General features: G+C 74.3%; 114 protein-coding genes, 1 tRNA gene, 1 pseudogene and 1 riboswitch. Of the genes and pseudogenes, 62 read left to right on the forward strand and 54 right to left on the reverse strand.

The features are described from left to right. Position 1: 1 nt before the first annotated feature. The 5 genes from WCD74_RS21020 to mug all read right to left on the reverse strand — a co-directional run bounded on the left by WCD74_RS21020 (position 2) and on the right by mug (position 4,048). Positions 2–850 (reverse strand): SCO6745 family protein, encoded by an 849-nt coding sequence (locus tag WCD74_RS21020; RefSeq protein ID WP_337696833.1) that lies wholly within the window; start codon positions 848–850, stop codon positions 2–4. A 9-nt stretch (positions 851–859) separates the two neighbouring features. Then, positions 860–1,291, reverse strand: coding sequence for an FmdB family zinc ribbon protein (locus tag WCD74_RS21025; protein ID WP_337696834.1), 432 nt, complete (start codon positions 1,289–1,291; stop codon positions 860–862). A gap of 7 nt (positions 1,292–1,298) precedes the next feature. Further along, positions 1,299–2,591, reverse strand: a complete 1,293-nt coding sequence (locus WCD74_RS21030; RefSeq protein ID WP_337696835.1) for a hydroxyacid-oxoacid transhydrogenase — start codon at positions 2,589–2,591, stop codon at positions 1,299–1,301. Beyond that, the gene (locus tag WCD74_RS21035) at positions 2,588–3,406 is read right to left on the reverse strand and encodes an N-acyl homoserine lactonase family protein (RefSeq protein ID WP_337696836.1); all 819 of its coding nucleotides are present in this window, start codon (positions 3,404–3,406) and stop codon (positions 2,588–2,590) included. Before WCD74_RS21035 ends, WCD74_RS21030 begins: the two co-directional genes overlap by 4 nt. 75 nt (positions 3,407–3,481) lie before the next feature. Beyond that, positions 3,482–4,048, reverse strand: coding sequence for a G/U mismatch-specific DNA glycosylase (gene mug, locus WCD74_RS21040; protein ID WP_337696837.1), 567 nt, complete (start codon positions 4,046–4,048; stop codon positions 3,482–3,484). 163 nt (positions 4,049–4,211) lie between these two features. On the opposite strand from mug, the gene WCD74_RS21045 reads away from it, so the two are divergent. Both WCD74_RS21045 and WCD74_RS21050 read left to right on the forward strand, forming a co-directional pair. After that, positions 4,212–4,514, forward strand: a complete 303-nt coding sequence (locus WCD74_RS21045; protein ID WP_337696838.1) for a hypothetical protein — start codon at positions 4,212–4,214, stop codon at positions 4,512–4,514. Continuing rightward, positions 4,511–5,800: an alpha/beta hydrolase gene (locus WCD74_RS21050; protein WP_337696839.1), complete on the forward strand. Its 1,290-nt coding sequence runs from the start codon at positions 4,511–4,513 to the stop codon at positions 5,798–5,800. Before WCD74_RS21045 ends, WCD74_RS21050 begins: the two co-directional genes overlap by 4 nt. Before the next feature lie 30 nt (positions 5,801–5,830). On the opposite strand, the gene WCD74_RS21055 is transcribed toward WCD74_RS21050, so the two are convergent. Beyond that, complete coding sequence (locus WCD74_RS21055; RefSeq protein ID WP_337696840.1) at positions 5,831–6,667, reverse strand: hypothetical protein; 837 nt, start codon at positions 6,665–6,667, stop codon at positions 5,831–5,833. A gap of 115 nt (positions 6,668–6,782) precedes the next feature. On the opposite strand from WCD74_RS21055, the gene WCD74_RS21060 reads away from it, so the two are divergent. Further along, positions 6,783–7,313 carry a peptidylprolyl isomerase gene (locus WCD74_RS21060; protein WP_337696841.1) on the forward strand — a complete coding sequence of 177 codons (531 nt, stop codon included), beginning with the start codon at positions 6,783–6,785 and terminating at the stop codon, positions 7,311–7,313. 35 nt (positions 7,314–7,348) lie between these two features. Further along, positions 7,349–8,224 carry a rhomboid family intramembrane serine protease gene (locus tag WCD74_RS21065; protein ID WP_337696842.1) on the forward strand — a complete coding sequence of 292 codons (876 nt, stop codon included), beginning with the start codon at positions 7,349–7,351 and terminating at the stop codon, positions 8,222–8,224. Between the two features lie 27 nt (positions 8,225–8,251). Here WCD74_RS21065 and WCD74_RS21070 read toward each other — a convergent pair. Both WCD74_RS21070 and crgA read right to left on the reverse strand, forming a co-directional pair. Further along, positions 8,252–8,659 (reverse strand): annotated as a pseudogene (locus tag WCD74_RS21070) (PH domain-containing protein); the annotation flags it as partial. 42 nt (positions 8,660–8,701) lie between these two features. Further along, the gene (crgA, locus tag WCD74_RS21075) at positions 8,702–8,959 is read right to left on the reverse strand and encodes a cell division protein CrgA (RefSeq protein WP_337696843.1); all 258 of its coding nucleotides are present in this window, start codon (positions 8,957–8,959) and stop codon (positions 8,702–8,704) included. A 62-nt stretch (positions 8,960–9,021) separates the two neighbouring features. Between crgA and WCD74_RS21080 the strand changes: the two genes are divergently transcribed. After that, a complete protein-coding gene (locus WCD74_RS21080; RefSeq protein WP_337696844.1) occupies positions 9,022–9,678 on the forward strand; it encodes an aminodeoxychorismate/anthranilate synthase component II in 657 nt (218 codons plus the stop codon). Between the two features lie 14 nt (positions 9,679–9,692). On the opposite strand, the gene pknB is transcribed toward WCD74_RS21080, so the two are convergent. The 7 genes from pknB to WCD74_RS21115 form a co-directional block, all read right to left on the reverse strand. After that, on the reverse strand, positions 9,693–11,657 hold the full coding sequence (gene pknB, locus WCD74_RS21085; protein WP_337696845.1) for a Stk1 family PASTA domain-containing Ser/Thr kinase: 1,965 nt from the start codon (positions 11,655–11,657) through the stop codon (positions 9,693–9,695). Then, positions 11,654–13,072 carry a protein kinase domain-containing protein gene (locus WCD74_RS21090; RefSeq protein WP_337696846.1) on the reverse strand — a complete coding sequence of 473 codons (1,419 nt, stop codon included), beginning with the start codon at positions 13,070–13,072 and terminating at the stop codon, positions 11,654–11,656. Before WCD74_RS21090 ends, pknB begins: the two co-directional genes overlap by 4 nt. A gap of 4 nt (positions 13,073–13,076) precedes the next feature. Further along, positions 13,077–14,555: a peptidoglycan D,D-transpeptidase FtsI family protein gene (locus tag WCD74_RS21095; protein WP_337696847.1), complete on the reverse strand. Its 1,479-nt coding sequence runs from the start codon at positions 14,553–14,555 to the stop codon at positions 13,077–13,079. Further along, a complete protein-coding gene (locus WCD74_RS21100) occupies positions 14,552–16,144 on the reverse strand; it encodes an FtsW/RodA/SpoVE family cell cycle protein (RefSeq protein ID WP_444876348.1) in 1,593 nt (530 codons plus the stop codon). The genes WCD74_RS21095 and WCD74_RS21100 overlap by 4 nt, the downstream gene beginning before the upstream one ends. Continuing rightward, on the reverse strand, positions 16,144–17,550 hold the full coding sequence (locus WCD74_RS21105; RefSeq protein WP_337696848.1) for a PP2C family protein-serine/threonine phosphatase: 1,407 nt from the start codon (positions 17,548–17,550) through the stop codon (positions 16,144–16,146). Before WCD74_RS21105 ends, WCD74_RS21100 begins: the two co-directional genes overlap by 1 nt. A 79-nt stretch (positions 17,551–17,629) precedes the next feature. Continuing rightward, positions 17,630–18,109, reverse strand: coding sequence for an FHA domain-containing protein FhaB/FipA (locus WCD74_RS21110; RefSeq protein WP_337696849.1), 480 nt, complete (start codon positions 18,107–18,109; stop codon positions 17,630–17,632). 12 nt (positions 18,110–18,121) lie between these two features. After that, positions 18,122–19,375: an FHA domain-containing protein gene (locus WCD74_RS21115; RefSeq protein ID WP_337696850.1), complete on the reverse strand. Its 1,254-nt coding sequence runs from the start codon at positions 19,373–19,375 to the stop codon at positions 18,122–18,124. A 175-nt stretch (positions 19,376–19,550) separates the two neighbouring features. On the opposite strand from WCD74_RS21115, the gene WCD74_RS21120 reads away from it, so the two are divergent. Together WCD74_RS21120 and WCD74_RS21125 are read left to right on the forward strand one after the other, a co-directional pair. Then, positions 19,551–19,633: transfer RNA gene (locus WCD74_RS21120), tRNA-Leu, on the forward strand. 72 nt (positions 19,634–19,705) lie between these two features. Continuing rightward, positions 19,706–20,746, forward strand: coding sequence for a glycoside hydrolase family 183 protein (locus WCD74_RS21125; protein ID WP_337696851.1), 1,041 nt, complete (start codon positions 19,706–19,708; stop codon positions 20,744–20,746). Here WCD74_RS21125 and rfbB read toward each other — a convergent pair. After that, positions 20,743–21,777: a dTDP-glucose 4,6-dehydratase gene (rfbB, locus tag WCD74_RS21130; protein ID WP_337696852.1), complete on the reverse strand. Its 1,035-nt coding sequence runs from the start codon at positions 21,775–21,777 to the stop codon at positions 20,743–20,745. The two genes, WCD74_RS21125 and rfbB, sit on opposite strands and share 4 nt — an antisense overlap. Before the next feature lie 130 nt (positions 21,778–21,907). On the opposite strand from rfbB, the gene serS reads away from it, so the two are divergent. Further along, positions 21,908–23,209 (forward strand): serine--tRNA ligase, encoded by a 1,302-nt coding sequence (gene serS / locus WCD74_RS21135; protein ID WP_337696853.1) that lies wholly within the window; start codon positions 21,908–21,910, stop codon positions 23,207–23,209. A 1-nt stretch (position 23,210) separates the two neighbouring features. Here serS and WCD74_RS21140 read toward each other — a convergent pair whose 3' ends face one another. Both WCD74_RS21140 and WCD74_RS21145 read right to left on the reverse strand, forming a co-directional pair. Next, positions 23,211–24,065, reverse strand: a complete 855-nt coding sequence (locus WCD74_RS21140) for a thioesterase family protein (protein WP_337696854.1) — start codon at positions 24,063–24,065, stop codon at positions 23,211–23,213. Beyond that, the gene (locus tag WCD74_RS21145; protein WP_337696855.1) at positions 24,065–24,529 is read right to left on the reverse strand and encodes an antitoxin; all 465 of its coding nucleotides are present in this window, start codon (positions 24,527–24,529) and stop codon (positions 24,065–24,067) included. Before WCD74_RS21145 ends, WCD74_RS21140 begins: the two co-directional genes overlap by 1 nt. 262 nt (positions 24,530–24,791) lie before the next feature. Here WCD74_RS21145 and WCD74_RS21150 point away from each other — a divergent pair, with 262 nt between their 5' ends. Continuing rightward, entirely contained in the window at positions 24,792–26,249 is a 1,458-nt protein-coding gene (locus tag WCD74_RS21150; RefSeq protein ID WP_337696856.1) for a serine/threonine-protein kinase, read from the forward strand. A gap of 48 nt (positions 26,250–26,297) precedes the next feature. On the opposite strand, the gene WCD74_RS21155 is transcribed toward WCD74_RS21150, so the two are convergent. Continuing rightward, on the reverse strand, positions 26,298–28,706 hold the full coding sequence (locus tag WCD74_RS21155) for a glycoside hydrolase family 65 protein (protein WP_337696857.1): 2,409 nt from the start codon (positions 28,704–28,706) through the stop codon (positions 26,298–26,300). A gap of 61 nt (positions 28,707–28,767) precedes the next feature. Between WCD74_RS21155 and WCD74_RS21160 the strand changes: the two genes are divergently transcribed. The 3 genes from WCD74_RS21160 (at position 28,768) to WCD74_RS21170 (ending at position 31,889) form a co-directional block, all read left to right on the forward strand. Next, positions 28,768–29,580 carry an IclR family transcriptional regulator gene (locus WCD74_RS21160; RefSeq protein WP_337696858.1) on the forward strand — a complete coding sequence of 271 codons (813 nt, stop codon included), beginning with the start codon at positions 28,768–28,770 and terminating at the stop codon, positions 29,578–29,580. Positions 29,581–29,612: 32 nt separating this feature from the next. Then, on the forward strand, positions 29,613–30,743 hold the full coding sequence (locus WCD74_RS21165; protein ID WP_337696859.1) for a 5-methyltetrahydropteroyltriglutamate--homocysteine S-methyltransferase: 1,131 nt from the start codon (positions 29,613–29,615) through the stop codon (positions 30,741–30,743). Positions 30,744–30,938: 195 nt separating this feature from the next. Then, the gene (locus tag WCD74_RS21170) at positions 30,939–31,889 is read left to right on the forward strand and encodes a hypothetical protein (protein WP_337696860.1); all 951 of its coding nucleotides are present in this window, start codon (positions 30,939–30,941) and stop codon (positions 31,887–31,889) included. 84 nt (positions 31,890–31,973) lie between these two features. Here WCD74_RS21170 and WCD74_RS21175 read toward each other — a convergent pair whose 3' ends face one another. The 3 genes from WCD74_RS21175 to WCD74_RS21185 are packed head-to-tail and all read right to left on the reverse strand — an operon-like array spanning position 31,974 to position 34,852. Then, positions 31,974–32,726, reverse strand: coding sequence for an iron-sulfur cluster assembly protein (locus tag WCD74_RS21175; protein ID WP_337696861.1), 753 nt, complete (start codon positions 32,724–32,726; stop codon positions 31,974–31,976). After that, positions 32,723–33,781: an amidohydrolase family protein gene (locus WCD74_RS21180; protein WP_337696862.1), complete on the reverse strand. Its 1,059-nt coding sequence runs from the start codon at positions 33,779–33,781 to the stop codon at positions 32,723–32,725. Before WCD74_RS21180 ends, WCD74_RS21175 begins: the two co-directional genes overlap by 4 nt. Positions 33,782–33,823: 42 nt before the next feature. Further along, positions 33,824–34,852: an NAD(P)-dependent alcohol dehydrogenase gene (locus WCD74_RS21185; RefSeq protein ID WP_337696863.1), complete on the reverse strand. Its 1,029-nt coding sequence runs from the start codon at positions 34,850–34,852 to the stop codon at positions 33,824–33,826. Between the two features lie 201 nt (positions 34,853–35,053). Here WCD74_RS21185 and WCD74_RS21190 point away from each other — a divergent pair, with 201 nt between their 5' ends. Then, complete coding sequence (locus WCD74_RS21190) at positions 35,054–35,764, forward strand: SDR family oxidoreductase (RefSeq protein WP_337696864.1); 711 nt, start codon at positions 35,054–35,056, stop codon at positions 35,762–35,764. Here WCD74_RS21190 and WCD74_RS21195 read toward each other — a convergent pair. The 8 genes from WCD74_RS21195 to WCD74_RS21230 all read right to left on the reverse strand — a co-directional run bounded on the left by WCD74_RS21195 (position 35,761) and on the right by WCD74_RS21230 (position 43,437). Then, positions 35,761–36,717, reverse strand: a complete 957-nt coding sequence (locus tag WCD74_RS21195) for a glycine betaine ABC transporter substrate-binding protein (RefSeq protein ID WP_337696865.1) — start codon at positions 36,715–36,717, stop codon at positions 35,761–35,763. The genes WCD74_RS21190 and WCD74_RS21195 overlap by 4 nt on opposite strands. Positions 36,718–36,744: 27 nt before the next feature. After that, entirely contained in the window at positions 36,745–37,710 is a 966-nt protein-coding gene (locus WCD74_RS21200; RefSeq protein WP_337696866.1) for a glycine betaine ABC transporter substrate-binding protein, read from the reverse strand. A 104-nt stretch (positions 37,711–37,814) separates the two neighbouring features. Further along, positions 37,815–38,831, reverse strand: coding sequence for a glycine betaine ABC transporter substrate-binding protein (locus tag WCD74_RS21205; protein ID WP_337696989.1), 1,017 nt, complete (start codon positions 38,829–38,831; stop codon positions 37,815–37,817). Positions 38,832–38,893: 62 nt separating this feature from the next. Next, positions 38,894–39,697 carry an ABC transporter permease gene (locus WCD74_RS21210; RefSeq protein WP_337696867.1) on the reverse strand — a complete coding sequence of 268 codons (804 nt, stop codon included), beginning with the start codon at positions 39,695–39,697 and terminating at the stop codon, positions 38,894–38,896. Beyond that, positions 39,694–40,758: an ABC transporter ATP-binding protein gene (locus tag WCD74_RS21215; RefSeq protein WP_373696110.1), complete on the reverse strand. Its 1,065-nt coding sequence runs from the start codon at positions 40,756–40,758 to the stop codon at positions 39,694–39,696. The genes WCD74_RS21210 and WCD74_RS21215 overlap by 4 nt, the downstream gene beginning before the upstream one ends. A 10-nt stretch (positions 40,759–40,768) precedes the next feature. Beyond that, a complete protein-coding gene (locus WCD74_RS21220) occupies positions 40,769–41,455 on the reverse strand; it encodes an ABC transporter permease (protein ID WP_337696869.1) in 687 nt (228 codons plus the stop codon). Further along, complete coding sequence (locus WCD74_RS21225; protein WP_337696870.1) at positions 41,452–42,450, reverse strand: IclR family transcriptional regulator; 999 nt, start codon at positions 42,448–42,450, stop codon at positions 41,452–41,454. Before WCD74_RS21225 ends, WCD74_RS21220 begins: the two co-directional genes overlap by 4 nt. A 345-nt stretch (positions 42,451–42,795) precedes the next feature. After that, the gene (locus WCD74_RS21230; protein WP_337696871.1) at positions 42,796–43,437 is read right to left on the reverse strand and encodes a DUF6474 family protein; all 642 of its coding nucleotides are present in this window, start codon (positions 43,435–43,437) and stop codon (positions 42,796–42,798) included. A 148-nt stretch (positions 43,438–43,585) separates the two neighbouring features. Here WCD74_RS21230 and WCD74_RS21235 point away from each other — a divergent pair, with 148 nt between their 5' ends. Further along, a complete protein-coding gene (locus WCD74_RS21235) occupies positions 43,586–45,457 on the forward strand; it encodes a TM0106 family RecB-like putative nuclease (protein WP_337696872.1) in 1,872 nt (623 codons plus the stop codon). On the opposite strand, the gene WCD74_RS21240 is transcribed toward WCD74_RS21235, so the two are convergent. Both WCD74_RS21240 and WCD74_RS21245 read right to left on the reverse strand, forming a co-directional pair. Then, complete coding sequence (locus WCD74_RS21240; protein WP_337696873.1) at positions 45,417–46,175, reverse strand: SDR family NAD(P)-dependent oxidoreductase; 759 nt, start codon at positions 46,173–46,175, stop codon at positions 45,417–45,419. The two genes, WCD74_RS21235 and WCD74_RS21240, sit on opposite strands and share 41 nt — an antisense overlap. A 109-nt stretch (positions 46,176–46,284) precedes the next feature. Beyond that, positions 46,285–47,577: a class I SAM-dependent methyltransferase gene (locus WCD74_RS21245; protein ID WP_337696874.1), complete on the reverse strand. Its 1,293-nt coding sequence runs from the start codon at positions 47,575–47,577 to the stop codon at positions 46,285–46,287. A 138-nt stretch (positions 47,578–47,715) separates the two neighbouring features. On the opposite strand from WCD74_RS21245, the gene WCD74_RS21250 reads away from it, so the two are divergent. From WCD74_RS21250 to WCD74_RS21270, 5 genes are all read left to right on the forward strand, one after another. Continuing rightward, positions 47,716–48,603 (forward strand): hypothetical protein, encoded by an 888-nt coding sequence (locus tag WCD74_RS21250; RefSeq protein WP_337696875.1) that lies wholly within the window; start codon positions 47,716–47,718, stop codon positions 48,601–48,603. 16 nt (positions 48,604–48,619) lie between these two features. Beyond that, positions 48,620–49,411: a PIG-L family deacetylase gene (locus WCD74_RS21255; protein WP_337696876.1), complete on the forward strand. Its 792-nt coding sequence runs from the start codon at positions 48,620–48,622 to the stop codon at positions 49,409–49,411. Positions 49,412–49,430: 19 nt separating this feature from the next. Then, a complete protein-coding gene (gene msrA / locus WCD74_RS21260; RefSeq protein ID WP_337696877.1) occupies positions 49,431–50,096 on the forward strand; it encodes a peptide-methionine (S)-S-oxide reductase MsrA in 666 nt (221 codons plus the stop codon). Between the two features lie 11 nt (positions 50,097–50,107). Continuing rightward, positions 50,108–50,998, forward strand: coding sequence for an alpha/beta hydrolase (locus tag WCD74_RS21265; RefSeq protein WP_337696878.1), 891 nt, complete (start codon positions 50,108–50,110; stop codon positions 50,996–50,998). 66 nt (positions 50,999–51,064) lie between these two features. Continuing rightward, positions 51,065–51,349, forward strand: a complete 285-nt coding sequence (locus WCD74_RS21270; RefSeq protein WP_337696879.1) for a hypothetical protein — start codon at positions 51,065–51,067, stop codon at positions 51,347–51,349. An 87-nt stretch (positions 51,350–51,436) separates the two neighbouring features. Here WCD74_RS21270 and WCD74_RS21275 read toward each other — a convergent pair whose 3' ends face one another. Continuing rightward, a complete protein-coding gene (locus WCD74_RS21275; RefSeq protein WP_337696880.1) occupies positions 51,437–52,147 on the reverse strand; it encodes a response regulator transcription factor in 711 nt (236 codons plus the stop codon). A gap of 376 nt (positions 52,148–52,523) precedes the next feature. Here WCD74_RS21275 and WCD74_RS21280 point away from each other — a divergent pair, with 376 nt between their 5' ends. From WCD74_RS21280 to WCD74_RS21400, 25 genes are all read left to right on the forward strand, one after another. After that, positions 52,524–53,864, forward strand: coding sequence for a DUF1996 domain-containing protein (locus tag WCD74_RS21280; RefSeq protein WP_337696881.1), 1,341 nt, complete (start codon positions 52,524–52,526; stop codon positions 53,862–53,864). Positions 53,865–53,936: 72 nt separating this feature from the next. Continuing rightward, positions 53,937–54,020, forward strand: a riboswitch (TPP riboswitch). 15 nt (positions 54,021–54,035) lie between these two features. Next, positions 54,036–55,379 carry a purine-cytosine permease family protein gene (locus WCD74_RS21285; protein WP_337696882.1) on the forward strand — a complete coding sequence of 448 codons (1,344 nt, stop codon included), beginning with the start codon at positions 54,036–54,038 and terminating at the stop codon, positions 55,377–55,379. A gap of 76 nt (positions 55,380–55,455) precedes the next feature. Next, a complete protein-coding gene (locus WCD74_RS21290) occupies positions 55,456–56,586 on the forward strand; it encodes a glutathione-independent formaldehyde dehydrogenase (RefSeq protein ID WP_337696883.1) in 1,131 nt (376 codons plus the stop codon). Between the two features lie 11 nt (positions 56,587–56,597). Beyond that, positions 56,598–57,626 carry an aldo/keto reductase gene (locus WCD74_RS21295; protein ID WP_337696884.1) on the forward strand — a complete coding sequence of 343 codons (1,029 nt, stop codon included), beginning with the start codon at positions 56,598–56,600 and terminating at the stop codon, positions 57,624–57,626. 87 nt (positions 57,627–57,713) lie between these two features. Continuing rightward, positions 57,714–58,319: a hypothetical protein gene (locus WCD74_RS21300; protein WP_337696885.1), complete on the forward strand. Its 606-nt coding sequence runs from the start codon at positions 57,714–57,716 to the stop codon at positions 58,317–58,319. Between the two features lie 211 nt (positions 58,320–58,530). Beyond that, positions 58,531–59,430, forward strand: coding sequence for a methyltransferase domain-containing protein (locus WCD74_RS21305; RefSeq protein ID WP_337696886.1), 900 nt, complete (start codon positions 58,531–58,533; stop codon positions 59,428–59,430). A 191-nt stretch (positions 59,431–59,621) separates the two neighbouring features. After that, a complete protein-coding gene (locus WCD74_RS21310; RefSeq protein ID WP_337696887.1) occupies positions 59,622–61,412 on the forward strand; it encodes a PHA/PHB synthase family protein in 1,791 nt (596 codons plus the stop codon). A gap of 105 nt (positions 61,413–61,517) precedes the next feature. Beyond that, complete coding sequence (locus tag WCD74_RS21315; protein WP_337696888.1) at positions 61,518–61,721, forward strand: hypothetical protein; 204 nt, start codon at positions 61,518–61,520, stop codon at positions 61,719–61,721. Between the two features lie 94 nt (positions 61,722–61,815). Beyond that, on the forward strand, positions 61,816–62,109 hold the full coding sequence (locus WCD74_RS21320) for a hypothetical protein (RefSeq protein ID WP_337696889.1): 294 nt from the start codon (positions 61,816–61,818) through the stop codon (positions 62,107–62,109). A gap of 4 nt (positions 62,110–62,113) precedes the next feature. Continuing rightward, positions 62,114–62,575, forward strand: a complete 462-nt coding sequence (locus WCD74_RS21325; RefSeq protein ID WP_337696890.1) for a helix-turn-helix domain-containing protein — start codon at positions 62,114–62,116, stop codon at positions 62,573–62,575. Next, entirely contained in the window at positions 62,572–63,435 is an 864-nt protein-coding gene (locus tag WCD74_RS21330; protein ID WP_337696891.1) for an alpha/beta fold hydrolase, read from the forward strand. The genes WCD74_RS21325 and WCD74_RS21330 overlap by 4 nt, the downstream gene beginning before the upstream one ends. Before the next feature lie 10 nt (positions 63,436–63,445). Further along, positions 63,446–63,895, forward strand: coding sequence for a hypothetical protein (locus tag WCD74_RS21335; RefSeq protein ID WP_337696892.1), 450 nt, complete (start codon positions 63,446–63,448; stop codon positions 63,893–63,895). A gap of 8 nt (positions 63,896–63,903) precedes the next feature. After that, positions 63,904–64,800: a DNA-formamidopyrimidine glycosylase family protein gene (locus WCD74_RS21340; RefSeq protein ID WP_337696893.1), complete on the forward strand. Its 897-nt coding sequence runs from the start codon at positions 63,904–63,906 to the stop codon at positions 64,798–64,800. Between the two features lie 85 nt (positions 64,801–64,885). Beyond that, positions 64,886–66,091 (forward strand): histidine kinase, encoded by a 1,206-nt coding sequence (locus WCD74_RS21345; RefSeq protein WP_337696894.1) that lies wholly within the window; start codon positions 64,886–64,888, stop codon positions 66,089–66,091. A 23-nt stretch (positions 66,092–66,114) separates the two neighbouring features. Continuing rightward, positions 66,115–67,035 carry a S49 family peptidase gene (locus WCD74_RS21350; RefSeq protein WP_337696895.1) on the forward strand — a complete coding sequence of 307 codons (921 nt, stop codon included), beginning with the start codon at positions 66,115–66,117 and terminating at the stop codon, positions 67,033–67,035. Between the two features lie 66 nt (positions 67,036–67,101). Further along, positions 67,102–68,370 (forward strand): WXG100 family type VII secretion target, encoded by a 1,269-nt coding sequence (locus WCD74_RS21355; protein WP_337696896.1) that lies wholly within the window; start codon positions 67,102–67,104, stop codon positions 68,368–68,370. Continuing rightward, positions 68,367–69,107, forward strand: a complete 741-nt coding sequence (locus tag WCD74_RS21360; RefSeq protein WP_337696897.1) for an ESX secretion-associated protein EspG — start codon at positions 68,367–68,369, stop codon at positions 69,105–69,107. The genes WCD74_RS21355 and WCD74_RS21360 overlap by 4 nt, the downstream gene beginning before the upstream one ends. Then, positions 69,104–69,460: a hypothetical protein gene (locus WCD74_RS21365; RefSeq protein ID WP_337696898.1), complete on the forward strand. Its 357-nt coding sequence runs from the start codon at positions 69,104–69,106 to the stop codon at positions 69,458–69,460. The genes WCD74_RS21360 and WCD74_RS21365 overlap by 4 nt, the downstream gene beginning before the upstream one ends. Before the next feature lie 115 nt (positions 69,461–69,575). Then, positions 69,576–70,436, forward strand: coding sequence for a LytR/AlgR family response regulator transcription factor (locus WCD74_RS21370; protein WP_337696899.1), 861 nt, complete (start codon positions 69,576–69,578; stop codon positions 70,434–70,436). After that, positions 70,433–71,410, forward strand: coding sequence for a hypothetical protein (locus WCD74_RS21375; protein WP_337696900.1), 978 nt, complete (start codon positions 70,433–70,435; stop codon positions 71,408–71,410). Before WCD74_RS21370 ends, WCD74_RS21375 begins: the two co-directional genes overlap by 4 nt. A 7-nt stretch (positions 71,411–71,417) precedes the next feature. Next, positions 71,418–73,136, forward strand: coding sequence for a sodium/solute symporter (locus WCD74_RS21380; protein WP_337696901.1), 1,719 nt, complete (start codon positions 71,418–71,420; stop codon positions 73,134–73,136). Positions 73,137–73,290: 154 nt separating this feature from the next. Further along, the gene (locus WCD74_RS21385; protein ID WP_337696902.1) at positions 73,291–73,647 is read left to right on the forward strand and encodes a DUF485 domain-containing protein; all 357 of its coding nucleotides are present in this window, start codon (positions 73,291–73,293) and stop codon (positions 73,645–73,647) included. Beyond that, positions 73,644–75,269 (forward strand): monocarboxylic acid transporter, encoded by a 1,626-nt coding sequence (locus tag WCD74_RS21390; RefSeq protein WP_337696903.1) that lies wholly within the window; start codon positions 73,644–73,646, stop codon positions 75,267–75,269. Before WCD74_RS21385 ends, WCD74_RS21390 begins: the two co-directional genes overlap by 4 nt. Before the next feature lie 77 nt (positions 75,270–75,346). Beyond that, positions 75,347–75,667, forward strand: a complete 321-nt coding sequence (locus WCD74_RS21395) for a rhodanese-like domain-containing protein (protein ID WP_337696904.1) — start codon at positions 75,347–75,349, stop codon at positions 75,665–75,667. Between the two features lie 4 nt (positions 75,668–75,671). Then, complete coding sequence (locus tag WCD74_RS21400; protein ID WP_337696905.1) at positions 75,672–76,661, forward strand: DUF4328 domain-containing protein; 990 nt, start codon at positions 75,672–75,674, stop codon at positions 76,659–76,661. Here WCD74_RS21400 and WCD74_RS21405 read toward each other — a convergent pair. Continuing rightward, a complete protein-coding gene (locus tag WCD74_RS21405; RefSeq protein WP_337696906.1) occupies positions 76,658–77,209 on the reverse strand; it encodes a ferritin in 552 nt (183 codons plus the stop codon). The two genes, WCD74_RS21400 and WCD74_RS21405, sit on opposite strands and share 4 nt — an antisense overlap. A gap of 20 nt (positions 77,210–77,229) precedes the next feature. Further along, positions 77,230–78,582: a ferric reductase-like transmembrane domain-containing protein gene (locus tag WCD74_RS21410; RefSeq protein WP_337696907.1), complete on the reverse strand. Its 1,353-nt coding sequence runs from the start codon at positions 78,580–78,582 to the stop codon at positions 77,230–77,232. A gap of 195 nt (positions 78,583–78,777) precedes the next feature. Here WCD74_RS21410 and WCD74_RS21415 point away from each other — a divergent pair, with 195 nt between their 5' ends. Next, the gene (locus WCD74_RS21415) at positions 78,778–79,515 is read left to right on the forward strand and encodes a class I SAM-dependent methyltransferase (RefSeq protein WP_337696908.1); all 738 of its coding nucleotides are present in this window, start codon (positions 78,778–78,780) and stop codon (positions 79,513–79,515) included. A gap of 59 nt (positions 79,516–79,574) precedes the next feature. On the opposite strand, the gene WCD74_RS21420 is transcribed toward WCD74_RS21415, so the two are convergent. The 3 genes from WCD74_RS21420 to WCD74_RS21430 form a co-directional block, all read right to left on the reverse strand. Then, positions 79,575–80,513, reverse strand: a complete 939-nt coding sequence (locus WCD74_RS21420) for a Rieske (2Fe-2S) protein (RefSeq protein ID WP_337696909.1) — start codon at positions 80,511–80,513, stop codon at positions 79,575–79,577. Positions 80,514–80,721: 208 nt separating this feature from the next. Further along, complete coding sequence (locus WCD74_RS21425; protein ID WP_337696910.1) at positions 80,722–81,903, reverse strand: arginine deiminase; 1,182 nt, start codon at positions 81,901–81,903, stop codon at positions 80,722–80,724. An 11-nt stretch (positions 81,904–81,914) separates the two neighbouring features. Further along, the gene (locus tag WCD74_RS21430; protein WP_337696911.1) at positions 81,915–82,724 is read right to left on the reverse strand and encodes a CPBP family intramembrane glutamic endopeptidase; all 810 of its coding nucleotides are present in this window, start codon (positions 82,722–82,724) and stop codon (positions 81,915–81,917) included. Between the two features lie 46 nt (positions 82,725–82,770). Between WCD74_RS21430 and WCD74_RS21435 the strand changes: the two genes are divergently transcribed. Together WCD74_RS21435 and WCD74_RS21440 are read left to right on the forward strand one after the other, a co-directional pair. Then, the gene (locus WCD74_RS21435) at positions 82,771–83,223 is read left to right on the forward strand and encodes a hypothetical protein (RefSeq protein WP_337696912.1); all 453 of its coding nucleotides are present in this window, start codon (positions 82,771–82,773) and stop codon (positions 83,221–83,223) included. After that, entirely contained in the window at positions 83,220–83,552 is a 333-nt protein-coding gene (locus WCD74_RS21440) for a DUF3817 domain-containing protein (protein ID WP_337696913.1), read from the forward strand. Before WCD74_RS21435 ends, WCD74_RS21440 begins: the two co-directional genes overlap by 4 nt. Here the strand turns inward: WCD74_RS21440 and WCD74_RS21445 are convergent. Then, positions 83,524–84,342: a DUF2470 domain-containing protein gene (locus WCD74_RS21445; RefSeq protein ID WP_337696914.1), complete on the reverse strand. Its 819-nt coding sequence runs from the start codon at positions 84,340–84,342 to the stop codon at positions 83,524–83,526. The genes WCD74_RS21440 and WCD74_RS21445 overlap by 29 nt on opposite strands. Before the next feature lie 119 nt (positions 84,343–84,461). On the opposite strand from WCD74_RS21445, the gene WCD74_RS21450 reads away from it, so the two are divergent. The 3 genes from WCD74_RS21450 to WCD74_RS21460 are packed head-to-tail and all read left to right on the forward strand — an operon-like array spanning position 84,462 to position 87,000. Next, on the forward strand, positions 84,462–85,382 hold the full coding sequence (locus tag WCD74_RS21450) for a hypothetical protein (RefSeq protein ID WP_337696915.1): 921 nt from the start codon (positions 84,462–84,464) through the stop codon (positions 85,380–85,382). Further along, on the forward strand, positions 85,382–86,341 hold the full coding sequence (gene pheA, locus WCD74_RS21455; protein WP_337696916.1) for a prephenate dehydratase: 960 nt from the start codon (positions 85,382–85,384) through the stop codon (positions 86,339–86,341). Before WCD74_RS21450 ends, pheA begins: the two co-directional genes overlap by 1 nt. Positions 86,342–86,343: 2 nt before the next feature. Further along, on the forward strand, positions 86,344–87,000 hold the full coding sequence (locus WCD74_RS21460) for a histidine phosphatase family protein (protein ID WP_337696917.1): 657 nt from the start codon (positions 86,344–86,346) through the stop codon (positions 86,998–87,000). Positions 87,001–87,168: 168 nt separating this feature from the next. Here WCD74_RS21460 and WCD74_RS21465 read toward each other — a convergent pair whose 3' ends face one another. The 3 genes from WCD74_RS21465 to WCD74_RS21475 are packed head-to-tail and all read right to left on the reverse strand — an operon-like array spanning position 87,169 to position 88,903. Next, positions 87,169–87,408 carry an eS19 family ribosomal protein gene (locus WCD74_RS21465; RefSeq protein ID WP_337696918.1) on the reverse strand — a complete coding sequence of 80 codons (240 nt, stop codon included), beginning with the start codon at positions 87,406–87,408 and terminating at the stop codon, positions 87,169–87,171. A 23-nt stretch (positions 87,409–87,431) separates the two neighbouring features. Further along, positions 87,432–87,779: a metallopeptidase family protein gene (locus tag WCD74_RS21470; RefSeq protein WP_337696990.1), complete on the reverse strand. Its 348-nt coding sequence runs from the start codon at positions 87,777–87,779 to the stop codon at positions 87,432–87,434. Beyond that, positions 87,776–88,903: a septum formation family protein gene (locus WCD74_RS21475; RefSeq protein ID WP_337696919.1), complete on the reverse strand. Its 1,128-nt coding sequence runs from the start codon at positions 88,901–88,903 to the stop codon at positions 87,776–87,778. The genes WCD74_RS21470 and WCD74_RS21475 overlap by 4 nt, the downstream gene beginning before the upstream one ends. A 184-nt stretch (positions 88,904–89,087) precedes the next feature. Here WCD74_RS21475 and WCD74_RS21480 point away from each other — a divergent pair, with 184 nt between their 5' ends. The 5 genes from WCD74_RS21480 (at position 89,088) to WCD74_RS21500 (ending at position 95,680) form a co-directional block, all read left to right on the forward strand. Next, positions 89,088–89,891, forward strand: coding sequence for a hypothetical protein (locus tag WCD74_RS21480; protein WP_337696920.1), 804 nt, complete (start codon positions 89,088–89,090; stop codon positions 89,889–89,891). 12 nt (positions 89,892–89,903) lie between these two features. Further along, positions 89,904–91,073 carry a glutathionylspermidine synthase family protein gene (locus tag WCD74_RS21485; protein ID WP_337696921.1) on the forward strand — a complete coding sequence of 390 codons (1,170 nt, stop codon included), beginning with the start codon at positions 89,904–89,906 and terminating at the stop codon, positions 91,071–91,073. A gap of 5 nt (positions 91,074–91,078) precedes the next feature. After that, on the forward strand, positions 91,079–91,882 hold the full coding sequence (locus WCD74_RS21490; RefSeq protein WP_337696922.1) for an SCO6745 family protein: 804 nt from the start codon (positions 91,079–91,081) through the stop codon (positions 91,880–91,882). A 46-nt stretch (positions 91,883–91,928) separates the two neighbouring features. Then, positions 91,929–92,366 carry a DUF350 domain-containing protein gene (locus WCD74_RS21495; RefSeq protein WP_337696923.1) on the forward strand — a complete coding sequence of 146 codons (438 nt, stop codon included), beginning with the start codon at positions 91,929–91,931 and terminating at the stop codon, positions 92,364–92,366. Between the two features lie 125 nt (positions 92,367–92,491). Further along, complete coding sequence (locus WCD74_RS21500) at positions 92,492–95,680, forward strand: arabinosyltransferase domain-containing protein (RefSeq protein WP_337696924.1); 3,189 nt, start codon at positions 92,492–92,494, stop codon at positions 95,678–95,680. A 6-nt stretch (positions 95,681–95,686) separates the two neighbouring features. On the opposite strand, the gene WCD74_RS21505 is transcribed toward WCD74_RS21500, so the two are convergent. From WCD74_RS21505 to WCD74_RS21515, 3 genes are all read right to left on the reverse strand, one after another. Beyond that, positions 95,687–97,177, reverse strand: a complete 1,491-nt coding sequence (locus tag WCD74_RS21505) for an ArnT family glycosyltransferase (protein ID WP_337696925.1) — start codon at positions 97,175–97,177, stop codon at positions 95,687–95,689. A 10-nt stretch (positions 97,178–97,187) separates the two neighbouring features. Continuing rightward, a complete protein-coding gene (locus WCD74_RS21510) occupies positions 97,188–98,432 on the reverse strand; it encodes a carboxylate--amine ligase (RefSeq protein WP_337696926.1) in 1,245 nt (414 codons plus the stop codon). Between the two features lie 105 nt (positions 98,433–98,537). Continuing rightward, on the reverse strand, positions 98,538–99,170 hold the full coding sequence (locus tag WCD74_RS21515) for an endonuclease (RefSeq protein ID WP_337696927.1): 633 nt from the start codon (positions 99,168–99,170) through the stop codon (positions 98,538–98,540). 39 nt (positions 99,171–99,209) lie between these two features. Here WCD74_RS21515 and WCD74_RS21520 point away from each other — a divergent pair, with 39 nt between their 5' ends. Genes WCD74_RS21520 through WCD74_RS21535 form a run of 4 tightly spaced genes read left to right on the forward strand, consistent with a single transcriptional unit; the run spans position 99,210 to position 102,131 of the window. Continuing rightward, on the forward strand, positions 99,210–100,037 hold the full coding sequence (locus WCD74_RS21520; RefSeq protein WP_337696928.1) for an HAD family hydrolase: 828 nt from the start codon (positions 99,210–99,212) through the stop codon (positions 100,035–100,037). A 38-nt stretch (positions 100,038–100,075) separates the two neighbouring features. Further along, positions 100,076–100,621, forward strand: coding sequence for a phosphatase PAP2 family protein (locus WCD74_RS21525; protein WP_337696929.1), 546 nt, complete (start codon positions 100,076–100,078; stop codon positions 100,619–100,621). Beyond that, positions 100,618–101,658 (forward strand): decaprenyl-phosphate phosphoribosyltransferase, encoded by a 1,041-nt coding sequence (locus WCD74_RS21530; protein WP_337696930.1) that lies wholly within the window; start codon positions 100,618–100,620, stop codon positions 101,656–101,658. The genes WCD74_RS21525 and WCD74_RS21530 overlap by 4 nt, the downstream gene beginning before the upstream one ends. A 32-nt stretch (positions 101,659–101,690) precedes the next feature. Then, positions 101,691–102,131, forward strand: coding sequence for a GtrA family protein (locus WCD74_RS21535; protein ID WP_337696931.1), 441 nt, complete (start codon positions 101,691–101,693; stop codon positions 102,129–102,131). Here WCD74_RS21535 and WCD74_RS21540 read toward each other — a convergent pair. From WCD74_RS21540 to WCD74_RS21555, 4 genes are all read right to left on the reverse strand, one after another. Then, positions 102,112–102,546, reverse strand: a complete 435-nt coding sequence (locus WCD74_RS21540) for an FHA domain-containing protein (RefSeq protein ID WP_337696932.1) — start codon at positions 102,544–102,546, stop codon at positions 102,112–102,114. The genes WCD74_RS21535 and WCD74_RS21540 overlap by 20 nt on opposite strands. Next, positions 102,543–103,790, reverse strand: coding sequence for a PP2C family protein-serine/threonine phosphatase (locus WCD74_RS21545; protein WP_337696933.1), 1,248 nt, complete (start codon positions 103,788–103,790; stop codon positions 102,543–102,545). The genes WCD74_RS21540 and WCD74_RS21545 overlap by 4 nt, the downstream gene beginning before the upstream one ends. A gap of 44 nt (positions 103,791–103,834) precedes the next feature. After that, complete coding sequence (locus tag WCD74_RS21550) at positions 103,835–104,863, reverse strand: protein kinase domain-containing protein (RefSeq protein ID WP_337696934.1); 1,029 nt, start codon at positions 104,861–104,863, stop codon at positions 103,835–103,837. A 61-nt stretch (positions 104,864–104,924) separates the two neighbouring features. Then, positions 104,925–105,362, reverse strand: coding sequence for a VOC family protein (locus WCD74_RS21555; RefSeq protein ID WP_337696935.1), 438 nt, complete (start codon positions 105,360–105,362; stop codon positions 104,925–104,927). Positions 105,363–105,526: 164 nt separating this feature from the next. Here WCD74_RS21555 and WCD74_RS21560 point away from each other — a divergent pair, with 164 nt between their 5' ends. The 3 genes from WCD74_RS21560 (at position 105,527) to WCD74_RS21570 (ending at position 108,284) form a co-directional block, all read left to right on the forward strand. Further along, positions 105,527–107,461: a heparin lyase I family protein gene (locus WCD74_RS21560; protein WP_337696936.1), complete on the forward strand. Its 1,935-nt coding sequence runs from the start codon at positions 105,527–105,529 to the stop codon at positions 107,459–107,461. 134 nt (positions 107,462–107,595) lie between these two features. Continuing rightward, positions 107,596–107,853, forward strand: coding sequence for a hypothetical protein (locus WCD74_RS21565; RefSeq protein ID WP_337696937.1), 258 nt, complete (start codon positions 107,596–107,598; stop codon positions 107,851–107,853). A gap of 62 nt (positions 107,854–107,915) precedes the next feature. Next, positions 107,916–108,284 (forward strand): hypothetical protein, encoded by a 369-nt coding sequence (locus tag WCD74_RS21570; protein ID WP_337696938.1) that lies wholly within the window; start codon positions 107,916–107,918, stop codon positions 108,282–108,284. Positions 108,285–108,290: 6 nt separating this feature from the next. On the opposite strand, the gene WCD74_RS21575 is transcribed toward WCD74_RS21570, so the two are convergent. From WCD74_RS21575 to WCD74_RS21595, 5 genes are all read right to left on the reverse strand, one after another. After that, positions 108,291–109,172 carry a polysaccharide lyase family 20 protein gene (locus WCD74_RS21575; RefSeq protein ID WP_337696939.1) on the reverse strand — a complete coding sequence of 294 codons (882 nt, stop codon included), beginning with the start codon at positions 109,170–109,172 and terminating at the stop codon, positions 108,291–108,293. After that, the gene (locus WCD74_RS21580; RefSeq protein WP_337696940.1) at positions 109,169–110,785 is read right to left on the reverse strand and encodes a peptide chain release factor 3; all 1,617 of its coding nucleotides are present in this window, start codon (positions 110,783–110,785) and stop codon (positions 109,169–109,171) included. Before WCD74_RS21580 ends, WCD74_RS21575 begins: the two co-directional genes overlap by 4 nt. A gap of 263 nt (positions 110,786–111,048) precedes the next feature. Then, on the reverse strand, positions 111,049–111,291 hold the full coding sequence (locus WCD74_RS21585; RefSeq protein WP_337696941.1) for an LLM class oxidoreductase: 243 nt from the start codon (positions 111,289–111,291) through the stop codon (positions 111,049–111,051). Further along, positions 111,237–112,010 (reverse strand): TIGR03557 family F420-dependent LLM class oxidoreductase, encoded by a 774-nt coding sequence (locus WCD74_RS21590; RefSeq protein WP_337696942.1) that lies wholly within the window; start codon positions 112,008–112,010, stop codon positions 111,237–111,239. Before WCD74_RS21590 ends, WCD74_RS21585 begins: the two co-directional genes overlap by 55 nt. A gap of 20 nt (positions 112,011–112,030) precedes the next feature. Continuing rightward, positions 112,031–112,315 (reverse strand): PASTA domain-containing protein, encoded by a 285-nt coding sequence (locus WCD74_RS21595; protein WP_337696943.1) that lies wholly within the window; start codon positions 112,313–112,315, stop codon positions 112,031–112,033. Positions 112,316–112,404: the final 89 nt, after the last annotated feature.

Raw genomic sequence — 112,404 nt, forward strand, 5'->3', positions numbered from 1 at the left:
GTTAACCGGCCCGCAGCTTGGCGTCGTCGTCCGGGAACGCCCCGCCGTCGCGGATCTCGCGCGACCACGTGGTGCACCGCTCGACGACGCGGTCCAGCGCGTGCTCCATGCCCTCGAGGACGACGTCGAGCGTGGCCTCGGTGGCGTCCTCGACGTCGCGGCGCAGCGCGGCGCCGCGCTCGGTGAGCTCACCATCCGTCGTCAGGAAGGCGCGGTCGACCAGGTCGGCTACCGCGGCGTCGATGGCCTCGTCGCCGAACGACCGGGTCCGCGTGTAGACCCGCAGCGGGTAGCCGACCGCGACCTCGGTGAGCAGGTTCGCCTCCAGCGCGCCCAGCCCGTGCGCGAGCAGGGCGGCGAGGTGGGCGTCCCCGCGGTACTCGCGCAGCAGGTTCGCGGCGTGCCAGAGCCTGCCCCACGCGTCGCCGGGCCAGTCCTGCGACGACAGACCGGCGAACAGCGGCTTCCCCGTCACCGGGGCGCGGTCGAGGCCCCCGCGCAGCGCGGTGACGACCTCCTCGACGTCCCGCCCGGGCTCGCCCAGCACCCGGTGCAGCGCGCGGACGGCCCCGGCCTGCTTGGCGGCGAGGACGTCCGGGATCGTCGCGGTGGCCAGGCCGCTCTCGTAGACCGCGGTGAGCGCCTCGGCCTCGAACACCCCGAAGGTGGCGACGACGAGCCGGGACGGCGGGAGGCCGAGGGTCCCGGCCCGCCCGAGGACGTAGCCGGTGTAGCGCTGGAGACCCAGCGCCTCGTACTGCTCCCGGGCCTCCTCGGCGTGCACGTGCACCATCGCGATCGGCTCGAGGGCGTCGCGGAGACGCCGGGCCGGGGTCTGGTCGAGGATCACGGAGGTGTTCTACCCCGTCGTCGGGGACGAGTGCCCGTGGCCGTGCCCGTGGCCGTGTCCATGGCCGGTCGAGGTGTCGGGGGCCGGCTTGAGGATCGGCTCGCCGGCGCGCAGCGGCACCTGCTCGTAGCGGCCCTCGTGCGCGACGACGGGACGCGTGTCGCCGGCGAGCTCCGGGTGCTTCTCCTCGAGGCGCTGGCGCTGCTCCCACTGCTTGCGCATGGACGCGATGTACTCGCGGTTGCCGTTGTAGACCCCGCGCCAGGTCTGCGGCATCTGCTCGCGCGAGAGGCCGGGGTCGGCCTTCCCGTGCAGCGCGGGCCGCGACGGGACCTTGCGGGACTCCTCGCCGCACTCCGGGCAGGCCGGTGCGGGCGCGTCGCGGCCCATCAGGCGCTCGAAGCGCAGCCCGCAGTCGCAGCGGTAGTCGTAGATCGGCACGGGGCGCCTACCAGTTGGAGATCGACTTGGCGAAGATGTCGGCGATGTCGTCCTCGGTCGGCGTGCGCGGGCACGTGGCGAGCAGGCGCTGCTGCTTCATCGTGCCCTCGACCAGGTCGCCGATGTCCGACTCCCCGAAGCCGACCGCCCCGATCCCGTTCGGGATGCCGATGTCGCGCATCAGCTCGGTCACCACGTGCGGGAGCTGCTCGGACGCGTCGTTCTGCGTCTCGGCGTTCGGCCCCAGCATCCGCGCGGCGGCCATGTGGCGGTCGGGCGCCGAGTCGAACGAGAACCGGAACGCCTCGGGCGCCGTCAGCGACACCGACATCCCGTGCGGGACCATCGCCTCGTCCTGCGGGTAGCCGGCGGGGTGGAAGTCCCGGACCTGCCCGGCGATGGGATAGGCGTTCGCGTGCGGGATGTGCACCCCGGAGTTCCCGAAGCCCATCCCCGCGAACGTCGCCGCCATCATCATGTCCATGCGGGCGTCGACGTCCTCGGCGCCCCGCTCGACGGCGGTCCGGAACGACGTCGCGAGCAGGGACATCGACTTCTCGCACCACAGGTCCGACACCGGGTTCGACCCGCAGTAGGTCACCCGCTGCTCGGGGGACTTGCGGTCGAACGACGTGTACCAACGCGCGGTGTAGCTCTCCAGCGCGTGACAGACGATGTCCATCCCGGACGCGGCCGTGACCTCCGGCGGGAGGGTCATGGTCAGCAGCGGATCGACGACGGCGAGCGTCGGGCGCAGCCGCCAGTGGCTGATGCCGGTCTTCACCCGCAACGACAGCACGTCGAGGATGCACATCGCGGTGGACTCGGAGCCGGTCCCCGCGGTCGTCGGGACCGCGATGAGGGGCTTCAGCGCTCCGGGTGGCACCTGGGCGTTGCCCACCGGCTTGTTGATGTAGTCCATCAGCTCACCGGGGAACGTGGTGAGCAGGTTGACCGCCTTCGCGGTGTCGATCGCCGAGCCGCCGCCGACGGCGACGAAGCCGTCCCACGGACCCTGCTCGCTCGCGTAGCCGATCGCCTTGTTCATCGAGTCGTCGGTCGGCTCCACGTGCACGCCGTCGAAGATCTCGACCGTCATGTCGTACCGGCGGATCCGGTCCGCGATCCGGTCGGGCAGCCCGGTCTGCTGCATGCCCGGGTCGGTGATCAGCAGGATGCGCTTCGCGCCGTACTGGGCGAGGTCGAACCCGATCTCGTCGCAGGCCCCGGCGCCGAACTTCAGCGGGGGAGCGCCCCACGTGAAGACGGACTCCTCGGTGGGGACGGGCGGGACGGTCACGTGTAGTGGCCCCCGTTCGAGACGGTCTTCAGCTCGTGGATCTGGTTGGCGTCGTGGCCGAACACGACGGTCGCGTTCGTCCGCTCCGCGACGTCCCGCACCTTCTCCACCGAGGAGAACCACGACTCGAGGTTGTTGACGATCGCGGCCGGCACCGGCGGGGGGCCGTAGCTCGCGCCCATGTAGACGGCGTCCGAGGTGAAGATCATCGTGCCGGTGTCGGGCAGGTCGACCTGCATCGACATGCAGCCCGGCGTGTGGCCCGGCGTCTGGAGCAGTGTGACGCCCGGGAGGAACTCGGTGTCGCCCGAGACCGTCTCCCAGTTCAGGTTCTCGTAGTCGCTCTTCAGGTGCGCGCCGGTGAACGGCCCGTCGAAGCCGAAGGCGAACTCCTTCTCCTTGTCCGAGCACACCAGCTTCGCCGACGAGTCCTTGAACAGGTTCGCGTTGCCGCAGTGGTCGAAGTGCAGGTGCGAGAGCACCACGTAGTCGATCTGGTTCGTGCCGATCCCGAGCTGCTCGAGCCGCTTGTCGAGGTACTCGTCGTCGGACACGCGGTCGTAGGGGAAGAAGTCGTTGAGGCCGGTGGGCCCCCAGCGCTCCTCCCAGTCGCTGGGGCAGCTCGTGTCCCAGAGCAACGTGCCGTCGGGCGTCTCGACGAGCACGCAGTGCGTCGGCACGTCGACCCACTCCGCCGGCGCGTCCTTCTGCTGGCGGGGCTTGATCGACCGCCCGGGCTGCAGGAGCAGCCACGTGAGGTCGGCGCTCATCGCGCCGCAGTCGAGGATGCTGACCTTGATGTCACCGCTGGCCACCGCGGACCTCCACGTCTTTCGAGAACGGGACCGACCCCCCGTTGCTGATCACCCTGCCTGTGACCGGGGCCACCGTCAATCGGAGATGTATCCATGCAGTTCGGCGAATGCGGCGGCGATCGTGGCGGGCGTGTAGTGCGCGTTCAGACCGCTCGGATTGGGCAGCACCCAGATCTGCGTGGAGCCGATCGCGCGGTCCTGCTTCCCGACGGCGGCCCGCGGCTCGGCGAAGGCGGTCCGGTAGGCCACGACCCCGACGACGGCGAGCCAGGACGGCCGCAGCCGTCCCACGAGGTCGACCAGACGCCGCCCGCCGGCGCGCAGCTCGTCGTCGGTGAGCTCGTCCGCCCGGGCCGTGGCCCGCGGGGCGACGTTGGTGATGCCGAGCCCGAGGGGCGGCAGGAGGCCTTGCTCCGCGGGCGCCAGCAGCCGCGGGGTGAAGCCGGCGGCGTGCAGGGCCGGCCAGAAGCGGTTCCCGGGGCGGGCGAAGTGGTGGCCGGTGTACGCCGAGACCAGCCCGGGGTTGATGCCGGAGAACAGCACGCGCAGCGGCGGGTCGTCGGGTCCGGGGAGTACGTCGGGGAGCAGCCGGTCCCGGGCGGCCTCGAGCTCGGCGCGGGTGGGTCCCCGTCGGGTGCGCACGGGGGAGTGCTTCCCGGCGGGGCGGTCGTCCACCCCCGCGTGCGCCCCCGGCCCGGCCGCCGAACGGTGCAGTCGGCCGTCCCCACCGGCAGCAGGCTCGCGGTTGTCCCCAGTGCGCGGCCGGCGCGGGAGCCGGACCGGGGGCCGGTGCGTCGGGGAGGGCATGACCGATGGATTCACCCTGCCCCCGGACGCGCTGCGCGAGGCCGTCGAGGACATCGAGATGGCCGTGGCCGACGCCGCGCGGGCGGCCGAGGCGATGAGTGCGGCCGTCCGCCAGCTCGGGCGGCTCGTGCCGGGCACCCGGAGCGCTGCGGAAGCCGCGACCACGGCCCGGATCTGGCAGACCGACGCCGATCAGTGGACCGCTGCCGCCGAGGCGCTCGGCGACGCGCTCGAACACACCGCCACGGACGCCGGGCTCACCGACGGCGAGTTGGCCCGGCTGCTGGGCGAGGCCTGGTGAACGGACTCGCCGCCGCGGCGGCCGGCCTGCTCGCCGGGGTCGACGCCTGGGAGCGCGCGGTGTTCTCCCCCCGGCTGCCCGAGACGTGGACCGGTGCGGCCGCGGACGCCGGTCGGGCGGAGCTCGCCCGGCTCGTGGACCGCGGCGGCGGGCTGCTGGACCGTGCGCGCACGCTCGCCACCGTGCTCGCGGACGCGGCCGCCCTCGAGCCGTTCGACGACGCCCGGGTCGCCGCCGCCCTGGTTCGTGCGGGCCGCTCCGAGCCGGTCGGGGTCGGCCCGGCCGCCGCCGGTCCGGCCCCGCCGGCGGTGGCGCACTGGTGGGCGGGCCTGAGCGACGGCGAGCGGGAGCGGCTGGTCGTCGACCGCCCCGAGCTGGTGGGCGCCCTCGACGGCGTGCCGGCCGCGGTCCGCGACCGGGCGAACCGCGCCCGTCTCGGCGCGGCCCGCGCGGCCACCGAGGTCGAGCTGACCGGGCTGGAACGGTCGCGGGACGAGGTGCGCGACCTCGGGGGGCTGCAGGAGGTCGAGGCGCGCCTCGCCGGGGTGCGGGCACGGCTCGGTCGCCTGGCCGCGATCGACACGGCGGTGCGCGCGGGCGATGACCGGGCGCTGCTGGCGGTGGACCCGGCGTCGGGACGGGCGGCGGTGGCCCTCGGCGACGTCGACCGGGCCCGGGACGTCGGGGTCGTCGTGCCCGGGTTCACGTCGCGGGCGGAGGACCTGCCGGAACGGACCGCCGAGCTGGCGGCGCTGCGGGCGGCCGACGCCGCGGTGGTGGCGTGGTTCGACTACCCCGCCCCGCAGTGGCCGGAGGTCCTCGACGCCGACCGGTCCGTGCTCGGGACGCGGGTGGCGGGGAACGCGTCCGCCCGGCTCGCGTCGTTCCTCGACGGGGTCGGCGGGGCGGATGCGCACGTCACGGCCGTGGGGCACTCCTACGGCTCGCTCGTGGTCGCGCAGGCGGCCGCCACGTCGCGCGCGGTGGACGACGTGGTGCTGCTGGGCTCACCGGGCGTGACCCCGCTGCCCCGGCAGCCGACGTGGGTGGCGGAGGCGCGGTGGGACCCGGTGGCGGACACCGGGTGGTTCGGCCCGGACCCGAACGGGCTCGCGCACGTCCACCCGATGGCGACCACCGGATCGGTCGGGCACGTGGACTACCTGCGCCCGGGCAGCACGAGCGCGCAGCACGTGGCCGCGGTGATCGACGGCCGGTCCTCCGACGTCGTCGTCGATCGCACGGTCGGCGTGGGGGACCGGCTGCGTGCCCTGCTGCCCCGGTGAGCCCGTGACGGCCCACCGGGACGCCAGGTGTCAGTTCCCGGCGGGCTTGGTGCTGCTGCCGGTCGACCCGTTCGAGCTGGGCGAGACGGCCTCGCCCGGAGCCTTCGGCGGGACGATGCCGCCCGGCTGCTCCGGGTCGGGCACGGCACCCGCGGCCGCGGCCGGGGTGGCGGGCGACGGACCCGTGGCGGTCGTCGGGGCGGGCTTCGGCCGCGGCGCCGGCGGGGGCGGCGGCGGGAGCTCGGGCGCCCGGCGGGTGGCCACGATCGCGATGCCGGCACCGACGACGGCGAGCACGATCCACAGGCCCCAGCGGCGACGCTTCTTGTCCTGCTCGGGCTCCAGGCGCTGCGCCAGGTCGCGGCGGGCCGAGGTCAGGCCCTCCTCGAACGAGCCGCGGACGTTCTCGCCGAGGTCGCGCAGCTCGCCCACCGAGGTGGGCACCGACGACTTCTCGAGGGCCTGCCGGGCGTCCTCGGCGTAGACCTTCGCCTGCTTGCGGGCGTCCTTGGCGTACGACCGGGCCTGCTTGCGGGCCTGCTTCGCCGCCTGGTTGGCGCGCTTGCGGGTCTCCTCGCGCGCCTCCTGGGCCCGCTTGCGGGCCTCGGCCTGTGCCTCCTCGGCGCGCGCCCGGGCCTCGGCGCGGGCGTCGAGCACCCGCTGGCGGGCCTGGTCGGCGGCCGCGCGGACGTCGCGCCGGACCTCGGCGCGCTTCTTCGCGCCCTGCTTGCGGGCCTTCTCGCGCTCCTTGCGCGCCTGGGCGGCCGCCTTCTCGGCGTGCTTGGCGGCCTTCTTCCGGGCGCGGGCACCTTCCTTGCGCAGATCGTCCAGGTCCTCCCTGGCACCGATCACGGTCTTGCTGCTCAACGGCCACACCTCAACTCATCGATGGCGGCTCAGGATGCCGCCCGTCCCCTGCCTGCAAGTGCCCGACCCGCCGGTGCGTCACACCCGCTGCTCCGACGGTGGCACGATGACCTCCGTGACGAATGCCGAGAACGGGCCGACCGCGACGCTGCACACCTCGAACGGCGACATCACCGTCAACCTCTTCCCCGACAAGGCACCGAAGACGGTGTCCAACTTCGTCGGGCTCGCGACCGGTGAGGGCCAGTACAGCGAGCCGAACGCGAAGGGCTCGTCCAGCGGGCCGTTCTACGACGGCACGATCTTCCACCGCGTGATCGCGGGGTTCATGCTGCAGACCGGGGATCCCACCGGAACGGGTCGCGGGGGACCGGGCTACAAGTTCGCCGACGAGTTCCACCCCGACCTGCGGTTCGACCGCCCGTACCTGCTCGCGATGGCCAACGCCGGTCCCGGCACGAACGGCTCGCAGTTCTTCATCACCGTCGCGCCGACGACGTGGCTGAACCGCAAGCACACCATCTTCGGCGAGGTCGCCGACCAGTCCAGCCGGGACGTCGTCGACGCGATCGCCGCCACGCCCACCGGCCCCGGCGACCGCCCCACCTCCGACATCGTGATCGAGAGCGTCGAGGTCACGACGTAACCCGACACCCACCACCGGACGGGCACACTGGGGACGTGAGCAGCAGCCCGCCCGGGGCCGACACCGCCGTCTGCGTCCGCCACCCCGACCGCCCGACCGGGCTGCGGTGCACGCGCTGCGACCGCCCGGCGTGCCCGCAGTGCCTGCGCGACGCCTCCGTCGGCATGCAGTGCGTGGACTGCGTCGGCGAGGCGGCGCGCACCCAGCGTCGCGGGCGCCCGCTGCGCCGGCCGACGGCCGTCGTCGTGCCCGCCCTCATCGCGGTCAACGTGGCGGTCTTCGCCTGGACCGCCCTCGACGCGGGCAGCGTGCAGCAGAACACCGACGGCGCGGTGTTCTCCGCCGGGGCGCTGGTCCCGCTGCAGGTGGCGGGCGGCGACTGGTGGCGGCTGGTGACGTCGGGCTTCCTGCACATCGGCCCGCTGCACCTGCTGTTCAACATGGTCGCGCTGTGGTTCATCGGGCGGGACATCGAGCTCGCGCTGGGCCGGCTGCGGTTCTCCCTGCTCTACGGGTGCTCGCTGCTCGGCGGCTCGGCCGCGGTGATGGTGTTCGGTTCGCCGCTGACCCCGACGGCGGGGGCGTCCGGGGCCATCTTCGGGCTGATGGGCGCGCTGGTGGTGCTGCTGCGGCGCATGCAGCTCCCGGCGACGTCGGCCATGGTGATCATCGGCCTGAACGTCGTCTTCTCGCTGACCTTCCCCGGCATCTCGCTGCTCGCCCACCTCGGCGGGCTGGTCGTCGGGACCGGGGTCGCCGCGGGGATGGCGTACGGACCCGCCCGCTCACGCCCGGCGACGGGACTGTGGATCGCCGGGGGGATCGTCGTCGCCCTCGTCCTCGCGATCGTCGTGCGCGACCTGTCGTTCGGCGCCGTCGTCTGCGGCGCCACCGCCTGCCGGATCGGCTGACCGGCCCGCGCGCGCCCGGTGGTCCTGCAGGGCCGCCGCGACGTCCACCGGGTCGGTGCCCAGTTCGAGCCGGCCGAGGACGAGCAGCCGCTCGGCCCCGTCGTCGTCCCGCGCGTCGATCTCCAGGTAGGCCGCCGGCAGACCCAGCCGCCGCATCCGCACGACCCGGACCGCGTCCACGCGGGCCCACGGCCAGCTGCGCGCGCCCAGCAGACCGCGCAGCGTCAGCGCGTCGGGGCCGGCGGCCAGGCGGGGTCGCGCCCGCAGCCCGACGAGCGCCGCGCCGCCGACGGCGACGGCGGCGACCCCGAGCAGCAGGCGCCCCGGCCCGTCAAGGCTCCCCAGGACGACGTAGGTCAGCAGGGCCACCCCGCCCACCAGCCCCAGGGCCACGGCGGGCACCGGGGCGGCCCACCGCGTGTCAGGGTTGTCCACAGGCCCTGTCCACAGTGGGGACGAACGACATGCGTGTAATTCTCAGCGCCACTTCATCGTCATGAGCAGCGAGATCACGACGAGGCCGAAGCCGATGAGGAAGTTGTAGCCGCCGAGCTCGGCCATGAAGCGGATGTCCTCGCCGGCCAGGTAGTTCACGACCAGCCACGCCAGCCCGACGATGCCGATCGCGAGCATGATCACGACGTAGGCCGGGTGCGACGGGCCGCTCGACCGCGCGGCGGACGCCTGCGGCGGCGGGGTGTAGGTCGGCTTCTTGCGGACCTTCGACTTCGGCACGGGCGCGCTCCTGGGGACTCGGGTCCACTCCACGGTAGCGAAGCGGTCCGTATCGTAGGAGCGTGCGGGTCCTCGTCGTCGACAACTACGACAGCTTCGTCTACAACCTCGTCCAGTACCTCGCCCAGCTGGGCGCCGAGCCGCTGGTCCGGCGCAACGACGCCGCCGACGTGCTCGAGCTCGCGGGCGACGTCGACGGAGTGCTGGTGAGCCCCGGCCCGGGCACGCCGGACGACGCCGGCTCGAGCCTGGACGTCATCGCCCGGTGCGCGGCCGACCGCACGCCGATGCTGGGGGTCTGCCTCGGGCACCAGGCCCTCGGCCAGGCCTTCGGGGGCGTCGTCGAGCGTGCGCCCGAGCTGCGCCACGGCAAGACCTCGGCGGTCCGCCACGGCGGCGCCGGGGTGCTCGCGGGTCTGCCCGACCCGTTCACGGCCACGCGCTACCACTCGCTGACGGTGCGGCCGGACTCGCTGCCCGACGAGCTCGAGCCCACCGGCTGGACCACCGACGGCGTGCTCATGGCCATGCGGCACCGCGAGCTCCCGCTGGAGGGGGTGCAGTTCCACCCGGAGTCGGTGCTCACCGAGGACGGTCACCGCGTGCTGGCCACCTGGATGGCGGCCTGCGGGCACCCGGTCACCGAGGGCCTGGTCGAGGGCCTGGTCCGCGACGCCCGGGCCCTCGCCCTCGCGGCCGCCCCGCCCGCGCAGGGCTGACCGCCCCGACGGCGTCAGTTGCCGCCGGGGAACAGGCCGCTCCCGCCGCCCCCGAAGACCCCGCCACCACCGCCGCCGCCGGTGTACTTGCCGACGGTCACCTGGATGGTGTCGCCCTTCCCGGCCTGGCTGCCCGCGGACGGGCTCTGACTGAGGACCTTGCCGTCCTGGTTCGGGTCGTCGACGTCCTGGGACGTGGCCTGCAGGTTGCCGCTGAAGCCGGCCGCGGCCAGCGCCGCGATCGCGTCGCCGCGCGACTTCCCGGTGATGTCCGGGACCGAGACGCGGTCACCGTTGGCCGCGGTGACCGTCACCGTCGACCCGACGGCCACCGTGGACCCGGCGGCGGGGCTGGTGGACGCCACGGTCGCGTTGCCGGACGAGTCGCCGCTCACGGTGACCTCCAGCCCGACCCCCTCGAGGGTCGTGCGGGCGGTGGCCACGGGCTGCCCCGTCACGTCCGGCACCTTGATGGTCTGGCGCTGCTGGCCGACAGTGAGCTGGATGGCGGTGCCCGGCGCGAGCAGGGTGCCCGGCGCCGGATCCTGCGACAGGACCTTGCCCACCTGGCTGGAGTCGTCGACCGGACGCTGCTGCGGGACGGGGGTCAGGGTCAGCCCGGCGCCCTGCACGATCTGCTGGGCCTGCTCGGCGGTGCGTCCGGCGAGGTCCGGGGCCTGCACCCGGTCCGGGCCGCGTCCGACCCGCATGGCGATCACCGCCTGCGGGTCGACCTCGGTGCCGGCGGCCGGGTCGGTGCCCAGCACCGTCCCGACCTGGCTCGGGTCCGAGGCGACGGGCACGAGGTTCGGCTTGAGCCCGGCCCCGGTGAGGGTGCGCAGGGCGACGTCCTGCGGCTGGTTGGTGACGTCGGGGACGGGCAGCTGGTTGTTGCCCGGCGCGAAGAGGAAGAACAGGCCGGCGAGCACGGCGGCCACGGCGAGGACCCCGCCCAGCACGCCGAGGCGGCGGCGCCGCCGACGGCGCCGCTCCTCCTCCTGCTCGGCCTGCCACGCGGCGAAGTCGCCGGCCTCGGTCGCCGGGCCGGTCGCGTAGGAGGCCGCCCCGACCGTGCGGGTCGGGCCGGTCATCAGCGTGTTGCGCTCGTCCGCCGTCATCACCAGCGGGGCCTCGACCGGCTCGCCCTGGAGCACCCGCACCAGGTCGTCGCGCATCTCGCCCGCGGTCTGGTAGCGGTTGTACGGGTTCTTCGCCAGCGCCTTGAGCGCGATGGCGTCCAGCGTCGGCGGCACGGCCGGGTTGAGCTCCGACGGCGGCCGGGGGTCCTCCCGCACGTGCTGGTAGGCGACCGCCACGGGCGAGTCCCCGGTGAACGGGGGCTGCCCGGTCAGCAGCTCGAAGAGCACGCAGCCGGTCGAGTAGACGTCCGAGCGGGCGTCGACGGCCTCGCCGCGGGCCTGCTCCGGGCTGAGGTACTGCGCGGTGCCGATGACGGCGGCGGTCTGCGTCAGGCCCTGCTGGGCGTCCGAGAGGGCGCGGGCGATGCCGAAGTCCATCACCTTGACCGCCCCGGACGGGGTGATCATGACGTTGGCCGGCTTCACGTCGCGGTGGATGATCCCGTGCCGGTGGGAGAAGTCGAGCGCGGAGCAGACGTCTGCCACGACCTCGCAGACCCGGAACGGCTCCATCGGCCCGCCGGTCTTGACGATGTCGCGCAGCGTCCGCCCCGGGACGTACTCCATGACGATGTAGGGCAGCGGGACGTCGTCGGCCCAGGTCTCGCCGGTGTCGTAGACCGCCACGATCGCCGGGTGGTTCAGCGCGGCCGCGTTCTGGCCCTCGCGCTGGAACCGGATCTGGAACTGCGGGTCGCGGGCGAGGTCGGCGCGCAGCACCTTGATCGCCACGTCGCGGCCGAGCCGGACGTCGCGGCCGCCGTGGACCTCGGACATGCCCCCGTAGCCGAGGGCGGGCCCCAGCTCGTACCGGTCGGACAGGAGGCGGGGGGTGGTCATCCGAACTCCTGACAGGTGACGGTCACGGTGTCCCCGCGGGTGACCTCACCGGTGGGGGAGACGCGCAGCACGCGGCAGGCCGACGGGTCCGTCGGTTGGCCGCCGAGGAGCGTCTCGACCTCCGGCACGAGGCCGGACTCGCGCAGCGCGGCGCTCGCCACCGAGGCGGGTCGGCCGACGTAGTCGATGGTGCTGACGTTCACGGTGTTGCCCGCGGCCGTCGTGGTCGTGGTCGTGCGGCTACGGGTCGTCGTGGTGGTCGGCGCCGGCCGCGACGTCGTCGTCGACGTCGGGGTGGCGGCCGGCGGCGGCGCGCTGGTCTCGGTGTTCGAGACCAGGTAGTACCCGCCGATCAGCAGGACGGCGAGCACCGCCAGGACCGCGGCCACGGCACCCCACGGCCCGCGTCGGCGCGGCTCGGGGGCCCGCCCGTCGTCCCAGCGGTCGCTGCGCCGCGGCGGCGGCGAGGACGGGCCGTCGTAGGTGGTCGCCGGCGCGACCCGGGTGGCCGGGTTGACCGCCTCGGTCGCGGCGGTGGCCGCCCCCGGGCGGGGCACCGGCTCCCCGCGGCGCACGGCCGCGACGGCGCGGGCGAACTCCCCGCCGTTGGCGTAGCGGCCGCGGGGGTCCTTGGTGAGCGTCAGCTCGATCAGCTGGCGCACCACCGGGGGCACGTCCGACGGCAGCGGCGGCAGCGGGTCGCGGATGTGCATCATCGCGACCGTGACGGCGTTCTCCGAGAGGTACGGCCGACGGCCGGCCAGGCACTCGTAGCCGACGACGCCGAGCGAGTACACGTCCGAGGCCGGCCCGGCGTCACCACCGCCGGCCTGCTCCGGGGCGATGTAGTGCGCGGTGCCCATGACCATGCCGGAGCGGGTCACCGGGGCCGCGTCGATGGCCTTCGCGATGCCGAAGTCGGTGATCTTCACCTGGTTCGTCGGCGTCACCAGGATGTTGCCGGGCTTGACGTCGCGGTGCACCAGCCCGCGCTCGTGGGCGGCGTCGAGGGCGTAGCCGGACTGCTCGAGGATGTCGAGCGTGTAGTCGACGCCCAGGCGGCCGTGCACCGACAGGATCTGGGCCAGCGGCTCGCCGCGCACCAGCTCCATGACCAGGTAGGCGACCGGGACCTGGATGGTGCCGCTCGCGGTCGTCCAGTCCGTGGTGGTCTCGCCGTAGTCGTGCACGGCGGTGACGCCGGGGTTGTTCAGCGAGGCGGCCGTGCGGGCCTCGGTGCGGAAGCGGTGCAGGAACTCGGGGTCACCGGAGAGCTCGGCCTTGAGGATCTTGACCGCGACGGTCCGGTCGAGGCGGGTGTCCTGGGCCTCCCACACCTCGCCCATGCCACCGATGGCGATGCGCCGCCCGATCCGGTAGCGGTCGGCGAGCAGGGTTCCCGTGGTCGGGGCCATGGAGCTACCTCCCTCCCTGCTGCAGGGCCGCGGCGACGACCGCCCGGCCGACCGGGCCGGCCACGGACGAGCCGGTGGCGTCGTCGCCCCGGTTCCCGCCGCGCTCGACGATGACAGAGACCGCCACCTGCGGGTCGGGCACGGGGCCGAAGACGTCGTACCAGGTGTGCGGGGGGTTGGTCTTCGGGGAGGCGCCCCACTCCGCGGTGCCGGTCTTCGAGGCCAGCTGCACGCCCGGGATCTTCCCGCCGCTGGTGCCGCCGTTCTCCGAGCCGATCATCAGCTGGGTCAGCGTGGACGCGGTGCCGCCGGAGATCGCGCGGGCGAGACGGTCCGGGTCGGTGGTGTCGACGACCGACAGGTCCTGGCCCTGGATCTGGCCGACCACGTGCGGCTGCATCGGGATGCCGCCGTTCGCGATGGTCGCGGTGATCATGGCGTTCTGCAGCGGGGTCAGGCGCACGTCGCGCTGGCCGATCCCGGACTGGGCCAGCGACGCGCCGTCCCCGAGCTCGCCGACCGAGGACTCCGCCACCGGCATCGGGATCGTCAGGTTCGGGTTCTCCATCCCGTACGCCGCCGCCTGCGCCCGGAGCCGGTCGGCGCCCACCTGGTCGGCGAGCTGGGCGAACGGTCCGTTGCAGGACTTGGTGAACGCGGTGGAGAACGGCACGGTCGGGCCGGAGCCGCAGCGCTGGCCGTCGTAGTTCTCCAGCGTGGTGACGCTGTCGGGCAGCGTGATGCGCGGCTCGGCGGTGACCGGCGTCTGCGGCGTGATCATGTTCGCCTCGAGCGCGGTCGAGGTGGTGACCAGCTTGAACGTCGAGCCGGGCGGATAGGTCTCGGAGATCGCCCGGTTGATCAGCGGGGAGTCCGAGCTGTTCGGGTTCAGCGAGTTCCACGCGTTCCGCTGCGTCGCGCCGTCGTGGCTGGCCAGCGGGTTCGGGTCGTAGGACGGCACCGAGACCATCGCGAGGACCTCGCCGGTCTGCGGCCGGATGGCCACGACGGAGCCCTCGTAGCCGCGCGACACCATCGCCTGGTACGCGGCCTGCTGGACCTTCGGGTCGATCGTCAGCGCCACGTTGCCCCCGGCCGGCGAGCGGCCGGTGACCACGTCGGAGATCCGGCGGACGAACAGCCGGTCGTCGGAGCCGTTGAGGACGGCGTCCATCGACCGCTCGATCCCGGAGGTCCCGTAGACCTGCGAGTAGTAGCCGGTGACCGGGGCGTACATCGGCCCGTTCGCGTACGTGCGCAGGTACTTGAACCGGTCGTCGGTCGCGACGCTCGACGCGAGCACCTCGCCGCCGGCGGAGATCTGGCCGCGCTGGCGGTTGTACTCGTCGAGCAGCACGCGCTGGTTGTACGGGTTGGCCTTGTACTCGTCGGCCTTGACGACCTGGACCCACGTGGCCTGGCCCAGCAGCAGCACGATCAGGCCCATGACCACGAGGGAGACCCGACGCAGCGGGGTGTTCACTCGCGGCTCCTCCCTCGGGGCGGCGTCGCCGGTGCGGCGGGGTTGCCGTGCGGCGGCGTGGCCACCTCGCTCCGGGACACCATCTCGGTGTGCGCCTCGGCCAGGGGCGTGCGGGGCGGCGTCGGGGCGGCGCCCGGCTCCGGGCGCCCCTTCTCCGCCGCCGGCCGGCGGGCGGCGTCCGAGACCCGCAGCACCAGCGCGACGAGCACGTAGTTCGCCACCAGGGACGACCCGCCGTAGGACATGAACGGGGCGGCCTGCCCGGTGTTCGGGATGAGGCCGATGACCCCGCCGGCCACGACGAAGACCTGGATCGCGACCGTGAAGCCCAGACCGGCGGCCAGCAGCTTGCCGAACGTGTCCCGGACCGCGAGGGCGGTGCGCAGCGCGCGGGTGGAGATCAGGCAGTAGAGCAGCAGGAGCGCCATCAGCCCGATCAGGCCGGTCTCCTCACCCATGGAGGTGAAGATGAAGTCGGTGCTCGACAGAGGCACCAGGTCGGGCCGGCCCGCACCGAGCCCGGTGCCGAGCATGCCGCCGGTCGCCATCCCGAACAGGCCCTGACTGACCTGGTAGGTGGCGGCCGCGGGGTCGGAGAGCGGGTCGAGCCACGCGGCGACGCGGACCTGCACGCGGTCGACGAAGGTCCACGCGGCGAACGCCCCGGCGCCGAAGATGACCAGGCCGATGAGCACCCACGACGAGCGCTCGGTGGCGACGTAGATCATCGACAGGACGATCCCGAAGAACATCAGCGAGGTGCCGAGGTCGGACTCGAAGACCAGCACGCCCATCGCGACGACCCAGGCGATCAGCAGTGGCGCCAGGTCGCGGGGGCGCGGGAAGGTCATGCCCAGGACGTGCTTGCCCGCCGTCGTGAACAGGTCGCGCTTGGCGACCAGGAAGGACGCGAAGAAGATCGTCAGCAGGATCTTGGCGAACTCGCCGGGCTGGATGCCGACGCCGCCGACCCGGATCCAGATCTTCGCGCCGTTCACCTCGGAGAGGGCGGAGGGCAGCACGGCGGGCAGGGCGAGCAGCACCAGGCCGACGAAGCCCACCGTGTAGCCGTAGCGGGCCAGCGTGCGGTGGTCGCGCACGCGCCAGAGCACCACGACGAACAGGGTGAGGCCGAGCGTCAGCCACGCGATCTGGCGCAGGGCGTCGGCGTCGGGCACGGGATTGCCGCGGGCGAGCGCGTTCGCCGCCCGGGCCAGGTCGATCCGGTGGATCATCACCAGGCCCAGCCCGTTGAGCAGGGCCGCGCACGGCAGGATCACCGGGTCGGCGTACGGCGCGAACCGGCGCACCGCCACGTGCGCCCCGGCGAACAGCGCCAGGTAGGCGAGGCCCAGGTAGAGCAGGGTGAGCGTGAGCTCCTGGTTCTGGTTGGCCTCGACGAGCACCAGCGCGCCCGTGACGATGACGGCCGCGAACGCCAGCAGGAGCAGCTCGATCCCGCGGCGGGTCGAGACGGCGGCGGCGACGACCGGACGCAGCGCGGTGCGGTCGGCGGGCATCTCGGCGGGGTCGGGGCCGGGCCCGCCGGTGGTCCGACCGGCGCGCGGGGCCTGGGCGGGGCGGACCATTACTGCACCGCGCGGCAGTCGCGTCCCGGGACCTGCGGGGACTGGGGCACGGCGGTGGGGGCCGCGGTGACGGGTGAGCCGGGGACGGCGGGCTGGCCGGGGACCGCGGGCTGTCCGGGCTGGCCCGGCTGCGCGGGCTGGCCCGGCGCGGGCACGATCGGGGCCGGCGGCTGGCACTCGGGCAGCAGCTCGTCGGTGCGCAGGCGCTCCACCGTGCGGTGGGCGGCGTCCAGGTCGGAGGTGGGCAGCGAGTCGCCCTGCACCGACGTGCGGCCGACCTGGGTGAGGTCGGCGACCTTGAGGCCGGTCTGCTCCGAGACGTCCTGCAGCTGCACGCCGAGGACGTCGCCGCGGACCCCCTGGTAGATCACGACCTGGTCGCCGGCCACGCCGACGTAGTACTGCTGGGAGATCCACAGGCGGGTGACCAGCAGGCCGAGGCCCGCGAGGACCAGCACGCCCACGACGGCGAGGACCACGGCCAGGCGGCCGCGGCGCGGGCGGGAGCGGGCGGCGCCGTGACCGGCGCGTCCGGCCTCGCCGCGGGCCGGCAGCGGGTCGGGTCGCGAGGACGGCTCGGCGCGCGTCAACGTGGCCGCCGAGGCCCGGGCGGCCGCGGAGTCGGCCGGCGGCGGGTCGGCGCGGCCGTCGCCGGCGGCGCCGCCGTAGATCGGCTCGTGCTCGCCGTAGTCGACGTCGACGACGTCGGCGACGATGCAGGTGACGTTGTCCGGTCCGCCGCCCTTGAGCGCGAGCTCGATGAGGCGGTCGGCGCAGCTCTGCGGATCGGTGATCGTGAGGGCCTCGGCGATCGTCTCGGCGCTGACCACGCCGGAGAGCCCGTCGGAGCAGAGCAGGTAGCGGTCGCCCGACCGCGCCTCGCGCACCGTCAGCGAGGGCTCGACGTCGTGCCCGGTGAGCGCGCGGAGCAGCAGCGAGCGCTGCGGGTGGCTCGCGGCCTCGTCCTCGGTGATGCGGCCCTCGTCGATCAGCGACTGCACGAACGTGTCGTCGCGGGTGATCTGGGTGAGGACGCCCTCCCGGAACAGGTAGGCGCGGGAGTCGCCGACGTGCACCATGCCCAGCCGGCTGCCGGCGAAGAGGACCGCGGTCAGCGTGGTGCCCATGCCGTCGAGGTCGGGCTCCTCGTTGACCAGCTCGGTGATCGCGTCGTTGCCCTGGGCGGTCGCCTCGGCCAGCTCGCCGAGCAGGTCGTCGCCCGGCTCGTCGTCGTCGAGGGGCACGAGCGCGGCGATGACCAGCTTCGAGGCCACCTCACCCGCCGCGTGGCCCCCCATGCCGTCCGCGAGCGCGAGCAGGCGCGGGCCCGCGTAGACCGAGTCCTGGTTGTTCTGCCGCACCAGGCCCCGGTCGCTGCGGGCGGAGTAGCGCAGCACCAGGGTCACGGGACGATCCTGCACGCAGGGGCACGGAGCGCCCGCACCCGGGTGGGGGTGGCGGGGGTCCTCGGGGCGGGGCGTCGGGTCATGTGCGGAGCTCGATCACGGTCTTGCCGATGCGGATCGGCGTGCCCGGGGGCACCTTGGTCGGTCCGGTGACCTTGGCCCGGTCGAGGTAGGTGCCGTTGGTCGACCCCAGGTCCTCGACGTACCAGTCGTCGCCGGACTGCGAGATGCGCGCGTGGCGCGTCGACGCGTAGTCGTCGTCGAGCACCAGCGTCGAGTCGTCGGCGCGGCCGAGCATGATCGGCCGGCCGTCGAGGGCGATCCGGGTGCCGGCCAGGGCACCCGCCGTCACGATGAGCGCCTTCGGACCCGAGCGACCCCCACCACGGCCCGGTTTCGCCGTCCCCCCGCGGGAGGAGGGACGCCGACCTGGCACCGCGGCCCGTAGCCCCGACGCGGCGTACAGGTCGGAACGCACGACCCGCAGCGCGGCGAAGACGAACAGCCAGAGCAGCGCGAGGAACGCCGCTCGGGTGAGCTGGAGGACGAGTTCGGGCACGGGGAGAGCGCGTCAGCCCTGGGCGCGGAACAGCAGCGCCGAGTGCCCGACCCGGATGGTGTCGCCGTCGGCGAGCTGCCAGGTCTGCACCGGGGTGCCGTTGACCGTCGTCCCGTTGGTGGAGCCGAGGTCGGACAGGGTGGCCTGCTGGCCGTCCCAGCTGATCTCGAGGTGGCGGCGCGAGACCCCGGTGTCGGCGAGGCGGAACTGCGCGTCCTGGCCGCGGCCGATGACGTTCGCGCCCTGCACCAGCTGGTAGGAGCGGTTGGAGCCGTCGTCCAGGGTCAGCGTCGCGGTCATCTGGCGGGTCTGCACGCCGCCGTAGCCCTGCTGGCCGTACTGGTCGTAGCCGCCCTGCTGCTGGCCGTACGGGTCGTACCCGCCCTGGCCGTACTGGCCGCCGTACTGGTCGTAGCCCGGCTGGCCGGCGTAGCCCTGCGGCTGGCCGTAGCCCTGCTGCTGGCCGTAGGGGTCGTAGCCCTGCGGCTGGCCGTAGCCCTGCTGCTGGCCGTAGGGGTCGTAGCCCTGCGGCTGGCCGTAGCCCTGCTGCTGGCCGTACGGGTCGTACCCCTGCTGCTGGCCGTACTGGTCGTAGCCCTGCTGCGGGTAGCCCTGCTGCTGGCCGTACGGGTCCTGCCCGTAGCCCTGCTGCGGGTAGCCCTGCTGCTGGCCGTACGGGTCCTGCCCGTAGCCCTGCTGCGGGTAGCCCTGCTGCTGCTGCGGGTAGCCCTGCTGCTGGCCGTACGGGTCCTGCGGGTAGCCCTGCTGCGGCTGCTGCGGGTAGCCCTGCTGGCCGTAGCCACGCTGGTCCTGCTCGTCCGGGTACCGACCGGGTGCCTGGCTCATGGGGTGCTCTCCTGCGGATCGGGGGCTCGCGGTCCGCTGCCGCGACGCGTCGGGGTCAACGGACGACTTGGTGCGGAACTGTCCCGTGTGCAGCGCGTCGGAACGCTCCAGAGAGACTACGACCTCACCGTATGTCTCCCACCCGCCCTCTGTGAGGTGCTCTTCCACGCAGTCGATCAGCGAGTGGGTGATGGTCTCTTCGTCCCCGGCCAACCGATCGTGATCGACAGGGCTGAGCACCACCGTGTAGTGGTTGGGCGCCAGGTGGCGCCCACCGGCCAAGACTCGCACGCCGTCCTCCGCCTCGCGGCGGAGGGCCTGTGCGATCTCCTGGGGAACGACCTTGCCGCCGAAGACCCGCGCGAAGGTGTCACCCACCAGACCTTCGAGCTTGCGCTCGAAGCGCTGTGCGCGCCCCACCCGCGATCCCTCCTCCGGCTCGTCGTCCGACCTTCCTCCCCCGACGGTGTGTCGCCACACCGCACGGGTTCTCTAGATGGTATCGGTCGCGCAACGGCGTCCGTTGACCTCCTTCGGGGTGGCCTTCGGAGGGGGTGCTAGGGTCGTTCACGTCGATCACGGATCGGCTCCACTCGGGCGAGTGGCGGAATGGCAGACGCGCACGGTTCAGGTCCGTGTATCCGGAAGGATGTGGGGGTTCAACTCCCCCCTCGCCCACACCGTCTCTCTCCTCTGGGCCGCACCGCGGCCGCGGCCCGCCTGTCGCTCCCGGGCTGGCAGTGTGTCCTCATGCGGCTCGCGCGGAAGATCACCGATCTCACCGGACCCGGCTTCACCGACGGCTTCGGCGTCGGTGGCACCGATCTCGGGGCGACCGTCCGTGCCCCGGACGGCCGCCTGGTGTCGGTCTTCGGCGACACCTTCGAGATCGCCGGCGTCGGCGGCCCCGGGTGGCGCTCGCCCGTCGTCCTGTTCGCGGACCCGACGTCGGTCGGGGACGGCCTGCGCTGGACCGGGTGCGCGGGCGAGGACGGCTACGCCCAGCAGGTGGTGGGGTACCGGCACCAGGGCCTACGGCGCATGGGCTCCTCGATGCTGTCGCTGCGCCGGATCTCCACGGTGCTGCCCACCGACCTGCTCGTCGTCGGCGACGACCTGTGGCTGCACGTCATGGCCTGCCGCGAGCTCGGGAACCCCCGCGCGACCGAGCTGCACCGCTCCCGGGACTCCGGCGAGACCTGGGAGCCGGCCGGCGTGCGCTGGCCCGGCGACCACCTCGGCGGCCTGTTCCAGATGCTCACCTGGGAGGTCGACGCGGAAGGGGAGTGGGTCTACGCCCTGACCACCGGGTTCCAGCGCGCCCACGGGCTGCTGCTGCACCGGGTGCGGCCGGCCTCGATCGCCGACCCCGCCGCGTGGGAGGGCTGGGGCTTCGACGGCTCCAGCTGGGACTGGGGGCGCACCCCGACGGAGGTGCTGCCGGGCGCCTTCGGCGAGATGTCGCTGCGGCGGGTCCCGGACGCGTCCGGCCGGGAGTGGTGGCTGCTCGTCGTCTTCGACGCCGGGAACTACCGCATCGACGCCCTGCTGCTCGACCACCCGACCGCGAACCTGCACACCGCGCCGCGCGCCACGCTGGTCGCCGGGGCCGGGTGGGGCGACGAGGACCACGAGGGCGGCCGGGTCGCGCAGCTCTACGGCGGCTACACCGTGCCGGGCTCGACGCTGGAGGACCTGCACCTCGTCGTCAGCCAGTGGAAGACCGACACGAACTGGCCGTACAAGGCGATGCAGTTCCAGGTGGACGCGTCGGAGCTGGTCCCCCGCTAGCGGCCGGACCCGCTCCAGTCGGCGCCGGCGCCCTCGATGACGGGGGAGCGGCCGAGCAGGGGGCGCCACCAGGCCTCGTTGGCGCGGTACCAGGCCACGGTGTCGGCGATCCCGTCGGTCCACTCCACCGCGGGGGCCCAGCCGAGCTCGGTGCGCAGCTTGGTGGAGTCGAGCAGGTAGCGCCGGTCGTGCGAGGGGCGGTCCGGGACGATCGTCTTGAGCTCCGGGCCCAGGCCCAGGGCGCCCAGGACGGTGTCGGCGATGCCCTCGATGTCGACCTCGGTGCCCGACCCGACGTTGTAGGTCTCCCCGACCCGCCCGTGGTGGATCACCCGGTCGATCGCGGTCGCGTGGTCGGAGACGTGCAGCCACTCGCGGCGGTTCTTCGTCGAGGCGTAGAGCGGCAGCGCCTCGCCGGCCAGGGCCCGCGTCGTGAACAGCGGGATGACCTTCTCCGGGAACTGGAAGGGCCCGTAGTTGTTCGAGCAGTTCGTGATCGTCACCGGCACGTCGTAGGTCAGCCCGTAGGACCGGACCACGTGGTCCCCGCCGGCCTTGGCGGCGTTGTACGGGGTCCGCGGCAGGTACGGGGAGTCCTCGGTGAACGCCTCGTCGGCGTCCAGGGACAGGTCGCCGTAGACCTCGCAGGTGGAGATGTGGTGGAACCGCGACACCCCGACCCGGCGCACGGCCTCGAGCAGGCCCTGGGTGCCGGTGACGTTGGTGGCGAAGAAGTCGCCGGGGCGCAGGATCGCCAGCGAGTTGTGCGACTCGGCGGCGAAGTTGACCACCACGTCCACCGCGTGCGCCCGCAGCAGGTGGGCGACCAGGTCGGTGTTGCCGATCGAGCCGTGCACGAACTCCACGCCGTCGAGCAGCTCGCCGTCCGGGCCGTTCAGCGACTCCCGCACCCCGGCGTAGGTCAGCGCGTCGAGCGCCACGATCCGGTCACCGGGGTGCACCGCCCGCCAGTAGCGGACGAAGTTGGACCCGATGAAACCGGCTGCACCGGTGACGAGGACGGTGGACACTCGGGTCTCCTCCAGGCGTTCGGTGGACGTTCGGGCGGCCCCGAACCTAACCGACCGCGCTCGAGGCCCGGGCGAGCCGGTGCGGCACCCTGGCACGCGATATCCCCCACGACCCCCGCGAAGGACTTCGATGCACGACGCACGGACGTTGATCGAGCTCGGTGACGAGGCGGTCCGCCGCCTCGCCCGCCGCGGCTACACGCTCGACCTCGCGGGGCTCGAGGCCCTGTCCGCGCGGCGCAACTCCTCGATCTCCCGGGCGGACGACCTGCGGGCGGAGTCGAAGCGCGTCGCGGCCGAGGTGGGCCGCGTCGCGAAGGAGACCCGCGGGCAGGGCGAGGAGGTCGAGAAGCTCAAGACCCGGGCCCGGGAGATCAAGGACGAGATCCGCACCGCGGAGTCCGAGACCGAGGCCGCCGAGGACGCGCTGCGCGAGGTCCTGCTGGCGATCCCCAACCTGCCCGACGACGAGGTCCCGGACGGCGACTCCGACGCCGACGCCGTCGAGGTCCGCCGGTGGGGCACGCCGCCGGAGTTCGGCTTCGAGGTCCGCGACCACGTGGACCTCGGCGAGGCCACCGGCATCCTCGACTTCGGCCGCGCCGCGAAGCTCTCCGGCGCCCGGTTCAGCGTGGCCCGGGGCCCCGGGGCGGTCCTGGAGCGCGCCCTCGCCACCTTCTTCCTGACGATGCACACCGCGCGGCACGGCTACACCGAGTTCTCGGTGCCCTACCTGGTCACGCGCGAGACGATGACCGGGACGGGGCAGCTCCCGAAGTTCGAGGAGGACCTGTTCCGCACGGGCACCACCGACCGGAGCCTGTACCTCATCCCGACGGCCGAGGTGTCGCTGACCAACCTCCACGCCGACGAGATGCTCGACGCGGACGCGCTGCCGCTGGCCTACACCGCGTACACCCCGTGCTTCCGGTCGGAGGCGGGGAGCTACGGGCGCGACACCCGCGGCCTGCTGCGGCTGCACCAGTTCGCCAAGGTCGAGATGGTGCGGTTCTGCCGCGAGGAGGAGTCCGCCGCCGAGCTGGAGCTCATGGTCTCGCACGCGGAGAACTGCCTGCAGGCGCTCGGCCTGGCCTACCGCGTCGTCCGGCTGGCCGCGGGCGACATGGGCTTCGCCGCCCGGACCACCTACGACCTCGAGGTGTGGCTGCCCAGCCAGGGCACCTTCCGCGAGATCTCCTCCTGCTCGGACTGCGGGACGTTCCAGTCACGCCGCGCCGGCATCCGCGCGAAGGACGCCCACGGCGGCCGCGCCCAGGTCGCGACGCTCAACGGCTCGGGCCTGCCGATCGGCCGCGCCCTGGCCGCGCTGCTCGAGCAGTACCAGGCCGAGGACGGGTCCGTGACGATCCCCGAGGTGCTGCACCCCTTCACCGGGTTCCGCCGGATCCTCGCCGACGGCACCACGGAGTAGGTCAGCGTCGGACGGCGGCCAGTTGCGCGGCCTGTCCGACCATCCGGCCCGACGCGTCCCACACCCGGCAGCTCTCGTGCATGCGGTCGCCGACGAGGTGGTCGAGCCACTGCGTGACCCGCAGCGGACCCGGCGCCGGGACCGCGTGCACGTGCGCGGTCAACGACATCGTGGGGGACCAGCCGTAGACGCCGACGTCGAAGCACGCGGGCGGGAGCAGGTCCAGGGCCACGAGCAGCCCGATCGGTGACCAGGGCTCGCGCGTGTCCAGCTCCGCCCACCCGGAGAGCCGACCCGCACCGCTGGGCCGGCCGTGCAGGAAGCCCAGCGACGACGGGTCGAACCGGGTGTCGACGACCTCCATGATCGGCAGGCCGCCCCGGCCGTCCTCGGCGGCGACCGGGCGGCGCTCGCACGCCTCGAACGGGGCGAGGGCGATCGGCTCCGGCGAGACGTCGCCGTCCGTGGGGGTGTCCGTCGGCGCCGCGCCGAGCACCATCGCGGCCTCCACGCACGGCCGGTCGTCCTGGCTGACCAGGGCGCGGACGTGCGTGGCGCTGCGACCGCGCCGCAGCACGGTGACGTCGACCACGGCCGGACCGGGGTCCGGTGCGCGCAGGAACGTCCCGGTGACGGCCTGCGGGACGACGTGCGCGTCCGCGGCCGGCTCGGGCGTTCCACCGTCCCCCGTCGCTCCGCTCGCCTCGACCTCGTCGACGGCCGCCTGGGCGAGCAGGGCGAGCAGGTACCCGCCGTGCAGCTTCGGGCCGATGCCCCACTGCTCGTCGAGGACCGCCGCGCGGCGACCGGGCTGCTCGGTGGGGACCGTGGCGGTCGCCTTCGCGAGGTCCGCCATCAGACCTGCGGCGGGCGGGGCGCGTCCGGGTCGGGCGCGGTGGGCGTCTGCGGCCCGGGTGCCGTGGTCGGCGAGTCGGGCGAGGCCGCCGCGTGCGGCGCGGCCGCGGCGCCGCCCTGCTCCGGCGTGATCGGCCCGGGCGGCGTGCTCCCCGGGGCGGTGGGGGCGTCGACCGGGGCCGTGGGGCCGGGCGCGGGGTCGCCCGCGGCCGCGCCGGGGGCACTGGGCTCGCCCGACGCCGGCGCCCCCTGGCTCGCGACCCAGCCGATGCCGTCGTCGACCTTGCCCTGGGCCTTGCCGATCTGCTCGGAGTACTTGCCGCCGGTCTTCTCGTCGACCCAGCGGGCGGCCTTGTCCAACGTGCCCTTGATGGTGTCCTGGTTCTCGGACACCTTCTGGCTCACGGTGTCGCGCAGGTCGGACGCCATCTGCTTGCCCTGGCGGGCCAGCTCGTCGCGGTCCATGGGGATCCCTCGTTCGGTCTCGTGGCCTGGGAGGGCGAGTCTAGCGAGATCGGGCGGCCGGGCGAGGGGTTCGCGCGTGATCGCCGGGGACGCGCCGTCACGGGACGGTCACGCGCAGGTCATGAGTCCTCGGCCATGAGCGGGATCCGACGGGGTGCCGACGGGCGGGCTGGACGGACACGGCACCATGGGCCCCGGGCGTCCGGCACACGTGGTGTGCGCCGGACGTGTCACGGGAGCCGGACGAGGAGGCACGCGGGCGGTGAGTTCGACGGAGGCGGGTCCCCCGTCCACCGTGGGTGCGGGCCGGTACACCCTCGGCGACCTCATCGGTCGGGGTGGCGCCGCGGAGGTCTACCGCGCCCGTGACGAGCTGCTCGGCCGCGACGTGGCCGTCAAGCTGTTCCCGGCCGGCGTCGGGGAGGCCGACGAGTCCCGCCGGCAGCGCGAGGTGCAGACCCTCGCCGGGATGAACCACCCGGGCCTGGTGACGATCTACGACGTCGGCGCCGAGGGCAGCCGCGCGTACTTCGTCATGCAGCTGATCGAGGGGGAGTCCCTCGCCGACCGGATCCGCACCGGTCCCCTGCGCCCCGGGGACGTGGTCGCCCTGGGGGCCGCGCTGGCCGACGCCCTCACCTACGTGCACCGCCACGGGGTGGTGCACCGCGACATCAAGCCCGGCAACGTGCTGCTCGACACCGAGGGACGGCCGCACCTCTCCGACTTCGGCATCGCCGTCCTGGCCGACGCCACCAACATCACCGCCACCGGCATGGTGATCGGCACCGCGTCGTACCTCTCGCCCGAGCAGGTCCGCGGCCAGCCGGTCGGCCCGGCCTCCGACGTCTACGCGCTGGGCCTGGTGCTGCTCGAGTGCATCACCGCGCGCCGCGAGTACCCCGGCAACGCCCTCGAGGCGGCCGTGGCCCGCCTGCACCGCCCGCCGGACGTCCCCTCCGACCTCCCACCGGCCCTGCAGGGCCTGCTGGTCGCGATGACCCGGGACGAGCCCGCGGAGCGGCCGACCACCGAGCAGGTGGTGGGCGAGCTGCGGACGATCTCCCGCGAGGTCGGCATGGACGCGGAGACGGTGCTCGCGCCGTCCCCGACGACGGGCACGGGCGCCACCTACGCGATGGGCCCGCCGCTCGCACCGCCCGGCACGGGCGCGACGTACGCGATGCACCCGGGCGGGGGCTACGACCCGTACGGCGCCACGCAGCGCGTGGGGACCCCGCCCGGCGGCTACCCGCCGTACGGCTACCCGGGGACGGACGGCCGGACCGCCGTCGTCGGTCCCGGGACCATGACCGGCGGGGCGTACGCCCCCGAGGAGCAGCGCCGCTCGCGCAAGGGCCCGATCATCGCCGCCATCGTCGCGGTCCTGCTGGTCGCGGGCGGGGTCGGCGCCTACGCGCTGCTCGGCAACCGCGCCGAGGAGCTCCCCCCGCCGGCCCCGACGTCGATCCCGGCGCCCGTCCCGACGACCACCACGACGACCACCGAGGAGGAGACGACCACCCGGCGCCGGACCACGACGACCCCGCCGCCGACCACCACAGTCGCCCCTCCGCCCGTCACCACCACGCAGGCTCCGCCGCCGCCGACCACGCAGCCGCCGACGACGACGGAAGAGGACGACAGCCCCGCCGTCGTACCTCCCGCTGTCGGTGGCGGCGCGCAGCAACCTCTGCGCGGATCCACGAACACGCCCTGACTGTTCCCCGACGACGGGACCGGACCGGCCCCGTCGTCGGGAAGAGCCCTACTGGTGCAGGCGCCGGAACAGCGGCGCGCGGCCGGCGGGCTGCTCGATGACGCCGCGCGTGGGCACCGGCGGGATGTCGAAGGTGAGCGGCTCGTCGGCGCTGAGGACGAAGTCCTCGTCGTGGTGGCGCAGCTCCAGCGGCTCGGACGACGTCACCGTCATCCCCGTGGGCCCGGTGCCGGTGCCCGTCGCCGGCTCCTCGAGCGAGTACGTGGCCTCGCCGTGCCCGATCTCCACGTGCACGGACCGCCCGCGCCACAGCACCCGGAACCGCAGGCCGGAGACCGCGGAGGGGAGCCGGGGGGCGAAGGTGAGCGTGCCGTCGTGGGTCCGCATCCCGCCCAGGCCCTGGATGATCGACGTCCAGCCGGAGGCGACCGCGGCGAGGTGGATGCCGTCGCGGACGTTGTTCTCCAGGTCGGCGAGGTCCATCTGGACGGACTCGCACAGGTAGTCGTAGGCGAGGTCCAGGTGGCCGGTCTCGGCGGCCATGACCGCCAGGGTGCCGGGGGAGAGCGAGGAGTCGCGGACCGTGATCCGCTCGTAGTAGGCGAAGTTCGCGGCCTTCTGCTCCGGGGTGAACGCGTCCGGGCACTGGACCATCGCGAGCACGAGGTCGGGCTGCTTGACGACCTGCTTGCGGTACAGGTCGAAGTACGGGTAGTTCAGCAGCAAGGGGTAGTTCTCCTCGGGCGTGCCCTCGAAGTCCCACAGCGCGTGCGAGGTGAAGCCCTCGGCCTGCTGGTGCACGCCGAGCTTCTCGTCGAACGGGATGACCATGGCGGTGGCCGCCGAGCGCCAGCTCGCGATCTCCTCGCTGGTCACGCCCAGGCGCTCGGCCTCGCGCGGGTGGCGCACGCACGCGGCCGCGGCCCCGCGCAGGTTCCGCTGCGCCATCAGGTTCGTGTAGACGTTGTTGTCCGCCACCGCGGAGTACTCGTCCGGGCCGGTCACGCCGTCGATGCGGAAGTTGGACTCGGAGTCGTGGTGGCCCAGCGAGCGCCACAGCCGGGCGGTCGCGACGAGCAGGTCGACGCCGGTCTCCCGCTCGAAGTCGGTGTCGTCGGTCGCGGAGACGTAGCGCAGCACCGCGTCCGCGATGTCGGCGTTGACGTGGAACGCGGCGGTGCCGGCGGGCCAGTACCCGGAGCACTCCTCGCCCCGGATCGTCCGCCACGCGAACGCCGCGCCCTCGAGCCCGAGGGTCTGCGCGTTCGCGACGGCGGCGTCGAGGGTGGAGTGGCGCCAGCGCAGCGCGTCGGCCGCGACCCGCGGGTTCGTGTGCATGAAGACCGGGAGCACGAAGGTCTCGCAGTCCCAGAAGCTGTGGCCGTCGTAGCCCTGACCGGTGAGGCCCTTCGCCCCGATGGCGCGCTTCTCGGCCCGCGCCCCGGCCTGCAGGACGTGGAACAGCGAGAACCGGATGGCCTGCTGCAGGCGCGGGTCGCCGTCGATCTCGATGTCGGCGCGGGCCCAGAAGGCGTCGAGGTACTCCCGCTGCGCGGCCACGAGGCCGTCCCAGCCCGTGTAGAGGGAGGCGTCCAGCGCGGCCTCGACCTGGTCGACGATCGCGGGCTGGGAGCGGGTGCTCGACCAGCCGTAGGCGAGGTACTTGACGATCCGCAGGCTCTCGCCGGGCTTGAGCCGGCAGATCACCGTCGTCCGGCCCACGTTCTTGGAGCAGGAGCTCTCGACCTTGACGTCGTCCGGACCGAAGACCTGGTGCTCCATGGCCGCACCGACCCGCAGCTCCGAGCGCTTGGTCTGGTGGGTCATCCGCGCGCCGTAGGTGGAGTGCGAGTTGTGCTCCGGCGCGAGCGGCTTGGTCAGTGCGGCCGCGACGCGCGGGTCACCGGTGATCTCGGGCATCTGCTCGTTGGCGAACAGCTCGGACTGGATGACGAGCAGCGCGTCGCTCGCGGAGTCCTCGGGGATCGTGACCTCGTAGGAGATCGCCGCCACCGCGCGCTGGGAGAAGCTGACCAGGCGCTGCGAGGTGACGTCGACCCGCTGCCCGTTCGGCGAGGTCCACTCGAGGCGGCGGGTCAGGATGCCGCTGCGCATGTCGAGGGTGCGCTGGTGGTCGTGCAGCTGTCCGTAGCGGACGTCGAGCGGCTCGTCGTCGACCAGCAGCCGGATCAGCTTGCCGTTGGGCACGTTGACCAGCGTCTGGTTCTCCTCGGGGAACCCGAACCCGCCCTCGGCGTGCGGCATCGGGCGCGACTCGAAGAACGAGTTCAGGTACGTGCCGGGCATCCGGTGCGGCTCCCCCTCGTCGAGGTTGCCGCGCATCCCCACGTGGCCGTTGGCCAGCGCGAAGAGCGACTCGGTCTGGCCGAGGAGGTCGACGTCGAGGTCGGGCTCGTGCACGGACCACGGGTCGACCGAGAACGCGTTCGAGATCACCGGGCGAGGGTAGCCGTGCCCGATCGGACCGGCGGACGGCCTCGTCGCGCATGATGGGTGGATGGCGGGCCTCGGGTCGGTGCACCGCGCACTGCGGGTCCTGGAGGTCGTCGCGGAGGCGGGAGACGGGATCACCGCGAAGGCGGTGGCACGGCGTCTGGACTACAACCTGTCGACCACCTACCACCTGATCACCAGCCTGGTGGAGGACGGGTACCTCGTCCGGTTGGAGCCCGCCCGGGGATTCGGGCTCGGCCCGAAGCTGCCGGCGCTGAACGACCGGCTGCGCTCCCAGCTCCCGATCCCGCCGGGACTCGGCGCCACGCTGCGGGAGGCGCACGCCATGGCGGGGGCGGCGGTCCTCTACGCCGCCTTCCGGGACGCGGACGTCGTCGTGATCGCCACGGACGACTGCCCCGCGCACCCGGTGCCGACCATCTCGACCTGGCGCGGGGCGCTGCACGCGACCGCCGTCGGGAAGCTGCTGCTCGCCGGCCTGCCCGAGCCGCGGCGGGTGGAGGTCCTCGCCCGGGACGGCCAGGCCCGGCACGCGCACCGCACGATCACCGACCCCGACGAGCTGGACTGGGAGCTCGACCAGGTCCGCCGTCGGGACCTCGCCCTGGACCGCAGCGAGTTCCGCGAGCGCCTCGCGTGCATGGCGGCGCCGGTGCGGATGGCGTCCGGACCGGACGGGACACCGGGCGCGGAGCTCGTCGGCGCGGTCTCGGTGGCGGTGCCGGTCGTCCCGGCGGGCGGGCCGGGCAGCCTGTTCGACCGCCGCGTGCGGATGGAGCGCGCGGTGCGGGACGCCGCGCGGCGGGCGGCGTCGGCGTTCGCCGACGAGGTTTCCACCAGGTGGGACCGAGGCTGATCGGGGGCGTGGTGGTGCGGTGAGCTGTGCGCATGTCCGCACGTGACCTCGCCCCGTTCCGCGCCGATCACGTCGGCAGCCTCCTGCGACCGCCGGCGCTGCTCGACGCGCGGGCCGCGCACGCCGAGGGTCGGCTGGACGACGACGCGCTGCGCGCGGCCGAGGACGCCGCGATCACCGACGTCGTCGCGATGCAGGAGTCCGTGGGCCTGCAGTCCGCCACGGACGGCGAGTTCCGCCGCTCGTCGTGGCACATGGACTTCCTCTACCAGCTCGACGGCGTGTCCTCCTCGAAGGACTCGTCGGTCGAGGTGGCGTTCCGCAACGCGTCCGGCGACCTGACCTTCGCGGCCATGTCGCTGGTGATCGACCAGCGCATCGGGCTCTCGACGACGATCTTCGGCGACGCCTTCTCGATGCTGGCGTCGACGGTGACCAACGCCGTGCCGAAGCTGACCATCCCGTCGCCGTCGATGCTGCACTACCGCCTCGGCGGCGCCCCGGTGCACGAGGGCTCGCCGTACTCCGACCCGGACGAGTTCTGGGCCGACCTCGCGGCGGCGTACCGGGCCGAGATCGGGCGGCTCTACGAGATCGGCGTGCGCTACCTGCAGCTCGACGACACCTCGCTGGCTTACCTGAACGACCCGGCGCAGCGCGAGTCGATGGCCGCCCGCGGCGAGGACGCCGACCACATGCACGAGCGCTACGTGGACACGATCAACCTCGCGCTCGCCGACCGCCCGTCCGACCTGCGGATCACCACGCACATGTGCCGCGGGAACTACCGCTCCTCGTGGGCGGCCGAGGGTGGCTACGACCACGTCGCGGAGAAGGTCTTCGGCGGCCTCGAGGTCGACGGCTTCTTCTGCGAGTACGACGACGCCCGCTCCGGCGACTTCTCCCCGCTGCGCTACCTCCCGCGGGGCGACCAGCAGGTGGTGCTCGGCCTGGTGACGACGAAGTCCGGCGAGCTGGAGGAGCCGGACACCCTCAAGCGGCGCATCGAGGAGGCGACGAAGTACGTCCCGCTCGAGCAGCTCTGCCTGTCCCCGCAGTGCGGCTTCTCGTCGACGGTGGAGGGCAACACGCTGTCCTACGAGCAGGAGGTCGCGAAGCTGGAGCTGGTCGTCTCGGTCGCCCGGGACGTCTGGGGCCACTGAGCCGTCGGGCGCCGTGATCCGTACGAGCGGGCCGTTCATCACCTTCTTCCGTGATGAACGGCCCGTTCGTGGGTTCGGGGAGGTGCGCGAACGGTCGCCGACACTGCTCCCCGACGATCCACAGGTCCCCGGACCGTCCACAGGTTTGCGGCGAGTGGACACCTCGGACGGCGTGATCGTCCGACCGTGGCGGACATGCCACGTCGTTCCCGCGTCTCCGCCGCCGACCTGTCCGCACTCGCCCCCCTGCGCGTCGCGCGGGTCGCCGCTCTCGTCGCTCTCGGTCTGCGTCCCGACACGATCGCCGCACGGGTTCGATCCGGGCAGTGGCAGCGTCCGTTCGACGGCGTGATCCTGATGCAGAGCGGACCTCCGACCCGCGAGCAGGAGATCTGTGCCGCCCTCCTCTACTGCGGCGAGGACGCCGTGCTCTCCGGACCGGAGGCCGCCCGTCGGCACGGCCTGCGGAAGGTGCCGGCGGACGCCGCGCTCCACGTGCTGGTGCCGGAGGGGCGCCGTCGTGCCTGCCGCCCGGACCTCGTGGTGGAGCGCACGTCGCGGCTGCCGCCCACGGTGGTCCGGAACGGGGTGGAGATCGCCGTCCTCGAGCGCGCGGTGGTCGACACCGCCCGCCGCACCGACGAGCGGGAGGGTGTCCTCGCGCTCGTCGCCGAGGCCGTCCAGCGACGCCGGACCACGGTCGACCGTCTGCTCGAGGAGGCGGATGCCGGCAGCCAGCGGGGTACGGCGGTCCTCCGCGAGATCCTGACGGAGGTCCGGGACGGGATCCGGTCCGTCGCGGAGGGCTGGGGCCGCGACCTCCACGCGCGCAGCGGCCTCCCTCGGATGCTCTTCAACCCGCGCCTGCACCGACCCGACGGCAGCTTCCTGGCGTGCCCCGACGGCTACATCGACCTCGTGGGGCTGGCCTGGGAACACCACTCGGCGGAGTTCCACCCGCCGGAACGCGAGGACGACGACGCACGACGGGTGGCCGACATGGTGGCGGAGGGCGTGGTGGTCGTGGAGCACCGGCCACGGCGTCTGCTCACCGAACCGGCGCGTGTGATGGACGAGCTGTGGGCCTACTTCCGACTCGCGGAGTCCCGACCTCGCCCGAACCTCATCGTCCTCCCGGCGGCCTGAGACCGAAGCGTACGAACGGGCCGTTCATCACCTTCTACCGTGATGAACGGCCCGCTCGCCCGGAACCGGAACTCGGTGCCCCCGTCAGACCCCGTAGCGCGCCGCGAGCTGGCCGCGGCAGATGCTGGTGTTCGCGTCCACGCCGACCTGGTAGGAGCGGGCCTTGCGCAGGTGCAGCGGCAGGGCCTCGACCCCGACGGTGCGCCCGCTCGGGTCCACCACCAGCGGGTCGGCGTCCGACGACGGGATGCCGAGCTCGAGCCGACGACGCCGGAGCCGGTCCAGGTCGGCCGAGGCCGGGGCGTCGCCGAGAGCCATGGCGGCGACCTGCTCGGGCGTCGCGCCCTCACGCATGAGCGGCCGGACGACGAGGTCGGTGCCGGCCATGAGGGCGCGCTCGGTGAAGGTGCGCCGCAGCTCGTCGAGCTCCGCCACCGCCTCCCCGACCTCGGTGCCCGCCATGGACGTCACGAATCCGGCGCGGGCGGCCACCCCGGCGTTGATGGCGTCGGAGGCGAAGTGGTCGATCAGCACCACGTCGGCCCGCGACACCCCCTCGGCGGCCGAGACCACGTCGTGGGCGTCCGCCACCATGAGGAAGGCGAAGTTGGGGGCGCAGAAGTACGTGGGCAGGCGCAGCGCCACGTGCGCGACGGCGGAGTCGCCAGAGACGTCCACCGAGACCGACGCGACGAAGTCCAGCGAGACCACGTCGGCGTCGAGCTCCGGATCGCGCACCGAGCGCAGCGCCTCCCACACCCGGGCCGTCGTCCCCGTCGAGGCCGCCGCGGCCTCGGCGTTGGACCCGAGGACCCGGGTGTCGGAGAGCACCGTCATGCCTGGGCCACCTCCCGCTCGACCAGCTCCGCGTCGTCCTGCGCGGCCGGCGAGTCGCCCCGGAGCTGGAGCTCCGCGGGCACCGGGATGTCGTAGAGCCGGGCGGCGTTGAGGCCGAGGATCTTCTTCTTGCCCTCGACGCCGAGGCGGGGGTAGTCGTCGTAGTCGTGGCCCTCGGGGTAGTCCCAGTCCACGAGGCCCTCGACCTGCCACTTGGGTTCCCAGATGGCGTAGTCCGAGCCGAAGGTCATCTTGTCCTCGCCGACCCAGAACAGCAGCTCGCCCATGACCTTGGCGAAGAAGCGCGGGCGGGCGTGCATGAGGCCGCCCAGCACGACCGAGAGCCCGGCGTAGACGTTGGGCTCCTGCGTCGCCATGAAGCAGAAGTCCTCGATGCGCGGCAGGCCGACGTGCTCGACGATGAAGTTCAGGCCCTGGAAGTCGGTCGCGGCCTTGTCGACGTCGGCGACGTCGAAGGCGTCCTTGTCCAGCGGCCAGATCGTCGGGCCCTTGTGGATGTGGATGTTCTTGATGCCGAGTTCCTGGGCGCGCTCGAGGAACCGGTAGCACTCCGGGTCGGAGAGCTTGTAGCCGCGGGAGTCGCCGTTCCACTCCGCGGTGTAGAGCTTCGCCCCGATCGGCTTCCACTCCTCGACGTTGCGCTCGAACTCGCGCATCCCGGCGTCGCCGTCGCGCGGGTCGAAGCGGGTGTTGAGGCGGAACTTGTCCGGGTGCTTGCGCAGCAGCTCACCGTTGCGCTCGGTGGTGTTGAAACCCTCGGTGTACCACTCGCGCAGATAGGTCGGCTGGGCGATCGCGACGTCGACGTGGCCGTCGGTGAAGAGGTCCTTCATGGTGTCCTCTTCGGAGTACTTCTGGAAGTGCTCGATCGACCAGTGCGTCTCGGCCGGGCCCAGCGACTGGTAGGCGTGGAAGCACTCGATCCAGCCCTTGGCGTACTGCTCCGCGCCGGGCACCCAGTTCTCCGGCGACGCGTCCCAGTAGTGCATGTGGGAGTCGACGACGAAGTACTTCTCGCCATCCTTCTCGTACATTCTGCGATTCCTCCTGTGGTGGTGGGAGAGGAGTGGAGAGGCTCAGGGAACGAGGATCGCCCGGCCGCGGACCTTGCCCGCGTCGAGGTCGTGCAGGGCGTCCAGGGCCTGGTCGAGGCGGTACTGGACGGTGTGCAGGGTGACCTTCCCGGCCTGCGCGAGGACCATCAGTTCCGCGAGGTCGTTGTAGGTCCCGACGATGTTGCCGATGACGTTCTTCTCGCCGGCCACGAAATCGAGCGTCGGCGCGGAGAACTGTCCGCCGTAGCCGAGGACGAACTGGTACCCGGCGGGCCCGGTCATCTGCCAGGCCTCGTTCTCCACGCCCTGCTCGGCGACGAAGTCGAACACGACGGTCGCGCCGCCGCCGGTGAGGTCCTGCACGGCCTGGACGTGGTTGCCGTCGGCGACCACGGTCTCGTCCGCGCCGATCTGCTTCGCGAGCTCGAGCGCGGCCGGGTTCTTGTCGACGACGACGATGCGCGTGGCCGTGAGGGCCGCGAGGGCCTGGATGCCGATGTGCCCGAGGCCGCCCGCACCGACGACGACGGCGGTCGTGCCCGGGTACAGCAGCGGGACGGCCTTGCGGACGGCGTGGTAGGCGGTGATGCCCGCGTCGGCCAACGCCGCGACGTCGGCGGGGTTGGTGTCCGGGTTGAGCTTCACGCACGCCCGCGCGGTGGTGCGCAGGTACTCCGCCATCCCGCCGTCGTTGTTCGACAACCCCGGGAAGAACGCGTCGCCGGTGCACTGCATGTCCCGCCCCGCCCGGCACGCCAGGCAGAGCCCGCAGGAGGGCTGCGGGTGCAGGATCACCGTGTCGCCGACCTTGACGTTGGTGACCGCGTCGCCGATCTCGTGGACCCAGCCGGCGTTCTCGTGCCCGATCACGTAGGGCAGGTCGGGGTTCTGGATGTCCTTCCAGTCCCCGTTGACGATGTGCAGGTCGGTACGGCACACCCCGGCCCCACCGATCTTGACGATGACGTCGAGCGGGCCCTGCAGCTTGGGCTCGGCGATGTCGTCGAGTGAAGGATCGGACTTGTATGCGTGCACCCGCACGGCCTTCACGGCAGGGACCTCCCAGCAGCGGTGGTGACGAGGTGGTGGCGCCGGGCGAGGTGGTGGTGTGGCCCGGATCGCGTTTCGTCGAGCGAGCCCCATCACACGACGCGGCCTCGGTTGCGCGCAAGGGGTCGGTTTCCATCTACCGCCGAAACGGACGAAACGGATACCTGCGTGTGCGCGCGCCCGGCCGGGTAGGCCGGGACCATGCGCGTCGTCATCGCCGGAGGCCACGGGAAGATCGCCCTGCTGCTCGCCGAGCAGCTCGCCGAGCGGGGGGACTCCCCGGTCGCCCTCATCCGCAACCCCGAGCACGCGGACGACGTCCGGACCGCGGGCGCCGAGCCGGTGCAGGCCGATCTCGAGGCCCTCGGGGCCGACGAGCTCGCGACGAGCCTCGCCGGGGCGGACGCGGTGGTGTTCGCCGCGGGGGCCGGGCCGAACAGCGGCGCGGAACGCAAGCGCACCGTGGACCGGGACGGCGCCCTCCTCCTCGCGGACGCCGCCGCCCGCGCCGGGGTGCGCCGGTACGTCCTGGTGTCGTCGATGGGCGCGGCGGACCCGCCCTCGGAGGCCGACGACGACTCGGTCTGGGGCGCCTACCTGCGAGCGAAGGGGGAGGCGGAGCAGGGAATCCGTGGCCGCGACGACCTCGACGCCACGATCCTGCGCCCGGGCCGGCTCACCGACGAGCCCGCCACCGGCCGTGTGCACCTCGCCGAGGAGCCGGTGGGGCACGAGGAGATCACCCGGGCCGACGTCGCGACGACCGTGATCGCGCTCCTCGACGCACCCGCCACCGCCGGGCGCACGCTGGAGCTGGTCAACGGCACCGTGCCGTTGGGGACCGCGGTCGACCAGCTGGGCGGGCGCACCGGCCCGTCGGTCCACGGCGACGAACTCGCCGCGGAGGGCTAGCCGGTCGCGATCAGTCCCTGGGCCGCGAGCCAGCGGCGGGCGACGTCGCGCGGGTCGCGCCCGTCGACCTCCACCTCGCGGACCATGCCCCGCATCGCGGGCCCGTCCAGCCGCCGGGTCATCTCGCCGAACACGTCCACCGCGGCGGGGTGTCCGGCGAGCACGCCCGAGCGCAGCACCGGCGCGTAGCCCCGGGGGCCGGGCGGTCCGCCGTCGAGGACCCGGCGGTCGTCGTCGGCGACGACGAGCCCCAGAGCGGGGACCCGGCCGGACGAGCCGGGGACCAGCCCGGCCGTGCACCGGCCGGTCGCCACCCCCGCCAGGACCGCGTTGACGTCCGGGACGACGACGGGTGGGGCGAGCCCGTAGCCGGCCGACAGCGCGCCGGTGCCGGGCGCGACCGCGGTGCCCGGGACCGCGTCCGGGGCGGCGCACAGCGTCGTGCCCGGGGTGGCGAGGGCGCCGATCGGGCCGGGGGTGCGGGTGACGACGACGTCGGTGTCGTCGAAGGCGGTCGGCGGCAGCCAGGTGAGGCCGCGGGCCGTGTCCGCGCTCCGGATCGCGTCCAGGTCCGGCGCCGGGTCGGCGGAGCGGCCGCCGACGTCCGGGACCCCGCGCGGGGAGAGGGTGCGCAGCGAGGCCCAGCCGGTGTCGACGTCCGTGAGCTCCGCCGGGGCGTGGACGTCGACCCCGCCGTCCTTGCCGCACTCGTCGGTCGCGGAGCCCGAGGCGGCCTGCACGGCCGCGATCGTCAGCTGGCACAGCAGCCGCAGCTGGGTGGACGGGCCGCCGCCGACCACGTAGGCCGCTCCGCGCAGGTCGTGTCGGGCGAGCAGCCCGCCGTCCGCGTCCGGGGAGCGCAACGGGGTGTTGCCGCACCCCGCGGCCAGCACTGCCAGGACGACCAGGACGACCGGCAGCAGGACCGCGGCGAGCGGGGCCGGGACTCGCACCCGCGCATCATCGCAGCGCGCCGTCGGTCAGCCGATCAGGCCCTGCTCCCGCAGGAAGGTGCGCGCGACGTCGTCGGGGGAGCGCTTCCCGACCGAGACGCGGGCGTTCAGCTCGCGCATCACCTGGTCGGTCAGCATCGGTGCGAGCCGCTCGCCGAGCAGCGCCAGCCGGGGGACGCGGGTGAGGACGTCCGTCCGGACGGTCAGGGCGGCGTTGTAGGGCAGGAAGTAGCCGAGGTCGTCGTCGAGGGTGTTGATCCGCAGCGTGTTCAGCCGGCCGTCGGTGGCGAACACCTCGCCGAACACGCACGGGACGCCGGCGGCGACGGCCGGGTAGATGTCGCCGATCTCGCGGGTGTGCAACGCGCCGTCGGGGAACTGGAAGGCGTAGGTGCGCAGCAGTCCGACCAGGCCGTCCTCGCGCCCCGTGAACTCCTGGTCGATGCAGATGCTGGCGTCGGGCGAGCCCGCCCGCGAGAGCCGCGCGAGGTCGGAGATGGTCCGCACGCCGAGGCGCTGGGCGTTCGGGGCGGTCACGCCGATGGCGTAGGTGTTGTCGAACGGGGCCTGGCGCAGCCAGCTGACCCCGTTGGCGGCGTCGGCGACCTGGACCGCCTCGTACAGGTCCCGCGGATCGGTGAGCTGGGCCTCCTGGCGCAGGTAGGTCCGCCAGGCCGTCCCGGTGTACTCCCAGTACATGTCGATCGCGCCGCTGGTCAGCGCGGAGCGGACGTTCTCCGAGCCCTTGGTGTCGCAGCGCTCGACGACGGTCGCGCCGGCGGACTGGAGCAGGGCGATCGTCATCCGGCACAGCAGCAGCTGCTCGTCGAACTCCTTCGACCCGACGACCAGGGTCTGCCCGGACAGGTCCACGTCGCGGGCGAAGCTCCCGGGCGGGGTCGCCCGCTCGCCGTCGCCGGAGCACCCGACCAGGAGCGCGGCGAGGGCGGTGACGATGCCGACGACGGCGGCCGCGACTCGGACTCGGCGCATGGCCTCGCTCCCGGGAGGGATCGGGGGACGGGGGTGGGGAGACGGGTGGGGAGACGACGGCGGGGAGGCCCGGAGTCCGGACCTCCCCGCCGTCGTCGTCGGCCTTACGACTGGCCGATGAGGCCCTGCTGCTGGAGCCACGTGCGGGCCACCTGCGCCGGGTCCTGACCCTGCGAGGAGATCTGGCCGTTGAGGCTCAGCATGGTGTTGTAGTCCAGGCGCTTGGCGATCTCGTTCGAGACGTCGACCACCTGCGGCGCCCGCGCCACCACGTCACCGCGGATGGAGTTGGACGCGTTGTAGATCGGGAAGAAGTTCTTGTCGTCGGGCAGCGCGACCAGGTTCAGACCCGGGATGCGGCCGTCGGTGGTGAACACCTCGCCGAACTTGCAGGGGTTGCCGTTCGAGGTCGCCTGGTAGACGACACCGGTGTCGAGCGTGGTGACGGCCGGCGGCGCGTTGTACGGGCGGGTGACGCCGTAGGTGCGCAGCAGGTTCGGGAGGCCGTCGTCGCGTCCGGCGAACTCGGGCTCCACGCAGAGCGTGGCGTTCGGGTTGCCGGAGTTGATGAAGTTCGCCCAGTCCGTCGTCGTGCGGATGTTGTTCTCGTTCGCGAACTGCTGGGTGGTGGCGATCGCGTACGTGTTGTTGAACGGGGTCGGCTCGGTCCAGACGATGTTGTTCTGCTGGCGGTCCAGGTTCGCCGTGGCCTCGTACTGCTGGCGCGAGTCCTTGATGACCTGCGACTGCTTGAGGTCGGTGATCCAGCCGGTGCCGGTGTAGGACCAGTACATGTCGACCTGGCCGCTGGTCAGGGCGGCCCGCGCGGCGGCGGAGCCCTGGATGCCGCAGCGGTCGTTGACGGTGGCGCCGACCGACTGCAGGGCCTGGACCTGGGCCTTGCACAGGAACAGCTGCTCGTCGAAGTCCTTGCCGCCGACCGTGAAGGTCTGGCCCTGCAGGTTGATGCCGCCGGCGGCGAGGCTGCCGCCGGTGGCGGCCGGCTGGCCGCTGCCGGAGAGGCCGCCACAACCGGCGGCGAGCAGAGCGGTCGCGGCCAGGACGACCGCACCTCCCCGCCAGCCGCCCAGGCGGCCGCGGCCGCCGCTGATCTTCCACATCACGGGTCGTGTCTCCTTCACTTCGGGGGAATCGTGGTGCGAGGGCCGTTCAGGAGGGCCCCTCAGCCGGACCGCGCGACGATGGCGCGCTCGGCGACGCCGGCGAGCCAGTCGACGAGGAGGGCGACGGCGGCGATGATCGCGCCGCTGACGAACAGCAGGTTGATGCGGTTGAGCCGCAGCGCCTGCTGGACGAGCTCGCCGAGCCCGCCGGCACCGATGTAGGTGGCCAGGGTGGCCGTGCCGACGTTGAGGACGAGCGCCACCCGCAGTCCGGCCACGATGACCGGGACCGCGAGGGGGATCTCGACGCTGAACAGGGTCTGGCGTGCGGACATGCCCATCCCGCGCGCGGCCTCGATCAGCGACTGGTCGACCTGCTGGAGGCCGACCACGGTGTTGCGCAGCACCGGGAGCAGCGCCGCGAGCGTCAGGCCGATGACGGCGCTGCGCACGCCGAACTCCCAGAACCCGAGCAGCAGCAGCACGCCGAACGGCGGCAGCGCCTGGGCGAAGCCGCCGAGGGCGAGCACCCCGCCCTGGATGCGCCGGGCGCTCGGCCGGCTGAGCAGGATGCCGAGCGGCACCGCGATGATCAGCACCAGGATCGTGGAGTAGATCGTCAGCAGCAGGTGCTGGCCGAGCTGCCCGAACACGTTCGCGGGCTCGAGGGCCCGCTCCTCGATCGTGTCCAGCGTCTGGCTGCCGACGTAGACGACCATGACGATGAGGCCGATGATCACGATCGCCGGCGCGACCAGCAGGTCGTAGTTCGCCCGGATGACGCCGAGGAAGCCCCCGGAGCCGTCGCCCTTGCGCTCCTGGGCCGGGGTGGGCACCCCCGGCTGGAGATCGACCGCCGTCACGCGCCACGCTCCCGCGTCTTCAGGCCCGCCACGAGGTCGTTCCAGTGCAGGACGCCCTTCGGCAGGCCCTCGTCGTCGACGACCGCGACCAGCGAGGCCGAGCCGTCGAGCATGACGTCGACCGCGTCGTAGACCGTGCCCGACAGCGGCACCGTGACCAGCGTGGTGCCGGCCGCGTCCCGGTCGGGGAGGTGCCGCCACGCGACCGGCCGGCCCGCACCGTCGACCTCGGCGACCGGGGTGCCGTTGCGGTTGCCGACGGCCTTCTCCTCGGTCTCGATCGGGTGCAGCTCGAGCCGCGAGAGCTCCAGCAGCGACAGCCGCCGCACGGCCGCGCCGCCGCCGACGAAGTCCGAGACGAACTCGTCGGCGGGGTGGGTGAGCACGGTGTCCGGGTCGTCGTACTGCGCGAGCCGGCCGCCGGTGGCGAACACCGCGATCCGGTCGCCGAGCTTCACGGCCTCCTGCAGGTCGTGGGTGACGAAGCAGATCGTCTTGCCCACGGTGCGCTGCAGCTCGAGGAACTCGTCCTGGAGGCGGTCGCGGGTGATCGGGTCGATGGCGCCGAACGGCTCGTCCATGAGCATGACGGGCGGGTCCGCGGCGAGGGCGCGGGCGACGCCGACGCGCTGCTGCTGGCCGCCCGAGAGCTGCCGCGGGTAGCGGTCCCGGTAGGTCGACGGCTCGAGCCCGACCAGGTGGAGCAGCTCGTCGGCCCGCTCCCGGACGCGGTTCTTGTCCCAGCCCAGCATCTTCGGGACGACGCCGATGTTGTCGGCGATCGAGTAGTGCGGGAAGAGACCGCCCTGCTGGATGACGTAGCCGATCTTGCGGCGGAGCTGGTCGCCGTTGACGTCGGTGACGTCGTCGCCGTCCAGGATGATCCGGCCCGAGGTGGGCTCGATCAGTCGGTTCATCATCTTCAGGGTGGTGGTCTTGCCGCAGCCCGACGGGCCGATCAGCATGACGATCTCGCCCTTGGGGACGGTCATGTCGAGGCGCTCGACCGCCGGCGACGTCGAGCCGGGATAGATCTTCTCGACGGATTCCAGGACGATCATGTTCTCGGTCTCAGACACGGATCCCCCTCGGGATGGTCAGGCGCTGCACGATGGCGAAGAAGATCTCGAAGACGGCGGCCACCACGAGGCACATGAACGTGCCGATGAGGACCTGGGGGAAGGCGTTCGCCGCACCGATGCGGGTGATGCCGGTGAGCAGGAGCTGGCCGAGGCCGGGGCCCTGCACGATGGAGCCGACCACGGCGATCGAGATCGAGATCAGCGTGGTGACGCGGATGCCGTTGAGGATCACCGGCCACGCCAGCGGGAGCTGGATGGACAGCAGGCGGCGCACGCGTCCGTAGCCGAGGCCGCGTGCGGACTCGAGGATCGCGCGGTCCACCGACCGGAGGCCGGCGACGGTGTTCCGCAGGACGGTGTAGAGCGAGTACACCGTGAGCACGATGATCGCGGTGGTGACGCCGAGCCCGGTGATGGGCAGGAACAGCACGAACAGGGCCAGCGACGGGACCGTGAGGACCGCCGCGGTGATGAGCAGCGAGCCCTCGCGGATGCCGGTGGCCCACCAGTCGAAGCTGAACCGGTTGGGGTTCGGCTCCCCGGTGGACACGATGAGGCCGAGCACGATGCTGATGCCCGAGCCGATGCCCACGCAGATGAGCACGTACAGGAAATGGGCCTGGGTCAGGAACAGGATCTGCTGGCTGTTGGCGGAGAAGTACTGGAAGACGTTCACGACACTCCTTCCCTTCTGGTCGGAGGAACTCCACTGGTGGTCGGGGGGCGGCGCTGCCGTGGGGGTCGGGGCGGGCCGGTGGCCGGCGGGGACACGGTGCCGCCGAGCGCGGCGGTGAGGTCGGCGGCGACCCGCAGGACGCCGGCGCTGACCTCGGGCAGGACCGGGTCGATGCGCGAGTCCGGGCCCGCCACGCCGACCGCCGCGACCACGCCGCCCGCGGCGTCGCGCACCGGGGCGCCGACGGCCAGCAGCCCGCGGTCCATCTCGTGGCGGGCCAGTGACCAGCCGCGCTCCCGGTCCTCGGCGATCCGGGCGATCAGCTCGTCGAGCGAGCGCGGCGCGCCCGGCCCGGTCTGCGCCAGGCCCTCGGGGACGATCAGCCGGGCGACGGCGGCGGTGTCGAGGTCGAAGCACAGCGCCCGGCCGGTGGCGGTGCACGACAGCGGCACGATCCGGCCCACCCAGCCCACCGCGCGCAGCTCGCTGTCGGGAGCCGCGGTGGCGACGGTCATCGAGGAGCCGCCGCTGCGCACGCACACCTCGACCCGCTCGCCGAGCAGGGCGGCCTCGCGCTCCACCAGGGCGTCGGCCTCGTCGCGCAGGCGCCGGCTCACCGCGCGCACGCCGAGGGAGAACAGGCGGGTGCCGATGCGGTAGCGCAGCGTGCCCGCCTCGCGCTCCACGAACCCGGCGTCGGCGAGCAGTCGCAGCAACCGGGAGACCTGGGACTTGTCACGGCCGAGGGTGCGGGCGATCTCGACGACGCCGAACGAGGTCGGCACGTCCGCGGCCCCGGCCGGGCCGGCGAGGCCGCGCGACTCGGGGTCGCCGAGCAGCTCGAGGATCGCGAGGGCCCGGTGCACCTGCCCGCCACCGACCTCGAGGCCGCGGGCGCGCCGCTCGTCGTCGGCGGCCTCGACGTCGGCCGCGGGGGTGCCGTCCGGCGGGGTCGCGTGGGAGTCCGGGGAGCGTCGTGGTGCTCGTGGACTCACGTCGACCCCCTCTCGGCTCCCCTGACGCCGGGAGCGTGAGGGACAACGGTCGTTGCCCGACGGACAACGACCAGCGAGACATTAAGGGGCAGGACACCGGGTTGTCACCCGGAAGTTGGTTCTTCCTCGTCGCTTCGTGGCCGCCGCGCACCGCCGATCGTGGTCACGCAGCGTCCGTCACCGGGGCGCACGAGGCGGATCAACGCAGGTCAGAGCCGGACGACCCCGAGCGGGTGAACGCACGGACAGCGAGCGGTCACTGACGGTAAATCTCCGAGATCCACCCACCCGGGCGGCACGGGCGCCCGGGCCGTTGCAGATTCTGCGACCGGCGCGGGTCCGCTCTCAGTGCTCGGCGGTGGGCAGCGACGCCTGTCGGTCCAGGCCCCACAGCTCGAGCAGCCGGGCCTCCAGACGGTCCAGCTCCCCGGCGACGGCGAGGTGCGCCCGGCGTCGTCGGGCCGTCGGCATCTGCTCCGCCGAACGGACGGCGGCCTCGAGGTCCGACAGCCGGTCGCGGGCGTCGCGCGCGAAGGCACGGACGTCCGCGTCCTCCTCGCGCCGCCGCTCGATCTCCCGTACGGAGGAGGCGAGGTTGTGCGCGCGCGCGTAGAGCGCGGTGCCGCGGCCGGAGAACGACGAGAGCTCGTCGGGCGCGACGCCCAGGCGGCGGGCGCGCGTCTCGTCGAGGCGGGACCGCGCGGCGCCGACCGCCTGGTAGACCAGCGGGGCCACGATCGGCACGACGATCCGCGCGATGCCGATCCAGCGCTTCACCGTCGCCCCGGTGAGGTGGGTGTCCTCCGCCGCGGCGGCCTTCTCCGCCTCCGCGGCCTCGGCGATCTTCTCGGACGCCAAGCGGTCGGCCTTCGCGGCCTTCCCGGCCTGCTTCTCCGCCTTCGCCGCGTGCTTGGCGGCGCGGCGGGACCAGACGACGACACCGTCCGAGTCGTCGAGCTCGACCGTGTGGCTGGTTCGCCGTGCCATCGGGTGTCCTCCGGGGTCCTCCCGGGAGGCCCCGGGGACGATCGCGTCGTGGGGGACGGTTCCCCACGGAGGCCGGACCCTAACGGGGGGTCGCCCACCGTGGGCGGCGACACGGAGACCGTCGGGGGTCCGTGGCACGCTCGGGGACATGAGCAGCGTGGATCCCGACGGCCGGCCGGTGCCGGCCCCGGGTGGGCGGAACGGCGTCGACGCCGCGCGGGGCGCGGTACTGCTCGACGCCGCCGTCACCACGCGCTGCCGTCGCCGGGTGCACCTCGAGCACGACCCGACGGCCGGGACCGCGGCCGGGGCCACCGGGGTCGAGGGCGCCGGCCAGGTGGTCCTGCCCGAGCCCGATCCCGGGGTCGAGATGCGCGTCGCCGACGCCGCGGAGCACCGGGCGCAGCTCGCGGCGCGGTTCGCCCAGCACCTCGGCGACGCCTACCGCCGGGTGCCCGACGGGCGGCGCGGCGAGCGGGTCGAGTCGACCCTGGCGGCCGCGGCCGACCCGGCGGTGTGGGCGGTCGGTGCCGCCGAGCTCCCGCCGGGTGACGGTCGACGGGGGCACGCGGAGCTGCTCGTGCGGGAGTCCGGCGACGCGGCGGGCGGCTGGTACCCGGTGATCGTCGTGCGCCACCGGGTGACCGATCCGGGGACCGGCGCGGTCACCTCGCCGGTCGGTCGGCCGCACCCGGGCGCGGCGGCGCCCGATCCGGACCGGAAGGTGCGGGCGGTCGCGCGCGACCTGCTGCGGCTCGCCCACCTGCACCGCATGCTCGCGGCGGCCGGGCTCGGCGCCGGGGCGGCCTGGGGCGGGGTGGTCGGCCTGGACGCGGACTGCGTGGTGTGGACCGACCTCGCCGCCGCGCCCGGCAACGAGGCCGGCCGCAGCCCGCTGGACACCTACGACCGGCGGTTCGCCGACCGGCTGGCGGTGGCCCGGGCCGCGCGCGACGGCGGGCCCGCGCTCGCCTCGCCCTCCCGGATCACCGAGTGCCGCCGGTGCCCGTGGTGGCCGGTCTGCGAGGCCGAGCTCCGTCGGGCCGACGACGTGAGCCTGGTGGTGCGGGGGGAGGACGCCCTGCGCCTGCGCGGCCGGGGCATCACCACCGTGCGCACGCTGGCGGCCCTGGATCCCCGCCGGGGTCTCCCGGAGCCGCCGGAGGCGGACACGGGGGCGGGCGGTGAGCTCGGCGGCGAGCTCTCGGCCGACCTGCGCGAGGCGGTGGCCCTGGCCCGGGCGTGGCGCGCCGACGTGCCGCTGGTGCGGCGGGTCGGGCGGCCGGACGTGCCGCGCGGCGCGGTCGAGGTCGACGTGGACATGGAGAGCCTCGGTGAGGACGGCGCCTACCTCTGGGGGGTGCTGCTCTCGGGGGCCGACGTCGGCCTGGAGCACGGCTACCGCGGCTTCGCGACGTGGGACCCGGTCCCCACGCGCGACGAGGCGCGCTCGTTCGCCGCGTTCTGGGCCTGGCTGACCGACGTGCGCCGGCGGGCCGACGAGCGGGGTCTGTCGTTCCGCGCCTACTGCTACAACGAGCAGGCCGAGAACCGCTGGCTGCGGGGCTCGGTGGAGCGGTTCGCGGGCGAGCCGGGCATCCCGGCGGCCGACGAGGTCGAGCGGTTCATCGCCTCGGAGGAGTGGATCGACCTCTTCCCCGCCGTCAGCACCTCGTTTCTGTGCCCCCACGGCAAGGGGCTCAAGCGGGTCGCCCCGTCGGCCGGGTTCGCCTGGCGCGACCCGGAGGCCGGCGGGGAGAACTCCATGCGGTGGTACCGGCGGGCGGTGGGCCTCGACGGCGAGCCGCCGGAGCCCGCGATGCGGGACCGGCTGCTCGTCTACAACGAGGACGACGTCCGGGCCACGCACGCCCTGCGGACGTGGATGACCTCGGACGCGGTGCTGGCGGTGCCCCACCTCGACGACCTGCGGCCCGACCCGGCGGGGCCGGGCGGGCCGGGCGGGCCGGGCGGCGAGCTCAGCGGGGCTGCATGCGCAGGGAGCCGTCGAACCGGATGACCTCGCCGTTGAGGTAGTCGTGCTCGACGATCATGCCCACGAGCTGGGCGTACTCGTCGGGCCGGCCGAGGCGCTGCGGGAAGGGGATGCCCTTGGCGAGCTCGTTGCGGAAGGACTCCTCGACGCCCGCCAGCATCGGGGTGTCGATGATTCCGGGGGCGATCGTCATGACCCGGATGCCGAACTGGGCCAGGTCGCGCGCCGCCGGCACCGTCATGCCGACCACGCCGCCCTTCGAGGCGGCGTAGGCGATCTGGCCGATCTGCCCCTCGTAGGCCGCGATCGACGCGGTGTTCACGACGACGCCGCGGGCCCCGTCGGTCAGGGGCTCGGTCTGCGCCATCGCCGCCGCACCGAGGCGCATGACGTTGAAGGTGCCGATCAGGTTGACGCCGACGACCGAGGAGAACACGCCGAGGTCGTGCGGACCCTTCTTGGACAGCACCCGGCCGGCCGTGCCGATGCCCGCGCAGTTGACGACCACGCGCAGCGGCAGGCCGGTGCCCACGGCCGCGTCGACCGCCGCCTGCACCTGGTCGGCGTCGGTGACGTCGGCCGGGACGTAGTCGACGCGCTCCAGCTTCTCGGCGGCGTCGATCGCCTTCGGCAGGTCGATCGCGATGACGTGCGCCCCGCCGGCGGCGAGCCGCCGCACGGTCGCCCCGCCGAGGCCGGAGGCCCCTCCGGTGACGATGGCCGCGACGTCGGTGGTGTCCATGGGAGATGTGCTCCTCGTTGCGCTCGGGTCGGTGGTCCGCCTCGGGCGCGGAGGCTATCCCGCGGCGGTCAGCGCTGACCGCCGCGGGAGACCGCCCGCACACCCTTCGTCACGACCGGGCGATCCCGAACTGCCAGTCGTCGAGGTAGCGGGACGCGAAGCCCGCCTCGCAGTAGGCGAGGTAGAAGTCCCACATGCGCACGAAGGTCTCGTCGAAGCCGAGGGCCCGGACCTGCTCGGAGCGCCCGAGGAAGTCCTCGCGCCAGCGGTGCAGGGTCTCGGCGTAGTCGAGCCCGATGGTGCGGCGGTCGTCGATGCGCAGCGAGGTGTGCCGGACCAGCGTCTGCTCGATCGCCTCGACGCTCGGGATGATCCCGCCCGGGAAGATGTACTTGTGGATCCAGGTGTACGACGCCTTGGTCGCCTGGAGCCGGTGGTGGGGCATGGTGATCGCCTGCAGGCCGAAGCGCCCGCCGGGCGCGAGCAGCCGGTCGATCGCGCGGAAGTACTCCGGCCAGTAGCGCTCGCCGACCGCCTCGATCATCTCGATCGAGATCGCCGCGTCGTACTCGCCCTGCGCGTCGCGGTAGTCGCGGATGTCGATCGTGATCCGGTCGGAGACGCCCGCGGCCACGGCGCGGGCGCGGGCCAGCTCGGCCTGCTCGACGGAGAGGGTGAGGGTGGTGACGCGCGCGCCACGCTGTGCGGCGCGGATGGCCGCCTCGCCCCAGCCGGTGCCGATCTCGATGACGCGGGAGCCGTCGCGGACGCCGGCGAGGTCGAGGACGCCGTCGACCTTGCGGTGCTGGGCGGCGGTCAGGGACTCGAGGTGCCGCCCGTCGGGGCCGACCGGCCCGTCGAACCAGGCCGCGGAGTACATCATCGACTCGTCGAGGAAGAGCTGGAACAGGTCGTTCGACAGGTCGTAGTGCCGGTGCACGTTCTCCTGCGAGACGGCGGCGTCGGCGGCGCGCTCCTCCCGCGGCTGGCCGCGGTCGTAGAGCCGGCGCAGCTTGCGCACCGGCCGCGGGACCAGCGACTCGATGTGGTCGGTGAAGCACCGCATGACCCCCACGAGGTCGTCGGAGTCCCAGTCCCCGACCATCCAGCCCTCGCCGAGCCCGATCAGCCCGTCCGTGCCCAGCCGGGTGAAGCACGCCTCGGGACGGATGAGCCGCATCGCCGGCCCGGCCGGGTCGCCGCCGTCCACGGAGCCGTCCGGCCACACCAGGCGCATCGGCATCCGGCGGACCGCCGCCCGCAGGAGCGACCGGGCGACGACCATGCGGATCCGGTTGGCGCCCGGATCCTGCAGCCCGGGCCAGACCCCCTCGGCGGGACGGGGCAGGACGCGCTCCTCGCGCGCCGGGGCCTGCTCGGGCGGGGGCATGGTCGTCGACACGGGATGGGGTCCTCTCGCGCTGTGGTCTCAGGCACGTGACGGGGTCCGTCGGCCCCGACGTTCGGCGCAGGGCCCGCGATCGTTCGGTCGAGCGCGGCGATCACGTCGGCTACCGTGGCGACCGCCACGCGAGAAGGGGTGAGCACGCCGGTGGACGCGAGCGAGGAGCTGCAGCGCCTGGACGCCGACCTCGCCGACGGCCGGGTCGACGCGACCACCTACCGCCGGCGCCGGGACGTGCTGATCGCCCGCCGCCGCGAGGAGGCGGCCGCCGTCCGGGCGAGCGCGGCCGCACGCCCGTCGGCGCCGGTTCCGCCGGTCGAGCCCGTGCGGCCGGTGGAGCCGGTCCCGCCGGTGGAGCCCGTGCCGCCGGTGGAGCCCGTGCCGCCGGTGGAGCCCGAGCCGCCGGTGGAGCCCGTGCCGCCGGTGGCCGCGGTCGACCCCGTCCCGCCCGCCGTCGTCGACCCGATCCCGCCGGCGGCCACGGAGCCGGACCCGGTGCCGGTGCCGGAGCCGCCGACGACGGGCGAGGGGGCCCCACCGCCCGCCCGGTCGGGCGAGGGCGTCGCCGGCCCGAGCGGGCCGGAGTCCCCGACCACGGATGCCTTCCCCGTGCCGCCGCCGCCCCGCACCGCCCCGGCGGCCGACCCGTTCCCGCCGCCGTTCCGATGGGGTCCGGCGGTGACCTCGGCCGAGGCGGACGTCACGCAGGTGGTCCCGGACGCCGCGGAGGACACCCAGGTGGTGGCGCCCTCGACCTTCCGGCCGCCCAGCTTCGTGCCGCCGGAACGCACCCAGGTCGTCGCCGGGCCGCACGCGGGGCGGCGGCCGTCCCCGCCCGTACCGGCGTCGCGCACCACCCCGCCCTGGTCGGCGCGTCCCCCGGAGCGCCCCGACCCGTCGTCGGGCATGGCGGGGTCGGACGTGTTCTACGGCGGGCGCCGGGACCTCGCCTCGACGATCGGCACGGTGGCGGTGGTGGTCGCGGTGATCCTGATCCTGGTGCTGTCGTTCACCCTGGGCTGACCTACGCTCCGGGCCCGTGGCCACCCTGGTGACGTTCCACGCCCACCCCGACGACGAGTGCATCTCCTGCGGGGGCGTCATGCGCTCCGCCGCGGACGCGGGCCACCGCGTGGTGCTCGTGGTCGCGACCGGCGGCGAGCACGGCGAGATCGTCCCGGGGGTCCTCGACCCGGGCGAGACCCTGGGGCACCGCCGCCACCGCGAGACGCTGGAGTCGGCCCGCATCCTCGGCGTCGCCCGGACCGAGTTCCTCGGCTACGTGGACTCCGGGATGGTCGGCACCGAGACCAACACCGGCGACGGCGCGTTCGCCGCCGCCGACGTCGAGGAGGCCGCCGGGAAGCTGGCGGCGATCCTGCGCGAGGAGGACGCCGACGTCCTCACCATCTACGACGACCACGGCGGCTACGGCCACCCGGACCACGTCCAGGTCCACCACGTCGGCGCCCGCGCCGGCGAGCTCGCCGGCACGCCCCGCGTCTACGAGGCCACCATGAACCGCGACGAGATGCGCCGGCTCATGACGATGGCCGCACAGATGGGGATGGGCGACGGCGAGGGTCCGGACGAGCGGGAGCTCGACACGATGGGCACGCTCGAGGCGGAGCTCACCACCCGCGTCGACGTCACCGCGTGGCTCGACGCGAAGCGGGCCGCCATGCGCGCCCACGCCAGCCAGATCGCGCCGGACTCGTTCTTCCTCGCCCTGCCCGACGAGGCGTTCGCCGCCGCGTTCGGCACGGAGTGGTTCCGACGGGCCGGAGAGCCCGCGGGCGGCCCGTTCGAGACGGGTCTGTTCGGCTCCTGACCGGCGTAGCGTCGCGGCCATGAGCTGGTTCGGCCGCGACGAGACCACGATGGTGGACCCCGCCGACGCCCTGCCCGGGCGCCGGTCGCCGCTGCCCACCCTCGAGCGCAGCCTGGTGAACGGCCGGCCGTTGAAGCCGCCGTTCCCCGAGGGGCTGTCCACCGCGGTGTTCGGCATGGGCTGCTTCTGGGGCGCCGAGCGGCTGTTCTGGGACGAGCCCGGGGTGTGGGTGACCGCGGTCGGCTACTCCGGGGGTTACACGCCGAACCCCACCTACGAGGAGACCTGCACCAACCGCACCGGCCACGCCGAGGTCGTGCTGGTCGTGTTCGACCCCGCCGTCGTCAGCTACGCGCACCTGCTCACGCGGTTCTGGGAGTCGCACGACCCCACGCAGCGGATGCGCCAGGGCAACGACGTCGGCACCACGTACCGGTCGGCGATCTACCACGCCGACGAGGAGCAGCGCGTGGCGGCGGAGTCCTCCCGCGCGGCCTACCAGGAGGCGCTGACCGCGGCGGGTCGCGGCCAGATCACCACCGAGATCGCCCCGCTCGGAGCGTTCTACTACGCCGAGGACTACCACCAGCAGTACCTGCACCGCGTGCCGAACGGCTACTGCTCCATGGCCGGTACCGGCGTCGCGTGCCCGACGGGGCTGGGCGTCGAGGCCGAGCAGCACTAGCCTGCCCGACCGTGGAGATCACGGTCGAGTCCGAGGGCCACCGGCTGGGCACGACCTACCGCCGCGCCGACGACGACGCGCTGGCCGGGCCGGGTGGCCGCCCGTGCGTGGTCATGGCCCACGGCTTCGGCGCGACCCGCGACTCCGGGCTCGCGCCCTTCGCCGATGCCTTCACGACGGCGGGTGCGGACGTCCTGCTCGTCGACTACCGCGGCTTCGGGGACTCCGAGGGCGAACCGCGCGGCCACGTCGACCACCGCGCCCACCGGCGCGACTACCACGCGGCCGTCGCGCGGGCCCGGCTGATCGACGGGGTGGACCCGGAGCGCATCGTGCTGTGGGGCTCGTCCTACTCCGGCGGCCACGTGGTCGCGGTCGCGGCGCAGGACCGGCGGATCGCCGGGGTCATCTCGCAGGGAGCCGCCATGGACGGCCTCGGCGCGCTGGTGGAGATCCTGCGCTACGCGGGGGCGTGGCAGTTGCTGAAGGTGTCCGCGCACGCCGTGGCGGACGCCGTCGGGCACGCGCTCGGCCGTCCCGACCACCGGGTGGCGGTCTACGGTCCGCCGGGTACCGTCGCCGCGATCACCGCCCCGGACGCCGAGGCCGGCTACGGGGCGATCATCGGCCCGACCTTCGTCAACACGATGCCGGCCCGCGACATCCTGACGATCCCGCTCAACCGACCCGTGACCGCCGCCCCCCGCGTCCGCTGCCCGATGCTGCTGGTCGTCGCCGCGTCCGACTCGATCGCGCCACCGGCCGCCGTGCGGCGGGCCGCGGCGACGGCGGGCGGGCCGGTCGAGACCCTCGAGATCGACTGCGGGCACTTCGACATCTACCGCGGCGAACCGTTCGGCACCTCCATCGAGCGGCAGATCGCGTTCGTCCGGTCGGTGTAGGAGACACCCGTCCGAGTGGTGTGACGCGGAAGTCGAAACACTCCCGCAGCCGTGGCGATAGCTCGGGTGTCAGCGGGCGCAGGGGACCCGCTCTTCTCGGGGGAGAACACCATGGGCCGCCACCACACCGCCGACCAGCTCGTCGACAGCGCCGTCGCTGCCGCCGTCATCCCGGCGCCGCGGCGCTCGCCCGAGGACACCCCGGCCCCCGTCGTCGTCCCGCAGCCCCGCGGGTGGCGCGCCCGCCGCGCGGCGAAGGCGGACGCCGCCGCCGCCCGCGCGCAGGCCGTCGCCGTCGCGCACGCCCAGCGCCGCGCCCGCCAGGTCGCGCTGGCCTCGCTGGGCGACTGAGCCGGCCGACCCGGAACCACGAACGGGCCGTTCGTCACGGAAGACCGTGATGAACGGCCCGTTCGTCCGTTTCCGGGGGTCCCTGCCTCAGCCCTCGAGCACGTAGCCGCGGCCGCGGATCGTCCGGATGCGCTCCGCGCCGAGCTTGCGCCGCAGGTAGCCGATGTAGACCTCGACGATGTTCGAGGTGGGCGGGCCGCCCCACACGCGGGTGACGAGTTCGTCCTGCGACATCGCCTGGCCCCGCGGGTGCCGGATCAGGGCGTCCACCACGGCGTACTCGGTGCGCGACAGGCTCACGGGCTTGTTCTCGACGAACACCTGCTCGAGCGCGGTGTCGACCATGACCTCGCCGCGGCGCAGGTAGAGCTGCGCGGTCGGGCGGTCGTCGCCGAGGCGCAGCCGCAGCCGCGCCAGCAGCTCCTCCATGGGGAACGGGGTGACGAGGTAGTCGTCGTGGCTCGCGCGCAGCGTGGACACGGTGCGGTCGCGCGCCTCGGGGGAGGTGAGCGCGATCACGGGGGTGCGGGGGCTCTCGCGGTGGAGGTCGGCCAGGACCTCGACCGGACGCAGGCCGCTCATCTCGACGTCGAGGACCACGGCGCGGGCGCCGCCGGCCCGTGCCGCGGCCCCCACGCTCCAGCTCTCGCGGAGGAGTTGGGGTTCGAAGCCGTTCGACCGCAACGCACCGACGAGCACGCTCGTTGTGCGGTGCGGAGGGGCCACGCACAGGACGCGGCCGCGCTCCGCGAGCTCCGTGCGGGCCGCCGTGGCGTCCGCATAACGATTGGGTTGCATCGCCGACCAGGTTGCCGTTCGTGCACCTCGGAGGCAACGTGCGCGCGCCGAACGGCGGCGTGACGCGTGCGACGGGCGGCTCCCTGAGAGCGGGAACCGGCGTTAGTCGCAGCGATTCCGCCGTGCGGAGTAGGACGCCCGCCCTTCGTCGCGTCGCATCGTGCGGTCAGCGGCATCCCGGCAGCTCCGCTCTCAGATCACGGTCCGGTGACGACGGACGCTCCTAGCGTTTCGGCCCGCAGCTCCCCCCACGCAGCGGCGACGTCCGGGCTCCCCCCGGTCGACACCCCGAGCTCCGTCCGACCGGACGCCGCCGCCGCGACCCGGGCCACGCTCCCCAGGGCCCGGGACCGAGATCGTCTGGAGGTCGTCTCCCATGCCCCGACGTGGACGACATCGCACCCGGCTCCCCTTCCGGCTCCTCGCGGCCGTCGCGGCCCTGCTCGTCGGCGGCACGGCCGTCGTCCTGGGCGGGTCCGCGCTCGCGCAGGACGAGGGCGGCGACTCCGGGGGCGGCAGCTTCCTCTCCTCGCTGGTCGGCAGCTCGAAGTCCGACGACTCCGGTGACTCGGACGACTCCGACTCGGACTCCGAGGACTCCGACTCGGGCGAGGACCGGTCCGGCGAGGACAAGTCCGGCGAGGACGAGTCCGGCGACGACGGCCAGGACCAGGACCAGGGCCAGGACGGCGACGACGGTCAGGACCAGGGCAAGGACGGCGAGGAGCAGTCCCCCGACGAGTCCAAGAAGACCGACGACCAGAAGAAGGACGACCAGGACAAGCAGGCCAAGGGCGAGAAGGCGGACCCGTTCCCGGGTCGCGACGAGATCGCGAAGGCCGGCGCCGACCGCTACGTCGACATCACCGAGGTCTCGAAGAACGGCAACATCGGCGACGGCGGCACCTTCACCGGCAACGGCAGCTACTCGGTGGACTGCGGGGTCAGCGACCACAACAACCCCGACAACTTCATGGCGGCGCCGGGCAAGCAGAACGGCGCCCAGCACGTCCACGACTACGTCGGCAACACCACCACCGACGCCAACTCCACCGAGGAGTCGCTGGAGGCCGGCAAGACGTCCTGCCAGAACGGCGAGAAGAGCACCTTCTTCTGGCCCGTGCTGCGTGACCTGAACGGCACCGGCGAGGACGAGGGCGAGAACGGCGGCAGCCTGGACGGCAACGTCGGGAGCATCCTGACGCCGGCCTCGGCGCAGCTGACGTTCCGCGGCCACGGTGACCTCGACGAGATGTCGGCGATGCCCGAGCACCTCATGATCATCATGGGGAACGCGAAGGCCAAGGCGCAGGACGGCAAGAACGCCAACGCCAAGTACACCTGCACCGGCTTCGAGGACCGGGTCACCGACAAGTACCCGATCTGCCCGAGCGGCTCCCAGCTCGTCCGCATCCTCGACTACCCGAGCTGCTGGGACGGCCAGAACCTGCAGTCCAAGGACCTGCGGTCGCACACGGCCTTCCCGGACGAGAGCGGCAACTGCGCGGAGGGCTTCACGTCGATCCCCGCGCTGCGCATCACCCTGAAGTACGACCAGCCGGCCGGCCGGGCGTTCGCGATCGACTCGTTCCCGGACAACCAGCACGACCCGACGACGGACCACTCCGACTTCATGAGCTACGCGTCGAAGGCCATCGCCGAGAAGGGCCTGGACTGCATCCGGAAGGGTGAGACCTGCATCAACGTGACGGGCTGACCACCCCGCCACACCCCACTCGCGCCCCGTCGCCCGACGATCTACCGTCGGCGGCGGGGCGCGCGTGCGTCCTACGGGAGTCCGAGCGACGGGCTGAGAGGGGACCTGGCGGTCCCGACCGTTCGAACCTGATCCGGATCATGCCGGCGCAGGGAACCCGGAGGTCGCCGTATGGCCGTGCCCGCATCCCCCACCGAGCGCGACGAGGTCGCCCCCACCCTCGACGGCCCGGTCCCCCGGTCGCTGGGCTTCCTCGACCAGGGCGCGTTCTGGGCCAACCTCGGGGTCAGCCTGCTCGGTTTCGCCGGGGTGCTCGCCGTGCTGCAGCCCGCGGGCGCGCCCCCGCTCACGGTGACGGCGGCCGTCGTCGCGACCGTGGTCGGGACCGCGATCGGCAGCGCGATGGTCGGGCTCTCGGCCATCCCCGGCGCACGGACCGGGGCTCCCGCGATGGTGGTCCTGCGCGGCCTGTTCGGCGGGGTCCTGTCCTGGATCCCGTCGGTCCTCAACGTGGTCCAGCTGATCGGCTGGGGCACCTTCGAGCTCGTCGTCATCGCGCAGGCGGGCACGCTGGCGATCGGCGGCCCGACCTGGGCGTGGGTGCTCGGCGCGGGGGTCCTGACGACGCTGCTGACGCTGCGCCCGCTGGGCATGCTCCGGCTGCTGCGCCGGGTCGTGACGATCCTCGTCGCGATCTCCGTCGCCTACCTCGCCTGGTGGCTGTTCACCCGCCCCGCGGCCGCCGACCTGGGGGAGAGCGGGTCGTGGGCCGGGTTCTGGGCGGGCACGGACGCGGCGATCGCCGTGGCCGTCTCGTGGATCCCGGTCGCCTCGGACTACTCGCGGCACTCGAAGCGGACCTCGACGGCGTTCACCGCGGCCACCGTGGGCTACGGCCTCACCCAGGTGCTGTGCTTCGTCGTCGGGCTGGCGGCGTTGTCGCTGGTCGGTGGCAACGGCGACGACGTGTTCGCGCCGATGCTGGCGGCACCGCTCGGGGTCGTCGCCCTGCTGGTCCTCACCCTGCGCGAGACCGACCAGTCCTTCGCGAACGTCTACTCGACCGCGGTGTCGGCGCAGAACCTCGTGCCGCGCGCGGACCGGCGGGCGCTCTGCGTCGGGATCGGCGTCCTGATCACGGTGCTCGCCCTGGGCGTGACCATCGACGACTTCGCGGTCTTCCTCGCCGTCATCGGGTCGGTCTTCGTCCCCCTGCTCGGTGTCGGTGTCGGGGAGGCCCTCGTGAACAAGGGCCGGCTCGACCTGTCCCGCTGGGCGCCGTCGCGACCGCTCATGATCGTGGCGTGGGTGGTCGGCCTCGCCGTCTACCAGCTGATCAACCCGGGCGGGGCGCCCGGCTGGTCGGACGCCTGGACCGCGCTGCGGGACGCGATCGGCTTCGTCCCGCCGTCGTGGCTCTCGGCGTCGCTGACGTCGTTCCTCGTCGCCGCCCTGGTCGCGGCGGGGTGCGCCGCCCTGGGGGCCCGCCGGACGGAGATCGTCCGGGCCGGTTGAGATCACGACCGCGCGGTGATCCCCGCCGCGGGAGAGGTGCGCGCCGCGCACCCCGGGCGTCGAGGGGAGCTCCGTCATGCGGGCCGTGGTCTACAAGGGTGCGAACGAGGTGGCCGTCGAGCAGGTCGACGACCCCCGGCTCGAGGCCCCCACGGACGTCCTGGTGCGGATCACCACCACCGCGATCTGCGGGTCGGACCTGCACATGTACGAGGGCCGGACGGTCGCCGAGACCGGCATCGTCTTCGGCCACGAGAACATGGGCGTCGTCGAGGAGGTCGGGTCCGGGGTGACCCGGATCCGGAAGGGCGACCGGGTCAGCCTGCCGTTCAACGTCGCGTGCGGGTTCTGCCGCAACTGCCTGGCGGGCAAGACGGCGTTCTGCCTCACGGTGAACCCGCCGTACGCGGGCGGCGCCTACGGCTACGTCGGGATGGGTCCGTACACCGGCGGGCAGGCCGAGTACCTGCGGGTGCCGTTCGCGGACTTCAACTGCCTGACGCTTCCGTCCGGTGACGAGCACGAGAACGACTTCGCGATGCTCGCCGACATCTTCCCCACCGGCTACCACGCGACCGTGCTGGCCGACCTGAACCCGGGCGAGTCGATCGTCGTGTTCGGCGCGGGGCCGGTCGGGCTCATGGCCGCGTACTCCGCCGTCATCAAGGGTGCCTCGAAGGTCTTCGTGGTCGACAGGGTGGCGTCGCGGCTGAAGCTCGCCGAGGACATCGGGGCGATCCCGGTCGACTTCTCGGCCGGCGACCCGGTGGAGCAGGTCGTGGAGCAGACCGACGGCCTCGGCGCCGACAAGGGCGTCGACGCGGTCGGCTACCAGGCGACCGCGGACAGCGGTGAGGAGCAGCCCGCCGTCGTGCTGAACCAGCTGGTGGACGCGGTGCGGCACACCGGACGCCTGGGCATCGTCGGGCTCTACCTGCCGCAGGACCCGGGCGCCCCGGACGAGAACGCCGCGAACGGGCGGCTGCTGTTCAACGTCGGCCGCTTCTTCGAGAAGGGCCAGAAGATGGGGACCGGGCAGGCCGACGCCAAGGCCTACAACGCGCAGCTGCGCGACCTGATCGTCGCGGGCCGCGCCACGCCGTCCTTCGTGGTGTCCAAGGAGGTTCCGCTCGACGAGGCGCCGGACGCGTACGCGCGCTTCGACGCCCGCGAGGACGGCTACTCGAAGGTCGTCCTCAAGCCGTAGGAGGCACTCGGATGAAGTACCGCACGCTGGGCCGGACCGGCATCAAGGTCAGCCCATATTGCCTGGGCGCGATGATGTTCGGCGCCATGGGCAACCCGGACCACGACGACTCGGTCCGCATCATCAACCGCGCGCTGGACGCCGGAGTGAACTTCGTCGACACCGCGGACGTGTACTCCCGCGGCGAGTCCGAGGAGATCGTCGGGAAGGCGCTCAAGGGCCGTCGCGACGACGTCGTCCTCGCCACGAAGTTCCATGGCGGGATGGGCGACGATCCGAACCGGGCCGGGAACTCGCGGCGCTGGATCGTCGCGGAGGTCGAGCACTCGCTGCGGCGGCTGCAGACCGACCACATCGACCTCTACCAGGTCCATCGCCCGTCGCCGGACACCGACGTCGAGGAGACGCTGTCCGCGCTGACCGACCTGGTCCGCAGCGGCAAGGTGCGGGCGATCGGGAGCTCCACGTTCCCGGCCTCGGAGATCGTCGAGGCGCAGTGGACCTCCGAGCGCCGGAACCTCGAGCGGTTCCGCACCGAGCAGCCGCCGTACTCGATCGTCAACCGCGGCATCGAGCGCGAGGTGCTGCCGGCCTGCGAGCGGTACGGGATGGGCACGCTCGTGTGGAGTCCGCTGGCGATGGGCCTGCTGACCGGCCGCTACCGCAAGGGACAGGAGACCGACTCGCCGCGCATGTCCTTCGCCGCCGGCCGGCTGACGCACGAGCGCAAGCTGGACGTCGTCGAGCAGCTCGTCCCGCTCGCGGAGAAGGCCGGTCTGTCGATGACGCACCTGGCGATGGCGTTCGCGGTCGCGCACCCGGGCGTCACCAGCGCGATCATCGGGCCACGGACGATGGAGCACCTCGACGACCTGCTCGCGGGCGCGGAGGTCGTCCTCGACGACGAGGTGCTCGACCGGATCGACGAGATCGTGCCGCCCGGCACCGACGTCGACCCCGGCGACGTGTCCTACGCGCCGCCGGCGATCGAGCACGCCGGCCTGCGGCGGTGGGGCCTCCAGGAGCGGGCCGCGGCCTGATCGGGGTCCGCCGGGTGCCGTCCTCCGATTGTGGTGCCCGGCGGTGCGGTACAACACTTGCGGTATCCGCCAGGGGAGGATCGGTCCGTGAGCTACCCGCAGCGTTCCTGGGACAGCGGCGACGTCGAGGTCGTCGCCAAGCGACTCTGGGCGGGCGGGGTCGCGACGGCGCTCGTCGCCGCCGGGATCGCCTTCGTCGGCGTGCTGGTCATCAACAGCATCTTCGAGGTCGGGATCCAGACCGCGGGGCGGTCGGGGGCGTTGGTCGACAACGCCTCCACCGTCATCCCGGTCGCCGCCGCGATCGCGGCCCTGGCCAGCACCGCGCTGCTGCACCTGCTCCTGCTGACCACGCCGCGCCCGGCGTCGTTCTTCTCGGCGATCGCGGTGCTCGTGATCGTGGTGCTGATCCTGCAGGTGTTCCTCGCGGAGGGATCGATCTCGGCGCACATCGCGACCGGGATCCTCTACGCCGCGATCGGCATCGCGATCGTCTCCATGCTCTCCGGGGTGTCGGCGACCTCCGTCCGCCCGGCCGCCCAGGGCGGTTGGGGCGGGCGCGAGTACGACGGGCGCTACGACGGCGGGTACGGCGGCTACGAGCAGCCCCACCCGCCGCAGGCTCCGTACGGACGCCCCGACGACCGCACACAGCGTTACGACCCGCGCGACCAGCGCGGCCAGTGGCGGTGACGGTCCCCGTGTCGACATCACCGGCGGTGATCGCGTCCGGACGCTGCGGCGTCGTGTCGAGCGATCGTGAGGCTCGTCGCTCCGGGGCACGCCCGGCTTGACCCCTCCGCGGCGACCTGACGACGATCGAGCGTCCTGATCCTGCGGATCGGCACTGCCGCCTGTCCGCGTGCTGGCCGTACCCACGGGTAGGGCCGAAGGGGTGGTCGCCATGACGTCGACGGTCAACGGGTTCGGAGCCGCATCGTCTCCAGCCACGGTCGCCGGGGCAGGACGCGACGGCCACCTCGGCACCGAGGCCGCGCGGCGCGAGCACGGCCGGCTCGGCGAGGGCCGCTACCGCGGCCCGGGATCGCTGGAGGAGGCCCGCCGCAGCCTGCGGGTGGCGCTGCCCGAGCCGAGCAGCCGCTTCAGCCAGGACGACGAGTGGTGCGTGGTCGCGCAGCCGGACGGCACCTGGTCGGAGTTCCGCTTCCACGACTACCACCGGATCTTCGACGTCCCCGGCCTCTACGAGAAGATCTTCTACGACGTCCTGGGGTGCGACACCCCGCGGTTCATGGCGGACCTGTTCGCCGACGCGCTGGCCGGCACCCGCGAGGACCCCGCCGCGGTGCGCGTGCTCGACCTGGGGGCCGGCAACGGCATCATGGCCGAGGAACTGGCCGCGGTCGGCGTCCCGCACGCCGTCGGCGTCGACATCCTCCCCGAGGCGCAGGCCGCCGCGGAGCGCGACCGGCCCGGGCTCTACGCCCACTACCTGGTCGCCGACCTGACCGCACTCGACCCCACGGAGTCCCGGCGGCTGGCCGACCACCGCCTCACCGCGCTGTCGGTCGTCGCGGCCCTGGGCTTCGGCGACATCCCGCCCGCCGCGTTCCGCACCGCCTACGACCACGTCGCCGACGGCGGCTGGGTGGTGCTCACGATCAAGGACGCGTTCCTCGCCGAGGACGACACCTCCGGGTTCGCGACGATGATCTCCGACGGCCTGTCCTCGGGGGCGCTCGAGGTGGTGCGCCGGGAGCGGTTCCGCCACCGCCTGGCCACCGACGCCAGCCCGCTGGTCTACGAGGGCATCGTCGCGCGCAAGCGCGGCCCGCTGGGCTGAGGGCGCCGCTGCGCCGTCCGGTGCAGCCGTGCCTGGGACGTGCATCTCTTACCGGCCGGTCGGGCCTCCGGGCCCGGCCGGCCGCACCGTTTCCCTGGCAGTGTGAAGGGGCACACATCCGGTGACGCGGACGGTGGTCCCGGCACGCCCCGGCGTGGCGGGGTGCGGGGGCCGCCCACAAGGAGACACGCATGGCCGCCAGCAGCGACCCCGCACGCAGCGCGCCTCCCGCGCTGCGCGCCCCCGACCTCGCGACCGCGATCGAGCGGGTCGTCCCCGACGCCGTCCTCGCCCGCACCGATCCGGCCCTGTTCGGGCGGACGGTGCTGCAGCTGGCGCAGGGCTGGGCCACCCACCCCGGCGAGGTCTCCCGCGCCGCGTCGTCGTTCGCCGCCGTGTCGGCCCGGATCGGTGCCGCCGCCGCGGGCCGGACGCTGCGCGGCCTCGCCGGGAGCACTGTCGCGAACGACCCGTCGAGCGAGCCCGTGCCGACGAGCAAGGACGGTCGGTTCAAGGACACCACCTGGGTGGAGAACCCGGGCTTCTGGGCGCTGCGGCAGGAGTACCTCGCGCTGGTGTCGCTGCTCGAGGACCTGGTCGGGGCCGCCGGCCTCGACCAGGAGTCCGACGAACGCGCCCGCATGCTCATGGGCCTCGTCGGGAGCGTCGTCTCGCCGACCAACGTGCTGCCGGGTAACCCGGCGGCGCTCAAGCGGGCGTTCGAGACCGGTGGGGCGAGCGTGGTCGCGGGCCTGCGCAACCTGCTCGACGACGTCGCCACCAACCAGGGCAAGCCGCGGCAGGTCGACAAGAGCGAGCTGCGGGTCGGGCGGGAGCTGGCGGCCACCCCGGGCAAGGTCGTCTACCGCAACCGGCTCATGGAGCTGGTGCAGTTCGAGGCGCAGACCGACGAGGTGCACGCGGTCCCGCTGCTGTGCAGCCCGCCGTGGATCAACAAGTACTACGTCATGGACCTCGCCCCCCAGCGCAGCCTGGTGGAGTGGGCGGTCCAGCACGGCCACACCGTGTTCATGATCAGCTACCGCAACCCCGACAGCTCGATGGCGACGACGACGTTCGCGGACTACCTCGAGCTGGGCCCGGCCACCGCGCTGGACGTCGTCCAGGAGATCACCGGCGCCGACAAGGTCAACCTCATGGGCCTGTGCCTGGGCGGGCTGATGGCGGCGCTGCTGACGACCCGCTGCGCGATGCGCGGCGACGACCGCGTCAACTCGCTGACGATGCTCAACACCATGCTCGACTACTCGAGCGTCGGGCCGATCACCTCGTTCGTCAGCCCCGAGATCACCGATCGTCTCGAGAAGTCCATGGAGCAGACCGGGTACCTCCCGGCCGAGTCGATGGCCACGACGTTCGACCTGCTGCGCGCGAACGACCTGATCTTCAACTACATCGGCCCGAACTGGCTGGAGGGCAAGGCGCCGCCCGCCTTCGACATCCTCGCCTGGAACACCGACTCCACCCGCATGCCGGCGGCGATGCACTCCTTCTACCTGCGCCACTTCTACCTCGACAACGAACTGTCGGAGGGCGCGCTGGAGATCGACGGCGAGCCGCTGTCGCTGAAGGCGGTGCAGGCCGACACCTTCATCGTCGCCGCGGAGAACGACCACATCGCCCCGTGGCGGACGTCGTTCACCTCCACCGAGCTGCTCGGCGGCGACGTGACCTTCGTGCTGTCGACGGCGGGCCACATCGCCGGGGTGGTGAACCCGCCCAGCCCGAAGGCGAAGCACTGGGTGGGCACCGTCGGGGCGACCGGCGCGGACGCGCCCGGGCCGGACGCCTGGCGGGCCCGGTCCACCGAGGTCCAGGGCTCCTGGTGGGAGACCTGGAGCGAGTGGATCGGCGAGCGCGGGGGCGAGATGCAGTCGCCGCCGCCGGTCGGCAGCGAGGCGCACCCGGCGCTGGGGCCCGCGCCGGGGGAGTACGTCATGGGATCGGGTCGGGGCGCTTGACGGGATGCGGATCTCGCAGGCACCGTGTTGCGTAGAGCGCGACGGTGGTGCGGGATCCGCAACGTCGGGGCGCTCGTCACGAGCCGGCGCACGAACGGGTGACCCATGGACCACCGTCCCACCGACACCGGGGCGTCCGTCGCCCTGCGCCACGTCGTCGACGCCGCCGTCGGGCCCGCGTACGACACGGCGTTCCTGCGGCTGGACCTGGTGCTGATCGGGCGCGCGGCCCGTTGCGGCTGCGTCGGGTGCGCCCTCGAGGTCGACCACGACCGGAGGGTGATCCTGGGCTCGTTGCCCCGCCCCTGAGTCGCGCGGTGGGCACGGGCCGCCGTGCTCGGTATCCTGAGCGGTTGATCGGCCGGTCGAGCACGACCGGTCGGCCCGACGAGAGGAGCCGAGGATGTCGACCTCGCACCCCACGACCTCGACCGTGACCGACCAGATGACGGACGCGCTCACGCGCGGCCAGTCGATGCTCACCGAGCTGGCCACCGGCGTCGGCGAGCTGTGGAGCGCGGCGCTGTCCGGTGCGGACGACGCGGCCCGGCGCAGCGGGGCCGGCTCGGTGCCCGCGCTGCCGTCGGCCACGGAGATCGTCGACCGCGCGTACGACACCGGCATCGCGGTCCTCGAGCTGCAGCGCTCGGCCGCCCACCAGGTGATCGGCTCCTTCGCCGCGCTGCGCCGGCCCTGAGGCGATGAGCACGGCGGACCGGACCGGGCCCACCGGCGACACGGGGACGATGTGGGACGCGCAGCGCCGGGCGCTGGGCGGGTTCATCCGTGACCAGCGGCGGCTCGCGCGGCTCTCGCTGCGCCAGCTCTCGGCGCTCTCGCACATCTCCAACCCCTACCTGAGCCAGGTCGAGCGGGGCCTCCACGTCCCGTCGGTGCGGGTGCTGCAGGCGATCGCGGACGCGCTCGACCTGTCGGCGGAGACGTTGCTCGAGCACGCAGGGCTCGTCCGGGAGCAGGCCGGGTCGTCCGCCGCGGACCGCCCGGCCGCGGACCCCGCCGTGGAGCGGGCCGTGCGGGCCGACCGCCTGCTCTCGCAGGCCCAGAAGGAGGCGCTGATCGCCGTGTACCGCAGCTACACCGACGGTCCCGCCGACCCCACCGACGGGGCCACGCCCCGCACCCCGGAGGGAACCGACCGATGACCGCGACCACCCCCGCCCCCGGGGCCTCGCCGCCCGACGGCTCGTTCGAGCGGACCCTGTCGGTGGCGGGCCGCCGGCTCCGGGTCGCCGTCCGCCCGGCCGCCGCCGGGACCGACACGCCGAGCCGGCCGCTCGTGCTGGTCAACGGCATCGGCGCCAGCCTGGAGCTGTTCGACCCGCTGGTCGCCGCGCTCGACCCGCACCGCGAGATCGTCCGCTTCGACGTGCCCGGCATCGGCGGCTCGCAGCCCTCCACCGTCCCGCTGCCGATGGCCGCACTGACCACCCTGCTCGCCGACCTGCTCGACCAGCTCGACGGGCTGACCGGGACGTCGCACCGCGTCGTCGACCTGCTCGGCCTGTCCTGGGGCGGCGGGATCGCCCAGCAGTTCGCGCTGCAGTACCCGCAGCGCACCGGGCGCCTCGCACTCGTGTCGACCGGGACCGGCGTGATGATGGTCCCGGCCCGCCTCGGGGTCCTCGCCCGGATGCTCACGCCGCGGCGCTACAACGACCCGTCGTACCGTCGTCAGGCCGGCCGCGAGATCTACGTCGGGGAGGACCAGCAGGCGGTCGACGCGCTGTTCTCCCGCGTCAGCCCGGTCCGGCCCCGCGCCTACCTGCACCAGCTGTTCGCCCTCACCACGTGGACGAGCCTGCCCGTGCTGCCCCTCATCGCCGCGCCGACCCTGATCCTCGCGGGCCGCCGCGACCCGGTGATCCCGGTGGTCAACGCCCACGTGATGGGCTCGCTGCTGCCACGCGGCGAGGTGCACCTGCACGACGGCGGGCACCTCGGGCTGCTGACCCGGCCCGGCGAGCTCGGTCGGGTGGTGGAGGAGTTCCTGGATCGGACCTAGGCTGACCGGTGTGGCGCAGAAGCTGGTGGAGGACGTCGACGGGCGGCAGTGGTACGTCACGCTGACGATCCTGTGGTCCGACACCTCGGAGCCCTTCGAGCACGAGAAGGAGGGCGGCCGCAACGCCGTCATCGGGATCCTCGTGGTGCTCGGGCTGCTGGCGTTCGCGCTGGTCGCCTGGGCGGTGGAGGACCGCGAGTACATCGAGGTCCCGCCGTGGATGGTGCTGATCCTCATCGCCGTCGTCGTGTTCTTCCCGATCCGCTGGGCGCTGCGCCGGCGGTGGCTGCTGCGCGCCGAGGGCGGGGCCCCGCCCGACGAGGAGGACGGCGAGGGCGAGGAGTGGAGCGGGTTCATCCGCGGCCGCGCCGAGGCCCGCGCCGAGTTCAAGCGGGTCATCAAGTCGCTGGAGCGCCGCGGGACCCCGGCCCGGGCCAACAGCCCGCTCCAACCTCAGTAGGGGGGCCCGTGCCCGAACTCCCGGAGGTGGAGGCGCTCGCCGAGCACCTGCGCACGCACGCCATCGCCCGCCCGGTCGCCCGCGTCGACCTCGCGAGCATGACCGCGCTCAAGACCTTCGACCCGCCGCTCTCGGCCCTGACCGGACGCCTGGTCACCGGAGCCGGCCGGATCGGCAAGTTCCTGGACGTCGAGCTGGAGGACCCGGACGCGCAGCGCAGCGGAGCCGGACCATCGACGCTGCACCTGGTGGTGCACCTCTCGCGCGCGGGGTGGATGCGCTGGCACGAGCAGGCCTCCACGACGCCGCCGAAGCCCGGCAAGGGCCCGCTGGAGCTGAGGGTGCACCTCGAGACGGTCGGCGGCCCCGGCTTCGACCTCACCGAGGCGGGGACGCAGAAGCGGCTGGCGGCCTACGTCGTGACGGACCCGGCGACGATCCCGCAGGTCGCGACCCTCGGGCCGGACGCGCTCACGCTGTCCCGCGCGCAGTTCGGCGAGATCCTCTTCGGGCAGTCGACGCGGTTGAAGACACTGCTGGCCGACCAGCGGACGATCGCCGGGATCGGGAACGCCTACTCCGACGAGATCCTGCACGTCGCGCAGCTGTCGCCGTTCGCGCTCGCGGGGAAGCTGGACGAGGCGGCGGCCGACCGGCTGCACGCCGCGTTGGTGGCCGTGCTCACCGAGGCCGTCGACCGCGCCGTGGGCCAGGACGCCGCCCTGCTCAAGGGCGAGAAGCGCTCCGGCATGCGGGTGCACGCCCGCACCGGGCTGCCGTGCCCGGTCTGCGGGGACACCGTGCGCGAGGTCTCGTACGCCGAACGCTCCTTCCAGTACTGCGCCACCTGCCAGACCGGGGGCAAACCCCTGGCCGACCGTCGGCTGTCGCGTCTCGTGAAGTGAGCAGTACCGCCGAACGGATGATCACCCGACGTCGGGAACGTGCGCCTCGTTGCTCTGACGGGGTGGCTGGCGGACGATGGCCGGTGTGCCCGGCTGGTTGACCTCCCCGACGTTCCTCGTCGTGCTCGGCGTGGTCGTGGTGCTGGTCATCGTGGGTGTCGTGGTCTACCGGCGGGTCCGGCAACGGCACGCGTTCGCGTCCCCGCTGGAGCGCGCGACGTTCTCGACGCTGCACACCGTGTCGCTGGCGGCGCCCGCGCTGCGGGAGGGCCTGTCGGAGTCCTCGGCGCAGTTCGCGGTGCCCTACCTGCGCACGCTGCTCGACACCGAGGCGCTGTCCATGACGGCGGCCGACTGCGTCCCCCTGGCCTGGGACGGCGAGGCCGAGCACCACAACCTCGACGTGCGGTTCTACGCCGAGAAGGTGATGAAGACCGGGCGGCAGCAGATGGCCAGCCGCCGGGACATCGAGTGCGGGGACGACCGCTGCCCGGTCAAGGGGATCGTCGTCGTGCCCCTCGAGGTGGACGGGAACGTCGTCGGCACCCTGGCCGCGGTCAGCGGGGAGACGCCGGGGCCGGTGCTGCTGCGCGCCACCGCCGAGGTCGCCCGCTACGTGTCGAGCCAGCTGGAGCTCGCCGACCTCGACGACTCGCGCGACCGGCTCAACCGCGCCGAGGTCCGGGCGCTGCGCGCCCAGATCTCACCGCACTTCATCTACAACGCGCTGAACACGGTCGCCTCGTTCATCCGGACCGACCCGGAGCGGGCCCGCGAGCTGCTGATGGAGTTCGCCGACTTCACCCGGTACTCGTTCCGCCAGGCCGGCGAGTACACGACGCTCGCCGAGGAGCTCAAGAACATCGACCGGTACCTCATGCTCGAGCGGGCCCGGTTCGGCAACCGGCTCGCGGTCAAGGTGCAGGTCGCGCCCGAGGTGCTCTCCGTGGTGCTGCCGTTCCTCGCACTGCAGCCGCTGGTGGAGAACGCGGTGCGGCACGGGCTGGCGGGCAAGGTCGAGGGCGGCACCGTGACGCTGACCGCCGAGGACTCCGCGAGCGAGTGCCTGATCACCGTCGAGGACAACGGTGTGGGGATGGACCCGCAGGCCCTGCGCGAGGACAACCGCGACGCGCACCTGTCGGGCGCGCACGTGGGGCTCGGCAACGTCGACGACCGCATGCGGTCGGCCTTCGGGCCGGACTACGGCCTGGTCGTCGAGACCGAGCGCGGCGCGGGGACCAAGATCAGCCTGCGGGTGCCGAAGTTCCGGGCGGGCGTCCGGGTCTGAGGAGATACGGCAGACTGGCTGGTATGGACCTCCGCCCGACCCAGGCCCTGCGACTCGGGGCCCTCAAGCTCCCGCCGGCGGTCTCGTCGGTCCTGCCCGGCGCCCTCGCGTCGAAGGTCTCCGGCGGCACCGTGTCCGTGGTGCGCCTGAACGGTGTGATCGCCTCGGCCTCCGGCCCCGTGCCCCGGTCGGTGATCAACCTGCAGGCCGTCGAGTCCGCCCTCACCCGCGCGTTCGAGGCGGAGAACGCGGTGGCGGTCGCGCTGGTGATCAACTCCCCGGGGGGCTCCCCGACGCAGTCGCAGCTGGTGGCGGACCGGATCCGCGGCCTCGCGGCGGAGCACGAGCTGCCCGTCATCGCGTTCTGCGAGGACGTCGCGGCCTCCGGCGGCTACTGGCTCGCCTGCGCCGCCGACGAGATCTTCGCCTGCCCCACCTCGCTGGTCGGGTCGATCGGCGTGGTCAGCGGCGGCTTCGGGCTGACCGGCCTGATCGAGCGCTTCGGCATCGAGCGGCGGCTGCACACCGCCGGGCAGAACAAGGCCCGGCTCGACCCGTTCCAGCCCGAGAAGCCCGAGGACGTCGAGTGGCTGCTCGGCATGCAGACCGAGCTGCACGAGATGTTCATCGAGTGGGTCCGCGAGCGGCGCGGCGGGTCGCTCGACGGCGGCACGGAGCTGTTCACCGGCGAGGTCTGGACCGGGCGGAAGGCCCTCGAGCTCGGGCTGATCGACGGCATCGGCACCCCGCGCGAGGTGCTGAAGGAGCGCTACCCGGACGCCGAGGCGGTGGCGGTCGAGCCGCGCAAGCCGCTCCTCGCGCGGCTGGGCGTCGGCGTCCACTCCGGCGTCCCCGGGTTCGGCGTCCTCGACCCGGCGACCGCCCTCGCGGGCGCGCTGGAGTACCTGGAGCACCGCTCCGTGTGGAGCCGTTTCGGGTTGTAGGTGGCTACGCCTTGTGAGTAGTAATCCGTGCTGGAGGACGGATCACTACTCACAGGACGGAGTCACATGCCCTCGGTCGGCTGGGACGGGCGCGACGTGTCCGGGCTCAGCCACGAGCAGATCCACCGGTGGACCCGGGACGGCGCGAGTCCGGAGGCCCTCGCCGCGGCCCGCGACCGCCACCTCGCGCGCGCCGACGAGCTCCGTACCGCCGCCGAACGGCTCCGGTCGGCCCAGCAGGGCGTCGGCGAGACCTGGCAGGGCCGGGACGCCGACGCCGCGGGCGGCCGGACCAGGGCGCTCGCGCAGCGCCTGGAGCAGCTCGCCGGGACCGTCGGCGGGCAGGCGCGGGGCATCGACGGGATGCGCGCCGCGCTGGTGCGGGTCCAGGCCGCGGTCGGTCCGCCCCGGCCGCCCGCGCTGCCCGCGCTGGGCGTGACGCCGGTACTCGACGAGCTCCGGGCCCTGGTCACGGGTCGGCCCGCGGACGGCTACGGCGGGTTCCGGGCGGCGGCCGCCGACCAGGCCGCGGCCCGCGAGGCGTACCGGACCTACCTCGGCGAGACCGCGCAGGCCGCGCGCGCCGTCGACCCGGTGGGCGCCGGACCGCCCGCGGCGGCGGGCCCGGGTGGCGCGGGTGGCTCGGTCCGGGGTGGCGGGGCCTCGCGCGCGACGGTCGCCCCGGGGTCCCGGGGGGCCGCCACGGGGGTGCTGCAGCAGGCCGCGGGGACGGCGGGGCCGCCCCCCGCCGCCCGGCCGGCCGGTGCGGCGGGCCCGGGCGCTGCGGTGCCGGGGACGGTGGTCCGCCCGGTCGGGCCGGCGTCGCCGGGGGCGGGCGGCATCCCGGCACGCGGTCCGGTGGGCGGTCCGGTGGCAGCAGGTACCGCGGGTGGCACGGGCGGCGGGGCGGCGGCACCCACGACGGCGGCCGGCGCGGCGGCGTCACCCGGTCCGGGTGCCTCCGGTCCGGGTGTCTCCGGTCCGGGTGCCGCCGGCGGGGCGGGTGGCGCGGGGCCGGCGTCGGGCGGCGGAGCGGTCGCCGGGGTGCCGGGGGCGCCGGGGCTCCGCGGGCCGGTCCGGCGCGGGGCGGGCGGAAGCGTCCCGGCGCGACGGGAGCCGGGCCCCGACCAGCGAGCACCCTCGGCGGTCCCGGGTCCGCCCGGATCGCCGGGAGTGCTCGGTGATCACGCGGACGGCGGCGGACCGGACCCGGTGACCCCGCCGCCGGAGGCGCCGCGCGGGCGCGGGGCGTACCTCGTCGACCCCGACCCGGCCGGCTGGGGCGTCCCCGGCGGCCGCCGGGTCGCCCCGCCCGTCCTCGGGGAGGACCCGTGATCGCGCTGAGCCGCCACGAGCTGCTGTGGGTGCTCGAGCAGTGCGGGGGCGCGGAGTGGCCGTACCCGCTCGCCCCGGTCGCGTGGCCGGCCGACACCGCCGACGAGACCGTGCTCGCGCGGGCCCGCACCGAGGACGCCCTCCGCGGCCGCGGCCTGCTCGCGGCGGAGCCCGCCGCCGTGTTGCTCGCGGTCGGGACCGCGGTGCGCGAGGCGGTGCGCCAGGTCGACGTGGTGCGCCGCAGCGCGGCCGACCCGGCCGCCGCGGTCGCCCTCGACGGGCCCGGCGGCGCCGCGCTGCTCCGCTCGTCCGACCACGCCGGCGCGCCGGTGCACGTCCGGACCCTCGCGTCCGCGGAGGTCGTGGCCGCGGCGCTCGCGGTGCTCCCGCGGCTCCCGCCCGCTCCCGGACCGGCGCTCGCGGTGCCGCCGGAGGCGGCGGCCGTCGAGACCCGCCGTCGGGAACGGGACCGGCTCGCCGTGGAGGCGGTCCTGCGTGACGCCGTGGCGTGGACCCAGCTCGGCGTTGCTCCGGACGGGGTAAGTTCGGCCGGCGACCGTGCGGATGCACGGATCAGATGGCTCGACTCGCCCCGCGGCCGCTACCGACTGCGGCACGATCCGGGGCGGGGTCGGGCGACCGGTGGGTCGCCGCACCTCGTCCCGGACGACGCCGCGTCCCCCGGGACGCGGGCCGAGGTCGAGGCCCTGCTGGAGCCGGGGAGGAGGACGGGATGAGCGGACCCGCAGGACCCGCGGACGAGCGGGGCTTCGCGGCGCTCGACCCGGCCGCCGCCGAGCGCTTCGCGGGGCGGGTGGACGACCTGGAGCGCACCGTCGCCGAGGCCCGGGAGGCCCTGCGGCGGCTCGCGGAGGACCCGCTGGCCACCGGCACCGGGCAGGAGAACGCCGAGATGGCGGCCTGGTACCGGGAGCTCCTGGTCACCGACACCGTGCCCGCCGCCGACGACCTGTCGCGCCAGCTGGACGCCGTCCGCCGCGCGGTGGTGGAGGGCACGGCGGCGTGGCAGGAGTCGGACCGCTCGATCGCGGACGCCCTGGATCCCGATCAGGGTGATCCGATCGGGTGACGCAGTACGTCAGGTCCGGTAGCGCCGCGCGTGGCAGCACCCACCCGGGCACGGTGACTTCGGCAGGGTCCCTATCGTGGACGCGGGACCGACCCTTGGGCAGGATGGCGCGACAGTGACTACCAACGACAACGACGGCCTCGTCGTCCTCGCGGTCGACGACGAGGAACCCGCTCTCATGGAGCTCGCGTACCTCCTGGAGCAGGACCAGCGCGTCTCCACCGTGCTGAAGGCGAACGACTCCATCTCGGCGCTGCGCATCCTCACCGGCGGCGACCAGGTGAACATCGGCGGGTTCGGCACGCCGCCGTCGGGGATCTCGGCCTCGGCGAAGCAGTCCGACGTCGACGTGCTGTTCCTCGACATCCGCATGCCGGGGCTCGACGGCCTGGAGCTGGCGCAGGTCCTCTCCCGCTACGTCATCCCGCCGTCCGTCGTGTTCGTCACCGCGCACGACGACCGCGCCGTCGAGGCCTTCGACGTCGGGGCGGTGGACTACCTGCTCAAGCCGCTGCGCCCGGAGCGGCTCTACGCCTCGCTCACCCGCATCCTCGCCTCGCGCGGCACCACCGTCCCGGTGGAGCCCGCCGTCGAGGAGGAGGGCGACGACGAGGTGATCCCGGTCGAGCTCGCGGGCACGACGAAGCTCGTGCAGCGCTCGACCGTGCGCTGGGTGGAGGCCCAGGGCGACTACGCCCGCCTGCACACCACCGAGGGCAGCCACCTGGTCCGCATCCCGCTGTCGGTGCTCGAGGAGCGGTGGTCCGACGCCGGGTTCGTGCGGATCCACCGGTCGTACCTGGTCGCGCTGCCGCTGATCACGGAGCTGCGCCTGGCGGGCTCGGGGTACGTGGTGCGGCTGGGCAACGGCAACCAGCCGGGCGAGATCGCCGAGCTGCCCGTGAGCCGCCGGCACACCCGTGAGCTGAAGGACCGTCTCGTCCGTTCGACGAAACAGGCGTGGGGCCGGCGGTGACCACCACCGACGGGCGGCCCCGGGCCGGGGGCGAGCACCCCGGCCCGGCCGACCCGCCGGGTCCCGACACCGGCGCCGACGCCGACCCCCCCACGCCACCCGACTCCCCGTCCGGCTCCATGTCCGACTCCCCGCCCGACGACGGCCCCGCGATCGCGCGGGTCCGCGCGCGGGCGTCCGGGTCGTCGGGTCGTCCCTCGCCCGGACCGGTCCCGCCCGGTGTCGCCCGCCGGGTCGGTCGCCACGCCCGCCCGGACGCCGAGAGCACCGGTCACACCCCGCCGCCGGACTACCGTCCGCGGCACGCGGCGCCCGCCGACGCCGCCGGCGAGGTCGAGCACGACGAGGCCGACGCCGACGAGCCGGCCGGGCCGGCGGACGGCGCCCCGGCCCTCACCGTGGTGCGCGAGCCCGCCCGGCCGCCCGCCGGCCCGCCCACCCCCGCCGCACCGCCGGACGCCGAGATCGACCCCACCCCGGTGCGCGGCCTGCCGCTGGCCTCCACGTTCCCCGCGTCCGCGGTCCTGGCGTCCGAACCGGCGGCCTCGGAGGACAAGCGGCCGATCTACGGCTGGCAGTCGGCAGACAGCGCGGCCGACCACGACCCGGCCGCCCCGCCGCCCACCCGGCAGCGCATCGTGCTGGCCGAGCGCCGCTCGCCGACCCGCGCCGTGGGCACCGTGGCCGAGATCGAGCAGCAGACCGCCACCGGTGAGCTGCTGCTGTCCAACCTCATGCGGTCCCAGCTGATGCTCGCCGTCCGTCTCGCGGTCGTCGGCGTGATCGTCCTGGGCGTCCTGCCGATCGTGTTCCTGACGATGCCCGCCGTGGGCGCGACGGAGCTGTTCGGCGTCTCCCTGCCCTGGATCCTGCTGGGCGTGCTCGCGTTCCCGTTCCTCATCGTCCTGGGGTGGCTCTACACCCGGACCGCGGAGCGCAACGAGCTCGACTTCGCCGACGACGTCGAGGACTGACCCCGCCGTGACCGGGACGGACTCCGTCGTCGCCCTCGTGCTGTTCGGGCTCGCCGCCGTCGCGGTGATCGCCATCGGCTCGCTGGGCGTGCGCGTCACCCGCTCCACCGACGACTTCCTCGCGGCCTCCCGCACCGTGCGCAGCCGCGCCAACGCCGCCGCGATCGCGGGGCAGTCGCTGTCGGTCGCGTCGTTCCTGGGGATCGCCGGGATCGTGCTCTCCCACGGCGTGGACGGGCTCTGGTACCCGGTCGGCTTCGTCGCCGGCTTCGGCGTCCTCCTGCTGTTCGTGGCCGCCCCGCTGCGCCGCTCCGGGGCCTACACGGTGCCCGACTTCGCCGAGACCCGGCTCGACTCCACCACCCTGCGGGCCCTGACCACCGTCGTCGTCGTGATCATCGGCTGGCTCTACCTGGTGCCGCAGCTGCAGGCGTCCGGGCTGATCGTCACCGTGGTCACCGGCGCGCCCGGGTGGGTCGGGATCCTCGCGGTCGGGCTGGTCGTCACCGCGGCGGTGACCTTCGGCGGCATGCGGTCGATGACCCTGGTGCAGGCCTTCGGGTTCTGGCTCAAGGCCGTCGCCCTGGTGGTGCCCGCGGTGGTGCTCGTCGCCTGGTTCCTCGGGGCCGGCCTGGTCGCCGCGCCCGACCGCGGCGGGCCCACCGTGTTCGACCGGCCGACGACCGTCCGGGTGAGCGACCCGGTCGAGCTGCGGGTGGACGCCCCGGTGACGGTCGAGGTGCGCGCGCCCGGCGAGCGGGCGGCCACCGTCACCTGGCAACCCGGCACGCAGGAGGTCGCGCGCGACACCACCCTCGAGTTCCCGGCGGGGTCGCGGGTGCCGGTGGTGGGTGCGGCCGTCACCGACGACTCCGCCTGGGACACGCCGTTCGGGGACGGGCAGCGGGACCCGCTCTGGGTGTACTCGCTGCTGCTGGCGACCTGCCTCGGCACCGCGGGTCTGCCGCACGTGCTCGTCCGCTACTACACCAACCCCGACGGTCGGACGGCCCGGCGCTCCACCGTGCTGGTCATCGCGCTGCTGGGCGCGTTCAGCATCGTGCCGATCGTGCTGGGCGCGCTGTCCCGGTCCGTGGTCCCGCAGCTGCTGACCACCGGGGAGGGCGACGCCGTCGTCCTGCTCCTGCCATCGCTCACCCTGGGCGGCTGGGCCGGTGCGGCGCTGGGCGGGGTGGTCGCGGCCGGCGTGGCGGCCACGCTGCTGTCGGTGTCGGCCGGCCTGCTGCTCTCGGTGGCGGGCGTGCTCTCCAGCGACGTCCTGCCCGGCCGGCTCGGCGACTTCCGCATCGCCGCGCACGTCGCCGGCGTCGTCCCGATCGTCGGGGCGCTGCTGTTCACGCGCCTCGAGTTCGCCCACTCGACGGCGCTCGCCCTGGCCGTGGCGGCGTCGACCTTCGCCCCGCTGCTGCTCCTCGGCATCTGGTGGCGCGGTCTGACCGACCGCGGGGCGCTGGCCGGGATCGCGGTCGGCGGCACGCTCTCGCTCGGGGCGGCGGTGACCACGCTGTGCGGGGTCCGCGCCGACGGCGTCCTGGGCATCCTGCTGGCCCAGCCCGCCGCCGTGTCCGTGCCGGCCGCGGTGATCGTCATGGTGGCGGTCAGCCGCGCGACCGCCTCCCGCGTCCCCGGCCAGGTCGGGCGGACGCTGCTGCGCCTGCACGCGCCGGAGCGGCTCGGCCTCGGCGAGATGCGCGTCGGGCGCTGATCCGACCCCGTCACCCACGTGCGTCACCGCGTGTGAATCGGTCGTGAGTTCTTCCGCCACTCGAAAGGACCATTGGCACACGGGTGACGACAACTAGGGTTCGGCCGTTGGAAATCCGGCATCGCGGCGGACCGACCCCCGAAGGGTGAAGCGCATGAGTGCGACCGAGGAGAGCTCGAGAGGGTCGGACCCGCTCGGAGCTCCCACCCCCTACGAAGAGATGCAGCGGAGCCCGGAGTTCAAGGCGCTCCGGAACCGGTGGCGCCGCTACATCTTCCTGATGAGCGGCCTGTTCCTCGCCTGGTTCCTGGTGTACGTCCTCCTGGCCGACTTCGCCCCGGACGTGGTCAACACCCGGCTCGGCGGGACCAACTTCACCGTGGGCCTCCTGCTCGGGCTCCTGCAGTTCGTCTCCACGTTCGTCATCGCGGTGGCGTACGCGAAGTTCGCGGACAAGAACATCGACCCGCAGGCCGAGGCGCTGCGCGCGAAGGTGGAGGAGAAGCTGTGACGACCGGCCTGCTCGCCCAGGGCGGGGGTGCCGCGCAGCTCGGCAACCCCTACATCAACATCGGCATCTTCCTGGCGTTCGTCGTCGTCACCCTGTTCATCGTCTACCGGGTCAGCCGGTCGGCGACGACGGCCTCCGACTACTACGCGGCCGGCAGTTCCTTCACCGGCCCGCAGAACGGTGTCGCGATCTCCGGCGACTACCTGTCCGCCGCCTCGTTCCTCGGCATCGCGGGCGCGATCGCGGTCAACGGCTACGACGGCTTCCTCTACTCCATCGGCTTCCTCGTCGCGTGGCTGACCGCGCTGCTGCTGGTCGCCGAACTGCTCCGCAACGTCGGGCGCTTCACCCTCGGCGACGTCCTCGCCTTCCGGATGAAGCAGCGCCCGGTGCGGGCGGCCGCGGCGGTCTCGACGCTCGTCGTGTCGTTCTTCTACCTGCTCGCGCAGATGGCGGGGGCCGGCGGCCTGATCTCGCTGCTGCTCGGCATCCCGAACGCCCCGGGGGTGTTCGACGGGCAGTCGATCGTCATCGCGCTGGTCGGCCTCGTCATGATCGTCTACGTCCTCTACGGCGGCATGCGCGGCACCACGTGGGTGCAGATCATCAAGGCGACGCTGCTGGTCATCGGCGCCGCGGTGATGACGGTGTGGGTGCTGGGCCTGTACGGCTTCAACCTCTCCGCGCTGCTCGGTGCGGCCACCGAGGGGTCGCCGACGAACCTCCTCAACGCCGGCAACCAGTACGGCAAGACGGTGACCAGCCGGATCGACTTCCTGTCGCTGGCCGTCGCCCTGGTGCTCGGCACCGCGGGCCTCCCGCACGTGCTGATGCGCTTCTACACCGTGCCCACGGCCAAGGAGGCCCGCCGTTCGGTGAACTGGGCGATCTGGATCATCGGCATCTTCTACCTGTTCACCCTGGTGATCGGGTACGGCGCCGCGGCGCTGGTGCCGTCGAACCTGCTCTCGGCGCGCAACGTCAACGACGCCGCCCCGCTGCTCGCGTTCGAGCTCGGCGGCACGATCCTGCTCGGGGTGGTCTCCGCGATCGCGTTCGCGACGATCCTCGCGGTGGTCGCCGGCCTGACGATCACGTCCGCGGCGTCGTTCGCGCACGACGTGTACGCGTCCGTGCTCAAGGAGGGCAAGCCCGAACCCGGGTCCGAGGTGCGGGTCGCGCGGATCACCGCCCTCGTCGTCGGGGTGGTGGCCGTCATCGGCGGCATCCTGGCGAACGGCCAGAACGTCGCGTTCCTGGTGGCCCTGGCCTTCGCGGTGGCCGCGTCGGCGAACCTCCCGACGCTGCTGTTCTCGCTGTTCTGGAAGAAGTTCAACACGATGGGCGCGCTGTTCTCGACCTACGGCGGGCTCGTGATCTGCGTCGTGCTGATCCTGCTCTCGCCGGTGGTGTTCGGGTCGGCGACCGACGCGGTGTTCCCGCTGTCCAACCCGGGCATCATCTCGATCCCGCTGTCGTTCCTGCTCGGCGTCGTCGGCACCTACGTCGGCGCGAACCGGGGCACGCCGGAGGAGCAGGCCGAGCACGAGCGCAAGGCCGCCGAGATGGAGGTCCGCTCGATGACCGGGGCGGGCTCGTCGAACACGGCGGCGGTGCACTAGGTGGCTTCGCCTCGTGAGTACTTGTGGCGGCCATCGCCGCCGCAAGTACTCACGGGCGCGTAGCGCACAATGGAGCCATGACCGTGCCGGCCGTGACCGTGACCGACGTGCCCGCGGACTCGACGCTGCTCGACGTCCGCGAGGACGACGAGTGGGCGGCCGGCCACGCCCCGGACGCGGTGCACGTCCCGATGTCGGCGTTCCTCGAGCGGCTGGACCAGGTGCCCGAGGGCCCGCTGGCGGTGGTGTGCCGGGTCGGCGGCCGGTCCGCTCAGGTCACCGCGTACCTGCGCGGCCAGGGCCGGGAGGCGGTCAACGTCACCGGCGGGATGCTCGCGTGGGAGGCGGCCGGGCGTCCGGTGGTCGCCGACGGCCCCGGCCCGGCGCAGGTGGTCTGACGCCGTGACCTGTCCGCGGTGCGGCCGGGAGCAGCCGCCGGGAGCCTCCGGGCGGTTCTGCGTGCACTGCGGCCGGGTGCTCGGTGGCGTGCGCTGGGTGGCGACGACGCCGGACGCGGCGCGCCCGCGCACCCCGGTGGCCCGCCGCCGGCCGTACCCCGGTCCGCCCCGCTACCGGGGCGTCCCCCGATGGAGCCTGTGGCCGTGGGCGGCGCGCCCCGAGCCGGGCAGCCCGGACGGGCCGCTCGCCGTGCGCGAGGCGCGCGAGCCGGAGGGCGCGCTGCGCGCGGAGGCCGGCCTGCTGCGCCGCCTCGCCGTCACGACCGCCCTGCTGTGCGGCGTCGCGGCCCTCGGCGAGGTGTTCCGCTACGTCCTGCTGCTGCTCAGCCGTGACCGGGCGCTGCCGGGCCCCCTGCTGGGCTGGTCGGACGCGATCGTCGGGATCTTCGGGTGGCTCGCGCCCGCGGCGGCGCTCGCCACGGGCGTGGTGTTCCTGCGGTGGCTGGTCACGGCCCGGGCCCTCGCGGCCGACGCCTCCGGGACCCGCCCGTGGCGCTCCACGCGCCTGCTGCTGGTGGGCTGCGTGCTGCCGCCCTTCACGCTGACCGTGCCCGGCGCGACCCTCGCCGAGATCGAGCACGCCGTCGCCGGCCACGACCCGGCCGCCCGCCCGCAGCCCTCCCGGCCGGTGCTCGTGTGGTGGGGCTCGTGGGTGGTCGGGGTGCTGCTGGGCCTGGTCACGGTCGTGCAGGGCTTCTGGGACAGCACCCAGGCGCTGGCCGACGGCGTCGTCCTGCACTTCTGGACCGACGTGGCCGCGGTGCTCGTGGCGTGGACGACGATCCGGGTCACCGCGCACCTCACCGAACTCGTCGCGCCGGTGCTGCGGGAGTCGGGGCGGAGCTACGTGGTGGCGGGAGACGGAGCGCAGCGGAGCTCGACCACGGTGGCGGGAGACGGAGCGCAGCGGAGCTCGACCCCGGTGGCGGGCTAGGCTCCGCCGCCGAGGGTGGCGATGCCGCCCGCCGAGGGCGGGGCGGTCGGGTCGGTGCCGGCGTCCGCGGGCATCTCCCGGGCGACGAAGTCCTCGACGTGGAAGAGGTTGTCGCCCGCGCGGCGGACGATGCGCAGCAGGGTGGTCATGGAGGCGACCTCCTCGACCTGCTCCTTGAGGTACCACTGCATGAACTGCTCGCCGAGGTAGTCGCCCTGGTCGCGGGCGGTGCGGGCGAGGACGGTGATCTGGTCGGTCACCCGGCGCTCCTGGTCCAGGACCAGCTCGACGACGTCCTCGATCGACTTGAAGTCGTTGCGGACCTCGTCGATCCCCGGGATGACGACGCGCACGTCGTTGTCGAGCAGGTACTGCACCATGCCCATCGCGTGGTTGCGCTCCTCGAGCGCCTGGGCGTAGAAGTGCGCCGCGAGCTGCGGGAGGTCCTCGTCGTCGCAGTAGACCGCGACCGCGGTGTACTGCTGCGACGCGGTGAACTCGTGGCGGATCTGGGTGCGCAGGAGTTCGTGGAAGCTCGGGTCGGACACGCCCGCAGTGTAGGTCGCCCTCACCGCACGGAGGTATGCCTGCCGGCGCGGCGCACACCGGGCCGGGTGCGTGCCGTGGCGGGCATCGGGCCGGTCCAGCCGAACTGCTCGCAGTGCACCCGGTTCGCGGGCACGTCGAGCTGCTCGAGGGCGGCGAGCGTGCCCGTGGCGAGGGAGGCCGGGCCGCACACGAAGTAGTCGAGGTGACGCCGCTCCGGGGCGGGCGGCAGCACCTCGGCGAGGAACGCGAGGTCGATGCGCCGGCCCGCCGTGCGGGTGATCTCCAGGTCGAGCCGCCGGCTCAGCACCGCGAGCTCGTCGGCGAACAGCGGCTCGGTGCCGCGCTCGGCGAGCACGAGGCGGTGGCGCCGGCCGTCGCCGCGCTCGGCGAGCGTGCGCAGCATGCTCATCATCGGCGTGATCCCGACGCCGCCGGCGACGAGCACCAGCCCGGCCCGCCCGCCGTGCTCCTCCGCGGTGAACGAGCCGTGCGGGCCGTCGAGCCAGACCTTGTCGCCCTGGCGCAGCGCGGCGACGCGGTGGGAGAAGTCGCCGGCGTCGCGCACCGTGAGCTCGAGACGGCCGGTGACGTTCGCGCTGGAGGCGATGGTGAAGGGGTGCTCCTCGGTGCCGACCACCGCCCGGCGCAGCCGCAGCCACACGAACTGGCCGGGTGCGAAGCTCAGCCCGCCCCGGCGCAGGTGGACCGGGGCGAGCACGAGGGTCGCGACGCTCGGGCCCTCGCGGCGCACGCCGTAGACGACGTAGGCGCCCTGCCGGGAGAAGAGCGGCCGCCATACCCAGCGGTGGGACAGCACCGCGAGCAGCGCGCCCGCGAGGACCACGAAGCACGCCCGCATCACCGGGTCGGCGACCAGGTGGTCCAGCCAGAGGACGTGCAGGGCGGCGAGCACCAGCCCGGCCGCGGCCAGCCCGACGTGCAGCCGGGCCCAGACCTCGTAGCGGGCCCCCGGTCGGCGGCCGGCGTAGGCGACCCCGCCCACGGCGAGCAGCGCGACCAGGGCGCCCCAGCCGACCTTCGCGGTGTCCCGGGCGGTGACCGGATTCGCGAGCGCGGGGTGGTTCCACAGCGCGACCGCGGCGTGCGCCACCACGGCCACCAGCGCGAGCATCCCGAGCCACCGGTGCAGGCCCATGACCCGGTCCACCCCGAACGCGCGGGTCAGGGTGCGGATGCGACTGGGCACGAGGACGACCACGACGAGCGCGCCCAGCCCCAGCACGCCGAGCCCGACCGAGGCCATCGTGCCGATCGCGGTGGAGTGGCCGCGCCAGGCCGACAGCACGAACGGCACCACGGCCATCGTCAGGAGGATCCCGGCCCAGGCGATCGTCGTCATCCGTCGGCGCACGGACGGGGAAGCTAGGGCCGTGACCCGGCCGCGACCGGCGAGTCTGAGAGCCGCGTGGCGCGGGTCGCGGTGATCGACCGGGATCGGGCGGTGACGGGCCGGGCTGCTGCGCCGTTCGTCGGTACGGCTCTCAGGTTCGCGTGCCCGGACCGCCCGGACTGCCCGGTGGGCGGGGGCACGGCAGGATGACCGGTCGTGACCCCCCGACCCCGCAGGTTCGACCGCGCGCGTGAGGCCGCCGAGGTGCCGACGGCGTTCGACCAGGACGCCACGTCCTACGACCGGCTCGTCGGGTCCAACCCGGGCTACGTCGAGCACCTCCGGCTCTCCGCGCAGCGCCTCGCGCTTCCCGACGACGGGCGGGGGCTGCGGCTGCTCGACGTCGGGTGCGGCACCGGGCTGTCGACGCGCGCGCTGCTCGACACGTACCCGGCGGCCGAGATCGTCGCCGCCGACGCGTCGGCGGAGATGCTCGCGCAGGCCCGCGCGAAGGCGTGGCCGAGCACGGTGCGGTTCGTGCACTCGCGGGCCGAGGAGCTCGCGGCGCACGGCGTCGACGGCCCGTTCGACGGCATCCTGGCCGCCTACCTGCTGCGCAACCTGCCCGACGTCACGGCCGGGGTGAAGGACCTCCACGCCCTGCTCGCGCCCGGCGCCCCGCTGGCGGCACACGAGTACTCGGTGGCCGACTTCGCCCGGTCGCGCGCGATCTGGACCGCGGTGTGCTGGACGATCATCATCCCGCTGGGGTGGCGGGTCACCGGCGACGCGTCGCTCTACCGCTACCTCTGGCGCTCGGTGCTGCACTTCGACGGGATCTCGCGGCTGACCGCGCGGTTCCGCGACGCCGGGTTCGACGACGTGCGGGTCGAGCCGGTCGACGGCTGGCAGCGCGGGATCGTGCACACCGTGCTGGGCCGCCGGGCGGTCTGAGGGATGTCAGCCGTGGCCCACGGCTGACACCCGGTGTGCACCGTGTGCCACCGCTGACGTCAGGGGCGCGCCCGACGCCGCCGCACCTCGTACGTGCGCTCCGCGTACTCGATGTCGTCGACCCACAGCCGCTTCGCCGCGAACTCCATGAGCGGCCGGACGAGGCGCTGCACCTTACGGGCGTGCACGAAGCCCGGCCGCTCGGAGTGGGCGACGACGGCCTCGGTGACCAGGGTGCGGGCCCGCCCGTCGGGGTGCGGCGCGAGCGGGGTCGCGTGGGTCTCGACGACGCTGCCCGCGCCCTCGCCGCGGGTGATGTGCATGACGATCGTGCGCGGGTCGGGGCAGGTGAAGCGCGCCTCGACCGGGATGCCGTAGTGCTTCGTCACGCGGAACGCCACGTGCAGGTCGAAGTGGTCCTCGGCGTCCGTCGCGGTGCGCCCGGGGGCGGAGTCGACGCGCAGGTCGGCGAACGAGTGCGGGTGGAACCACGCGCCGTGCCACGGGTCGAGGCGGTTCGCGATGACGTCGTCGGGCTCGCAGGTGCCGGTCGTCGTCGCCACCGCGACGAGGCTCTCGGTGTGCGGCGGGCGCACCGGCAGGATCGGGGCGTCCGTGGGCTCCTCCCCGCCGACCGCGTCGAGCCGGACCCAGGTGAGGACGCCGTCGTCGTGCGCGGGCAGGGTGCGCCAGCCGGCCCGCCCGGTCGGGCCGAGCGCGAGGCCGTGCCAGCGGCAGATCAGCTCGCAGCCGGACTGCGTCGCGGTCGACAGGTCCGCCCCGAGGTGCGGGCACGCGCCCGGCCCGGCGTGCAGCCCGCCGTCGGGGGCCCGCCAGACGACCAGCTCGACCCCGGCCACCGTCGTGCCGACGGGGGAGCCGACCCTGACGTCCCGGGAGGCGCCCACGACGTACCAGTTGCCCGACGGCCGGGCCTGCGCGCGCTCGAGCGCGGCGTGGATGATCCCGGGCTTCGCGTCGCGCCACGTGGGCGCCATGGCCTCCCAGCGTTCCCCGGACAGGCGTCGGAGGGGGTTCGCCGAGGTTGGTCCGACCGGGCGCTTGTCCAGCACGGGACGGACGCTAGGACGGCCACGGTGTCGGTGCAGTGGGGCGGCGCGCTCTGTGGCCGGACGCACGTCTGGCTGCGACGAACGAGGGCACGCGCGGTCCTCTCCCCGTCGCTCCGCTCGCCCCGGCCCACGATCAGGTGGTGACCCGCGCCCACGGGCACGACAGGCACCGGGGGCCGCCGCGGCCGGAGCCCAGCTCGAACCCCTCGATCGTGACGACCTCGATCCCGGCGTCGCGCAGCCGGCCGTTGGTCGTGGTGTTGCGCTCGTAGGCGACGACGAGCCCCGGCGCGAGCGCGAGGGTGTTGTTCCCGTCGTCCCACTGCTCGCGCTCCGCAGCGACCCCGGCCGGCCCGGTGTCGACGGCCCGCAACTCGTCGATGCCCATCGCCCGGGCCGCGGCCGGCCGGAACGGCTCGGGGCCCGCGATGTGTAGGCCCGGCGTGATGGTCCAGGCCTCCAGCGCGTCCAGGACCTCGGGGAACACCACCATCGCGTCGACGTCGACCATCGTCGCGACCGTGTCCAGGTGCATCGTCGCCCGGCGCTGCGTGATGGGGACCGCCAGCACGGTGTGCGCGAGCCCGTCGGCGAACATCGCCCGGGCGAACGACTCGGCCCCCGCCGGGCTGGTGCGCTCGCCGACCCCGATGGCCAGCACTCCGGGCGCGAGCAGCAGGACGTCGCCGCCCTCCACCGGCGAGGTGTCCCGCGGCGCGGTGTGCGTGACCCCGCCGAGCGCGGGGCGCCCGGCGTGCGCCAGCGCGACCAGCGAGGCCTCCCGCCGCCGGGCCGGCATGCCCATCACGGCGGCGACCACGCGGTCGCCGACCCGCATCGAGGAGTCGCGGGTGAACATCAGGTTGGGCAGCGGGTCGACGGCGAACTCGTCCGGGCCGTGCATGCGCCGGACGAGGGAGTGCCCGCCGTCGCCGAGCTCGCGGAAGGTCAGCCCGCCGATCAGTGCGGTCGCCAGGTCGGGCGGGGCCAGCGCCGCCATCTGGTCCCGCACGGCCGCCCCGAGCTCCCGGCCGAGCACCCGCTCGTCGACCGCGGCCGCGATGCCGGAGTCCCGCGACCCGTCGTCATGAAGAGCGTCGGTGAGCAGGTCGGCGAGCAGCAGCACCTCGACCCCGTGGGCGCGCAGTGTGTCGGCGAAGCGGTCGTGCTCGAGCTGGGCGCGCTCCACCCAGGGGATGCCGTCGAAGAGCAGGCGGTCGGCGTTGCGCGGCGTGAGCCGCTGCAGCTCCGGGCCGGGCCGGTGCAGCACCACCGTCCGCAGCGGGCCGACCTCGGAGTCCACGCGCGGGGTCACACCCGCAGACCCTAGGACGAGGGCAGGAACGACACCCGGCCCGCCAGCAGCGCCGAGCCCACGAACGCGACCACGTCGATCAGCGTGTGGGCCCACACCAGCGGCCACAGCCGGCCGGTGCGCTGCCAGTACCGGCCGAACACCAGGCCCATGACGAGGTTGCCGATCCCGCCCCCGAAGCCCTGGTAGAGGTGGTACGAGCCGCGCAGCACGGCCGCCACCAGCAGCGACCGGTTCTCGGTGAGGCCCAGCCGGCGGAGCGCGGAGAGCAGCCAGCCGACGACCAGGACCTCCTCGGCCCACGAGTTGGCGAACGCGGAGACGAGCAGGGCGGGCACGCGCCACCAGTGGTCGTCGAGCACGGACGGGACGACCGTGAGGTTGATCCCGATCGCGCGGGTGACGAGGTAGAACGCCAGCCCCGGGATGCCGATCAGGGCCGCGAGCCCGCACGCCGCCCGCAGGTCGCGCCACGGTCGTCGCCCGTCGAGCCCGACCGCGCGGGGCCCCGACCCTGCGCGCAGCAGCAGGTACAGCCCCAGCCCGCCCCACGCGACGAGCTGCAGGGACGAGGCGAGCTGCGCCGCGAGGTCCACCCACGCGTCGGTCGCCAGCGGGCGGTCGATCGTGACCTGGCGCTGCGCCAGCGGGGTCGGCGCCGCGAGCGAGTCCAGCAGCGAGATCAGCGAGCGCAGCCCGGACAGGCCCAGCGTCACCGTGGCGACGACGAGGATCTCGGTGACGACGAGCCGGCGCTCGCGCCCCGTGACGGGCTCGACCTCCGGCTGCGGCGGCACCAGCCACGCGCGCAGGGTGCTCATCGGTCGGTCACCCTAGGCGCCCGGAGGTCTCGGTAGCCTGGGAGGTGTGCAGGTCCTCCGCGTGCTCGCCACCCCCCGGTGGGTCGGGTGGACGCTGCTCGCGATCTGCGCGGTCGTGGTGTGCGGCGGGATGGCCTGGTGGCAGCTGATCCGCGCCGAGTCGGACACCGGCACGCTGCTCAACGCCGGGTACGCCCTGCAGTGGCCGCTGTTCGGGGTGTTCTTCGCGGCCCTGTGGTGGCGGATGCTGCGCTCGGAGGCCCGGATCCTGGGCGAGATCCAGGACGGGACCCTTCCCGACGACGAGCCGGTGCCGGCCCCGTGGTCGCCGCCCGACCCCGCCGACCTCGGCCCGTTCACGCCGCGCCCGGCCGGTGTCGAGCCCGGCGCGGGTCAGGGGCGGCCCGCGCGGGTCCGGGCCACCGACGACTACAACGCCATGCTCGCCGATCTGAACCGCCGCGACCGTGACGACGAGCCCAGGGAGCCGAGCCCGTGACCGCACCGACCGATGCCCTCACCGACAAGGTCGTCGCCGCCATGCGCCGGTACCAGGTGGGCGCCTACGTGGTCGGCGTCGGCCTGCTGGTGCTCGTGCTGGTCGCGATGCCGCTGAAGTACTTCGCGGACCAGCCGCTGCTGGTGGCGATCGTCGGCCCGGTGCACGGCTTCCTGTACATGGCCTACCTGGCGCTGACCGCTGACCTCGGCGTGAAGGCGCGCTGGCCGGTGGGCCGGCTGCTCCTGGTCGCGCTCGCCGGCACGATCCCGTTCGTGTCCTTCGTCGCCGAGCGGAAGGTCACCGCTCCGCTGCGCGCCGGGGGCTGACCTCGGGGTCGGTCAGGCCCGCGAGCCGGCGCACCTCGGCACCGAGCGTCCGCGCGCAGGCAACCGGTCGGGAGAAGCCCAGCCGCACGTCGTGGTCGCCGTGCGCGGTCTCCACCCGCAGCCGCAGCCCGAGCCGGTCCACACCCAGCGGCACCACGGTGTGCTCGGGGCGGCGCAGGGCGACCGGGAGGTGGCGGGTCAGGCCCGCCACCAGCGAGGAGTGCGCGGAGGCCAGGTGGGCCACCCAGGCGTCGCCCTGGTCGACGAACGGGTCGGCGGCCGCCGCCGCGACCTCGGCGGGGGTGAAGGTGCCGGTGCCCTCCGCGTCGGACAGGACCACCGACCCCGGGTCCAGGCGCAGCAGGACGTCCGTGTGCCCGACGTCGAGCAGCCGCTCGTCGGGGTGGTCGGCCGCGATCCGCAGCGCGGCCCGGCGGGCGACCCGGGCGGGCAGCACCCGCACCCGTCCGCAGACCCAGACCAGCCCGCGGACCGGCTGCCGCACCGGGACCGGCGTGGAGTCGGTCAGTTCCAGCATCACCGGCAGGTACTCCGCGGCCCGGGTGGCGGTGACCACCGGGTGGTTGGCGGGCACCTGCAGGGTCGCCGCCCCCGAGGCCGGCACGTGGTGCAGCGTCGGGGCCACCCGGAGCACCTGGTCGTCGCGGTCCTCCCCGCTCCCCGGCAACGGACCGGTGATCAGCGCGGCCGTGCCGGCACGGGTCGCCGTGGCCCGGGCACGCTCGGCCGGACTCGGGACGGGCGGCTGGTGCGGGCAGCTCCTGGCCACGGGCGGGCTCCTCTGACGGCGGGGCGACTTAGGTGAGCCTAACCGAAGACATGGGCTGTCGGGCAAGCCTCGGCGCCCGGTGGACCGACCCCGGCCGTACGCCCGCTACCGTGCCTCTCGTGTCCACCGTCCCCCAGGCCGGTGGGGCACCGGTCGACGGTGTGCCCACGCTGCTCGCGCGCATCCTCGACGACGCGGTGCTCGTCTCGCCGGGTCCGCGCCGCGAGATGGCCGACGTGGTCGGGGCGCACCTCGAGGCCCGCGCCGGGGAGTACGGCGGACTGCTCGGAGCCCTGGTCGTCCCGGTCTCGCGGTTGCAGGAGTTCGTCGGCGAGCTGGTGAAGCGGCGACCGGCCGCGCCCGTCCCGGTGGCGCTGTCGGTGGACACCGGCCTCGGGGGTGTCCCGAAGGCGCTGTCGCTGACGTCGTCGCGCGCGGCGCTGCTGACCACCGGCACCGTCGAGATGCCCGCCCCGCACGACGTCGACTCCGTCTGGCTCGAGCGGGTCACCGAGTTCGTGCCCGACGAGGTCGTGGCCGTCGTGGAGCCGCGCCGCCCGGACGCCGACGGCTCGCAGGACTGGATCGAGGGCGTGCAGCGCGTCGTCGACCACGGGTGCCGGCCGAAGCTGCGCTGCGGCGGAGACCGTGCGGGGGCGTTCCCCGGGGTCACCGACGTGTCGCGGTTCCTGGCCGTCGTGGCCGCGGCGGGCCGGTCGTTCACCGCGAGCATCGGGCTGCAGTCCGCGGTGCGCCACGTGGACCCCGGCACCGGGTTCGACCACCACGGGTGGCTCAACCTGCTCGTCGCCGTGACCCGCGCGCTGCGGGCCGCGCCGCCGGAGGGCGACGAGGCGGGCGACGAGCTGGTCGAGGCGGTCCGCGACGCGCTCGACACCGCCGACACGGCCGCCCTCTCCCGCGAGGTGGCCGGGGTGGACGAGGCGACCGCCGGCCGGGTGCGGGCGCACCTGTCCTCGCTGGGCTCCACCGCGCCGGCCGACCAGGGCGCCGAGATGGCGCGCCTGGGTCTCGTCTAGTGCGCATCGCCTTCCTCGGTCCGCACGGGACCTTCTGCGAGCAGGCGCTCCGGTCGGTGATCGACGACCTGCCGGATGCGGCGCCGGAGCCGGCGGCGAGCACCACGGCCGCGCTCGACGCGCTGCGTGCCGGCGAGGCCGACCTGGCGTGCGTGCCGATCGAGAGCTCCGTCGAGGGCGCGGTGCCCGCGACCATGGACGGGCTGGTCGAGTCCCCGCCCGTCGTCGTCGTGCGCGAGATCCTGCTGCCGGTGCGGTTCGGGGTGCTGGTGCGTCCCGGCACGGCGATCGCGGACGTCCGCACGGTCGCGTCCCACCCGCACGGCGAGGCCCAGACCCGCCGGTGGCTGGCGGCGCACCTGCCCGGGGCCGAGGTGCGCATGACGCCGTCGACGGCCGCGGCCGCGGCCGCCGTCGCGGACGGCCAGGTGGACGCGGCGGTGTGCGCGCCGGTCGCGGCCCGCTACTACGGCCTGGACGTCCTCGCCGACGGCGTGCACGACACCGGCGACGCGGTGACGCGCTTCGTGCTCGTCGCGCGGGCGGGCAGCGGGCTGCCCGCCCCGACCGGCGCGGACCGGACGTCGATCGCCGCCACCACCGTCAACGAGCCCGGTGCCCTGCTGGCGATCCTCACGGAGTTCGCGATCCGCGGCGTGGACCTCACCCGGATCGAGTCCCGTCCCTCGAAGGCCCGGCTCGGCACGTACTGGTTCTTCCTGGACGGCGCGGGCCACGTCGCCGAGGCGGCGATGGGGGAGGCGCTGGCGGCCCTGCACCGTCGCTGCACCGACCTGCGCTTCCTCGGCTCCTACCCGCGCGCCACCGTGCCGGACGGGTCCACCGCGCCGTCGCCCCCGGTCGCGCCCCCGGTCCCGGGGCAGTCGGCGGCGGACTACGACGACGCTGCGGCGTGGCTCCGCGCACTGCGAGCGGCCCCGGACCCGGGGGTGCGGTAGACGTGGAGACCGTGACCCGCCTGGTGCTCGCCCGCCACGGACAGACGCCCGCCAACGTCGCGCACGTCCTCGACACCGTGCTGCCGGGACCCGGCCTCACCGACCTCGGCCGCCAGCAGGCCGAGGCGCTGGGCAAGGAGCTCGCCGCCGAGGCCGCGGTCACGCACCTGTACGGGTCGCGGGCCCGCCGGGCGCAGGAGACCGCGGGCATCGTCGGCTCCGTGCTCGGGCTCGACGCGGGCACGGTCGAGGGCGTGCACGAGGTGCAGGTCGGCGACCTCGAGGGCCGTTCCGACGAGGACGCGGTCGGTGTCTTCCGCGCCGTCTACGACGGGTGGCGCGACGGCGACCTCGACGCCCGCATGCCCGGCGGGGAGTCCGGTCGCGACGTCCTCGACCGCTACCTGCCCGCCGTCGCCGAGCTCGCCGACCGCCACGCCGGGGGCACCACGGTGCTGGTCAGTCACGGCGCGGTGCTGCGCCTGGTGGGGCACGCCCTCGCCGGGCCGAGCGCCGTGCGCCCCGACGGCGACGACCACCTCGACAACTGCGGCCGCCTGGAGTTCGAGGCCGGTCCCGACGGCGGGTGGACCCTGCAGGCGTGGCGCCGCGAGGCCCCGGGCGGGCTCGCCTCGACCCGGGACGCGACCGGGGGCTGAGCCACCCGCCGAGTGCTCCGTGGCGCAGGTTCCGCGGCCCGCGAACATGCGTGGTGCAGCACTCGCCAGCGCTGGTGGGCGTCTCGTGGGCGCGCTGGTCGGCGAGTGCTACGTGGTGCAGGTTCCGCGGCCCGCGGAGCTGCGTGGTGGAGCACTCGCCGGCGCGCGTCAGCCGTGCTGGTCGATGTAGCGCTGTCCCTCGGGGGTCACGGCGACGTGGATGAACCGGCGCCCGGCCGCGTCCGGGCTGACGTCGGTGATGAGCCCGGCCGCCTCGAGCTGGGCGAGGAACGCGTCGAACTGTGGTTGCTGGTCCTCCGCGACGCCGCCCTCCAGGGCGGACTCCGGGATCACCCGGTCACCGGCATCGGCCACGGCGGCGAGGAATCCCGCGATCAGGTCGGCCATGACCCACGGTAACCCGGGCCGCCCTACCCCCACCCGAGGCGGTGCAAGGTCTCCTCGTCGATGCCGAAGTGGTGGGCGATCTCGTGGACGACGGTGATCGCGACCTCCTCGCGCAGCTCGTCCTCGTCGGCACACAGTTCGACGAGGGCGTCGCGGTACAGGGTGATCCGGTCGGGCAGGACGCCGCCGTAGTCGCTGGTCCGCTCGGTCAGCGCGACGCCCTCGTAGAGGCCGAGCAGCTCCGGTTCGTCCGGGTGCCGGGCCTCGACGAGCACGACGACGTTGTCCATCGCGCGCAGGAGCTCCCCCGGGAGCTCGTCGAGGGCCTCGGAGACCAGCTCCTCGAAGCGCTCGGGGTCGACGTCGATCAGTTGATCGGGACCCCGGGCTGCGGCGTCTGCTGGGGGCCGAGACCAGGCAGGAGCGGCGGCAGCTGGAGCCCGGGCTGCTGGGTCGGGACCACCGGGGCGGCGGGAGCGGCCGGGTCGCTGCTCGGCACGGCGGCCGGCGTCGACGGCTCGGCCGCGGCGGGGGCACCGGCCGGGGGCAGCGGGTCGGCCGAGGCGGGCGCGTCGCCGCCGATCGTCACGCCGTCGGCCACCGAGCCGGTGAGCGGGGCGAAACCGGAGTTGTCCGCGAGCAGGGAGCCCATGTTGCAGCTGACCCGCCGGGTGCCCGCGTCCCACGAGGCCTGGTTGACGTTCGTCCAGTAGACGGTCAGCTTCGAGTCGGCCAGCTTCTGCTCGCCGACCGCCGCCTGCGCCACCTTCGTGCACTCCGGCTGCAGGAAGTTGTCCTGGTCGTCGACCGAGGGCAGGGCGTTCGGGAACTTCGATCCGAGGTCCACCGTCCCCGCGACCTCGGCGGCGTGCGTCCGGGCGCACGACGACACGGGGTCGGACACCTCCTTGCCGCTCAGGCCGAGGCAGGTGCCGGGGGCGAACACGACGGCCTGGTCGGCGTCCGCGACCTTCCCGGTGGACGCGAACAGCGCACCGGAGCGGCCGGGGGCCTGCAGTCCGCAGCGCACCGTGCGGTCGCCGTCCTCCCACGCCGACTGGGTGGGCTTGAGCGCGCCGACCTTGTAGCGGCCGGTCGGGTCGAGCGGCTTGCCGAGGTAGCTCTGGGCCAGCGGCGCGCACTGGTCGGCCACCAGCTGCTGCCACGCGGCGTCGGCCGGGAACGGCGCGCCCTCCGGGAGCGCGGCCTGCACCGGGCCCGCCGTCTCGAACAGGTGGCTCTGCTCGCACGGGACCCCGGAGACGTCGGAGCCGTCGGCGGTCGTCCAGTTCAGGCAGGTCCCGGGCGTGGTGGGGAGCTCGGAGGCGTCGTCGGCCGGGCCGGTGCTCGACCCGCCGAGCACCTCGGTCGGGCCCCGCTCGTCCGAGGCCAGGCCCAGGAACCCGAGGTTCGAGCCGGTGGCGGCGAGCGCCGAGGCCGCGAGGAGCATGATGAGCGCACCCACGAGCACCCCGACGACGCCCCGGCGCGCCATGAGGCGCCGTCCGCGGCCGGCGGTCGTGTCTTCGCTGTCGTCCCCTCGCCCGGAGGACGGACGTTCCCGTACGAGCATGGTGGTGTCATCATGCCGCGTGCCCGACTCGTCGCCTTGACGGGGGGACGACGGGCCCGATGGTGTGATGGACCGGTGAGTACGGCGGCGAGCGGAGCGACGCGGCATGAGTAGTGACGACCGGGGCCGGTCGGGGGACGAGGCGCCGACCCCCCCGTCGGGGACGCCCGCGTCGGACCCGACCGGGGAGACCACCGGGCGCACCGCGCCCGAGTGGACCCAGGGCGAGAGCCCGGCGGACGACCCCACCGTGCACGGCGACACGAAGGACGTCGAGAAGCGCCGGGGCGGGATCCGCTACCAGGACCCGGAGACCACGACGCCCCGCGAGCCCACGGTCGCCGAGCAGCGCGCCCGCCGGGAGGCCGAGCGGCGCCGCCGGGCCCAGGAGGAGGCGGCCGCCGCCGCGGAGCAGCGCAAGTCGAAGATCCGCAAGCGCGTGCTGATCGGCGGCGGCGTGGCGGTCGGCATCGTCGCGGTCGTCGCGATCGCCTACGCCGCCTCGTCCGGCGGCGACGACGACGAGACCACCGCGCAGTGCGTGGACCAGAACGGCGTGGTCGTCGACGACAGTCAGTGCTCCACCGGCGTCCAGCAGGGCGGCTACTACAACTCCGGCGGCGCCTTCGTCCCGATCTTCCTCGGCGGGTTCGGCAACCAGTACCACTACAACTACGGCTCGAACGCGCCGGTCGGCAGCCGGGTCACCGGCGGCACCACGAACCCGCCGGCGAGCGGGACGGCCCTGCGCGGCTCCTCCGGCTCCAGCGTCGGGACCTCCAACGGCAGCAGCGGCACCGTCAGCCGCGGCGGGCTGGGCGTGGGGGGCACGTCGTCGGGGACCAGCGGGTCGGGCAGCCGCGGCTCGTCGGGCAGCTCCTCCGGCGGCAGCTCCAGCTCGGGCAGCTGACAAGCTCTCCCCGTGCGACGCGAACGCTCCACCCCCCGTCCGGACTGGCGGCAGAAGATCGAGGAGCAGGGCCTCGTCTTCGGCACCCCCGCCACCACGAGCGCGAACGGCACGCGTCCCTACTGGGACGAGTCCGTGCACTACGTGTTCGACATGGCCGAGATCCTGTCCCTCGAGGCCGACGTCGAGCTCCTGCACTCGATGTGCCTGGAGGCGGTCGACCACGTCGTCACCACGGAGCGCTTCCGCGACTTCGCGCTGCCGGAGTGGTGCTGGGAGCAGGTCGCGGCGTCGTGGAAGCGGCACGACCCGCACCTCTACGGCCGCTTCGACCTGCGCTACGACGGGTCCGGCCCGGCGAAGCTGCTGGAGTACAACGCGGACACCCCCACGTCCCTGCTCGAGGCGTCGATCTGCCAGTGGTACTGGCTCAAGGACGTCTTCGGCGACCAGGACCAGTGGAACTCGCTGCACGAGAAGCTCGTCGCGCAGTGGTCGACGATCGCCGCGGACCTCCCGCGCGGCGAGGTGCACTTCTGCTGGTCGCAGGCCGAGACGACCGGTGAGGACCACGTCACCACGGCCTACCTGCAGGAGACCGCCGCCGAGGCCGGGCTGGACACCGTCGGGCTCGCGATCGAGCAGATCGGGTGGGACTCCGCGCTGGACCGGTTCGTCGACCTCGAGGAGGCGCCGATGAGCTGTGTCTGCAAGCTGTACCCCTGGGAGTGGATCCTGGGCGACGACTTCGGCAAGCACGTCGCCCGCAGCCTCCCCGAGACGCAGTGGGTCGAGCCCCTGTGGAAGACGCTGCTGTCGAACAAGGCGCTGCTGGCGGTCCTGTGGGAGATGTACCCGGGCCACCCGAACCTGCTCCCGGCGTCGCTGGGCGAGCCCGGGATGCTCACCGAGTACGTCCGCAAGCCGCTGCTGGGCCGCGAGGGCGCGAACGTGCAGATCGTCGCCGGGGCGGGGGAGCCCGTCGTCGAGACCGGCGGGGTGTACGGCGAGGAGGGCTTCGTCTACCAGCTCTTCGACCCGCTGCCCGAGTTCGACGGCTACCGGCCGGTGCTCGGGGCGTGGATCGTCGGCGACGAGGCCGCCGGGATGGGCATCCGGGAGTCGACCGGGTTGGTGACGGACAACGGCGCGGCCTTCGTGCCGCACCGCATCCCGGACTGAGCCCCGTGCCCGAGCACGCCGCCCGGCGGATGTGGCGGCTCTACGAGCCGGTCCACGCGCTGATCTACTTCGCCCCGGGGTCGCTGCGGGCGACCGAGGACCTCGGGCCGACGTTCTGGTCACGCTACGTGGCGCAACGGGCGGCGCCGCTGGGGTCGGTCCCGTCGGCCGTGGTCACCGCGGCGTTCGGCGGCTTCGCCCCGGACCGCATCGCCGAGGCGCTCGAGGCCGTCGCGGTCACCCCGGCCGTCGCCCTCGAACGCCGGCTGCGCGGCATCGACGCCGCGTTCCGGGACCTCGAGGAGCTTCCCGACGACGGGTCCGTGCGCGAGGCCGCCGACCTCGCCTGGGAGGCGTCCCGGGCGTGCGAGGACTCCGGCCGGGTGCTCGGGGCCGCGAACCGCGCGCTGCCCCGCCCGGCCGACCCGCACCTCGCGCTCTGGCAGGCCACCACGACCCTGCGCGAGCACCGCGGCGACTCCCACCTCGCGGCGCTGACGGTGCACGGGGTGTCCCCGGTCGAGTCGCACGTGCTCAAGGTGCTGGCCGGCGAGTCCCCGGAACGCGACCTGCGGCTGGGGCGGCGGGTGCGCGACGAGGCGTGGGAGGCCGCGCGGGACCGGCTCGCCGCCCGCGACCCGGTCGCGCTGCACGCCGCCGTCGAGGACGCCACGGACCGCGCGGCGGCGGGCCCCTGGGAGGCGCTCGGACCGGAGCGCACCGAGCGGTTGGCGGCGCTGCTGGCCCCGCTGACCGAGGCGTGCTGGATGATCGTGCCTGCGCACAACCCGATCGGGCTGACCCGCTAGTCTGGCGCCCCTTTCGTCCGGTTGGACCACCCGCTGGGGGCCTCGCGTGTTCACGCCCGACTTCTTCCCGACCCTCTTCTCGGGCATCGGCCTGATCGCGGTCTACGCGGTCATCGGGGCGGTGCTGATGTACGTCGGCTACTTCGCCATCGACCTGACCACGCCCGGCGACCTGCGCGCGCTCGTCCGCGAGGGCCGCCCGAACGCCGTCGTCGTGGCCGCGTCCGGCCTGGTGTCGATGGCGCTGATCGTCGTCACCGCCATCTACGTCTCCGGCGGCGGTTTCCTCACCGGCATCGTCAACACCCTGGTGTTCGGCCTGGTCGGGATCATCGGCCAGGTCGCCGCCGTCCGGGGCCTGGAGGCCGTGTCGCGGCTGGACGTCGGGGCGTGCCTGCACGACGAGGGCTACACCCCGGTGTCGGCCATGATCGCCGGGATGCACCTCGCGCTGGGCCTGGTGGTGGCGGTCGCCATCATCTGACGCTCACCCGGCGTCACCGGGCGCGCCCCGGACGGCGTGCCCTCCGAGGTCGTCTCACCCACACGCTCTAGGCTCCCGGCCGGAGCCGTGGTGGGAGCTCGGGACGAGGCCGGGATGGTGCACGGATGACGACGGTGCTCGAGCCGGCGGACCAGGCGGAGGACACCGCCCCCGGCCGGACCCGCCCGGGCGCCGTCCTCGTGTGGGCCCTCGTCGCGGTGCTGCTGGGGCTGGCGGTGCCGCTGGCTCCGGTCACCAGCGAGGTGACCACGGTGTCGTGGCCGGCCGCGGGGGACCCGGCGCGGTCCACCACCCTGTCGCTGAGCCCGCCCCGCCCCGCCGTCCTCGACGTCACCGTGCCCTGCGCCGCGCTCCGGGCCGGCGGCGAGGTGCTGCGGACCATGCCGGCGGGCGCCGTGCCGCCCTCGCAGACCGCCGACGTCGCTCCCGAGGACCGCCGCCCCGACCCCACCCCCGACCGCGTCGCCGCCGGCGGGCTGGTCGTCACCTCCGCGGCCGGCCGCGTGGACGTGGTCGTCTCGGGCGAGCGGATGCTGTCGGCGCCCCTGCCCCCGCCCCGATCCCCGTCGCTCCGCTCGCCCGAACCGGGCGACTGCGCCCTCGCCCTCCACAGCGGGGCCGACGGCCTGCGCGCCACCCTCGGCGGGACGCCGGCGCCGCTGGCCTGCGGGGACTGCGCCGACATCGCGGTGCCCCAGGTCTCCGAGCTGACCACCGGGCTCGCGGGCGCCGCCGGGCCGCAGGTCACGCTGCAGCCCGACGACCGGTACGCCTCGACGCCGGGCCTCCTCAAGACGGTGCTGCTCGTCGCGCACGTCCTCGCGCTGGTGGTGCTGTTCGTCCTGCTGACCCGCGACCACGGTCCCGCGGTCCGCCGCTGGTGGCAGGGCCGCCGCCACGCGTGGTCGGTGCTGCGCCGGCACCTGTCGTGGGCCGACGCCGTCGTCGTCGTGGTGTCCGGCGCGTGGGTGCTGCTGGCCCCGATGAACTTCGACGACAGCTGGTATCCGCTGATGGCCCGCGACGCCGGGGCGTCGGGCTACCTGGGCAACGCCGTCTACATGTTCAACGTGACGGAGAACCCCTTCGTCGCCTCGCAGTACCTGATGCAGGTGTGGGGCGCGGTCGGCGGCTGGTCGCTGGTGTGGCTGCGCCTGCTCCCGCTCGCCTTCGGCCTGCTCGCGTACGGCCTGCTGCGGGTGTACCTGGCGCTCGCGCTGCGGCGGCTGAGCGTCCGGCGGGCGTACGTGCCGTGGGCGCTGCTGGTCGGCCACCTGGTCTGGTGGCTGCCGTTCGGGCTGACGCTGCGCCCCGAACCGCTGATCGTGCTCCTGTCGGTGGTGGTGCTGCTGCTCGTGGAGCTCGCGCGCCTGCGCGAGGCCCCGATGCTGTACGCGCTGGCCGTGGCGGCCGCGGCGCTGTCGCTGGCGTGCTCGCCCACCGGCCTGGTCGCGTGGGCGCCGCTGCTGGTCGAGCTGCCGCGCTGGTGGCCGCGGATCCGGGCCCTGACCACGCGGCAGCGAGTGGTCGGCCTGGCCGTGCTCGCGGCGGCCGCGTCGGTGGCGGTGCCGGTGGCGTTCGCCGACGCCTCGCTCGGGGACTTCCTCGAGGCGTCCGCGGTGCACTCGTACTACTACAACACCGTTCCCTGGTACGACGAGCTGACGCACTACCAGACGCTGCTGGCGCCGGGCCGGACGTCGTGGGGCGGGCGGGGGCCGATCCTGCTGACGCTGGGCGTGACGATCCTGGTCGCGGCCGGCAGCGCGCTGCGGGGGCCGGACGACGACGACCTGCGGCGGCTGCTGCTGCACTCAGCGGCGACGAGCGCGGTCGCGTTCGCGCTCGTGGCCGCGAGCCCGACGAAGTGGGTCCTGCACTTCCCGGCCGTCGGGGCGGCGGGCACGGTCCTGCTCGCCGTCGCCCTGCTGCGCGCGCCGCTGCCCGGGAAGGAGCGGGCGCTCGCGACGGCGGTCGGGCTCGCGGTCCTGGTCGTGGTCACCTCGGTGACGTTCGCCGGCTGGAACGTCTGGACGCCGTACTCCGACCGCGGCCAGCCGTTCGGGGCGCACGCCGACCCGGACCCCACGCCGTTGAGCCAGAACCTGCTGGCCCCGCACCTCGGGCCGGTGTTCCTGCGCAACCCGCTCGTCTGGATCGCGATCGCCGTGCTGGCCGCGGCCTGGGCGGGCTGGTCGCTGCGCCGGTGGCCCGACCGACGCCTCCCACGCCCCGGGCCGGACCGGGCCGTGCTCGCGGTCGCGTGCGGGACGCTCGTCGTCGGGATGCTCGGCGTGTTCGTGCTGGCCCCCGCCACCCAGTACCCGGGGTGGACGGTCGCCCTCGGCAACACCAAGGACGTCGTGCGCGGCCCGCTGTGCGGCCTCGAGGACGAGGTGACCTACCTGGGGCCCGCGTCGGCGCCGCTGGGCCGCCCGACCGCCCCGGCGGTCACCGAGGGCGACATGGTCGACTCCACGCGCGTGCCAGGACCGCGACCGGTCCCGGGCCTGGGCCCGCTGTGGCACGACGCCGCGCCCGGCTCCGGCGGACGCGGCGGGCTGCGCACCGGCTGGTACCCGGTGCCGCCCGGCGGGGACGCGACCGACGTCGTGGTGCCGGTGCTGCTGGCCGGTTCCCCCGACGAGCGCGTGGTCGTCGAGTTCGGGCAGGGCCCCGCGACGGCGGTGGCGGCCACCGGGCGCAAGGAGATCGAGCCGTTGCCGAACGCCGACGGCCGCACGTGGCAGGAGCGGCCGGTGTCGCTGGTCGACCAGCCGGTCCGCCCGGAGTTCGTCCGCGTCGTCGTCGAGCCCGGGCCGGCGATCGGCGAGGACCGGGTCGCGGTCGCCGAGCCGCGGCTGGCCGTCCCCCGCCCGATCACCGAGGTGCTCACCGGGCGGTCCGTGCTCGTCGACCAGATGTCGGCCGTGCTGTGGCCGTGCGTCGACCAGGCCGCCGTCGCGGACGGGATCGCGCCGGCGCCGGAGGTGCGCATCCACGCGGACGAGGACCTCGGGGAGAGCTACTGGGGCCTGCAGGACAAGCCCGAGCGGGGCGGGGCGTGGCGCTTCGACGACGCGAACTCCACCTACGTCCGCCTGGCCACCGCGGTGCAGCCCGGCGGGCCGCGCACGAAGCCGTGGGGCCGCATCGACCTGGTGGTCCGCGACCGGCCGGCCGGGCAGGTCGACGTCACCTCCACCACGCGGTCGACGCCGGGCTGGGACCGCGGCCCGACGCTCGCCGAGGAGGACTACGACGACGTGCGCTATCAGGGCGCGGTGGGCTGAGCCCCGCTACGGGGAGAGGACCAGCCGGCCCGGGCCGCGGCCGGGGACGTCGGTCGGCCAGCCCGGGCCGTCCGCACCCGGCTCCCACCGCAGCTCGCGGTCGGTCGGTCGGGGTGCCGCGGCGGTGTCGGCGAAGAGGTAGTTGACCCGGAGGAACGCCCGCGTCAACGGCCCGGCCGTGGCCGCCCGCTCGGCCGCCAGGGCCGCCGCCAGGTCCCGGTCGGAGAACACGTCGACGATGTCGCACCCGCACCCGTAGGCCAGGGCGCCGATCTCGCCCGGCGCCGCGACGCTCTGCCCCGGCGGCAGGGTCGCGCCCAAAGCGCGGCCCGCGGCGATGTACTGCGACGCCGTCGCCCAGTTGCCGAAGATCACGGGCTGGCTCCACGGCAGCGGGCCCACCAGCCCGATCCCGAGGGCCGCCCCGGCCACCACCCCGAGCGCCGGGGCGAGGACGGCGCCGGCCCGGCGGGTCGCCAGGTCGGCGGCGCACAGCGCGGCGCAGACCGTGAGCAGGAACAGCGACGGGCAGTAGTACCAGATGTAGGACGACACCCCCATCGCCGCGTACACCGCGTAGTGCGCGAGCCCGGCCGCCCCGCAGGCGACCACGACGCGGTCGACCGGGGTGTGCCGGCCGCGCACGACCGCCGCGACCGACCGTGCCAGCGCGGCCAGGCCGGCCAGGACGACCGCGCCGATCAGCACCATGGGTACCGGCCACCGCTGCGCCCAGAACAGCGGGCCGTTGCCGAAGACCTCGCCGTTCGGGAAGGCCCCGCTGGTCTTGATCACCAGGGTGTCCGGGACGAACCCGCCCAGCACGATCCACGAGACGACGTGCCACGGCAGCGCGACCGCGACGGTGGCGGCGAACGCCGGCACGAGCTCGCGCCAGGCCGCGGGCGTCCGGCCGACGATCAGGGCGACGAGGACGACGACCCCGGGGACGGCCAGGTCCGGGCGGCACAGCACGGCGAGCCCGAGGACGATCCCCGCCGCCACCGGGCGGCGGGCGGCCGCGTACCGGGCGACGCCCAGCAGCAGCGCGGCGCCCAGGAACGACTCCATCCCGACGATGCTCGCGAAGACCGGCGAGGTCACGGTCAGGCCCACGACGAGGGCGACCAGCACGCCGGGGCGCACCCCCAGCCGGCCCGCGAGCCCCGCCGCCCACACGCCGAGCGCCGCGGTCGCCAGGACGAGGACGAGCCCGACGGCGACCGCCGGACGACCGGTCACGAGGATGCCCGCCGCGAGCAGCCAGACGTTCAGCGGCGAGGTGGCCGAGTTGGAGTCCCGGAACGGGTTGAGGCCCCAGTGGCCGTGCAGGGCGAGGTTCCGGGCGTAGTCCAGGGTGATGTAGGTGTCGTCGGGCATCCCGCGGTGCGCGAGGAGGAACAACGCCACGCCGGCGAGTGCGCCGCCGAGGGCCGCCGGCAGTTCCGGACGCCGGAGGAACGTCTCGCCGCGCGTCGCGACCCGGGCCGATCCCACGGCGGTGAACCTAGCCGGTGAACCGGCGGGCGACCCGGGACAGCACCGGCCGGGCGCGTCCGAGCACCATCGGCACCACCGGCAGCGGGTCGTCCAGGGCGAACCACGCGTGCTCGGCGAACGGCGCGCGCCCGGGCGGAGCCGGGCCGTCGGTGCGGTCGCCGCGGTAGGCCACCCGCGCCACGTAGTCGAAGTCCTCCACGACGAAGGCGCGGCCCTCGGGGAAGGGGGCGCGCGGCAGCGGCCGCCCGGTCAGCGCGAGGTGCTGGGCGCGGACCACGTCCAGCCCGGCCGCGTCCTCGAAGAGCCGGAACTGCGCGCCGACGCGCGGGTTGAAGTCGACGAGCTTGTACCGGCCGTCGCGGCGGTCGTAGCGCAGGTCGAGGTCGGCGATCCCGCGGAACCCGGTCGCGGCGAACAGGTGCCGGGCCAGCTCGGCGAGCTCCGGGTTCCACCGGGCCCGACCCGCCGTCGTGATGCCGGCGTGCGGCGGCCACGACCGCAGCTTCACCCCGGTGAACAGGACCGGCTCGTCGTCGCCGGGCACGTAGGCGTGCACGACCCAGTCCTCGGAGGACTCCCGCGGGAGGTACTCCTGCAGGATCACGGCCGGGTCGTCGTCCCAGTCGCGCGCCAGCGCGCGGAGCTCGTCCGGGCCCTCGACGACCGTCGACGACCGGACGGTCGGGCGCCGGTGGCGCTCGAAGGGGGCCCGGCTCTTCACGACGACGGGGAACGCGCCGTGGGCGGCGTACTCCTCGACCGCCGCGCGGTCGGCGGGCACGACGCTCCCCGGCGTGGGCACGCCGTGCCGGACGCACAGCTCGTGCAGGCCCTCCTTGCTCGCCACGGTGCGCGGCAGACCGGGGTCGGCGCAGCGGGGGAACAGGAAGTCGTCCGCGAGCTCGTCGCCCAGCTCGGCGACCGCGACGGCGCTCTCGTCGTCGGTGGGGACGAGCACGGCCCGCCGGCCGATCGCCCGCGCGATCGCGTGCAGGCCCGCGGCGAGCTCGGCCGGGTCCTCGGTGCCGGTGGTCGGCCACGAGAACCGGCCGGTCAGGTGGCGGGAGACCGCGGCCGGGGTGAACGCGCCCTCGGTGACGGCGTAGACGTCCACGCCGCACCGCCCGAGGGTGCGCACCACGCCCAGGCCGCCGTGGTGCAGCGGGTAGCTCCCGAGCTTGAGCAGGACGGCGGGCACGGACCGGTCCAGGTCGGGGCGGCGGGCGGCGCCGGGTCGGGCGTCGAGGCGCACGAGGCCTGCTTTCGTCGATGGCGGACGCCCCCACGCTCTGCGTCGTCGGAGCGGATCATGCCGTCCTCTCCCTCCGTGACGGACGACGGCCCCTCGGGTGACGCGTCAGGACCCGACCTGCTCGGCCACGTCGTCGGAGAGCCCGGCCCGGACCAGCGCCGCGGCGAACCGGGCCAGGTCGTCGGCGGACACGAGCGAGGCCAGCGCGTGCGCGTCCCGGGGCAGCCCGGCGGCCTCGGCGCCGTCCAGCGCCTTGTCGTCGAGGTGCGGGCGGAACTCCGGCCAGACCGCCTGGACCTCGCGGACGAAGATGCTCGCCCCGACCGGCCCGAGCCGCGGGACCTCGGTGAGCAGCCCGGTCAGGGCCTCGGTGTCGCCGTCGGCCTCGGAGCGCATCCGGCGCAGGTCGCCGCCCCAGCGGTCGCACACCAGGGCCGCCCCGTCGAGCAGGGCGTCGGCGGTCTGGTCCTTGCTGAGGAACTTCCCGCGGGAGAGCGCGTCGTGGACCTCGTCGTGGGTCGCGTCGCGCATCCGCTCCGGCGTCCCGAACCCGCTCGCGACGAGCTCGTGGCACGCGCGGGTGCCGAGCTTGGCCTGCACCCGGCTGGAGAGCAGGACGGCGAGCACCAGCAGCCGGTAGAGCGGGGCGGGCTTGTCGTCGAGGGTGATGCCGGCCTCGGCGGCGAACGTCTCGCCCGCGACGTCGAGCAACTGGGCGGCGGTCTGCTCCCGGGTCATGTGCGGGGCTACCCGGCCCGGGGGCGGAGAATCGAGGTCATGGGAGCTCCACGCCTGGTCGCCAGCGACGTCGACGGCACGCTGCTCGGCGCCGACGGGGAGCCGGGCCCGCGGCTCGTGGGCGTGCTGGAGCGGATGACCGGGGCCGGCGTGCCGCTGGTGATCGCCACCGGGCGGCCGCCGCGCTGGATCGCCCCGGTGTGCGACGCGATCGGCGTGCACGGGCTCTGCGTCGCCGCGAACGGCGCCGTGCTCTGGGACGCGGGCAGCGGCCGGGTGGTGGAGGCGGCCGAGCTGGACACCGACGCGCTCGCCGAGGTGATCGACCGCCTGCGCACCGCCCTGCCCGGCGCCGGGCTCGCCGTGGAGCGGGTGGACGCCCCGGAGTTCTGCTGCGAGCCGGCCTACGAGCACGCCTGGCCGCAGTCCGACCACGTCGAGATCGCCGCCGCGGAGCTCGCCGCCCGGCCCGCGGTGAAGGTCCTGGCCCGGCGCCGCGGGCTGGAGAGCGACGCGATGGCCGCCGCGGTGCGCGACGGGCTGGGCGACCTGGTCGACGTCACGTTCTCCGCGTCGAACGGGCTCGTCGAGTGCTCCGTGCCCGGCGTGACGAAGGCCCGCGGCCTCGCGCTCGCGGCGGCCCACCACGGCGTGGACGCCGCGGACGTGGTGGCGTTCGGCGACATGCCCAACGACCTGGAGATGCTGCGCTGGGCCGGACACGGCGTGGCGATGGGCAACGCGCACCCCGAGGTGCTGGCCGCGGCCGACGAGATCGCCGGGCACCACGACGACGACGGGGTCGCGGCGGTGCTCGAGCGGTGGTTCAGCAGGCTCGGTGACGGGCCGTTGTCAAGGCCCGCGTAGCATCGGTCCGCAAACATCACCGGGCGCCGGGAGGACGTGTGCTCGACGCGAGCGGGTCTCGCGAGGCCGCTGCGCTGGTGGCGATCCAGCACCGGATCGACCAGCCGACCGTGGTGCGGGCCGCGACCGGGATGTCGCTGTTCGGTGAGCACGCCGCCGGGTGGCTCGCCCTGGGCGCCGCGGGCGCGGCGCTGGACCCGACCCGCCGTCGGGAATGGGTCTCGTCGGCGGTGGCGGTCGCCGGGGCGCACGGCGCCTCGATCGTGCTCAAGCGCGTCGTCCGCCGTCGCCGCCCGCACGACCCGCGGATCGCGGTGCACGTCGGCACCCCGAGCCGGCTGTCGTTCCCCTCCTCGCACGCCACCTCCACCACCGCGGCCGCCGTGGCGTACGGCAGCATCCTCGGGCGCCGGGGCGCCCTCCCCCTGACCGCCGTGATCCCGGCGATGGCGCTCTCCCGCCTCGTGCTGGGTGTCCACTACCCGACCGACGTCCTGGCCGGATCCGCGCTCGGAGCCGCGTGCGCCCTGGCCGCGCGCCGCGTGATCGAGCGTGGCCGGCTGGGCCGCTGGAGGACCCGATGACCACGTCCGAGGACACGCAGCGCAGCGGAGCCGGCCGCGACGACGAGGACCGTGCGGACGCCGCCCTCGAGGAGAACCGCGAGCCCGAGGACGCCCCGGAGGACACCGCCGTCCCGGTGCGCCGCACCGGTCCGCTGGCGGTGCCGCTGGGGCTGCTCAAGACGATGCGGCCCAAGCAGTGGGTCAAGAACGTCCTCGTCTTCGCGGCACCGTTCGCGGCCGGGCGCCTCGGGGAGGGCCCGGTCTGGGTCTCGGTCCTCATCGCGTTCGCCGCGTTCTCGCTGGCCGCGTCCGGGGTCTACCTGGTCAACGACGCGCGCGACGTCGAGGCCGACCGCGCGCACCCGAAGAAGCGGTTCCGGCCGATCGCGGCGGGCATCGTGCCGCCCGCGGTGGCCTACGGGACCGCGCTCGTCCTGTTCGCCGGGGCGATCGGGCTGAGCTTCCTCGCGACCCTGAACCTGGCGATCGTCGTGATCGTCTACGTCGTCGTCCAGCTCGCGTACTGCCTGTGGCTCAAGCACGAGCCCGTCATCGACGTGTGCATCGTGAGCTCCGGGTTCCTCATGCGCGCGATCGCCGGTGGCGCCGCGGCGTCGCTGTACCTGTCGCCGTGGTTCCTGCTGACGATGGCGTTCGGCTCGCTGTTCATGGCCTCGGGCAAGCGGTACGCCGAGATGCGGCTCGCCGAGCGGACCGGCGCGAAGATCCGCCGGTCGCTGGAGCGCTACTCGGCCTCGTACCTGCGCTTCGTGTGGTCGCTGTCGGCCACGATCGTGATCCTGGCCTACTCGCTGTGGGCCTTCCAGATCGGCGTGCAGCCGGTGCGCAACGCGCTGCCGACCCCGCCGAGCATGTGGGCGATCATCTCGGTGGTGCCGTTCGTGGTGGCGATCCTGCGGTACGCGGTGGACGTCGACGGCGGCAACGGCGGCGAGCCCGAGGAGATCGTCCTCAAGGACCGGGTGCTGCAGGTGCTGGGCCTGGGCTGGGCGGTGCTGCTGTTCCTGGCGGTCACGACCTCGGCCGTGCACTGAACCGCGGCCCGGGCGGGAACGGACACCGGGTCATGACGTCGTCGGTGGCCGCGCTGGTGCGCTACGCCCTGGTGGGCGTGGTGAACGCCGCAACGTACTACGCGGTGTACCTGCTCGTGCTCGTGGAGGTCGGGTACCTGACCGCGCACGTGGTCGGGCTGGGCGCCGCCATGGTCGTGTCGTTCTTCCTCAACTGCCGCTTCACGTTCGGGGTCCGCCCCTCGTGGCAGCGGTTCGTGCTCTACCCGGCCTCGCAGGCGGTGAACATCGCGGCGACGACGATCGGCGTCGTCGGGCTGGTCGCCCTCGGGGTGGACGAGCGGGTCGCCCCGCTGGCCGCCGCGGTGCTCGCGGTCCCGGCCAGCTTCCTGGCGGCACGGTTCGTGCTGGCCCGCGGCGGGCGGCCGCCGGTCCGACGCCCGGAGGTCGACCCGGACCCGGCGACCCTGCGCCTCACCGTCGTTCGACGGTGATCGTGGTCCACGCTCCGACGTGGATCGTGTCGCCGGACTCCAGCGGCACCGGCGTGCCCGGGGTCAGCAGCTCGCCGCCGTAGTTCAGCGTGGTGCCGTTGGTCGACCCGGCGTCGAGCACCACCCAGCGGTCGTCGCCGACCGCGAGCAGCATCGCGTGCAGGTGCGAGACGCCGGGGTCGCGCGGCGGGCCGGTCAGGTCGATCCCGGGGTCGTCCGCCGAGGTCTCGGCGCCGGCGCGGCCCTCGTCGGGCACGCCGCGGCGCCCGATCGCGATCTCGTCCCCGGCCAGGTCGACCGTGAACTCCCGCGGGTCGCCGGGGAACTCCGGGACCGTGACCGAGGTGTCCTCCCGCGCGCGCACCAGCTCGTAGTGGTCCCGGTCGGCCCACACGCGGGCGCACCAGCGCGTCACGCCGGTCCGTCGCCGGGTGGGTCGACGGTGTCCTCGGCGGTCGCGTCCGCGAGCCGGTCGTCCTCCCCGTCGAGCGGGATCAGGATCGGGCCGGTGTCCTCGCCCCCGTCCGGGCGCGGCCCCCACTCGCCGCTGCCGTCGGCGGGGTCGAGCGGCAGGAGCGCGACGGTCGCGTTGTCGTACCCGCCGTCGGCCAGGGCCGCGTCGACCAGCGCCCGCGCGTCGCCGAGGACGTCGGCGCGGCCGCGGCCGGAGGACAGGATCGCGGCGAGCCGGTCGGCCTCCGGGATGTGGTTCCAGATCCCGTCGCTGCACAGCAGCAGGACACCGGGACCGGCGGGCCGGAAGCGCCGGGCGCGGGCGGGGCCCTCGGGGGAGTCGTGGCCGAGCCAGCGGGTCAGCACGTGGGCACGGCGGTCGGCGTGCGCCTGCTCGCGGCTCATCACGCCCGCGGCGGCGATCTCCTCGGCCCACGAGTCGTCGGTGGACAGCAGCTGCGAGGTCCCGTCGCCGGCCAGCCAGTAGACCCGGCTGTCGCCGACCCAGGACACGACCGCCGAGCCGTTGCGGGTGACCGCGCCGGTGTAGGTGGTGGCCGGGGGGTCCGTGGGGTCGCCGAGCCGGACCAGGTCCGCCGCCGCCTCCGCGGCCGCCCCCGCGCCCGCCGCGGCGAGCTCGTCGAGGCTCGCCGGGCCCCGGGCGGTGATGTGGGTGAGCACCGCCGCCACGCACGCCTCCGCCGCCGCCAGCGACGCCTCGTCCCCGCGCCGGGCCGACGCCACCCCGTCGCAGACCGAGGCGACCAGCACCTCGCCGTGCGCCGTCGCGATCCGGCCGATCGCGCACGCGTCCTCGTTCCGGCGCCGCCGCAGGCCGCGGTCGGTCACGGCCGCGGCCGGGCCGAGGCGGAACTCGACGTGGTCGCGCACCGCGGGGCGGCGGGTCCCGCACCGCCCGCACACCACGTCCTGCGCCTCGTCGACGCTCGCGCCGCACTCCGGGCAGTCCGCCGTCTCGATCTGGTTGCGGGTCGCCTCCAGGACCGAGCGCAGGTCGGTGTGCTCACCCGCGGTGCCCGCGGGCCCGACGGACTGCACGGGCACGCCCCCGGTCGGGTCCGGGTCGACGGGGTCGACCGGGTCGTTCGTGTCGGCCGAGCGCCCGGCCGGGTCGACCGCCGGGTCGTCCGACGCCGGGTCGCCGGGGCCGTTCGTCGGGGACGGCGGCGCGGAGGACTCGGTCACGGCGGGAGGGCTCCTGTCTGGGCGTGCGGGGTGCCGGTGCGGGGTCATCGGCGAGCGGGGTCGCGCGGGGCGGGGTGCGGTAGGGGGTCATCTTGGTGCACGCGGTGTCCGCCGTCCGGCACACCCACGCCGTGATCGGCGGGTTGCCCCGGGAGGGTGGTCCCCGAGACCGCTCCGCGCAGCGCGAGGTCGACGTCCCGGGCGAGGCTCACGACGTCCGGGTGCCGGAGAGCGGGGTCGGGTGCGGTCCCCCGGTGGATCACCGGATCCAGCGCGGTCGCGCCCCGGCCGCCCCCGAGGTGCGGCAGGACCGGGGCACCCAGCAGCACGTCCAGGGTCCGGGCCAGGGCGAAGACGTCCGAGGCGACCGACGGGCCGGCGCCGCCCGGTGCGATCTCCGGGGCGAGGAAGCCGTCCGTGCCCCACACCGGGCTCGTGCGGTCGTCCGTGCGCCGCAGGGAGCCGAGGTCCACCAGCACCGGGCCCCGGTCGGTCAGCAGCACGTTCGACGGCTTCAGGTCCGCGTGCAGCAGCCCCAGTGCGTGCAGGTGCGCCACCGCGGGGACGACGGCGGCCACGTTCGCGGCCGCGGTGCCGACATCCAGCGGTCCGCGGGCCGGGGTGCCGTGCAGCCGGTCGAGCACGAGGCGCACCCCGTCGTGGTCGACGACGTCGCGCAGCCCGACGAGGGCCGGGTGCGGCCGGTCGAGCAGCAGTTCCGGGGTGCGCGTGTCGTCGCGGCGGCGGGCGACGACGACCTCCTCGCCCGTCCGCTCGTCGGCGGCGAGGTAGAGCCACGCGCCGCCGCGGGCGAGGAGGTCGACGACCCGGTAGCGCCCGGCCAGGAGCGTCCCCGGCGCGAGGTCGGGCCCCAGGTCGAACGGCGTCCGGCAGAACCCGCAGGTGCCGGTGAGCCGACCGGGCCTGCCGTCGCGACCGCGGCCCACGGGGGCGTCGCAGACCGGGCAGGACCGGCGACGCTCGGGGAGCAGCGCGTCCGGGTCGGACGGGAAGGACGGCGCCACCGCCGTGCGGGCGCGCCCGGCCCGGCGCAGCTGTGCCCGACCGTCCACCACGTACCTCGCTCGCCCCGACGCCACCCCTGGGGGCGGTCCACGGAACGATACCCCCGCCCTAGTCGAGGCAGAACTCGTTGCCCTCGGGGTCGGCCATCACGATGTTGCCGGGCACCAGCGGCGGCTCCGGGTCCACGCGCAGCAGCCGGGTGGCCCCGTGCGCGACGAGCCGCTCGGCCTCGGCCTCGAGCGTGGCCATCCGCTCGTCGCCCTGCTGGCCCGGGGCCGCCCGGAGGTCGAGGTGCACCCGGTTCTTGACGGACTTGCCCTCCGGGATGCGCTGGAAGAACACCCGCGGTCCGGTGCCCTCCGGGTCGACGACCGCCGACGCGTCGTTGCGCCGCTCCGGCGGCACCCCCCACGCCTCGAGGGCCTCGCCCCACGTGGCGAAGCCGCCCGGCGGCTCCTGCACCCGGTAGCCGAGCGCCACCGCCCAGAACTCCGCCTGCGCGCCGGGGTCCGCGGCGTCGAACGTGACCTGCACCTCGCGACTCATGCCGCTCATCCTGGCCGGGCAGGCGGTCACGTGGTGACCGCCTCCTCGACCTACCGCCGCCACGAGCCCTGGTGCCGACGGCCCGTCGCGCGTGTGGCAACCTCCTTCGGCACCGCCCGTTCGGGGGACGCGGTGCCCGAGGCCGGCCGTCACCCGAGGAGCCGATGAGAACGCGCTGGGTCCTCCCCCTGCTGCTCGCGGTCGCCCTGCTGGCCGGTGTCGCCCCCGCGACCGCCCAGCCGGCGCCTCCGGTGCCTCCGGCCGGCGCCGGCTCGTTCGTCCCCCTGCAGGCGGCCCGGCTCTTCGACTCCCGCGTGCCCTCGAAGGTCGTCGACCAGGACTTCACGACGGCGGGTCCGCTCGGCCCGGGCCGGACCGTCTCGATCCCGGTGGCGGGTCGCGGCGGGGTGCCCGACACGGGGGCGGGCACGGTGGTCCTCAACATCACCGGGACCACCCTGTTCGGGTCGAGCTACATGACGCTGTGGCCGCAGGACGCCCCGCGGCCCCCGACCTCGACGCTCTCGCTGACGCCCGGGGCGCCGGTGACGAAGACCGTCGTCACGAAGCTCGGCGGCGGCGGCGCGGTCAGCCTGTTCAACGTCACCGGGCTCTCCGACGCGACCGTGGACGTCGTCGGGTGGTTCCCGGAGAACTCGCCGCTGGCCTCCGGGGTGCCCCAGCGGGTCCTCGACGCCCGTCAGGGCGGGGAGGGCGTGCTGCAGCCCGGCGAGCAGCGCCGGGTCCAGGTCGACGGCCGGAGCTTCGCGCCCGCACCGCCCGGCTCGGCGGTGCTGCTCTCGCTGACCGGCACGGACGCCTCGCAGCCCACCACGGTGAGCGCCTGGGCGACCGGCGGCACCCGCCCGTTCGCGCCGCAGCTGACCCTGGTCCCGGGCGACACCCTCCCGAACATGACGATGGTGCCGGTCGGCGAGGACGGGTCGATCACGGTGGCGAACGAGGCGGGCACGGTCGACGTGCTCGCCGATCTCGTCGCGGTCGTCCCCGCGGCGGTGGGGAAGGCGCTCGCGCCCGCCCGGCTCTACGACAGCCGGGCCCCGGACGCGGCCACGGCCGCCGTCGGGACCGGGCCGTTGACGCCCGGCCGCATCCGGACCGTGCCGGTCCTCGGCCGCTCCGGGGTGCCCGCGACCGGCGTCTCGTCGGTGCTGCTCAACGTCACCGGGCTCTCGCCCGCCGGCAACGGGGCGATCGGGGTGTGGGGTGCGGGGCCGCCGCCGACCACCTCGGCGGTCGTCGTGCCGGCCGGGGCGGTGCGCCCGGGCTTCGCCGTGGTCCCGGTGAGCCCGGAGGGCACGGTGCAGGTCGCCGACGCGGGTTCGGCCATGCACGTCGTCCTCGACGTCGTCGGCTACCTCACCGGCACCCCCGGCGGGGCTCCCGGGCTGCCGGCCCCGACGACCGGGGCGCCGGCCCCCGACGGCGGCAAGCTCCTCTGGCAGGCGAACTACGCCGGCGGGCTCGCCAACTACCGCTCCACGCCCTGGAACATGGTCGGCGCCGCGCCGCCCGGCGTCGTCGGGTCCGTGCTCGGCGGGCTGCTGCGCCGGCCCGCGCTGCAGGTCACGATGCCCGGTGGCGGGCAGCGGGCCGAGCTGGAGCCGAACTTCCGGTCGCTGCGCACCGGCGACGACCTCTACTTCGGGTTCTCGGTGACGCTCGCGCCGGGGTTCCCGGTCGAGACCGACGACTGGCAGGTCATCACCCAGTGGAAGAACGAGGGCACCGGGTCCCCGCCGCTGTCGGTGAAGGTGGGTGGCGGGCAGTTCCAGCTCGACGGCGGGTTCGACCGCGGCGCGCCCTTCGAGATCCCGATGGGGCCGGCGACGCCGGGTCGCGCCCAGCAGGTGGTGGTGCACGTGCGGTTCGCCGAGGGCGGCGGGTCGGTGGACACCTGGGTGGACGGGAAGCAGACGATCCGCGGGTTCCGGCCCCCGGCCGGCACGCTCTACCCGGGGACGACCAGCTACCTCAAGACCGGCATCTACCGGAGCACCGCGATCGGCCGGACGGGGACACTGTTCTTCGACGACTGGCGGATCGGCACCAGTTACGCCGCGGCCTACCCCCGCTGAGGAGGGGGCGCCGTCACCGGGATGCCGTACGGGTGCCATGCTGGCCGGAACGCACACCCGGACGGGTCAGGCGCACCGCAACCGGTTGCGCCCGTCGTCGGGGGTGGCCCGCGACGGACCAGCACGGAGACGCAGTGACTTCATCGACCCCGGACGCGCACCCGGACCACGGCGACGCCGACGCGGCCTCCGGTGGCGCCGGTGCGGACCTGACGCAGGCCGCCGACGAGGCCGAGCGCGCGCTCGCCGAGATGGCGAAGGCCGCCGAGCGGGCGGTCGCGGAGGCCCACGACGACGGGCACTCGGCCGTCGCGCAGGGCTACGAGGAGGCCCGCAAGGCCACGGACCAGGCCTACGAGCAGTCCGCGACCCGGGCGGACCGCACGCCGTAGGGCGCGGGTCCGGGCGCCGGATCGTCGGGGGGAGGGACGGCGGGGTGGGCGTCCACACCAGGGTGACCGAGCACGGTGTGCTGCTCCGGTTCACCGGGCGGGACCGGCTCTACGCGTGCCGCGGTGGCGTGTTCCTGCCGATCGACCGCGTCCTGGGCGCCCGCACCCTCGAGCGCCGCGACGCGGTGCTCGCCAGCCCCCGGGTGCACCTGCCCGGCATCAGCGTGCCGCGCGTGCTCCGGGCGGGCGCCTACGGCGTCGGCGAACGCCGGCAGCTGTGGATGGTGCACGCGGCGACCACCCTGCTGGCCATCTACCTGCGCGGGGAGCCGTTCCACCGGGTCGTCGTCGAGGTGGACGACCCGGCCGGCCTGTCGAAGATCATCAACGACGCGCTGCCGCCGCGCGGGCTGCCGCCGGGGCGGCGCTGAGCCCGGTCAGCCCCTCGGTCCCACGAGCGCGGACGCCGACTCGTAGCTCTGCGCGATCCGCACGTCCATGAGGAACAGCGTCGCGGCCTCCGAGATCCCGGAGTCCCGGTAGATCCCCGTCTTGAGGTACGAGTCGTCGCCCTCGTAGCGGGTGCCGCCCGGCGGGCGGTAGCCGTCGAGGCGCTTCTGCCCGTTCTGCCACACGTCGACGACGGCCTTCTGCGGGTCGGTGGAGAACACGATGTGCACCACCATGTCGGTCTGCCGACCGGTCTGCGCCGGGCCGATCGGCACCGAGAAGTAGTTGCCGCCCGGGTCGTCCCCGCCGGCGCCGCCGTCGAGCTTGAACTGGCCGCCCTCGACCTTGATCTCGATGGGCGGGCTGCCCTCGCCGGAGTTCTTCCACTGCGCGAGCACCTGCCAGCCACCCGCGTTCACCGGGAAGTCGGCGGGCAGGTTCCACGCGAAACCGAACCAGGCCTCGTCGCCCTCGCGGTAGAACTGGATGTTGGGCTCCAGCTCGCTGCGGCGGCCGCCGCCCGGGACCTCGAAGCGGAGTGCCTTCGCGCCGTCGACCCCGGGGGCGTCGACGAGCTCCGGCGCCGGGGCCCCGTCGTTGTTGTAGGGCGTGTCGCGGAAGTTGCGCAGCGGGTCGGGCCCGGACAGCGAGGCCTGCCACACGGGCGCGGGCACGGTCGAGGGGTCGGGCGCCCCGGTCAGCGGTGGCGGGTCACCCGTCGCGGCGACCCCGGAGCCGGAGCCGGAGCCGGAGCCGGTCGAGCTGCCGGTGCCGGGCTCGCCGGTGGAGCAGCCGACCACGACGCCCGCGACGAGGAGCAGGGAGACCGCCACCCCGAGCAGGCCGTGCGTCCTGGTCTGTGCGCTCACTGGCCGGACCCCTCGGCGATCAGCGGCTCGAGCAGCAGGTTCGGCTGGTTCTGCGCCACCGCCTGCAGCCGCCACTTGTGCGGGAACAGCGCGAGCAGCTCGCCGTCCGCGCGCCGGGTGAGGACCTCGATCCCGATCGCCCCCTTCAGGGCCTCGACGCCGGCCGCGTCGGTGCGACGGGCGAGCGTGTAGTCGAGACGTTCGAGCTTGATCGGCGCCGAGAACTCGTCCGCCAGCCGGGCCGCCACGACCTCGAACTGCAGCGGCCCGACGGCCGCCAGCACCGGGGCCTGGTCGCCGCGGAGGTCCGAGGACAGCACCTGGATGACGCCCTCGGAGTCGAGCTGCTCGATGCCCTTGCGGAACTGCTTGGTCTTCGACGCGTCCGCCACCCTCGCCACGGAGAAGTGTTCGGGCGCGAAGCTCGGGATGGTCGGGAACGTGACCGGCTTCTCCGCCCACAGGGTGTCGCCGGGGCGCAGCGCGTTCGCGTTGACCAGCCCGACGATGTCGCCGGGGAAGGCCTCGTCGATCGTCGACCGGTCGCGCCCGAACATGGCCTGGGCGTACTTCGTGGCGAACGGGCGGCCGGTCGCGTCGTGGGTGAGCACCATGCCCCGCTCGAACCGGCCCGAGCACACCCGGACGAACGCGACCCGGTCGCGGTGCGACTTGTCCATCGAGGCCTGCACCTTGAACACCAGCCCGGAGAACGGGGCGTCGATCGGGCGCTCGGCCCCGGCGGCGCTCGGGCGCGGGGCGGGCGGCGGGGCGAGCTCGACGAGCGCGTCGAGCAGCCGGGCGACGCCGATGTTCGACAGCGCGGCGCCGAACATCACCGGGGTCGCGGTGCCGGCGTGGAAGTCGACCGGGTCGAAGTCGGCGCCGATCTCGCCGAGCAGTTCGAGCTCCTCGGTGGCGCGCTCCCAGTCGACGCCCTCCTCGGCGGCGGCGCGGTCGGCGTCCAGGATCTCCTCGGCGGCCCGGGAGGCGCCGTGCGCCGCGCGGGTGAAGCGGCGCATCGTCCCGTCGGCGCGCTCCACCAGCCCGTGGAAGTCGCCCGCGATCCCGACCGGCCACGTGATCGGCATGGGCCGCAGCCCGATCCGCTGCTCGACCTCGTCGACCAGCTCCAGCGGCTCGCGGCCGGGGCGGTCCCACTTGTTGACGAACGTCAGCACCGGCACCCCGCGGGCCCGGCAGACGTCGAAGAGCTTGAGGGTCTGCGGCTCGAGGCCGCGGGCGGCGTCAAGGAGCATCACCGCGGCGTCGACGGCGGCGAGCACCCGGTAGGTGTCCTCGGAAAAGTCGCCGTGGCCGGGGGTGTCGAGCAGGTTGATGACGTGGTCGCGGTACGCGAACTGCAGCACGGCGCTGGTCACGGAGATGCCGCGCTCGCGCTCCATGTCCATCCAGTCGGAGGTGACGCCCTTGCGGCCGCCCTTGCCGTGGACCGCGCCGGCGGCCGAGATGACCTCCGCGTGGAGGGCCAGGGCCTCGGTCAGGGTCGACTTCCCCGCGTCGGGGTGCGAGATGACCGCGAAGGTGCGACGACGGCGGGCCTCCTCGACCGGCGCGCCCGCCGGCCCCGTCGTGGGGGACGCGACGGTCATCGCCCGTCCCGTGGTGCTGGTCCCCCGACGCCCGTACCCATCGACACGCAGGTTACGGGGAGCAGCCGTGTGACCGGCGTCTGGGGGACGGACCGTCAGGCGTTCGCTCGTCGCGCGGGAGGCACCGTCGATCGGATCACACCGCGCCCGACTGTTTCACCAAGCCTTCACCAGGCACACTCCCCCACGGACGGACCGCCCGGTTTGCGCGGACCGTCCGGCGGCGGCCGGTCCTCCCGGGGGGAGAGGACCGGCCGTCGTCGTCAGGAGCCCAGGGCCCGCACCCGCTCGATCAGCCCGTTCGCGGCGTGGTCGAAGAAGCCGTCGACGTCCGGCCCGGCGTTGATCAGGGCGAGGTGGTCGTAGCCCGCCTCGGCGAAGGGCCGCGCGGTCTCGGCGTGGCGCTCCACGTCCGGGCCGCACCCGAAGTTCTCGGCCATGACGTCCGCCGTCACGAGGGCCGTGGCGGCGTCGAAGTTGACCGGGTTCGGCAGCTCGGCCTGCACCTTCCACCCCGGGATGCCGAAGCGGAACAGCTTCCGGCGGACTCGGCCGCCTCCTCGACCGTGCTCGCGTAGGCCAGCGGGACCTCGGCGTACCGCGGTCCGTCGCCGCCCCCGTCCCGGTAGGTCTCCACGAGGTCGGCCCGGGGCTCGGTGACGAACAGCCCGTCGCCGAGCTCGGCGGCCAGGGTCGCCGCGCGACGGCCCCCGGCCGCGACGACGATCTTCGGCAGCTCCTCGGGCAGGTCGAACACGCGGGCGTCCTCGAGGGTCAGGTGGCGGCCCTCGTAGCTCTGGTACCCGCCCTGCCAGAGCAGCTTGATGATGTCCAGCGACTCCCGGAACATCCGGTGCCGCACGTGGACCGGCGGCCAGCCCTGCCCGACGACGTGCTCGTTGAGCCGCTCCCCGGAGCCGACGCCGAGGGTGAAGCGACCCTCGGCCAGGATCTGCGTGGTGGCGGCGGCCTGGGCGATCACGGCCGGGTGGTAGCGGATGAAGGGGCAGGTCACGCCGGTGGCGAGCTCGATCCGCTCCGTCCTCGCCGCCATCGCGGCGAGCATCGACCACGCGAACCCGGAGTGCTGCTGCTCGGAGACCCACGGGTGGAAGTGGTCGGAGATCTCGACGAAGTCGAACCCGGCCTGCTCGGCGAGCACGCACTGACGCACCATCTCGGTCGGCCCGTAGGCCTCGGCGATGAGCTTGTATCCGATTCTCACCGGCGGGGGGTGCCCGATCCTCAGGCGTTCGCCCCGGCCCCGTCCAGCGGGGCGTCCGGCTGCACCCGCGGCATGTTGCCGCCCCCGCCGCCGTCGTCGGGCTCGACCCAGATGGTCACCGGGTCGCCCGCCGGGACCCGGACCCCGGCCTTGGGCTCCTGGTCGGTGACGGTGCCGCTCACGGTGGGCGGGGTGTCCGGGTCGGGGTCGACCGCGACGACCCGGGCGGTGATGGCCAGCTCGTGCGCCTCCGCGGCGGGCAGCCCGACCAGCGCCGGCACCAGCACCAGGTCGGGTCCGTCCATGGGCAGACGGTAGCGCCAGTGCCGGCAACGCGTCACTGCTGGCAGCCAGGGACAGGAAATCCGGCACCGTCGCGGCCGACAGGGCAGGG

Source organism: Actinomycetospora aurantiaca (genome assembly GCF_037401875.1).
Taxonomy (GTDB): Bacteria; Actinomycetota; Actinomycetes; order Mycobacteriales; family Pseudonocardiaceae; genus Actinomycetospora; species Actinomycetospora aurantiaca.

What these genes read in the sequence shown, in the direction of transcription:
- WCD74_RS21240 (WP_337696873.1), bottom strand. Translation starts at nt 46,175, where the DNA reads ATGGACACCACCGACGTCGCGGCCATCGTCACCGGAGGGGCCTCCGGC.
- WCD74_RS21580 (WP_337696940.1), bottom strand. Translation starts at nt 110,785, where the DNA reads ATGACCGTCGCGTCCCCCACGACGGGGCCGGCGGGCGCGCCGGTCGAG.
- WCD74_RS21175 (WP_337696861.1), bottom strand. Translation starts at nt 32,726, where the DNA reads ATGACGGTGCTCTCCGACACCCGGGTCCTCGGGTCCAACGCCGAGGCC.
- WCD74_RS21235 (WP_337696872.1), top strand. Translation starts at nt 43,586, where the DNA reads ATGAGCAGCGTGGATCCCGACGGCCGGCCGGTGCCGGCCCCGGGTGGG.
- WCD74_RS21310 (WP_337696887.1), top strand. Translation starts at nt 59,622, where the DNA reads ATGGCCGCCAGCAGCGACCCCGCACGCAGCGCGCCTCCCGCGCTGCGC.
- WCD74_RS21555 (WP_337696935.1), bottom strand. Translation starts at nt 105,362, where the DNA reads ATGAGTCGCGAGGTGCAGGTCACGTTCGACGCCGCGGACCCCGGCGCG.
- WCD74_RS21230 (WP_337696871.1), bottom strand. Translation starts at nt 43,437, where the DNA reads ATGGCACGGCGAACCAGCCACACGGTCGAGCTCGACGACTCGGACGGT.
- WCD74_RS21275 (WP_337696880.1), bottom strand. Translation starts at nt 52,147, where the DNA reads ATGCAACCCAATCGTTATGCGGACGCCACGGCGGCCCGCACGGAGCTC.
- WCD74_RS21595 (WP_337696943.1), bottom strand. Translation starts at nt 112,315, where the DNA reads ATGGACGGACCCGACCTGGTGCTGGTGCCGGCGCTGGTCGGGCTGCCC.
- WCD74_RS21465 (WP_337696918.1), bottom strand. Translation starts at nt 87,408, where the DNA reads ATGGCCGACCTGATCGCGGGATTCCTCGCCGCCGTGGCCGATGCCGGT.
- WCD74_RS21515 (WP_337696927.1), bottom strand. Translation starts at nt 99,170, where the DNA reads ATGACCCGGGAGCAGACCGCCGCCCAGTTGCTCGACGTCGCGGGCGAG.
- WCD74_RS21160 (WP_337696858.1), top strand. Translation starts at nt 28,768, where the DNA reads ATGGCGGGCCTCGGGTCGGTGCACCGCGCACTGCGGGTCCTGGAGGTC.
- WCD74_RS21190 (WP_337696864.1), top strand. Translation starts at nt 35,054, where the DNA reads ATGCGCGTCGTCATCGCCGGAGGCCACGGGAAGATCGCCCTGCTGCTC.
- WCD74_RS21200 (WP_337696866.1), bottom strand. Translation starts at nt 37,710, where the DNA reads ATGCGCCGAGTCCGAGTCGCGGCCGCCGTCGTCGGCATCGTCACCGCC.
- WCD74_RS21420 (WP_337696909.1), bottom strand. Translation starts at nt 80,513, where the DNA reads ATGGCGCCCACGTGGCGCGACGCGAAGCCCGGGATCATCCACGCCGCG.
- WCD74_RS21145 (WP_337696855.1), bottom strand. Translation starts at nt 24,529, where the DNA reads ATGGACCGCGACGAGCTGGCCCGCCAGGGCAAGCAGATGGCGTCCGAC.
- WCD74_RS21205 (WP_337696989.1), bottom strand. Translation starts at nt 38,831, where the DNA reads ATGTGGAAGATCAGCGGCGGCCGCGGCCGCCTGGGCGGCTGGCGGGGA.
- msrA (WP_337696877.1), top strand. Translation starts at nt 49,431, where the DNA reads ATGAGCTGGTTCGGCCGCGACGAGACCACGATGGTGGACCCCGCCGAC.
- WCD74_RS21530 (WP_337696930.1), top strand. Translation starts at nt 100,618, where the DNA reads ATGACCACGTCCGAGGACACGCAGCGCAGCGGAGCCGGCCGCGACGAC.
- WCD74_RS21325 (WP_337696890.1), top strand. Translation starts at nt 62,114, where the DNA reads ATGAGCACGGCGGACCGGACCGGGCCCACCGGCGACACGGGGACGATG.
- WCD74_RS21140 (WP_337696854.1), bottom strand. Translation starts at nt 24,065, where the DNA reads ATGGCGGACCTCGCGAAGGCGACCGCCACGGTCCCCACCGAGCAGCCC.
- WCD74_RS21290 (WP_337696883.1), top strand. Translation starts at nt 55,456, where the DNA reads ATGCGGGCCGTGGTCTACAAGGGTGCGAACGAGGTGGCCGTCGAGCAG.
- WCD74_RS21520 (WP_337696928.1), top strand. Translation starts at nt 99,210, where the DNA reads ATGGGAGCTCCACGCCTGGTCGCCAGCGACGTCGACGGCACGCTGCTC.
- WCD74_RS21320 (WP_337696889.1), top strand. Translation starts at nt 61,816, where the DNA reads ATGTCGACCTCGCACCCCACGACCTCGACCGTGACCGACCAGATGACG.
- WCD74_RS21090 (WP_337696846.1), bottom strand. Translation starts at nt 13,072, where the DNA reads ATGGCCCCGACCACGGGAACCCTGCTCGCCGACCGCTACCGGATCGGG.
- WCD74_RS21480 (WP_337696920.1), top strand. Translation starts at nt 89,088, where the DNA reads ATGAGTAGTGACGACCGGGGCCGGTCGGGGGACGAGGCGCCGACCCCC.
- WCD74_RS21560 (WP_337696936.1), top strand. Translation starts at nt 105,527, where the DNA reads ATGAGAACGCGCTGGGTCCTCCCCCTGCTGCTCGCGGTCGCCCTGCTG.
- WCD74_RS21165 (WP_337696859.1), top strand. Translation starts at nt 29,613, where the DNA reads ATGTCCGCACGTGACCTCGCCCCGTTCCGCGCCGATCACGTCGGCAGC.
- WCD74_RS21350 (WP_337696895.1), top strand. Translation starts at nt 66,115, where the DNA reads ATGGACCTCCGCCCGACCCAGGCCCTGCGACTCGGGGCCCTCAAGCTC.
- WCD74_RS21170 (WP_337696860.1), top strand. Translation starts at nt 30,939, where the DNA reads ATGCCACGTCGTTCCCGCGTCTCCGCCGCCGACCTGTCCGCACTCGCC.
- WCD74_RS21215 (WP_373696110.1), bottom strand. Translation starts at nt 40,758, where the DNA reads ATGATCGTCCTGGAATCCGTCGAGAAGATCTATCCCGGCTCGACGTCG.
- WCD74_RS21475 (WP_337696919.1), bottom strand. Translation starts at nt 88,903, where the DNA reads ATGGCGCGCCGGGGCGTCGTCGGGGTGCTCGTGGGTGCGCTCATCATG.
- WCD74_RS21385 (WP_337696902.1), top strand. Translation starts at nt 73,291, where the DNA reads ATGAGTGCGACCGAGGAGAGCTCGAGAGGGTCGGACCCGCTCGGAGCT.
- WCD74_RS21180 (WP_337696862.1), bottom strand. Translation starts at nt 33,781, where the DNA reads ATGTACGAGAAGGATGGCGAGAAGTACTTCGTCGTCGACTCCCACATG.
- WCD74_RS21295 (WP_337696884.1), top strand. Translation starts at nt 56,598, where the DNA reads ATGAAGTACCGCACGCTGGGCCGGACCGGCATCAAGGTCAGCCCATAT.
- WCD74_RS21395 (WP_337696904.1), top strand. Translation starts at nt 75,347, where the DNA reads ATGACCGTGCCGGCCGTGACCGTGACCGACGTGCCCGCGGACTCGACG.
- WCD74_RS21430 (WP_337696911.1), bottom strand. Translation starts at nt 82,724, where the DNA reads ATGAGCACCCTGCGCGCGTGGCTGGTGCCGCCGCAGCCGGAGGTCGAG.
- WCD74_RS21315 (WP_337696888.1), top strand. Translation starts at nt 61,518, where the DNA reads ATGGACCACCGTCCCACCGACACCGGGGCGTCCGTCGCCCTGCGCCAC.
- WCD74_RS21500 (WP_337696924.1), top strand. Translation starts at nt 92,492, where the DNA reads ATGACGACGGTGCTCGAGCCGGCGGACCAGGCGGAGGACACCGCCCCC.
- WCD74_RS21535 (WP_337696931.1), top strand. Translation starts at nt 101,691, where the DNA reads ATGACGTCGTCGGTGGCCGCGCTGGTGCGCTACGCCCTGGTGGGCGTG.
- serS (WP_337696853.1), top strand. Translation starts at nt 21,908, where the DNA reads ATGCACGACGCACGGACGTTGATCGAGCTCGGTGACGAGGCGGTCCGC.
- WCD74_RS21305 (WP_337696886.1), top strand. Translation starts at nt 58,531, where the DNA reads ATGACGTCGACGGTCAACGGGTTCGGAGCCGCATCGTCTCCAGCCACG.
- WCD74_RS21285 (WP_337696882.1), top strand. Translation starts at nt 54,036, where the DNA reads ATGGCCGTGCCCGCATCCCCCACCGAGCGCGACGAGGTCGCCCCCACC.
- WCD74_RS21365 (WP_337696898.1), top strand. Translation starts at nt 69,104, where the DNA reads ATGAGCGGACCCGCAGGACCCGCGGACGAGCGGGGCTTCGCGGCGCTC.
- WCD74_RS21045 (WP_337696838.1), top strand. Translation starts at nt 4,212, where the DNA reads ATGACCGATGGATTCACCCTGCCCCCGGACGCGCTGCGCGAGGCCGTC.
- WCD74_RS21280 (WP_337696881.1), top strand. Translation starts at nt 52,524, where the DNA reads ATGCCCCGACGTGGACGACATCGCACCCGGCTCCCCTTCCGGCTCCTC.
- WCD74_RS21125 (WP_337696851.1), top strand. Translation starts at nt 19,706, where the DNA reads ATGCGGCTCGCGCGGAAGATCACCGATCTCACCGGACCCGGCTTCACC.
- WCD74_RS21330 (WP_337696891.1), top strand. Translation starts at nt 62,572, where the DNA reads ATGACCGCGACCACCCCCGCCCCCGGGGCCTCGCCGCCCGACGGCTCG.
- WCD74_RS21355 (WP_337696896.1), top strand. Translation starts at nt 67,102, where the DNA reads ATGCCCTCGGTCGGCTGGGACGGGCGCGACGTGTCCGGGCTCAGCCAC.
- WCD74_RS21100 (WP_444876348.1), bottom strand. Translation starts at nt 16,144, where the DNA reads ATGGTCCGCCCCGCCCAGGCCCCGCGCGCCGGTCGGACCACCGGCGGG.
- pknB (WP_337696845.1), bottom strand. Translation starts at nt 11,657, where the DNA reads ATGACCACCCCCCGCCTCCTGTCCGACCGGTACGAGCTGGGGCCCGCC.